We start from the raw sequence: 110809 nt of genomic DNA on the forward strand, positions 1-110809 counted from the left end.
GGATGATCCCGTCATAGCGGTTCTCGCGCCGGACCTCGCGCGCTGCGAACTTCGCCGCATCGTCGACCAGCCAGCGGACCGGGCGGTCTTCCATTCCGGCGAGCGCCGCATTGTCGCGCGCCTGCGCGACCGATTTCTTGGACGCATCGACATGGGTGACCGGGCCGCACTGGCTGAGTGCGAGCGTGCCGACCCCGGTATAGCCGAACATGTTGAGCGTTTGCGCGTCCGGCTTGCCCGCCAGCTCGCCGCGCATCCATTCCCATACCGGGGCCATATCGGGGAAGAAGCCGAGATGGCGGAAGGGGGTGCATTGTGCGCGGAAGCGGACATCGTCCCACGCGAGCGGCCAGCTGTCGGGCACTTCGGGCGAGAGATTCCAACGCCCGCCGCCATCCTCGTCCGCGCCGGGAAGGAATTCGCCATCCGCCTGCCAGTCGGCGTCGCGCGGACTCCACATAGCCTGCGGTTCGGGGCGGACGAAGCGGAACTCTCCGAATCGCTCCAGCTTGCGGCCATGTCCGCTGTCGAGCAGCGCGTAATCGGCCCAGGGCTCGCCGATCATCAGCTGCGGGTCGAGGCGCAGCTGCGCCATCAGCGCGTGGCCTTGGCGGAGATATAATCGCGCACCGCGTCGTAGTCGGCGGGCAGCGTTTCGAAGCGCTCTTCCAGCGCGAACAGGTCGCCGACCCGCGCGGGCAGCGCAGCCTCGATGCCGATCGCCTGCTTCACGGCGTCGGGGAACTTCGCCGGATGCGCGGTGGCGAGCGTGACGACGGGCACTGCGGCGTCGGTTGCGAGCGCGCGCGCGGCGTGCAGGCCGACCGCCGTATGCGGGTCGATCACCTCGCCGCAGCTCTCATGCGCCCAGCGCATCGCCGCCAGCGTCTCTTCGGGCGTGGCGCGCTCTGCCGAGAACATCGCCGCGATTGCCTCGCGCTGCACGGATTCGAGCGGGAGCGTCTTGCTCGACGCGAACTCATCCATCTGCGCCGCAAGCGCCGCCGCATCGCGCCCGTTCGCCTCGAACAGCAGGCGTTCGAAATTGGAGCTGACCTGGATGTCCATCGACGGGGTGATGGTCGCGTGGCTCTCACCGACCGAATAGTCGCCGTCGCGGATCGCGCGGGCGAGAATGTCGTTCTTGTTGGTCGCGACGATCAGCCGCTCGACCGGCAGACCCATATGCGCGGCGACGTAGCCCGCGAAGACGTCGCCGAAATTGCCGGTCGGCACGCTGAAGCTGACCTTGCGATCGGGCGCGCCGAGCTGCAGCGCGGCGTAGAAGTAATACACCACCTGCGCCATCAGCCGCGCCCAGTTGATCGAATTGACCGCGCCAATGTCGAGCGTGGCGGTCAGCACCTCGTCCGCGAACATGCGCTTCACCATCGCCTGCGCATCGTCGAAGCTGCCGGCAATCGCGATGTTGTGGACGTTGGCTGCGCTCACCGTGGTCATCTGGCGGCGCTGGATCTCGCTCACCCTCCCTTCCGGGTGGAGCATGAAGATCTGGGCGTTCTCGCGCCCCGCAACCGCATGGATCGCAGCCGATCCTGTATCTCCGCTGGTCGCGCCGATGATCGTCAGCGGACGTTCGCGCTTGTCCAGAAACGTTTCGAAAAACAGCCCGAGCAGTTGCAGCGCGACATCCTTGAACGCCAACGTCGGGCCGTGGAACAGCTCCAGCAGCCAGTGCTGTTCGTCGAGCTGGACCAGCGGGGTCGTCGCAGCGTGCGAGAAATTGCCGTAGGCGCGCTGGCACAGGTCGCGCAGCTCCGCTTCGGTCAGGCTTTCACCAACGAACGGCGCCATGATCCGCACCGCGAGTTCGGAATAGGGGAGCCCGCGCAGCGCGGCGATCTCCTCACGCGAAAACTGCGGCCACTCCTGCGGCAGATAGAGTCCGCCATCGCTCGCCAGCCCGGTGAGCGTGACACCTTCGAAATCGAGCACGGGCGCCTGACCGCGGGTCGAAACGTACCGCATTTCTATTCCCCCGCGTTATCGCCGCTGCGTGCATCCTGCCCCGGCAGGCGCTTCCTCACCGCAAGCCCGTAGATCACCAGCGCGGTCATCGCGAACAGGAACCACTGCCAGGCATAGGCCATGTGATTGTTGGGCAATTCCGACGGATCGGGCTTCTGCAACGGCAGCAGGCCAGCGCGCGGCGGGTCGGCGACCAGACGCGGCCCCGGCGCGACGATGCCCGTCACCTCACCGCCATTCCACAGTGGCCCGTCGGGCACCCGGGTCCAGCCAAGCGCAATCCGCGCCTCGCCCCCGCCCTTCAGCTCGCACTGGGCGATCTGCGCCCAGCCATGCGATCCTCTGGCGTTGGTGCCGGCGACGGCAGAGAGTTCGGTCACCCGCGCGCACACGACCTTGCTGCGACGATAGAGCCGCTGCTTGAGCGCGTCCTTGTCGTCGCCCGGCCACGCGACCAGTTCCTGATTATCGCCCGCCGCCGCATAGCGTGCGAGAAGCTCTGCCTTTTCGTCGGCCCGCCCCAGCTGCCAGAAGCCGAGCGCGATCATGACCGCAATGGCGAGCGCCACGATGATCGTGGGGATCAGCGGCAGGCGTTGCAGATAGTTCATCGTCCAGCCTTCTGCGCATTCAGGCGATATCCGGACCCGATCAGCGCATCGCTGCATGCCAGCACCGCGCGGACCGATCGCCCCGCTGTGCACGGGGCGCACAGGCCGAAAAGGGCAGCCTCGCGCAAGGCGGGCTGCCCTTTCGTCCCGGCATGATCGCCGGAGGCCTTGCGGCCATTATCGGTCATCAGTGGACTTCGGCGCCCCAGCCACCCCAGACGTAGACGGAGATGAACAGGAACAGCCACACCACGTCGACGAAGTGCCAGTACCACGCCGCCGCTTCAAAACCGAAGTGCTGGCGCGGGGTGAAGTGGCCGAGATAGGCGCGACGCAGGCAGACGATCAGGAAGATCGTGCCGACGATCACGTGGAAGCCGTGGAAGCCAGTCGCCATGTAGAAGGCGCTGGTATAGTTCACACCGCCGAAGCCGAACGGCGCGTGCATGTATTCATACGCCTGGATCGCGGTGAACAGCACGCCCAGGCCGATCGTCGCCCACAGGCCCAGCTTGAGCCCGTCACGATCGCCATTGATCAGCGAGTGGTGCGCCCAGGTGACCGTGGTGCCCGAACACAGCAGGATCAGGGTGTTGATCAGCGGCAGGTCGAACGGGTCGATAACGTGAATGCCATCGGCCGGGAACTGGATCAGAGCAGCCGCGCCATCCTGCCCGATCAGGTTCTGCCAGGTGCCTTCGGCAACCATCTGCAGCGGTGCCGGGAACAGCGCGAAATCGAAGAAGGCCCAGAACCAGCCGACGAAGAACATCACTTCGGAAAGGATGAACAGGATCATGCCGTAGCGCATGTGCAGCTGGACCACCGGAGTGTGGTCGCCGGCCTGCGCTTCCTTAACGATCTTCGAGAACCAGCCCCAGAAGGTGGCGATCAGCAGCGCGATGCCTGCGCCAAGGATCGCTTCCCATCCGGTCATCGTGTGCATGAAGAAAACCATGCCCGTGGTGAACGTCAGCGCCGCAAAGGCACCGACAAACGGCCAGATGTCGGGAGCGAGAATGTGATAATCGTGGTTCTTGGCGCCGGCCATTTTTCGTCTTTCCTATTCAGCGGCACCGCCCTTAACCGGGCGGCTTGCCGCGGTCCAGAGGGTCAGCTGTCTTCAGGCGGTTTGCGGTGGAAGGTGTAGCTCAGGGTAATCTGTTCGACCCCTTCCATGTTGGGATCGTCTAGCGCGGCCGGATCGACGTAGAAGAGTACGGGCATCCGCACCTCCTCGCCCGGCTGCAGGGTCTGCTCGGTAAAGCAGAAACACTGGATCTTGTTGAAATAGGGTGCCGCCTGCTCGGGCTCGACGTTGAAGGTCGCGGTCCCGGTGATCGGCACGGAGGAATTGTTCTTCGCGGTAAAAAAGGCGAGGTCGCGCACACCAATCTGCACCGAATCGCTGGTGTGCACCGGCTTGAATGTCCACGGCATCCCGCTCGCGGTATTCGCATCGAAGCGAACCGAGATCGGCGGCGTGCCCGCGCTCGACGCGAGCCGTTCGGCGATCGCCGCATCGCTCTCGTTCGCCACCTGGGTGGTCCCGCCGAAGCCCGTCACCTGGCAGAACATCCGGTACAGCGGCACCGACGCAAAGCCGAGGCCGACCATGCAGGCCGCCGCCAGAAAAGCGAGGGCCGCAATTCGCAGGTTGCGACGGTCGAGACTGGATGCGGACGCGCTCGACATCAGTCGCCCATCCGTACGATCGTGATCGCGTAAAACAGCACCGCGAAGAACAGCAGCACCGCGCCGATCGCGAGATTGCGGCCCTTGCGGGCTTCCTTGAAGCGCGCTTCTTCTTCAGGGCTCATACGGGGCGGGCGGGCGTCGTCGCTCATGCGAGACCTCCTGCAATAATACCGGCGTTCTGCAGCACGCGGTCGATCACCAGCACACCGAACAGCGCGAACAGGTAAAGGATCGAATAGGCGAACAGCCGCTTTTCGGGCTTCATCGTGTCGCCTTCGACGGAGCGGCGCAGGCCCACGGGAACCGCCAGCGCAGCGAAGAACCCCGTCAGCGCGAGCGAGGCAGCGCCATAGACCACGCCTGCCGTGCCCAGATACCACGGCGCCGCGGCGAGCGGGACCATGAACAGCGCATAGGCCAGGATCTGGCGGCGCGTCGCCACCTCGCCGTGGACCACTGGCATCATCGGCACGCCAGCCTGCGCGTAATCGCTCTTCACGAACATCGCGAGCGCCCAGAAGTGCGGCGGGGTCCAGAAAAAGATGATCGCGAACAGCAGCACCGGCGTCAGCGTGACGTCGCCGGTCACCGCCACCCAGCCGATCAGCGGCGGGAATGCACCCGCGCCGCCACCGATGACGATGTTCTGCGGCGTGCGCGGCTTGAGCCACATCGTGTAGACGACGACGTAATAGAAGATCGAGACGGCGAGGATCGCGGCGGCGAGCCAGCCGATCGCCAGCCCCATCACCAGCACGGATGCGCCGCACAGCACGCTGGCGAAGTCGCGCGCGTCGTTCCTGCTCACCCGGCCAGCGGGAATCGGGCGCTTGGCGGTGCGCTTCATCCGCGCGTCGAGCTCGGATTCGTACCACTGGTTGAACGCGGCAGCGCCGCCGGCGGCGAGTGCGATGCACAGGATCGCGGTGAAACCGAGCACCGGATTGATATGGCCCGGCGCGGCCAGCAGCCCGCACAGACCGGTAAAGACCACGAGCCGAACGACGCCCGGCTTGGTCAGCGCGAGGAAGTCGCGCCAATGGCTCGACATCGGCGTCGCTGCGGTCGGCGTGATAAGGGTCGTCGTGGTCGTCATGTCATTCCTCCCCTCCTGCTGGCGGAGGGGTAGCGGGACAAAGGCCTGCCCCGCCCGATCAAGCACAAGCGGGGTGCGGCCCACCCCATGGCCCCCTCCCGCGAACGGGAGGGGAGATGCGTCGTTACGCGTGCGCCGGCTTGCCTTCGCCCGGCAGGTGGTTGTGGTAATCGTGGTGGTCCTCGATCACCGGCAGCGTTTCGAACTGGTGGAACGGCGGCGGGCTGGACAGGGTCCATTCCAGCGTGGTCGCACCCGGACCCCAGTAGTTCGCTTCGGCCTTCTTGCCCGCCACGAAGGCGTAGACGAGGTTGGCGAAGAAAATCAGGACCGAGATCGCGACGATGCCGTAGCCGAGCGTCGAGATGTGATTCCAGAACTCGAACTGCCCCGGGTAGTCGGGAATGCGGCGCGGCATCCCGTTCACACCAAGGAAGTGCATCGGGAAGAACACCAGGTTCACGCCGACGAAGAACACCCAGAAGTGGATGTGGGCCAGCAGTTCGGAGTGCCAGCGGCCGCTCATCTTCGGGAACCAGTAGTAGAAGCCCGCGAAGATCGAGAAGACCGCACCCATCGAGAGCACGTAGTGGAAGTGCGCGACGACGTAGTAGGTGTCGTGCAGGTTGTCGTCGATGCCGCCATTGGCGAGCACGACGCCGGTCACGCCGCCCACGGTGAACAGGAAGATGAAGCCCATCGCCCAGACCATCGGCGATTTGAACTCGATCGAACCGCCCCACATCGTGGCGATCCAGCTGAAAATCTTCACGCCGGTGGGCACCGCGATGACCATGGTTGCGGCAGTGAAGTACATCTTCGTGTTCACGTCGAGGCCGACGGTATACATGTGGTGCGCCCACACGATGAAGCCGACCACACCGATCGCGACCATGGCGTAGGCCATGCCGAGGTAGCCGAACACCGGCTTGCGGCTGAAGGTCGCCACGATCTGGCTGATCATGCCGAAGCCCGGCAGGATCATGATGTACACTTCGGGGTGGCCGAAGAACCAGAACAGGTGCTGGTAGAGGACCGGATCGCCACCGCCCGACGGATCGAAGAAGGTGGTGCCGAAGTTACGGTCGGTAATCAGCATGGTGATCGCCGCGGCCAGAACCGGCAGCGAGAGCAGCAGCAGGAAGGCGGTGACCAGCACCGACCACACGAACAGCGGCATCTTGTGCAGGGTCATGCCCGGCGCACGCATGTTGAAGATGGTGGTGATGAAGTTGGTCGCACCCAAGATCGAGCCTGCGCCCGCAAGGTGGAGAGAGAAGATCGCGAAGTCGACCGCCGGGCCGACCGAACCGCTCGTCGAAAGCGGCGCATAGACCGTCCAGCCAGTACCCGCGCCCGGCCCGACGCCGCCGGGGACGAACATCGAGAACAGCAGCGAGAAGAAGCCCGCCACGGTCAGCCAGAACGACACGTTGTTCATGCGCGGGAAGGCCATGTCCGGCGCGCCGATCATCAGCGGCACGAACCAGTTGCCGAAGCCCCCGATCATCGCGGGCATGACCATGAAGAACACCATGATCAGGCCGTGCGCGGTGATGAAGACGTTCCACAGGTGGAGCGTCTGGTCGAGCTGCGCGGGATCGGCACCGAGCCAAGGCGCAACCACGTTGAGCACCTGGATGCCCGGCGCGGCCAGTTCGGCCCGCATGATCCCCGAAATCGCGCCGCCGATCACACCCGCACAGATCGCGAAGATCAGGTAGAGCGTGCCGATATCCTTGTGGTTCGTCGACATGAACCACCGGGCGAAGAAGCCCGGCTTGTGGTCGGCATCGTGATGATGCTCGTCCGTATGGGCCTGGAAGGTGTCAGCAGTGGTAGCCATGTCGCTCTGGTTCTCTTCGGTTCTACGTGACGTCTAAAAGTCGAAAATTCGTTCGCCGGACTTACGCCCGCCGGTCAGGCCGCCGTGTCGGCCGCGTCGCTCGCATCGAGCGGCACGGACGGCGCTTCGCCGCCATCGTCGGCAGCAGTCGGCGCACCACCCGCAGCGGGAGCCCCTTCGGTCGCGCTCGCCGGAGCCTGGATGTCCGCCCGTTCGCCACCTTCAACACCTTCCTCGAAAGTACCGCCCTTGGAAAGCACCCACTGGCGCCACTTGTCCATCGGGACCGCTTCGATCGCGATCGGCATGTAGCCGTGGCGCGCGCCGCACAGTTCGGAACACTGGCCGTAATAGATGCCCGGCTCCTGAATGGTCAGCACACGCTCGTTCAGGCGACCGGGAACCGCGTCGACCTTGAACCACAGGCTCGGGACCGAGAACGAGTGGATCACGTCCGCGCCGAAGGTCTGGATGCGCAGCGGCACACCGACCGGCACGACCATGCGGTTATCCACAGCAAGCTGCGCCGGTTCGCCGCGCGAGAGCGCTTCTTCCTTGGGCAGCATGTTCGAAATCACCTCGAACCCGCCTTGGTCGGGATAGGTGTAACCCCAGTACCACTGATAGCCGGTCGCCTTGATGGTGATCGCATCGGCCGGCGCCGTCTTGTACTGGCGCGCGAGCAGCGTGATCGAAGGAACCGCGATGACCACCAGGATCAGCACCGGAACCAGCGTCCAGATCACTTCGATCAGCGTGTTGTGCGTGGTGCGCGACGGCTCGCGGCCCTCACGGCGGCGATAGCGGACCACCACCACCAGCAGCAGGAAGAACACGAAGGCGCTGATGAACACGATCACCGGCGCGAGGATGTAGTTGTTCATCCCCAGCGCGAACTGGCCATCGTCGGTGTACTGGTCTTGGAAACTCATCGACTTGAGCGCGTTGTCTTCGAACGCGGTCGGCTGGCCCTTGATCCATTCAGGGCCGAGATGTTCGTAACCACCTTCGCTATCGGCGGCGGCATCGCCTTCGCCGGCAGCCTGATCCGCGCCCGTGGCGGTATCGGCAGCGGCGGCCTCGGTCTGCGTCGCAGCAGCCGGCGCACCCGTGTCGGGCGCGGCGGCAATGGCAGCCTGAGCGGCAAGGCCAAGGCCGGCAACAGCAAGAACTGCAATCAGGAAACGGCGGATATCGCGATAGGCGGCGGCAATTGACATTGTCGGTCTGACTTCCTTCGAACCTTGCAGAAACACGGGCCCTGTAACCCATTTTAGCATGCTTGGGCGTGATTTCGGGCTCGCCCTATAGGGGCGCTTGCCGCGACTCTCAAGCGCCTCTAGACCGGAATTCACGGGGCGTCCAATGCGTTTGGTGCAACACCAGCCCCATCACTACACAGATAACGAAGGCACGAACGGTCATGACGGATGAAGAGATCATCGGTGAACTGCGGGGTTGCGACGCCCTGCTCGAAGGACATTTCCTTCTGAGTTCGGGCCGCCACTCGGCCCATTATCTGCAATGCGCGCGGGTGTTGATGGACCCTGAGCGCGCCAGCCGACTGGCCTTTGCGCTCTCTCAGAAGATCCCGCGCGATATCCGCAGCCAGATCGACGTGGTCGTCAGCCCGGCGATGGGCGGCCTTATCATCGGGCACGAAATGGGCCGCGCGCTGGGCAAGAACGCCATGTTCCTCGAACGGCCCGAAGGCACTTTCGAACTGCGCCGCGGCTTTGCCATGGAAAAAGGCGCGCGGGCACTGATGGTGGAAGACGTGGTAACCACCGGCAAATCGAGCGTTGAGGCGATCGAAGCGGTCAAGCGCGAGGGCGGCGAGGTGATCGCCGAGGCCGCGCTGGTCGATCGCTCGTCCGGCGAAGCGGACATGGGCGTGCCGTTCTTCCCGCTGATCCAGCTCTCCTTCCCGACCTATGCCAAGGGGGAGGTGCCCGAAAGCCTGAAGGCCGTGCCGATCACCAAGCCGGGGAGCCGCAAGGCTTGATCCTGCGCGCAGCCCTTGGCGCGCTCGCCCTGCTGGCCGCCGCGGGCTGCGCGGCCCCCGATCTGCGCGACACGCCGCCGACGCCCGGCGCACCCGCCGCGTCGGACCCTTTTGCGCAGGCTCTCTACAACAGCGGCTTTACAGGCGAGGCAGTGGTGAGCCGGAGGCCGGGCGACCTTTCCTCGGTCTCGATCGGGCGCGCTGCGCGGGACGAAGCGGATAATCCGGAGCGGTGGCCGTGGGCATCGGTGACCAAGCAGGTGCTGGCGGTACTGGCGATGCAGCAGGTCGAAGCCGGGACGCTCAATCTCGATGCTCCGGCGGATCGCTATCTGCCCGAGGTTGCCTCGGAGAAACCCTCCCCCACCATCCGCCAGCTGTTCCAGCACCGATCCGGCCTCGCCAATCCCGACGACAGCCCACCGGATGCGACCGGCTTCCCGTCGTTCTACTCCGACGGGCCGACCGGGCTCGACTGGTGTCTGGCCGATCGCACCGCGCCGAGCGATCAATGGCGCTACAACAACTGCGACTACATCGTGCTGGGCGCGATCCTCGAAAACGTGACCGGCCAACCGACCGAGGCGCTGCTGGAGAAGCGGATCGCCACGCCCTCTGGCTGGCGCGATACCGCACTGCTTCGCGCAGGCAGCGCGCGCGACTTTGCCGGGCGTGACCCAGTCTACACCACCCGCATCGCGCGCTACGGCACCTCTGCCGCGCTGGTCGGCCCGCTGGCAGACATGCTGCGCTTCGACCGCGCGCTGATGGCGGGCAAGTTGATCGGCGCGGAGGCCCGCGCCGCGATGTGGCAGGGCGATCCGCAGCTGGGATATATGGCGCTCGGCCAGTGGGTGTTCGACGCCCCGCTCGAAGGCTGCGATGCGCCGGTCCGCATCGTCGAGCGGCGCGGCGCGATCGGCAAATATCAGGTGCGCAACATCATCCTGCCCCAGCGCGACATGGCGCTGGCACTGACAACGACAGACGGCGAGCTCGATTTCGGCGAGATATGGACCGGCTCCGGCGCGCTGCACGATGCACTCGCCGCGCTTGCCTGCAACGCAATTGCGGGCCCGGCGACACCCCGCTAGAGCGCGATGATGAGCACCCGCCCCCAAAAACTCCGCCTGGGCGTCAATATCGATCACGTCGCGACCATCCGCAACGCGCGTGGCGGCGACCATCCCGATCCCGTGCGCGCGGCGCAGATCGTTGCGGCTGTGGGCGGCGACGGAATTACCGCGCACCTGCGCGAAGACCGCCGTCATATTCGCGACGACGATCTGAAGCGCATTCAGGATGCGACCGACCTGCCGCTCAACCTCGAAATGGCGGCGACCGAGGAAATGCTCGCGATCGCACTGCGCCACCAGCCGCACGCCGCCTGCATCGTGCCCGAGAAGCGCGAGGAGCGCACGACCGAAGGCGGACTGGACGCGGCGGGCCTGCACAACCAGCTCGCGCCGATCGTGTCGCAACTGACCGACGCGGGCATCCGCGTCTCGCTGTTCATCGAAGCCCATCCTGCACAGCTCGAAGCGGCGATGCGCCTCAGCGCGCCGGTAGTAGAGTTCCACACCGGCGAATATGCGCATGCAACTGGTGAGCAGCGCTCGATCGAACTGAAGCGGATTGCGGACATGGCGGCTCTGGCGGTGAAGAACGGGATCGAACCCCACGCGGGCCACGGCCTGACCTTCGACAATGTCCAGCCGATCGCCGCGATACCGCAGATCGCCGAGCTCAATATCGGCCACTACCTGATCGGCGAGGCGATCTTCACCGGGCTGGAACCCGCAATCCGCCGGATGCGCGAACTGATGGACGAAGCGCGGTGAGTGCGCCTGCAGAGATCACCCGGGCCCAGCGCTTCTGGCCGATCGCAGGGGCCATCCCCTTCCTGCTCAGCATATTCCTGCTGGGCGTCTCGCTCAACTCGGGCGCGCTGACCGTTTTCGCCGTCGTCTGGCCCCTGCTGCAAGTCGCAGGCTACACCATGACCTTGCGTCTGGCGAAGGGCGACACCTCGCACGATCTCGTCAAGACGCAGGTCATCCTGCATTATATCGCTCTGATCCTGCTCGTCGTCCTGCTGGTGCGCGCATCATGATCATCGGTTTCGGATCGGACCTGTGCAATATCGAGCGGATCCAGAACTCGCTCGACCGCTATGGCGAGCGGTTCGAGAACCGCGTCTTCACCGAGAAGGAACGCGCCAAGGCGCGGCGGCGCCCGTTCACCATCGCGGGAACCTACGCCAAGCGGTTCGCCGCCAAGGAGGCATTCTCCAAGGCGGTGGGCACCGGATTTCGCCAGGGCGTGTTCATGAAGGACATCGGCGTGGTTAACGCACCCTCGGGCGCGCCCACTCTCGAACTGGCACATGGCGCTGCGGAGGCGCTTGCGAAAATAACCCCGGCGGGCCATGTGGCACGCGTTCACCTGACCCTCACGGACGATCATCCATGGGCACAGGCTCTGGTGATGATCGAGGCACTTCCCGAATGAGCAACCTGACCAGCATGAGCAAAAAAGACACCGCACCCAAATCCGGCGAGGACGAGAAGGTCAACTGGTTCGCCGAATTCCGCGGACTGGCGCTGATGCTGCTCGCGGTGCTGGCGTTTCACAGCTTCGTCGCGAAACCGTTCTTCATCCCTTCGACCAGCATGATGCCCAATCTGCTGGTGGGCGACCAGCTGATCGTCAGCCGCTACCCCTACGGCTACAACTGGTCTTCGGTGACCTTCCACATGCTGCCGCGCGGCAACTGGCGCATTTTCGGCGGGACGCCGGAATATGGCGACATCGTCATCCCGACCCATCCGCAGCGCAGCGAAGACTATATCAAGCGCGTGGTCGCACTGCCGGGTGACCGGATCGCGGTGAAGAACGGGCAGATCATCCTCAACGGCAAGCCCGTGCCGCAGAAGGTCGAGCCCGCGATGCTGCTGCCGATCGATCTCAATTCGCCCTGTCAGGGCCCCGGTTTCACCACCGTCACCGGCCCCGACGGCACCCGCAAGTGCCGCGTCCCGGTCGAACGCGAGACCATGCCCAACGGCGCGAGCTACCTGATCATCGATGCGCTGCCCGACCAGCCGCTGGATAATTATCCCGAAATCCAGGTGCCCGACGATGCGGTGTTCGTGATGGGCGACAACCGCGATGCCTCGGCCGACAGCCGCGCCTCGATCGCCAATCAGGGCCTGGGTGGCCCCGTCCCGCTCGCCAATATCGGCGGTCGCGCGGAGTTCATAACCTATTCGCTGGACGGAACGGCCAGCTGGAACCCGTTCACCTGGTTCGGCGCGATGCGCGGCGACCGGGCGTTCACCACGCTGCGCCCGACCAAGTCCGATGACGCCGCGAAGGCCGTCGAAGACAATAGCAAGGGCGCCTGACCGGATCCCCAATGGCACAGCCTGACGATCCTTCGCGCGAGTCCGCAACGCCGGACAGCACCCGCGGCCCCGATACCGATAGCGAATACGAGGGCTGGGACGATGCCAGCCCGGCCTACATCTCCAATCCTCAACTGAGGCTGGAGATGCACAAGGCGATGGTGTGGGTCGGGGTGATCGGCCTGGCCGCGCTGGCGGTCTATATCTCGCAATCGCTGCTGGTGATCTTCGCCGCGCTGGTGTTCGCCTCGATGATCGACGGCGGCGCGCGCCTCATCGGCCGCTATTTGCCGATCCCGCGGACCTTGCGGATCGTCATGGTCCTGCTGCTCGCGATCGCGTTCCTCGTCTGGCTCGGCTATTTCGCAGGCTCGCAGATCGCCGAACAGGCTGCCACCCTCCCCGCCATCGTCGAGAAACAGCTGAACGACGTGATCGCGATGGCGCAGGAAAGCGGCTTCCAGATTTCGCTGTCCGACGCGCAGTCGATGGCCAACCAGGTGGTCAGCGGCGTCGGCACCGTGACCCGCGCGATCGGCGGAATTGCAGGCATCATCGGTACCACCGCGATCATCCTGATCATCGGCATCTATGTCGCGCTGGAACCCAACCTTTACGAACGCGGCGTCGAGTGGATGGCCCCGCGTGGCGAGCGCAGCGAACTGCGCAAGACGCTCGCCGAAATGGCGCTGACGCTGCGCCGCCTGATGGCGGGGCGGATCGTCGGCATGGTGTTCGAAGGGTTCTTCACCTGGATCGCGCTGGAGCTGTTCGACGTGCCGATGGCAGCGCTGCTGGGCATCCTGACCGGACTGCTGGCGTTCATTCCCAATATCGGCGCGGTCGTCTCGGGCCTGCTGATGGCGACCGTGGGCTTCTCGGTCAGCATGGAGACCGGGCTGGCCGCTGTGGCGATCTATTTCGTGGTCCAGACCTTCGATGGCTACGTCGTCATCCCCATGATCGCCCGCAAGACGGTCGACCTGCCGCCCGCGCTGGTGCTGGGTGCGCAGCTGATCATGGGGCTGCTGTTCGGCATTATCGGCCTGCTGCTGGCCGACCCGCTGCTCGCCATGCTCAAGGTCGCGCTCGTGCGCCGGTCGGAAGCGAACCAGGCCGCGCAGGACAGCGAATACGCCGCAGCCGCTGCGGCCGCCGCAAGCCGCGCGGACGCATAGGGGGAAAACACGGATGGTACGCGCATTTCTCTACTTCATCGCGACAATGATCGTGCTCGTCATCATCGGGCTGTTCGCGCTCAATTACTGGTCCGACAAGGCGACCGAGATCGCCTTCGTCCCCAACACCAAGTTCGTCGAGCAGGAAGCGCTGGCCGAGAACGCCTATGCCGACCCGGACATGTGGTATTCGCGCCCCGGCATCGGCACCAATGATCCCGCGCGCTACCAGCCCGCGATCGCCGAGACGCAGAACCCCCTGCCCCGCAGCGAGGACGAGCGCACGCTGGTGGAGCAAGCGAGCGAGGCCGGATCGCGCCGCGTCACCGCCGACGACGAACAGGGCGCGCCGCCCTTTGCGGTCTTCTTCGTCCACCCGACGAGCTACATCCCGACCAACCTCGACCGCGACATCCAGTGGAACGCGAAGCTGGGCAACAAGGAGGCGGAAGACCGCGCCACCCTGTTCCTGCGCGGGCTCGCCAGTCCGTTCAACCGCGCCGCGGAGATCTGGGCCCCCAAGTATCGCCAGGCGACCGTCGGTGCCTTCATCACCGACAAGCCCGAGGCGGAGCAGGCGATCGACGCGGCTTACCGCGATGTGGAACAGTCGTTCGACTATTTCCTCGAAAGCGTGGACAAGGATCGCCCGATCATCCTCGCCGGGCACAGCCAGGGATCGCTCCACCTGCTGCGGCTGCTGCGCGAGCGGATCAAGGGCCGCCCGGTGGAGAACCGCATCGCCGCGGTCTACGCGGTCGGCTGGCCGATCTCTATCGATCACGACCTGCCCGTGCTGCCGCTGCCCGCGTGCGAGCGCGCCAACGAGGCAGGCTGCATCCTCAGCTGGGTGAGCTTCGCCGATGATGGCGACCCGACCCAGCTCCTCAGCCGCTACCGGGCGAGCCCCGGCTTCGATGGGGAGCCGCGCGGCAACGGGGCGATCCTGTGCGTCAACCCGATCACCGGTTTCGCGAACAGCGCCGCCCCGGCGGACGACAACAAGGGCACGCTGGTGCCGAGTGAGGATCTTACCTCCGGCGAACTGGTCGCCGGTGCGGTCGGCGCGCGGTGCGACGAGCAGGGCATCCTGCGGATCGGCGACCCGCCCGAAATGGGCTCCGCCGTGCTGCCCGGCAGGAACTACCACGTCTACGACATCCCGCTGTTCTGGCGGAACCTGCAGGACGACGTGGTGACGCGCGTGCGCGAATGGACAGCCGCGAACTCGTAGGTGAGAGTGCCGCAGGTCTGGCCGAGACGCTGCCCGACGGGGGCGCGCTGATCGGGCTGGACCTGGGCACCAAGACCATCGGCATCGCGGTGTGCGATGCGGGCTGGCGCTTTGCCTCCGCACTCAAGACATTGTCGCGTGGCAAGTTCGGTCGCGATCGCGACGAGCTGCGCAAGCTCATCGAGGCGCGTAGCATTCGCGGGATCGTGATCGGCCTGCCGCGCAACATGGACGGCAGCGAAGGCCCGCGCGCGCAGGCGAGCCGCGCCTATGCGCGCAACCTTGCCGAAGCCTTCGGCCTGCCGGTGCTGCTGTGGGACGAGCGCTGGTCGACCAAAAGCGCCGAGGACGCGATGATCGGGCTCGATGTCAGTCGCCGCAAGCGGGCCGAGCGGATCGATGCCGAGGCCGCGACGATCATTTTGCAAGCGGCGATCGATGCGGCGACGGGTTCGCCGTTACTCTGACCGGATCATTCCGCTCGCCACCCGTCGCATCGCAGCACTGGGGTGATGTGTGGCGAAATGCTCCGCACAATGTCTCGCATCCTCCCCGCCCAGCGCCACACCCAGCCTTAGCAAGACTTCGTTCGCGCTCGCATTGAGCACACCCGCGATCCGGCCGGCTTCGGTGTCGAAACGGTACTGATCAAACCAGCCTTGCGCGGGGTTGGCGGCGCAGATGTTGAGCGAAACGGACAGGCTCTCGGGCGGATGCTGGCAATGGACGTCGCGATGCGCGCGATAGTGCAGCACGCGCCCCTCCCTCAGCCGCGATCGCTCGACGAACCGCAGATCGACATGCTCTCCGACCTCTCCCGAGACGCTGGCATAATCGTATTCCCAGTAGTCGCTGACATAGCCCGGGCCGAAATAGCCGACCGTCAGGAAGTCGAAATTGTGATCATGCGGCAGTCCGTAGACGAAGCTTGCCGCGCCGCTCGCCTGAAAGGCCGGATCTCCCCGCGCGGGCCAGATATTGGCGCGCAGGAAATAACCCTTGCGCGGCCCCGCCAGCATGATCGCCTGCGGGCCGTAACCGCTTGCCTGATCCTCGGCACCGGCCAGGAGATCGATCATCAGATCGCCGAGGAAGCCGCGATTGGCTGCCAGCCCGGCGAGCAGCGATGCCGCGTGCTGTAACGAACGCTCGTCCGCTGGTTCGAAGCCGTGCTCGTCCAGCTGCGCGATGCATTCTGCAAGTGTGAGCGGGGTGCAAGACGATGGCGTCAGCTCGCGAGGCATTGGCTTTCCCGGACCTTGGCAAGCTGTGGATAAGTTGTGCATAGCCTGTGGCGAAGTGCAGTTGCCTCGCGTGCCAGCGGATCACTGTCGCGCTCCGCAATCGCGCACAAACTCGCGAATCCACTGGCCGTGTCGAGCGCCAGCGCGTGACGCAGTGCCTGCCACCGGGCCCCCTCCCCCGCTTGTCCACAGCCCCCCTCCCCGCAGGCATAGCCCGCGAGAGCGGGTGCAGCGTCGGTTCGGCCCATCGCACCGAGCAATGCAGCAGCCAGTTCCGCGCGCCCGTCTGCAGGGCTCGGGGAGGCCCGGTGGACGATCCGCCCGGTTTCCAGCTCCACCTCTAGGGTCGGACGCGGATGGGCGGGCTCGCGTGCGACCCGCAGCAGCACCAGGGGCGCATCCAGAGCGGCAATGGCTCGGGAATTATCGGCATCGGCGGTGAGAACCGTGCCGGGGGCAAGGCGAACTTCTTGGGCCACTGGCGGCGCACCGTCGCGCCGTGTGTAACGTACCGCCGCCGCCTGCCCCGTCAGCACCACTTCCCGGCGATCGCAATCCGAAAAGGCGATAGTGCGCGGCGCTCTGGCTGTATCCGGCTCGACCAGCACAAGCGCCAGCGTCACCGGCCCGCCGCGGTGAATGTGGACGATGCCCTGCCCGCCGGCGTAGCTGTGCCGAAAGGGCAATTGCGCCAGTGGCTGGTCACGCCACGCAGCCAGCATGGCGGCGATGAACCGTGCAACGAACTCCTGCGCGCCGTCTTCATCGATAAGGGGTAGCAATGCGCCGCAGCGCGCGAAATCACCGGTGTTTCGCAGGGTCCGGCAATCGGCCAGAACTCGCGCGACCTGTGGCCGCCCCTGCCACTCGGCCCGCGCGGCCAGCACGCGATCCTGCGCCGCGGCCTGCGCGCGGCTATCGCCCGCAAATTCTCGCAGCGCAGCATCGACATGCATGGTCGGCGACTCGCCTCAGAATAAGCCGGTGGGCACTTCGGGCGGGAAGGTTTCGTAGAGGTAGACCATCAGGATCACGACCCGGTCGTCGGTCGTCGCGCTGGCCAGATCGGACAGGCTCCCGATCAGACCAGGCGCGTCGATCAGGCCCGGCAGGCTGTCGAGCGAAAGCTTGGGCAAGTTCATCGATGTTGCTCCCTTGAATGGCGCGCGGCTCCCCTTCCGCGCAGCGCCATTGATCCCGCGAAGCCCCGTCCCAAGCGAATTAAAATATTGTCATCGCCGCCATCTCCCGACAGATGAACGGGCATGGAGAAAGAGGCCCCACACCGCGATCCGGCGAACGTCTTCGACCCGGAGAAAGCTGCGCCATTCCTGTTTGCGGGCGGGCATCCGGGCTGGCTGGGGCTGACCTATCTCGGTCACGGAGAGGACTGGACCGAAATCAGGCTGCCCTGGCGCGAGGAGCTGATGGGCGACGATGTGCGTCGCGTGATCGCCTCAGGCCCGATCTTCTCGATGCTCGACATGGGTGGCGGCATTGCGATCTGGACCCGTGCACGGCGCTTCGTGCCGATCGCCACGCTCGACATGCGGGTCGACTACCAGCGCCCGGCAGGCGAGCGCGCGGATGTGATTGCGCGGTGCGAATGCTACCGCACAACGCGCTCTGCCGCCTTCGTGCGCGGGATCGCGCATGACGGCGATCCTGACGATCCGGTGGCGACGATGGCGGCGGTCTACATGACCATCGGCGATTTCAATCCGGCGGGGGCGAAGAATGACTGAGACCGGCGAACCCGAGATCGACCTTCTGTCGCACTATGCCCGCTCGCTCGGCATCGAAGTCTCCGGCTTCGAGGACGGCGTACCGGTGCTGTGCGTTTCCGGCATCGACGCAATCGAAGGGCGCCCCGGCCATTTCCACGGCGGCGCGACCAGCGGGCTGATGGAAACCGCGGCCTACGCGCTGCTGCGGCTGGCGCTGCACGAGCGCGGCGAGCAGGCGCAGCTCAAGCCGATCAACATCACCGTTCAGTTCCTCGCTGCGGCCAAGAAGGAACCGCTGTTCGCCAAGGCGCGGATCACCAAACTGGGTCGTCGCAGCGCGAACGTGACTGTCGAGGCATGGCAAGAAGAGCGCGACCGCCCGCGGGCAAGCGCGGTGATGAACGTGATGATCGCCCGGAGCGAACCCGAAGCCACCTGACGCACGCCGACAGGGCGATCAGTTCGCCGGTGCCGGTTCCTCTTCACGTAAGGGCGCAATCTCCGGCGCAGGCCGCGGCGCATCGCTCGGCGCGTCGATCGGCGGTGCCTCGCGAATGGTGATCCCGCTTTCGTCGGTGGTGATCTCCGCGCCGTCTTCCGCGATCGATGCCGGAATGTCACTCGCATCGGGCACGTCGAGCGGCTGGACCGGGGCGTTGGGGCTGCGCCGACGCGCGGGTGCGGCATCGCCGCTGCCCTGCGCCCGGCGCATGAACGCCTTCCAGATGCGCGCCGGCAGCCCGCCACCGCTGATTCCCTTGAGCGGCGTGTTGTCGTCGTTACCGATCCACACGCCCACCACCAGATCGCCCGCATAGCCCACGAACAGCGCATCGCGGTTGTTCTGTGTCGTGCCGGTCTTGCCGAAGTTGGGCCCCGGCAGCTGCGCCGCGCGGCCCGTTCCGCTGTTGATTGCGGTGCGCAGCAATTGCTCGATCTCGCGGTGGGTGGAGGCGGACATGCTACGCGGCGCGTTAAAGATCCGGTCCCACAGACCGACCGGTTCACGCACGAATGCGGTCGGGCGAACAGGGTAGGAATTGCCCGCTATTCCCGCATAGGCGGCGGTCAGCTCCATCAGCGACATGCCCGCGGTGCCCAGCGCCACGCTCGGGTCGCCGCGTGCGATCGGGCTGTTGATGCCGAGGTCGCGGGCAAGGCCGATCACCCGGTCGCTGCCGACCTCGTTGAACAGGCGCACGGTGGCGACATTGCTCGATTTGGCAAAGGCCTGCTCCAGCGTCAGAAAGTCGGAATAGCGATCATCGTAGTTTTCCGGGCGATAGCTCCCTTGCGTGAAGGGGCGGTTGCCGATCGGGTCACCGGGCTTGTAGCCCTCCTGCAGCGCGGCGAGATAGACGAAGGTCTTGAAGGTGGAGCCCGGCTGACGCGTGGCCATGGTCGCGCGGTTGAAGGCGCTTTGCGAATAGTCGGTCCCGCCGATCATCGCGACCACTTCTCCATTCGGACGCATCGCGACCAGCGCGGCCTGCGCATTGCCCAGGCCCGCTCCGGCGATCACGTCGCGCGCGATGTTCTGGAGCCGCGCGTCGAGCGTGGTGGTCAGCGACTGCTGCGCATAGCCCGGCGATGCACGGTCGCGCGCCTCGGGCAGCGCCCAGTCGGCGAAGTAGGTACCGGTCGGCAGGTCGTTGGTCAGCCGCATGTCGAGCGGCGGCGGGCGCATCGCGTCGGCCTCTTCCTGCGTGATGTAACCGGCGGAGACCAGGCTCGCCTTGACCGCGCCCATCCGCTCGACCGCGCGCTGGTAATGCTGCGAGGGCGCGTAGGCTGACGGTGCCTTCAGCAGACCGGCCAGCATCGCCGCCTGATTGGGCTTCAGCTTTTCCGGCTGGCGGTAGAAATAGTGCAGGCTCGCCGCGCGCAGGCCGTAGGTATTGTCGCCGAAATAGGCGTTGGAGAGATAACGCTCGAGGATCTCGTCCTTGGTCAGCCAGGTCTCCAGCCAGAACGCGATCAGCATCTCGCGCGCCTTGCGCGAGAGCGACTGTTCGGGCGTCAGAAAGGTGAACTTGGCGAGCTGCTGCGTGATCGTGCTGCCCCCTTGCGTCGGCCCGCCCGTCCAGTTGTTGATCGTCGCGCGTGCAAGCCCGCGCGGATCGACGCCCCAGTGGTCGTAGAACCGGCGGTCCTCGGTCGCGAGAAAGGCATTCACCACATGGTCGGGCAGGCGGTCGACCTCGACAGGCTCGTCATACACAGCGCCATTGCGCGCGATCGGGGTGCCGTCGGCCGCCAGCAGCGTGATCTGCGGCGGGGCGATCGGTTCGAGAGACTTGGACAGCGGGGCCGTGATCGCGAGCCAGATGACGATCAGGATCAGCAGGAACAGGAACGCCGCCGCACCCCGGATCGCCCAGAACCGCGTGCTGTGTGCGGTGAGGATATCGATCCCGCGATCCCACAGCGCGGGCCACATGCCAGTTCCGCGCGGGCGCTCGTCGACGAAATCCGGGTCGTCTTCCTCCCACGGATCGTCGATCATGCTTTCGGACAGGGAGTAATAGCCGGTGTGCCCGACAGGCCCGGCCTCATCCTCCTCGTCGTCGCGCCATGTCCCTCGCGGTGATGCCATGTGCGCCTGAATACAAGAACCACATGAACCACACCAGACGATGCGTGCGGGTGCGAATGCGTGCTGCTTGCCCGCTCTGCCACGCTGGGCTAATTTCCGCCGGTTACGAAGCTATAAATCTACCAAAAAGGAAATCCGATAATGGCAGCCAAATCGGCCTGCATCATTACCACCAGCAACGAAAACCAGGGCGCCTACGGCGTGCGTTGCGACACCGACGAGAGCATCTATTTCCCGATCAGCGTGGCCGACGCGCTGGGGCTGGAGGAATTCGACGAGGTCGAGGCGATCATGATCCGCAACGACCGCGACGAGCCGAAGTGGAAGGCGATCAAGGCCCGCTATCTGGACGAGGCCGACGCGGACTGAGGCTGACGGCCCCGGCCCGGCAGCGCCGCGCGGCTATTGCGCGACGACGCTTTCGGGCAGGTCCGTGCCGAACACGCGCTGGTAGTATTCGGCCACCAGCATCCGCTCAGCCTCGTCGCACTTGTTGAGGAAGCTGACCCGGAAGGCGAAGCCGATATCCTTGAAGATCGCGGTGTTCTGCGCCCAAGTGATGACCGTGCGCGGGCTCATCACGGTGGAGATATCGCCGTTCATGAAGCCCTGACGGCTGAGATCGGCCACCTTGACCATGTCGGCGATGGTTTTCTTCTCCATCTCCGGCACCTTGGCGGAGACGATCGTCTGCTCGGTCTCGGCGGGCAGGTAGTTCAGCCCGACAACCACGTTCCAGCGGTCCATCTGGCCCTGGTTGATCTGCTGCGTGCCGTGATACAGCCCGCTCGTGTCGCCGAGGCCGACCGTATTCGCGGTCGCGAACAGGCGGAAACCGGGGTTCGGGCGGATCACGCGGTTCTGGTCGAGCAGGGTCAGCTTGCCTTCCGCCTCCAGCACACGCTGGATCACGAACATCACGTCGGGGCGGCCCGCGTCATATTCGTCGAACACCAGCGCGACCGGGTGCTGCAGCGCCCAAGGCAGCAGGCCTTCACGGAATTCGGTTACCTGAAGGCCGTCGCGCAGCACGATCGCGTCGCGTCCGACCAGGTCGATGCGGCTGATATGCGCATCGAGATTGATCCGCACGCAGGGCCAGTTCAGCCGCGCGGCGACCTGTTCGATATGGGTCGATTTACCGGTGCCGTGATAGCCCTGCACCATCACGCGGCGGTTGAACGCGAAGCCCGCGAGGATCGCCATTGTCGTGTCCGGATCGAAGACATAGGTCTCGTCCAGATCGGGCACGCGGTCGTCCGCCTTGCTGAAGGCAGGCACCTGCCAGTCAATGTCGATCCCGAAGGTCTCGCGCACGTCGACCGTCGTGTCGGTCGCGGCGAGGATGGTGCTTTCGGTCGGATTGAAGGTCTTGTCGTCGCTCATCACCCGCGGACCTAGAGGTGTTGCGCGGGCCTAGCAAGCGGGCTTTGCGCGATGGATTTCCAAACCCCGGCACCGCTGTATAGTCCTGCATGCAATGCCCGGCCCTCGCCCCGATCCGCTCGACCCGCTTCGCAACGCGATTGTCCAGCAGGTGCGCGCGGCGTTCAACCAGGGCAAGGTGCCCGAAACCCGCGATCCGCCATCGGACGATGCGCTGTTCGCGAAGGATTCGCCGATCCGGATGGTCCACGCGGACGTGATGGGGATGATGATCGGCGGCATTCGCGGGCTGTTCCTGCAGATGCTCCACCCCGCGGCCTTGCAGGGCGTGCTCGACTATTCGAACTTTCGCGAGGATGCGCAGGGGCGCTTCCACCGCACCGCGCAGTTCATCTCCGTGACGACCTTCGGCCATCGCGACCGCGCGCACGAGGCGATTGCCCGGGTCAACCAGATCCACCGCAAGATCACCGGTACGCTGCCCGATGGCACGCCCTATTCGGCAGGCGACCCGCGCACGCTGGCCTGGGTGCATATCGCGGAAGCCTCCAGCTTCCTGCAAGGATACCTGCGCCACGCCCGGCCCGACATGCCGCGTGCCGAGCAGGACGAATATTACGCGCAGATGGCGGTGATCGGCCGCGCGCTCCACGCCGATCCGGTGCCGACCAGTGTGGCCGAGGCAGAGGCGATCATGCGCGAGTTCCGGCAGGAACTGACCACTTCGAAGGAAGCGCGCGAGATCGCGCAGTTCGTCCTCGCGATCCGCCCGCAGGGCTTCCCGGCGGCGTTGCAGCAGGCGATTGCGGCGGAGGCGGTCATGCTTCTGCCGCCCTTCGCCCGTTCGATGCTGGGGCTGCACCGCCCCGGCCTGACCGCCCTGCCCGCGCGTGCAACCACCCGCGCATTGGGCCGAACCCTGCGCTGGGCGATGCGGCAGTAGCGCGTTCAGCGGGGCAGGTGGAACAGGTCGACGAAGCGCTCGGCCGCCTTTGCATCCCCCTGGATCGTGGCGCCGACCGCGTCTGCCGGCTGCTTGCCGTAGAACACGCCTGCTAGCTGCGGCGCCTTGTCGGCGATAAACACGCTGTCGGCGCCGTCGGGCGCGCCGCGCTCTATCGGGAGTTCGCCGTCGGCGAGCCGTGCGACGAAGCTCTCTTCGCCGATCCTGAAACCGAAGGTCGCGGCCCACTGCCCCGCTCTCTTGCGATCGATCATCGTCCTCAGCGAGATCATGAAGGACACGGCGGACAGCGGCAGCGTGGGATCGTGCAAGGGTGAGGTCGCGGCCCACCGGCCGAGTTCCTGAATGATCGTCTCTGCGGAATAACCCCAATCGGTCAGCTCGTAGACCTGCGATGCGGCAGGCGGCGGCAGCTTGTAACGCGTCAGCACCCCTGCCTCGGCCAGCGTGGCCAGCCGCTCGGTCAGCACCTTCGCGCTGACGCCCGGCAGGCTCGCACGCAGATCGGAAAACCGACGCGGCCCCAGCATCAATTCGCGGATGATCAGCAGAGACCAGCGTTCGCCCACCAGTTCGAGCGCAAACGCGGTCCCGCAGGCGTCGTCATACCAGCGTCCATGCATTTTAGTTTCTTTTTGTAACTTCATTGTTGCCTTAAGTAACCGCTGTGCGCATAAGATTCAACATCGAGTCGCGGCATGGAGAGGACGCTGCAATGACCAAAATGATTTTCGTGAACCTGCCGGTAGCCGATCTGGCCGTTTCGACCGCGTTCTACTCCGCGATCGGCTTTACCCAGAACCACATGTTCTCCGACGAAACGGCCAGCGGGATGGAATGGAGCGACACCATCAAGGTCATGCTGCTGAGCCACGACAAGTGGAAGAGCTTTACCACCAAGCCCATCGTCGACGCTCATTCCGCCGCGCAGGTCGCGCTGTGCGTCAGCATGGAAAGCCGTGAGGCGGTCGACGAGATTACCGAAGCCGCAGGCAAGCACGGCGGCAAGGCCGACATCAACCCGAAGCAGGAATTCGGCGACATGATGTATGGTCGCAGCTTCGAAGACCCAGATGGGCATGTTTGGGAGCCGATGTGGATGAACCCGGCGATGGCGACCGGCGGCCCGCCCGCCGAAGCCGCTGTCGACGCCTGAGGCGCTGCGGCCATGTCGATGATGAGGCCCGACGCCCCGATTGAAATCGCCGGCTATCAGTGGGTGCCACCGTTTGCGCGCGGTTTCGTGCGCGATCTGCGCCCGCGGTGGGCGTGCGAGGAGGCGGGCATTCCATACCGCGAACGGCTTGCGGACGTGACCGACAAGCCGGGCTGGCTGCTCGATGTGCAACCCTGGGGCCAGGTCCCGATCATGCGCGATGGCGACATCGTGCTGTTCGAAAGCGGGGCGACGCTGCTCCATCTCGGCGAGAAGAGCGAGGCCCTCCTCCCGCGCGACCCGCAGCAGCGGGCGGCTGCGATCTCGTGGCTCATGGGTGCGTTCAACTCCGTCGAACCGTGGATGTTCGAGTGGACCAACGTCACCGCGTTCGCGCGAGGCGAGGAATGGGCCAAGCTTCGCCGCCCGAGCCTGGAGGAATTCATCGCCAAACGCCTCGCCCCGCTCGAAAAGCGGCTCGGCGGACAGGACTGGCTGGGCGACACCTTCACCATTGCCGATATCGCTATGGTCACCGTGCTGCGAGCCATCGGCGGCAGCCAACTGCTGGCCGACCATCGGGCAACGCAAGCCTATGTCGCGCGCGGGGAAGCCCGCCCCGCATTTCAACGAGCAATGTCCGACCAGCTTGCCGCCTTCGACCGCAATGGGCCGCCTGCATCCCAAGGAGAGTGATCATGTACGTCAACGGATTCATCGTCCCCGTGCCAGCCGGTAACAAGGACGCCTATCTCGAGGTTGCAGAGAAGTTCTGGCCAATCGCGCGCGACTACGGCTGCACCGGCCACGTCGAGGCGTGGGAGGCCGACGTCAAAGACGGCGAACACACCGATTTTCGCCGTGCGGTCGATCTCAAGGAAGGTGAGAAGGTCGTATTCAGCTGGATGACCTGGCCCGACAAGGCGACCGCCGACGCCGCGCACGACAAGATGATGGCGGACGAGCGGATGGAGACCATGTTCGGCGCACCGGACGGGAGCGATATGCCCTTCGACGGAAAACGCATGGTGATTGGAGGATTCGAGGTCATCATGCACAAGGAAGCCTGAACACGAAGGTGCAAGCCACCCTCGAGGCATCGCACGATGGAGATCGAGAGTGGCCGAATACACGCTCTACACCAATCCGATGAGCCGGGGGCGGATTGCCCGCTGGGCACTGCACGAGGTGGATGCGCGCTACGATCAGGTGATTGTCGAATACGGCCCGCGTGAGAGCAAGCCTGCGGCGTTCCTGAAAGCCAATCCGATGGCCAAGGTGCCCACGCTGGTTCACCACCACGCTTGCCACGACCACGTGGTCACCGAATGCGCCGCAATCTGCCACTATCTGGCCGAGATGCACCCGGATGCCGGGCTGCTGCCCGAAGCCCACGAGAAAGCGGACTATTTCCGCTACCTGTTTTTCGTCGCCGGACCGTTTGAGCAGGCAAGCATTTCCCAACGGATGGGATGGTCGAGCGATGATCCGCAGGCCCAGCGGATGCTCGGGTTCGGCAGTTTCGAGCTTGCGGTCGATGCGCTGGAAACAATGCTGGCAGGCCGCGACTACGTGTGCGGCGGGCGGTTCACCGCAGCGGATATCTATGTCGGCGCGCAGGTCATCTGGGGCGTCGATTTCGACACACTGCCCCGACGCGACACCTTCGTCGCCTATGCAGAGCGCGTCAAACAACGCGTCGCGTACCGAATAGCGGACACGATCGACGAAGAGCTGATCGCCGAACGCGGCCCACAGGGCTAGGCGATCGCTGCGCTTTTTCTCAGCATCTGGTAGGCTTCCACCACCCGCCTAAGCCGCGTTTCGTGGGTCCGGTCGCCGCCGTTGCGGTCGGGATGGTAGCGGCGGACGAGTTCGGAATAGCGCTGGCGCAACCGCTTGCGATCGGCCTCGATACCGAGGCCGAGGACTTCCAGCGCCTTCGCCTCCTCCTTCGAGAAGCGCCCATCCATCGCCATTTCGGCCTCGCGCCGGGCGCGGCTCTTGATCCCGCCTGCACGGGCGGAGATCGCGTCGAGCGGGTCGTCGAACTCGCCCCAGCGCGGCATCCCGTCGACCGGACCGCTTGCGCGAAATGCAGGCGTCTCGGTCTGCCAGCCGGCGGACGGGGATTGCGCGCGCAGAATTTCTTCCGCGCTCATCCCTTCGAACCAGTCGTACCCGGCGTTGAACTCGCGTATGTGATCGAGGCAGAACCAGCGCCACTGGCCCGGCCCATCGAAACTGTTGCCATAGGCGCCGGGCGCACGAAACTCACCCGGCTCCTCGCATGTCGGGTGGGCACAAAGCCTGCCTTGCGCCTCGTGGCGGCCATGGAACCGGGTCTGTCGCATAGCGCTTTAGGATGGGCAGCGCAGAGCAAAATTGCAAAGGGATCGAACGACAAAATGGCACACTCCGTAGCTGAAGAGATGGAACAGCTGCTGCGCGAGGCGTTCTCGCCCACCCAGCTGGAGATTCTCAACGACAGCGCCAAGCACCGCGGTCACGCGGGCGATGACGGCACCGGGGAATCGCATTTCACGATTGTGATCGAGGCACCGGCTTTCGTCGACAAATCACGTCTCGAACGCCAGCGGATGATCAACGCCGCGCTGGGCGATATTCCCGGCGACCGGGTCCACGCGCTGGCGATCAAGGCCACCGCGCCGAGCCATCCGGGCTGAGCGCGATGGCATATGATCTGTGGTACTGGCCGGGCATTCAGGGTCGCGGCGAATTCGTACGGCTGGCGCTTGAGGCTGCGGGCGTAGGCTATCGCGATCGCGCGCGGAGCGATGGGGTGGAGGCGCTGGTCGATGATCTGGACCGGCGGAGCGGCATTCGCCCCTACGCCCCGCCCTATCTCGTCGACGGCGATTTCTGCATCGCGCAGGTGGCGCATATTCTCGCTTGGGCGGGGGAAAAGCACGGTTTCGGCGCTGGCGATCAGGCCGGCGATCTCCAGCTCATCATGCTGCAGCTGACCATCAGCGACATCGTTGCCGAGGCGCATAATGTCCATCACCCGATCGCGGGCGACCTCTATTACGAGGACCAGAAGGATGCCGCAGCGCGCGCGGCGGAGAATTTCCGCGAGCAGCGCATCCCCAAATTCTTCCGCTATTTCGAGGACGCGCTGTCGGCGAATGACGGCCCCTTCGTTCTCGGCGACAGGTGGAGCCATGTCGACACCTCGCTGTTCCAGTTGGTCGAGGGGCTGCGCTATGCCTTCCCGCAGCGCATGAAGGCGATCGAGGGCGATTATGCGAAACTGATCGCCTGCCGCGACGCGGTGGCGGAGCTGGATGGCATCAAGGACTATCTCGCATCCGAGCGCCGGCTGGCGTTCAATGAGGACGGCATCTTCCGCCACTATCCGGAGCTCGACGCAGCATGATCGGCGGCCCCATCGAAGCGACCATCACCCCGACCAATCACGACCTCGGCGATTTCGAGGTGCGGCGCGCGCTGCCATCGAAGCAGCGCCGCATGGTCGGCCCGTTCATCTTCGTCGACGAGTTCGGCCCGGCGCATCTGCCGCCGGGCGGCGGGATGGACGTGCGCCCGCATCCGCATATCAACCTCGCCACGGTGACCTGGCTGTTCGAGGGCGCGATCGACCATCGCGACAGCATCGGCACCTTTTCCACCATCCGCCCCGGCACGGTTAACCTGATGACCGCAGGCAGCGGGATCGTTCATTCGGAACGTTCGCCCGAAAGCGAGCGGGGCGGCGGCCCGCGCATGTTCGGGATGCAGACCTGGCTCGCCCTGCCCGATGGTCGCGAGGAGATCGACCCCGCATTCGAGGCGGTCGAGGACCTGCCGGTGATCGAGGATGCGGGCGCGCGCGCGATTATCATCATGGGCGACCTATGGGGCGAACGCGCCTCCACCACGACCTATGCCGACACGATCTATGCCGAGATCGTGCTTGCCCCCGGAGGCCAGATCCCGATCGAAACCCCGGCGGACGAGCGCGCGCTGATGGTGGTCGATGGCGCAGCAACCATCGATGGCGAAGAGCTGCCGCTCTACACGCTGGTCGTGCTCAAACCCGGCGATGCGCCGCTCCTCAGGTCGGAGAAAGGCGCGCGGGTGATGCTGCTGGGCGGAGAGAGCTTCGCGACCAAGCGGCACGTGTTCTGGAACTTCGTCAGCTCGGACCGCGAGCGGATCAACCAGGCCAAGGAAGACTGGCGCGAAGGCCGCTTCCCCAAAGTGCCCGGCGACGATCAGGAATGGATTCCCCTGCCCGACAAGCCCAAAACGGTCACCTATCCCTGAAGGAAAAATCATGAGCGAAGTTTTCGCCGGCAAGGTCGGCTGGATCACCGGTGCATCCTCCGGTATCGGCGCGGCGCTGGCGCGGGCCTTGTCGGGCGAAGGGATGCACGTGATCCTGTCGGGCCGCGACGAAGCGCGGCTGGCCGAGGTGGCGCAGGATTGCGAGACCGAGACGCTGGTGCTGCCTTTCGACGTGCGTGACGAGGATGCGATGCACGCCGCTACCGAGAAGGCGATCAAATGGCGCGGCGGGGTCGACCTGTTCGTCGCCAATGCGGGCATATCGCAGCGCAGCCGCGCGACGCAGACCGCGATGCAGGTCTATCGCAACATCATCGATATCGATCTAACCGCGCAGATCGCCGCCACGCAGGCACTGCTACCGCATTTTGCCGTGCGCGGGAGCGGGCATCTGGTGTTCGTCTCGTCGGTCGCGGGCAAGATCGGGATTCCGCTGCGGACCGCCTACTGCGCCGCCAAGCATGGCCTGGTCGGCTATGCCGACGCGCTCCGCGCCGAACTCTCCCAATCGGGCGTATCAGTGCATGTCGCGTGCCCCGGATCGGTCGCAACAAATGTCAGCCGCAACGCGCTGAGCGCCGATGGCTCACCACGCGGGCGCAGCGACAGCGTGATCGACAACGGCATGCCCGCCGACGAAGCAGCGCGCCGCATCCTCGACGGCGTGGCAAGCGGCGAGCGCGAGATCATCGTTGCGCGCGGCGGCGAGAGCAGCTGGGGCGAACAGCGCCGGACGCCAGACGCGCTGTTCGATCAGGTCGCGGCGATGGTCGCCAACGGCTACATGGACAAGATCGAGGGTGAGGGATGACGATGGAACAGACACGGGTAAAACTGGCCAACGGGATCGAGTTGGATGTGCTCGATGAAGGGCCCAAGGATGCGCCCGCGCTGATCTTCCTTCACGGCTTTCCCGAAAGCCATCGGACTTGGCGCCATCAGATCCCCCATTTTTCCGATCGGTTCCGGTGCATCGCCCCCGACCAGCGCGGCTACCGCGGATCGTCCAAGCCGCAGGAAGTGGATGCCTATCGGCCCGACAAGCTGATCGGCGATATTTTCCAGCTGGCCGATGCGCTGGACGTCGAGACATTCACGATCGTCGGCCACGACTGGGGCGGCGCGATCGCCTGGGGGGTTGCGCTGGGCGGGCAGATGAATGGCCGCGTCACGCGTTGCGTCATCGCCAATGCACCGCACCCCGCGATCTTCCAGAAGCTGTTGTTCACCGATCCGAACCAGCGCGAGAGCAGCCAGTACATCCGAGGCTTCCGCGACACCGCGAACGACGATCTGGTGCGCGAGCACGGGCTCGTCGGCATTCTGATGAAAGAGGTGCGGTGGGACCGGCCCGATGCGATGGAGGCCGAGGAGCGTGAGGCGCTGCTGAAGGACTGGCAGGACCGCGACGCAGCCTTCGGCATGCTGAACTGGTACCGCGCGAGCCCGATGATCGTGCCGCCGATGGATGCACCGTTCGAGGTGCCAGCGGACTACCAGCCGCCGCAACTGCCCAATCTGTCGATCCCCACGCTGGTGATCTGGGCGATGGACGATCTCGCGCTGCCGCCGGGCAACATGGTCGGCATGGACGAGATCATCGACGACCTCACGATCGAGAAAGTGACCGGTTGCGGCCACTTCGTCCCATGGGAATCGCCGGCCAAGGTCAACGCGGCGATGGATGCGTTTCTGGGGCGGACGGCCTAGACCGCCTCCCACTCGACCCAGGCACCGTGAGGATGCGCAACGCCGAGGCGCTGCCATTCCTCACCGCCCCCTTCGTTATCGGGCCAGTAGCGCACCGACAGTTCGTGGCGGTGCGTGTCGCGGTCGGCCTCCAGCGAAATCCACGCAAGCGGGGCGTCTTGCGTGGCCTTTGCGCCGGCTGCCTCGATCGCTTCGGTCACCTTCTCGCGCTGATACTCGGGCACGTATTGCCACACGATCGAGTGCATGATCACGCGGGTCACGCCGGGCTCCGCAGGCTCGGCCAGCACCTTCTCCACGAAGACATCCGCGCTCTCCCGCGCGATCTCGGGCGGCATAGTATTGGCCGCCGCGATGGCCGCATCCATCCGCGCGAATCGCTCGGTAAATTCGGGCCAGATATAGGCCTTGAGCCGCAGCGCCTGCGCCGGATCGGTCAGGTCGACCGGTGCAATGTCGCACCCGCGCGCCCCGACGATGTCGTACGCCGTGTCTGGAGGCGGAGGGCCGCGCCATTCGGGCACCAGCCGCATCTGCGCGCCGCCTGGCCCGGCAGTCATCCCGCCCAAATCGAAGAAATAGCGGCGCATCATCAGGTTGATCCCGGCGCTCGACCCGATCTCGTTGAGCGCGAATTGCGCCGGAAGACCCTTGTCGGCGAGCCACAGCATCGCCGCGGCATAGGCCCAGCTGCGGCCCGCCTCGTTGGTCTGCGGCGGGCCGTCGAGCCACGGCATCAGGAACGCCTCGTGCCGCTCGATCGCGTCGGCGACCACGTCCCGCGGATTGCTGACCCGCTGGCGCAGATAGATCGCCGACAGCGCAGCATCCTGGTCGCCCAGATGCAGCGCATGCAATCCACCCGCGATTCTCAGCGGCAGCGCATCGGCCAGCGGCGCGCCTGCCCATTTGCGCACCCGGCGCATCACCGCCCCGCCCCGCTCCGTATCGAGCAGGCCCAGCAGCGCCTCGCAGATTTCCGCGGTCACCGGCGCGCCGTTGTCGCGGCAATAGGCAACCTGGTTGGCAAACGCGCGCTTCACCGCCTCGAACCCTTTCGCCTGTGGATCGACCTTCTCGTATTTCGCTTCGTCGCCTGACATATCTCGCGCGCAATTGCCCTTTCGTCTCGCTCGCCCTATCTGGCGCTCCATGCCGCAGAGCGACCTCACTTTCGCCGTGCCCAAGGGCCGACTGCTCGACGATGCCCTGCCCGTGATGGAACGCGCGGGCGTGGTGCCCGAGGCGGGCTTTCACGACAAGGCCAACCGTGCACTATGCTTCGCAACGACACGCGAAGACCTGCGCCTGATCCGCGTGCGCGCGTTCGACGTGGCAACCTTCGTCGCGCATGGCGCGGCGCAGATCGGGATCGTCGGATCGGACGTGATCGAGGAGTTCGACTATTCGGACCTCTACGCGCCGGTCGATCTCGACATCGGCCATTGCCACCTCGCGGTGGCGCAAGCGGTCGATGGCGAGGATACCGATGGGGCGAGCCACGTGCGCGTCGCGACCAAATATCCCAACATCACCCGGCGGTTCTACGAACGCGCGGGCGTGCAGGCCGAATGCGTCAAGCTGAACGGCGCGATGGAGCTTGCTCCGTCGCTGGGCCTTGCGGGGCGGATCGTCGATCTCGTCTCCACCGGGCGCACGCTCAAGCAGAATGGCCTCGTGGAGACGCAGCGCATTCTCGACATTACCGCGCGGCTGATCGTCAATCGCGCCGCGCTGAAGACCGACGCCCGCGTTGCCGAGCTGGTCGAGACATTCCGCCGGGAAGCGGAAGCGCGCGCCAATGAGAAGGCAACAGCCTGATGGAAATCCTCAACGCCAGCGCCCCCGACTTTGCAGACCGGTTCGACCGGGTGGTCAATGCCCGTCGCGAGAGCGCGGATGACGTCAGCCGCGATGTCGCGGAAATCATCGCCAAGGTGCGCGCGCATGGCGACCGCGCGCTGTCCGATCTGACCATCCGGCTCGACGGGCACACGCTCTCGTCCGAAGAGGACTGGCGCATCCCCGCGTGGAAATGCGAGCAGGCTTACCAGGATCTGGATGCCGGGCTTCGCGATGCCCTCACCCTCGCAGCCGATCGGATCCGTGCTTATCACGAAGCGCAAAAGCCCAACCCGCGCGATTATACCGACGATGTCGGCATGCGGCTGGGCCATCGCTGGACCCCGGTCGATGCGGCAGGGATCTACGTCCCCGGCGGGCGCGCGGCCTATCCTTCCTCGCTGCTGATGAATGCGATCCCCGCGCGGGTTGCGGGGGTCGAGCGGCTGGTGGCGGTCACGCCCACGCCCAAGGGCGAAGCCAATCCGTTGGTGCTTGCCGCCGCGCATATTGCCGGGCTGGACGATATCTGGCGCGTCGGCGGGGCTCAGGCGATTGCCGCGCTCGCCTATGGCACCGATCGGATCGCGCCGGTCGACGTGGTCACCGGGCCCGGCAATGCCTGGGTCGCGGAAGCCAAGCGGCAGGTCTTCGGCACAGTCGGGATCGACATGATCGCCGGCCCGAGCGAGATTCTGGTGATCGCGGACGGTCAGAACGATCCCGCCTGGATCGCCGCCGACCTGCTCAGCCAGGCCGAGCATGATCCCAGCTCGCAGAGCATCCTCATCACCGACAGCGCCGATTTCGCCGCGCAGGTGGAAGACCAGGTCGATGTGCAGGCCGCAATGCTCGCCACCGGCAAGACCGCGCGCGCTGCGTGGGATGCGCATGGCGCGATCATCGTCGTGTCCACGCTCGACGATGCCATGCCGCTCGCCAACCGGATCGCCGCCGAGCATGTCGAGCTGGCGGTCGACGATCCCGAGGCGCTGTTCGCAAAGCTGCGCCACGCGGGCAGCGTGTTCCTGGGGCGGATGGTGCCTGAGGCGGTCGGCGATTATGTCGCCGGGCCAAACCATGTGCTTCCGACCGGTCGCCGCGCACGCTTCGCCAGCGGCCTCTCGGTGCTCGACTTCATGAAGCGCACCAGCTTTATCGAGGCGAATGCCGATGCGCTTGGCGCAGTCGGCCCCGCCGCCATCGCCCTTGCCGAGGCCGAAGGCCTGCCGGCCCATGCCCAGTCCATCAGATTGCGATTGAAATAATGTCCGGAAACAACACCCGATCGACCGCGCGCTCCGCCGCGCGCCTCGCTGCCGTCCAGGCGCTCTACCAGCAGGACATGGAGGGCACGAAGCTGCCCAAGCTGCTCGACGAATTTCACCAGCACCGGCTGGGCCGCGAGATCGAAGGCGACACCTACGCCGACGCCGAAGTGCCCTTCTTTGACGATATCGTGCGCGGTGTGGACGCCCGACGCGAGGAAATCGACCTCCAGCTGAGCGAGAAGCTGGCGCAAGGCTGGAGCCTCAAGCGGCTCGACAAGACGATGCTGCAGGTGCTGCGCTGCGGCACCTACGAATTGATCGCCCGCGCGGACATTCCGACCGGCGCGGTGATCAGCGAATATGTCGACGTGGCCAAGGCCTTCTTCGACGACCGCGAGGCGAAGTTCGCCAATGGCGTGCTCGATGCGGTGGCGAAGGCGGTAAGGCCCTCGACTTGACTGTTTGGTGATTTCGGGCGATCCTCTTGAAATTCCATCGCATTGGAGGTTCGTCATGTTGAAATTATCTGTCGCGTCGACGCTGGCTGCATCACTGCTCGCCACATCTGCCTCGGCCCAGAGCCAGCAGAGCGTAACCTATTCGGCAAACGCGACCGAAGCGCCGCAGCGCAATCTGGTGCAACCGATCCGGCCCGGCGACACGACGCAGCCCAGAGGGGCCCAGGACAGCGCCCTGTCGGACGCCCTTACGCTGCTGGTCAAGCGTGACTACTCCGCCGCTTACGAGGGTCTGATCACGCTCGCCCAGCAGGGTGACGGGCGCGCGATGCGCGAGATCGGCTGGATGTACGCCAATGGTCGCGGCGTCACGGCAGATCCCGCGGCTGCGCTTGGCTGGTTCCAGGAAGCGGCGATCGCGGGAGACGAGCGTGCCATGCTCATTTTGGGCACCGCACTTGCGCGGGGTCTGAATATCGAGAAGCAGCCCGAAGCCGCGCGATACTGGCTCCAGCGGGCTCGTGCGTCCGACGAGCGGAAAATTGCCGGCTCCGCAGCGGATGAATTGCGCAAGCTCTGATCGGTCCTTGGCTTGAAGCCTCACCTTCGCCTATCGGCGGAGGATGAGTTCGGGCGAAATCGCTTTCATCGACAGTCTCCGCGAGTTGGCGGTCCACCCTGCCGCGCGCGGACTGACAGACGATGCCGCAGTGCTCGAGATCGGTGGTGAAACCCTGGTCCTGACCAAGGATGCGATGGTCGAGGGCGTTCACTGGCCGCCGCAGCAATCGCTCACGGATGTCGCGTGGAAGCTGGTCGCGGTGAATCTGTCGGACCTCGCGGCGAAGGGTGCCGAGCCGGTTGGCGTGATGCTCGGCTATGCGCTCGGCTCTGACGATTCCGCCTTTCTGGACGGTTTGAAAGCGGCGCTTGAATCCTTTGACGTCCCATTGCTGGGCGGCGACACCGTCTCCGGAAGCGACCGCCGCACATTCAGCCTTACCGCCATCGGTCGCGCAACGCACACCCCGGTACCCTCGCGTGCCGGTGCGAGGCCGGGGGACGGCATATACCTTTGCGGCAGCGTTGGTGGCGCGATGATGGGGTTCGAGGCGCTGACCGGCACCGGTCGGGCGGACCGGACGCCGTTCACCCGCCCCACCCCGCTCTTGGCCAAGGGATGCGCTCTCTCGCCCCATGTGACCGCAATGATGGACGTCTCGGACGGTCTGCTGCTCGATGCGTGGCGGATGGCACAGGCGAGCAAGGTCACACTCTCCATCGACAGCACTGCGGTGCCGATCGCCGCCCCGGAGAGCCGCCGCGACGACGCATTGCGCTGGGGCGATGATTACGCTCTGCTTTTCACTGCCCCCACCGATACCGCTCTGCCAACAGATGCGAGCCTGATTGGAATTGTTCACGAGGCGGGCGCCACTCCGCTCACACTCGATGAGGAAGCTCTGGGCGATCCAGAAGGCCTCGGCTACCGACACTAAATTGCGCAGAAAGCGCAGGAAATGTGCAGAAACGATGCGAGGGCTTGCGCCGCGCGAAACGCCCCTATAGCCATAGTCTTGTTAAATTACCCATCGATAAGGGTGAGCAACCGGATGCTATTCGGAAAAAACTTGGGGGAGAAATAAGGCGTGGAACTCGTTCTCGTCGCTATCGTGCTCGGCCTGCTGGCCGTCGTGTACGGAATCATCACAAGCAGACAGGTTCTCGGGGCCGGAGCCGGCAACGAGAAGATGCAGGAAATCGCAGGTGCCATTCAGGAAGGCGCGCGCGCCTATCTGAACCGGCAATACACCACCATCGCCATTGTCGGCGTGGTCGTGGGCATCCTCGTCTTTCTTCTCCTCAACTGGATCGCAGCGACCGGCTTCGTGATCGGCGCGGTGCTTTCCGGTGTGGCGGGCTATATCGGGATGAACATCTCGGTCCGCTCCAACGTGCGCACCGCAGCCGCCGCGCAAAGCGGGTTGCAGCAGGGCCTCACCCTTGCCTTCCGCGCGGGCGCGATCACCGGGATGCTGGTGGCAGGCCTCGCGCTGCTCGCCATTGCGGTGTTCTTCTACGTTCTGGCCGGTCCGCTGGGGCTTGAGGCAAACAGCCGCGAAGTGGTCGACGGGCTGGTCGGTCTCGCCTTCGGTGCCTCGCTGATCTCGATCTTCGCGCGTCTGGGCGGCGGCATCTTCACCAAGGCGGCGGACGTCGGCGCAGACCTCGTCGGCAAGGTCGAGGCGGGCATTCCCGAGGATGACCCCCGCAACCCCGCCGTGATCGCGGACAATGTGGGCGACAATGTCGGCGACTGCGCCGGGATGGCGGCCGACCTGTTCGAGACCTACGTCGTCACCGTGGGTGCGACCATGGTGCTGACCGCGCTGCTCTTGACCAGCCTCGGCGACCTGCTGCTACCGATGATGGCGCTGCCGCTGCTGATCGGCGGAGCGTGCATCGTCACCTCGATCATCGGCACCTACTTCGTGAAGCTGGGCCGCAAGCAGAACATCATGGGCGCGATGTACAAGGGCTTCATCGTCACGGCCGTGCTCTCGATCCCTGCGATCTTCGGCGTGATGACCTGGGCACTGGGCGACATGAATGCCCTGATCGGCGCCAGCGTCGTCAGCGAAACCGCCACGGTCGCGCTGGGTGACACTCTGGTGACCGAGGGTGCTGCCGAAGTCGTCGGCGGGTTTACCGGGATGGATCTGTTCTGGTGCGCGATGCTCGGCCTGGTCATCACCGGGCTGATCATCTGGATCACCGAATATTACACCGGCACCGAATACCGCCCGGTCCGCTCGATCGCCAAGGCGTCCGAAACGGGCCACGGCACCAACGTGATCCAGGGCCTCGCCATTTCGCTCGAAGCGACCGCGCTGCCCACGCTGGTGATCGTGGCGGGCATCATCGTTGCCTACATGCTCGCAGGCCTGATCGGGATCGCCTACGCGGCGACCGCGATGCTGGCGCTGGCGGGCATGGTCGTGGCGCTCGACGCCTATGGCCCGGTAACCGACAACGCTGGCGGCATCGCCGAAATGGCCGGGCTGGACGATTCCGTTCGCGAGAAGACCGATGCGCTGGACGCGGTGGGCAACACCACCAAGGCCGTGACCAAGGGCTATGCGATCGGATCGGCAGGCCTTGCCGCGCTGGTGCTGTTTGCCGCCTACACCACCGACCTGACGGAGTTCTTCCCGGGCGTGACGGTGGACTTCAGCCTGAAAAACCCGTTCGTGATCGTCGGCCTGCTGCTGGGCGCGCTGTTGCCCTACCTGTTCGGTGCGATGGGCATGACCGCGGTGGGCCGCGCAGCGGGCGACGTGGTCAAGGACGTGCGCGAGCAGTTCGCCGAAAAGCCGGGCATCATGGATTACTCCGAGAAGCCCGATTACGCGCGCACGGTGGACCTGGTGACCCGCGCAGCGATCAAGGAAATGATCGTTCCGTCGCTGCTGCCGGTGCTGGCACCGGTGGTGGTCTACTTCGTCATCACGCTGATCGCGGGCCAGGCCAACGGCTTCGCCGCGCTCGGCGCGCTGCTGCTGGGCGTGATCGTCGGCGGGCTGTTCGTCGCGCTGTCCATGACCGCCGGTGGCGGCGCGTGGGACAATGCGAAGAAGTACATCGAGGACGGCAACCACGGTGGCAAGGGCTCCGAAGCGCACAAGGCTGCGGTGACCGGCGATACCGTGGGCGATCCGTACAAGGATACGGCGGGCCCGGCGGTGAACCCGATGATCAAGATCACCAACATCGTCGCGCTGCTGCTGCTCGCCGCGCTGGCGCAGGGTGTGGTCAGCTAACTCACCGCTTTAACAGCAAAATACGTGCCCCGCCCGGACCGATCCTCTGCCATCGCAGGGACGGCCCGGGCGGGGGTTTTTGCTTGCGATTGAAGCCATAACTCTTAAACCTGACATCACGGTCGGGGGGCCGTCTGGATCGCCTTGCGCCATCATGCCGTTGATCGCGGTACGTTTTTGCCAAGACCGGCTGAACGGACATGCCCTTCCTCCACAAAACACATCCGAGTTTGGAAGGGACGCAATAAACTCATGATCAAGACCAGTCTTCTGCGCGGAGCCGCCCTCATCGCCGTGGCCGCGTTCTCAACCGGCGCAATGCCCGCTGCGCTCGCGTCTCAGGCGCAGGCGCAGACCGCAGACACCCCGCCGCAGGTGCCCGCGACTGCCGAGGGCCGGATCCCGGCGGGCGAGTTCGTCAAGCAGGCCAATATGCGCACGGTGCGGATCTCGCCCGATGGCACCCGCCTCGCCTATCTCGCCAACAGCGGCGGCAAGCAGGTGCTGGTGACGCTCAACCTGAACGACATCGCTGCGGGGCCGAAGCTGATCCTGGCGGCTGAGGAAGCCCGTGATTCGGGTGAGCGCACGCTTCGCGGATTCCGCTGGGTCGGCAACGAGCATATCGTGATGACCGTGATCAGCCGCGAAGACATGGCCGGGAACCTCGCCGACTTCCGCCGCCTGATCGCTTACGACGTGAAGGACGGCGAACTTATCCAGCTCGCATGGCGCGACGCCGGGTTCGATGCGGGAAACATACTGCACATCGACCACAAGAACGGCACGTTCCTTCTCCAGCGTGACAGCACGGCTGGCAGCACCGAACGCTATTTCCTGCCCGAAGTGGTCGAGGTCGATGTCGACACGGGCAAATACAAGTATGTCCAGCGGACCAACCCGGTCGTCACCAACTGGCAGGCCGACGGCATGGGCGTGGTGCGCGCGGGCTACAATTATGATCGCGACACCGGCCGTCAGCGGATCCTCTATCGCTCCGGCGAGAGCGATAACTTCAGCACGGTCTACAATCAGGCTGATGCAACCTTCACCGAATCGCTGCCGGCGCCGCAGGTGTTCATTCCCGGGACCGACGAAGCCTTTGTGACGAGCCGCGAATCCGGGTTCACGAAGGTATACCGGATGAACATGGAGACCATGAATCTTGGCGAACCGGTTTTCGAGGTTCCAGAGCGTGACGTCAGCGGAGTGATTCAAAGCGACGATGGCAACCGCGTGCTCGGTTACTACACCTTCGAAGACGGGCAGGAGCGCGCCGTCTACACCGACGAGACGCTTAAGGCGGTCAAGACCGCGCTTGAGGGCGTGTTCGGCAAAGACGAGGCGCAGATCGTCGACTACTCGACCGACCTCGGCAAGGTCGTCGTCTTCGGTGGCGGCCTTCAGCGGATCGGCGGATATTACATCTTCGACACTAGGACTGGACAGCTCGACCTGCTGGACTGGCAATTCTCGGCGCTCAAGGATGCGCCGATCAACCCGATGCGGGCGGAAACCTACACCGCCAGCGACGGCACCAGGATCGAGGCGATCATCACCACTCCGCGTCATCGTGAGGGGCAGAAGAACCTGCCCGTCGTAGTGCTGCCGCATGGTGGGCCATTCGGGGTCAAGGACACGGTCAATTTCGGCTTCGCCGCGTGGCACCAGGCTCTGGCCGAGCAGGGCTACGTCGTGATCCAGCCGAACTATCGCGGCTCGGGCGGCTACGGCAAGGAGTTCGAGAAGCTGGGCCGGGAGCCGGGCGGCTACGGCAAGCGGATGCAGGACGACCTCAACGATGCGGTCGCCTATTTCAGCCAGCAGGGCCTCATCGATGCGGACCGTGCCTGCATCATGGGCTGGTCCTACGGCGGCTTTGCAGCGGCGCGTGGCGCCCAGCGCGATGCCGACGTGTGGCAGTGCGCCATCGCGGGCGCAGGCGTGTACGACATGCCGCTGATGAACGCATGGGATCGCAAGAACCTCGGCCGGTTCAGCGAAGGCTTCCAGGCAACCTCCGACGATGCGGAGGGTATCTCGCCCGCGCGCAACGCCGAAGGGGAGTGGGCGCCGATCCTGATCGTCACCGCCAAGCGTGACGCCCGTATCCCCATGGAACAGGCTGAAACCCTCGTCTCGGCACTGCGCCGTGCGGGCAAGGTCGAAGGTCAGGATTTCCGCTACATCGTGCAGGAAAAGGGCACCCACAACCTGCCCTATGACGATGTCCACATGCAGTGGATCGACGAAGCCTATGCCTGGTTGCAGAAGTATAACCCAGCCTACATCCCCTCCGACGGGGACGCCGCTCCGGCCCTGATTTCGCTGAACTAAGCAACAGGCAGCCTGGTTTTCACAAGGCCGCGGTTCCTTCAGCAGGAGCCGCGGCCTTCGCTTTTGTGCGCCGGACTTAAGCAATTCTCAGCCTTTCCGCCCTAGGCTTAACGGCAGGGTAAGGCTCCGATCTGGTGCGAAAGGCGACGATAAGCGCGATGACGGCGGTGGACATTGTTGCTCCGGGTTACGACCGGGCCGGCGAGGTCGCGCCGCACTTCGCGGTGGCGCGCTGGCGCGACTGCGTGCCTGCCGATGATGAGTGGGATGCCCTTGCCGCAGCGGCGAGCGAACCCAACCCCTTCTTCGAACGCTGGTTTCTCACCCCCTCGGTTGAGTCCTTCGATCCAGAGGGGCGCGTGCTCCTCGCGCAGTTGCGGGTAGACGGGCGGCTGGTCGGCCTCGCGCCGCTGGGTCGCGCGGGCCACTATTACGGTCGTCCCCTGCCCCACCTCTCGCTCTGGCTGCACGCCAATGCCTTCTGCGGCGTGCCGCTGGTCGCGCATGGGTTCGAGACGCTGTTCTGGTCCTCACTGCTCGGCTGGGCAGACCGCCAGCCGGGCATGGCCGCCTTTCTCCACCTGCCCGGAATGCCCGAAGACTGCGCCCCGGTGCACGCCCTCACTACTCTCGCCACGCAGACCCATCGCGGTCATGCGGTGGTCGAGCGAGAGGCGCGCGCCCTGCTCGCCTCGGATCTGAGCCCGGAGGAGTATTTCACCCAGTCACTGTCGACCAAGAAGCGCAAGGAACTGCGCCGGCAGGAACGCCGGTTGGCGGAGCACGGCACGCTCGAGGTCGTCCGCACCACCGATCCCGTACAGGTATCACGCTGGGCCGACGCTTACCTCGCGCTCGAAGCCGCGAGCTGGAAAAGCCGTGCGGGCAGCGCACTGGCCGATTCCCCCGCCCACGCGCACTTCTTCCGCCAAAGCCTGTCGGGTGCGGCGGCGCAGGGTCGCTTTGAGGGGCTCGCGCTGCATCTCGATGGTCGCCCGATCGCGATGCTCGCGACCTTCCTCGCCCCTCCCGGCGCGTTCAGCTTCAAGACCGTCTACGACGAGAGCTTCGCCCGCTATTCGCCCGGCGTGCTGCTGCAGAAGGAGAACCTCGATCTGCTGGCGCGCGAGGACATTGCCTGGTGCGACAGCTGCGCCGCGCCCGACCACCCCATGATCGACCATTTCTGGCGCGGCCAGCGCAGCATGGTCGCGCTCAATCTCGCCATCGGCGGCCAGGCCCGTCGAACGCTCGGGAAAAGCCTGATCGCGTTCGAGAGCCGCCGTTTTCATCGGAGCAGTGCTGAATGAACGCCGTGACCGACCTTACGCCCGATACTCCCACCGCCGATGCGGTCTTTCCGCAATCCTCGCGCGAAGCTTTTGCCAAAGCCTATCCCGAGACCCCGCTGGTCCTGTCGCACAACCTGCGCGACCACCCGCTGCTGGGCCTCGACGCGCTGGCCGATCTGGCGGGGCGTCTGCCCGAGTCCTCGATCGAATATAACCGCGGCGACCTGCCGATCGGGATCGACGGAAAGCCGGGCCACACCGGGCTCTCGATCACCGAGACGATCCACAAGATCGCCGAGGCGAACAGCTGGGCGGCGGTCAAGAATATCGAGCAGGACGAAGGCTACCGCGCGCTGCTGCACGATTTGCTGGAAGAGCTTCGCCCCGCAATCGAGGCGAAGACCGGCGCGATGCTGCACCCGCAAGGTTTCGTGTTCATCTCCAGCCCCGATGCAGTCACGCCTTATCATTTCGATCCGGAGCACAACATCCTGCTGCAGATCACGGGCAGCAAGGTGATGACCCAGTTCCCTGCGGGCGACGGCCGCTACGCGCCGGACTGGATGCATGAGAGCTATCACCTCGGCGGCCCGCGCGAGCTGACCTGGCGCGACGAGCTGGCCGATGGCGGCACGGATTTTGCGATCGCTCCGGGCGAGGCGCTGTTCGTGCCGGTGATGGCACCGCATTATGTCCGCAACGGGCCGGAGAGTTCGATCTCGCTCAGCATCACCTGGCGATCGGACTGGAGCTATGACGAGGCCGGCGCGCGGTGCTTCAACGCGATCCTGCGCAAGGCGGGCATGAACCCTGCTCCGCCCAAGCGCTGGCCCGGCTCCAACCGCGCCAAGTGCGTCGGCTTTCGCGCCTATCGCAAGGCGTTCGGCCCGCCGAAACCACCCGCAGCGCCGGCATGAATGCGCTGAGTTCGATCGCTTCGCCCGATCTGCGGAACGAGGTGAATGCGCTGGCCGAAGCGGACGATCCGCGCCGCGCGTTCCTGCGCGCACGCTGGTTCGAGGCGAGCAACGATCCCGGCCTTCGCACCGCCATCGCGCGCGATCTCCACGGTCGCCCGCTGCTCGCGCTTCCACTGGTCGCAAAATCCGTCGGGCCGCTCAAAATCCCGCAGATCGCCGGTGCCTATTGGCCATTCCGCGGCGCACCGATCGACCCGACCGCCAGCGTCGAAGAGCTCGCGAGTGGTCTTGCAGACTATGCCGTCGCGCGTGAGCTCGGTCCGGCATGGCGCCTCGGCCCGGCCATCGCCGACGATCCCTCGCTCCTGCTGCTGCGGGAAGCCGCGTCACAAGCCGGATGGCACTGTCAGGAGCGGCAGATAAGCTCTCTGTTCTGCCTCGATCTGGTGGCCCTGCGCGGATCGGGCGCCTGGCCATCGACCAAGGGCAAACAGAAAGACCGCTGGCGGGTGCGCCAGCTGGAAAAGACAGGCCCGGTCCGGATCGAGACGTTTACCGGGCTCGACTGGACCGCCGCGACCCGCGACGCGATCGCCGCCATCGAAGCGGCATCCTGGGTCGGGCAGCTCGATCGCGGCGGCGACACCAAGTTCCACGATGCGAAGCTGCGCCGCTATTGGGAGCGCGCGGCACAAGACCCCGTCATCGCCGCGATGATCCGCGGCCACATTCTGTGGGTCGGAGAGACCCCTGCCGCCTTCACCTTCGGATTGGAGGCGGGCGATACGCGCTATTGCATCGCCAATAATTTCGATCAGCAGTTCAACAAGTTCAGCCCCGGGCGCGTGCTCCTCTACCATGATTTCGAGGACGCGGCGGATCGCGGTTTCGCGCGGATCGACTGGGGCCTCGGCGATGGCGGCTACAAGGGGCCGATGGGTGCGCACGAGGATGCCCCGGTGATCGACCTGCTGTTCGTCCGCAACCCCGTGGTGGCACGGATCGCGGCTTACTTCTGGCAGCGCGGCGGCTAGCCGGGTGGGATGGCTGGAGAGAGCGCGCGGGAGAGTTTCCGGCGAATGCGATCTGCCTGATCCACCAGTTTTCGCGGCAAAAGATCAGAATAGCGCACGCGATTACATCCGGCTTCGTTGATTTTGCCGGACGACATGCGCAATGCTTGACGTATGGATTCTGCTTCTCCCGCATCGCCCAAAGAAGAAACCGCACAGGAGCTGGCCAACGGACTGGTCGAGCTGCTGAGCCTCGAGCGTTCCTCCGACGACAGATTTGTCGGGCAGGCGCAGCCGGGCGGCGTAGGGCGGGTGTTCGGCGGACAGGTCATCGCGCAGGCGCTTCAGGCGGCGCAGGCGACCATTGCGGATGGCAAGCAGGCGCATTCGCTGCACGCCTATTTCCTGCGCGGGGGCGAGGAAGGGCCGCCGATCGACTACGCGACGGAGCGCGATTTCGATGGCCGCAGCTTCTCCAACCGGCGTGTCGTGGCAAGCCAGGGCGGCACGCCGATCCTCAACCTGACCGCCAGTTTCCAGCGCCCGGAAGAAGGCCTGTCGCATCAGGCGGCCCCGATGCCCGACGTGCCCGGCCCCGAAGACCTCCCCTCGGACGATGAAGTGCGCGCGAAGACACTGGAGGCTTTCGGGGAAAAAATGTCCGATGCGCAGCGCGCCCTTATGACGCGCCCGCGCCCGATCGAAATGCGCTCCAGCGGACGCCAGCACTGGCTCAACCCCGAACCACGCGAACCGCATAGTTTCAGCTGGTTCAGACTGGTCGCCCCCCTGCCCGACGATCCGGCCATCCATCGCGCGGTGATCGCCTATGCCAGCGACTACACGCTGCTGGGCACCGCGGTGCTGCCGCATGGCCTCTCGTGGATGCGGGGTGAGCTGATCAGCGCCAGCCTCGATCATGCGATCTGGTTCCACGCCCATGCGCGTGCCGACGAATGGCTGCTATACGAAACCGACAGCCCGTGGTCCGGCAGCGGGCGCGGCTATAATCGCGGGCGGATCTTCACCCGCGACGGCGTTCTGGTCGCCAGCGTCGCGCAGGAAGGGATGATCCGTGAGGCCCGGCGCAAGAAGGGCTCCGACTAAGCTTTTGTCAGGTGCGGAACGAAGCGGGCGCACCCTCCGTTTGCGCAGCCATGGACTTCGAAAAACAGCAGCAGGCCTTCCGCAACGCCAAGCCCTCCCTGATCGGGCGCGGGTTTGAAAAGATCACCAGCCCCGTCGGCGGGGCAGTCGCCGGGTTCGTCCCCAACGGGCTCGTGCGCGGTGTGCTCAAGGGAATTGACCAGGCGATCGGCACCCCGCAACTGGTCAAGTTCGACCACGACCTTACGGACCTCAAGGCCTGTCATGACGCCGCAGAGCGGGTCGCCATCGCGGTGCGCGCGATCAGCGGCACGACCGGCGCAGCCTCGGGTATCGGCGGCATCCTGACCATGGGCCTCGACATCCCGGCGACCATCGCGCTGGCCCTGCGCTGCATTCGCGATACGGGCCGTGCCTATGGCTACGACGGCAAGGGCGCGCGCGAGCGACTGTTCCGCCTGCAGATCCTCGAACTGGCGAGCATCAACGACAAGAAACAGCGGGCCGAGCGGCTCGCAGCGCTCGAAGCCGGCATCGGCGCCGACGGCAGCCTGTCCGAGGTGCCACCCGAAGAGATCGACCCGGTCATCGAACAGGCGGTGGAGCGTGTCTCCCGCGCGCTCGCGATTGCGCTGTTCCGTCGCCGCGTGGGTGCGGCGGTCCCGCTGGTCGGATCGGTCATCGGCGGCGCGGTGAACGTCTCCTTCCAAGGCGATATCGGCGAGGCGGCACGCTTCGCCTATCAGGAACGGCGGCTGCGTGCGGGCGAGGCGTAATCGCGCCCTGCCCACACGGCGTTTGATCCATACCGGAATCGCTGCATAAGGGCCCCGCAATCGGGAGCCCGAAACCTATGAATTTTGCCAAGACCGGGGCGCTGCTTTTTCTGCCCTGCGCCCTGTCCGCCTGCGCACATCTCGCCGTGGACGAAGCGCCGCCGCAGTCGGCCCCGGTTGCCGAAGTGTCCGCGCCGGTCGCCCCGGCCCCCAAACCGATCGACTTCGACGACGCGCTCGCGCGGACGACGCAGGCCTATGATTCGACCGGCATGGTCGCCGCCGTCTCGAAGGACGGCAAGACGATCTGGCAGGGCGCGCGCGGACTGGCCGAGGAAGGAACCAACCGCCCGGTTACGCAGGACATGCTGTTCCCGATCGCCAGCATTTCCAAGGCGTTCACGACCACCGCGCTGGCCATTCTGGTGGAGCGCGGCTCTGTCGAATGGGACGAGCCCATTCGCACCTACATCCCCGAATTCGCGATGTCCGACCCTTGGGTGAGCGAGCATTTCACCGTGCGCGATGCGCTCACCCATCGGTCCGGCCTGCCGCTGGGTGCGGGCGATCTGCTGATCTGGCCCGATGGCAATGCCGAACCCGAGGACGTCATCAAGGCGCTGCCGCTGCTGCGCCCCAGCGCCGGGTTCCGATCCGAATATGCATACGACAATCTGCTATATGTCGTCGCGGGCGAGATCGTGGAGCGGGTTTCCGGCAAAAGCTGGGCCGATTTCATCACCGACGAGATTCTGAAGCCCGTCGGCATGGAGCGCTGCGTCGCCGAGAAAACGCGCATCCCGGCGGGCGCGCGCTTCGTCACCGGGCATGAGCGTGCGGCGGGCGCGGATGCGGGCGTCCCGATCGACGAGCGGCTCGCGTTTTCGGAAACCTGGAATGCCGCAGGTGGCATCTGGTGCGACACGGCAGGCATGATGAAATGGGGAAACTTCTGGCTCGACGGCGGCGTGACTGAGGACGGAAAGCGGCTTCTCAACAAAGAGCAGGTGCGCGAGGTGTGGCAGGGCGTCACGCCCACCGGCGTCAATGGCAGGCTGCGCGCGGCCGGCCTCTCCCACCTCTCGGCCTATGCGCTGGGCTGGGGAACGCAGGATTTCGCGGGCCGACTGCTGGTCAGCCATGGCGGCGGCGCGCCCGGCGTGGTCAGCAATTTCATGATCATCCCGGAAGAAAAGCTGGTCCTGTTCAGCGCCACCAATGATTATCGCGGCGCGCCGTCGACCTTCAATTACCACATCGCCGCTGCGCTGCTCGGCCGCCCGGAATTCGATTTCATTGCGGACTGGGGCGGAGCCTTTGCCGAAGCGGAAGCCGAAGGCACGCAGCTGATCGCCGATACCGCAGCGAGCGCCCCCGAAGACGCGGCTCCGCCCAGCCTGCCGCTATCCGCCTATGTCGGCACCTATCACGACCCGTGGTACGGCGATGCCACCATCCGCATGGATGGCCCGGATCGCCTGTTCATCGATATGGGCCGCAGCGAAATTCTCGACGGCGACCTGACCCATTACGATGCCGATCGCTTCGCCGCCTTCTGGCCCGACAAGTCGCTCAAGGCGGACGCCTTCGTCGATTTCACGGTCGAGAATGGCAAGGTAACGGGGATGAAAATGAAGGCAATTTCTGACCTGACAGACTTCTCCTACGACTTCCACGACCTCGACCTGAAGCGCGTGAAGGACTGAGTCCTCACGCGCCTTTTCCCTCAGGCCGCGTGGTAGAAATCGTAGATCTGCTGGGCGACCGCATCGCTGATCCCGGGCGCACGCTTGAGGTCGTCGAGCGCCGCAGCGCGCACCTTCCCCGCGGTGCCGAAATGCAGCAGCAGCGCGCGCTTTCGCGCCGGGCCGATGCCGGGAATCTCGTCGAGCGGTGAGGCGGTGATCGCGCGGCTGCGCTTGGCGCGGTGCGCGCCGATCACGTAGCGGTGGACCTCGTCGCGCAGGTTCTGGAGGTGGAACAGTAGCGGCGAGTTGACCGGCAGCGTCTTCTCGCGCCCGTCGGGGAAATGGAACACCTCGCGCCCCTCGCGCCCGTGGTCCGGCCCCTTGGCGATCGCGATCAGCGGCACGTTATCGATCCCCATCTCGGCGAGCGTATCGCGCACGGTCGACATCTGCCCCTTGCCGCCGTCGAGCAGGACGAGATCGGGCCACACGGTCTCGTGGCTGTTGCGCTTGCCCTCCTCGCCATCGGGATTCTCTGCGAGATTGCGAAAACGGCGCTGCATGACCTCACGCATCATCCCGAAATCGTCGTTGGTCTGCGCGGTCTTGATATTGAACTTGCGATACTGGCCCTTCTCGAACCCCTCCGGCCCCGCGACGACCATCGCGCCGACGGCCTTCGCGCCCTGGATATGCGAGTTGTCATAAATCTCGATCCGCTGTGGGGGCTCTTCCAGTTCGAGGAATTCGGCCAGATCGCGGTTGAGCTTCGCTTGCGTGCCCCTCTCGGCCAGCCGCCGGTCGAGCGCGTCGACCGCGTTGCGCTGCGCCTGCTCCATCAGCCGCCGCCGGTCGCCGCGCTGGGGCACCGAAATTTCGACCTTGTGCTCGGCCATCTCGCACAGCGCCTGCGCCAGCAGCTCCGCCTCGGGCAACTCGCGGTCAACCAGCACGGTGCGCGGGGGCGGCACTTCCTCGTAGAATTGCATGATGACGCGGGCGAGCACCTCGTCCTTGTCGACATCCTGCGTGTGCGTGGGGAAGAAGGCGCGGTGGCCCCAGTTCTGCCCGCCGCGGATGAAGAAGGCCTGCACCGCGATCTGCCCGCCCTTGGCGGCAAGAGCGAACACATCGGCATCGCCTACCCCCGTCGCGTTCACCGCCTGTGCGCCCTGAATAAAGGTCGCAGCACGCAGCCGGTCGCGTAGAATCGCGGCGGTTTCGAAGTCGAGCTTCTCCGCCGCCTCGGCCATCTGCTTTTCCAGATCCTGCTGCACCGAAGACGACTTCCCGCCGAGGAAATCCTTCGCCTGCTGAACCAGCTCTTCGTACCCGGCCTCGTCGATCCGGCCCACGCACGGCGCCGAGCAGCGCTTGATCTGGTAGAGCAGGCAGGGCCGGTCGCGATTGTTGAAAAAGCTGTCCGTGCAAGATCTTAGCAGGAACAGCTTCTGCAGCGCATTAAGCGTCTTGTTGACGCTGCCCGCGCTCGCGAACGGCCCGTAGTAATTGCCCTTGGCGCGGCGCGCGCCGCGATGCTTGTGGATGCGCGGGAAGGCGTGGTCCGCGCGCAGGAGGATAAAGGGGAAGCTCTTGTCATCGCGCAGCAGCACGTTGAACGGCGGGCGGTAGCGCTTGATGAACTGCGCTTCGAGCAGCAGCGCGCCAGCCTCCGAATTGGTGGTGACGATCTCCATGCTGCGCGTCTGGCTGACCATCCGCTGGAGCCGGTTGGTGAGCGCGGCGACCTGCGTGTAATTCGCCACCCGCGCCTTCAGGCTGCGCGCCTTGCCCACGTAGAGCACGTCGCCGCGCGCATCGAGCATGCGGTACACGCCGGGGCGCGGCGGGAGCGTGCGCACCGTCTCGCGGATCGCGCTGACCCCGGCTTCCAGATCAGGCTGCGCGCTGGCGACCGTGTAGGCGGCGCGTTCCTCGTTGAAACGCTCCTTGCCGCGCGGGTCATGCGGTCGATTGGCTTTGGTGTCGGCCGGTGTACGGGAGGGCGGGCGGGCCATGCGCGCCTAGATAGGCGGCACGCACGCGCCACGCCACCGCAGGCTCAGAAAAGCTTGCGGAATTCGATCTCGAAGGTCCGCCCCAGCGGGTCGATCAGCGCGGGCTGGTAGCGGATCGGGGTCTGGCCATTGCCATCGGTCACATTCTGGCGCGTGTCGAACAGGTTATCGATCCGGAAGGAGACCCGCGTGCCCTTGAAGAAGCCCGGGTTCTCGCCGGTCAGCCATTTCTGCTGTTCAAGATCCATGAAGAAGCGCAGATCGAACTTGACCAGATCGCCGAAGGTCAGGTCGCTCGCCCCGGTCGGGTCGCTGCCCGCAATCGTGTAGCCGCTGGTGTAGCGGCCGCTCAGGCGGGTCCCCATGCCCTTGTAGAACACCCCGCCCTCCAGCTCGACCGAATGGCGCGCCTGGCCGAGGTCGAAATAGTCAATCACCGGGATGCCGGGCGCGATCAGCGCCTCGTTCTCCAATTCGACCGTGTGATAGGCGGAGAGGAACCAGCGGCCCTGACCGTCGCCACCGCCGAAGGGGCCGCCCCCGCCACGACGCCCGCCGCCGCCGCGACGCTGGCCCTGCGAGCCTTCGCCCTGCTGCTGCGCGCCTTCTGCCTGGCACACCGCCTGCCGCAGCCGTGCCAGCCGCTCCTGATTGATCGTGCCATCCTCGTTGGTCAGCCGCGCGCGCAGGCCTTCGGGCAGTGCGGAGAGATCGATCGGCTGGTCGCTCTCGCCGCTACATAGCGCGTTGCGGATCGCGGCGGCCTGTTCGGGATCGAACATGCCGGGGCCACCGGGTCCACCCGCGCCGGGCTGGCCATCGGCGCTGCAGAACCGCTCGCGGACCTGTGCCAGCCGTTCCTGATTGACGGTCCCGTCCTCATTGGTCAGCCGGTCTCGGATGAAGGGCGGCAGCTTGGAGAGGTCGGGCACGGTGCCCGGCTCGCTGGCGCAGAACTGGTCGCGCATCTGCTGGAACTGTTGCGGGTCCATCCGCATCTGTCCGCCGCCCGCGCCCACAATCGGAGGCCCGCCGCGCCCTTCGCCGCCGCCACCGGGAGCGCCACCGGGAGCGCCACCGCCCGACTGCTCCTCGCGCGCCTTGCCGACGCGGCCGAACACGTTGAAGCCGTAACGAATCCGCTCCCCCTTGCGCTCGGCATAGGTGATCGGTCGCTGGTCCAGCGCGATCAGGCGCCCCGTTCCGTCACGCGTCACGCGATCGGGGAACGCGGCCTCGATCTCGGCGGTCAGCAGCGGGAAGCTTTCGGTCGTGTTGGTCGAGCTGTTGCGGTTGTATTCGAAAAGGATGTTCGCCCGCTCGAACAGGTCGAGCTCGTAATTCGCGCTCAGCTTCAGGTCGTTCTGGTTCGAGGCGGGGAGCAGCGGATTGCCCCCGGTGGTCAGCGTGGCGAGCACGTTCTGACCGGTGGCGAAATCGAACAGCGGCACGTTGAATGTCTGGACCACCGGCGCGCCCAGCTCGGTCAGGCTGGGGGCCGCGTCGCGATTTATCACGGTCGCGGCGAGGGTCAGCCGATCGGTCAGGTTCCAGGTTAGCCCCACCGTCAGGTCAGTCAGGGTGCCGAAGTCGGACAGGTAGTCGAGCCCCGCGCTGGCGTTGAGCGTGAAGTCGCCCAGCGCATCGAGGAAGCCTTCGCGCCGGCTGGTCAGCGGCACCGCGAGATTGACCCCGCCGTTGATCCGCCCGCGCGTAAGCTGCGTTACGCCGAGCGCCGTTCGGGTATCCTCGCTCTCGATCCGGTTCCATTTGTAGCCGCCATCGACCGTCAGGTTCACATCCCCTGCGGGCAGAGTGAGCGGCACCCCGCGAATGGTGGCCAGTGAATCGAGCGTATAGGTCTTGCTCGACGCGCGGTCGAAACCGTCGGTCGCGACGGGCGGCAACACCCCGTCGATCATCAACGATCCGGCATCGACCAGATCCTGCAGCACCGACAGGTCGCGCCGCCGGTCGATATCGGTTTCGCTGAGACCGTGGGCGGCATCCAGCGTCACGTTCAGCTCGAAATCGCCGAGTGGCTGACGATAGCCTGCTGCGGCCGAAAGCGAGGTTGTGCGCGCGTCGCGGATCAGCGGATCGGCATCGACCGAGCGGACCGCGCTGGCGCCACCCGGCGCAGTCAGGGTGACAATGTCCAGTCCGGAGAGGGAGCGAGAATTGTTCTGCTCCGCCGTGAGGTTGAGCGATAGGGCCTTTGCCGTCGCACCTTCGCCGATCGCGGTGTTGAACGATCCTTCCAGCTTGTAGCTTTCGGTATCGGGCCGCAGGCTGCGAAAAGGTGCGGGATCGGGATCGCCCGGGACTGTGGGCACGGTGCCCGGAGTCTGCGTGATGTCGCGCTCCGCCTCGGTCAGCAGCGACTGGGTTTCGAACTGGCCGGAAATGTTGAACCGGCGTGGTCCGGAAATGGCCACCTGGGAGACTTCGATTTCGCCCCCCGGCGCACCTCCTTCGAACGAATCGCCGTATTCGAGCTCGATCTCGCGGCTCTTGAAATTATCCTTCAGAATGAAGTTGATGACCCGCTGATCGGCTGAATAGCCGTATTGCAGCGCGACCTCTTCGGGGAACACCTCGACCTTCTGGATCGCTTCGGGCGGATAGTTGCGCAGTTCGCGGAAGCTGGCGATCCGCTGGCCGTTGACCAGGATGACCGGCTGCCCGCCGCCACGTCCGCGGCCCGAACCCGTCTGCGGCGATAACTGCGCGACCAGATCGGTCAGCGAGTCCGCGCCATAGGCGGCGATATCCGCCTCGGTCAGCTCGACCACCGGGGGCACGTCCGTGTCGACCGACCCGCGAATGCGCTGCGCGGTCACGACGATCTCGTTTTCCGCCGAGGGCAGCGGTTCCTCGCTCGCCGGGGGCGGCGTGTCCTGCGATCTGTCTTGGGCCGCGGCGGGCGCGCAGATCGCGCTGGCCAGCGCCAGGACGGAGATATTGCAGGCGCGCAGGCGGGACAGCTTCATCGGGGCAAGTTTCCTCATAGATTTTCGTTCGCCCCCGCCAAAGCCCTCGCAGCCAGGGCGGTCGGAAGCAAACCTCGGCGCGTAACGAATTGTCGCCCGATCCTTTCGCGTTGCTGACACACACTTCCATTTTCGAGCCATCGTCGCTAAATCGCCGCAGAATTCGACGAACTGCATAAGGACAAGACCAAATCCATGGCGAAAGAAGAGCTCCTCGAAATGCGCGGTCGGGTTGTCGAGCTGCTGCCCAACGCGATGTTCCGGGTCGAGCTTGAGAACGGCCACGAGATTCTCGGACACACCGCCGGCAAGATGCGCAAGAACCGCATCCGCGTGCTGACCGGCGACGAAGTGCTGGTCGAACTGACCCCCTATGATCTGACCAAGGGGCGGATCACCTACCGCTTCATGCCGGGTCGCGGCGGGCCCGGTCCGCAGAACAACCCGTCCTGATCCACAACACCCGGAGCGGATCGTGACGCCGCGCCTGATCCTTGCCAGTTCGAGCCCCCGCAGACGCGATCTGCTGGCGCAGATCGGTGTCGTGCCGGACGACATTCGTTCGCCCGATATCGACGAAAATCCGCGCAAGAGCGAACTTCCCCGCCCCTATGCCGAGCGTATGGCGGCGGAGAAGGCGCTTGCCGTGTCCCGGGCTGAGGGCGAGGTCGTCCTTGCCGGCGATACCACCGTGGCGGTCGGCCGCCGGATCCTGCCCCAGGCCGAATCGGAGGCCGATGTCGCGCGTTTCCTGCGGCTGCTTTCGGGCCGCCGCCACCGGGTGCACTCGGCGATATCGGTGATCGATGCGCAAGGCAGGCAGCGGGTTCGCTGCGCGAGTTCGCAGGTCCGCTTCAAGAGCCTCTCCGACGAGGAAATCGCCGGCTACGCCGCCAGCGGCGAAGGGATCGGCAAGGCGGGCGGCTACGCGATCCAGGGCCGCGCGGCGGGGCTGATCGACTTCCTTTCCGGCACCCATTCGGGCGTGGTCGGGCTGCCGCTGTTCGAGACCCGCGCGCTGCTGAAAGCCGCCGGAATCGCCATTGGCTGAGTGGTGGGTCGAGCGCGGGATCGGCGAGACCCGCTGGCTGCTGATCGAAGACGACCGCGTGCTTGCCGCCCGGCTCCACTGGCCCGAAGACATCGCGCTGGGCCCCGCGACCGCCACTCTAACCCGTCGCATCAAGGGCGCCAGCCGCGGCCTGGCCCGCACCGGCGACGGCGCCGAGATCAACGTCTCGGGCCTGCCGAAAGACGCAAGCGAGGGGAGCAAAATCCCCGTCATGCTCACCCGTGCCCCGATCGCGGAGCGAGGGCGGTTGAAGCGCGCTCAAGGCGTGTACCAGCGCACACCAACGCACCAAGGCGACACCAAGGCGCGCTCAACCCAACCTGAAGGCACACAGCGCCGTTTCCCGCCCGGACTGTGGGAAGACGTCTGGGCCGACGCATGGGAGGGCGAGGTCGCGCTCGCGGGCGGATCGCTTATCGTCAGCCCCGCCCCTGCGATGACCGTGATCGACATCGACGGCGACCTGCCCCCGCGCGACCTTGCGCTGGCGGCGGTCCCCGCGCTGGCCGACACGCTGCACCGATTCGATCTGGCGGGGTCGATCGGGATCGATTTCCCCACGCTTGCCGAGAAAGCGCAGCGGCGGGCGGTCGACGAGGCGCTGGAACAGGCGCTGTCGGGCTGGCCGCACGAGCGGACCGCGATGAACGGATTCGGCTTCGTCCAGCTGGTCGCCCGGCTGGAGCGGCCTTCGCTGCTGCACCGCCTGCACCTCAACCGCGCATCCGCCGCCGCGCGAATGCTGCTGCGCCGGGGCGAGCTGGCCGATGGCATCGGCCCGCGCCTGCTGCTGCGCGCGCATCCGGCGGTGGCGGACCGGCTGTCGCAGGAGTGGCTCGCCGAACTGGCCCGCCGCAGCGGCCGCAAGGTCGAGCTCGAGCGCGACCCCGCGCTTGCACTGGAGGCGGGGCACGCCCAAATCCTCGCATCATGAGCGAGACCAAACGACCCTGCCCGATCTGCAAGTCCTCCGTGCAGACGCCCGAATACAAGCCATTCTGCTCCGCGCGGTGCCGCGACAAGGACCTCAACCGCTGGTTCAACGACGGCTATGCGCTGCCCGGAAGGCCCGCAGATCCGGAAGAGATTGCCCGCGAACAGGATTGAACACCAAACAGGGCTTGCCAAGCCTTCGCGCCTTCGCCATAGGCGCGCACTCATTCGCTCGCCGGGCCGTTCTGGTCCGCCGTCGCGGCGATTGCCCGGGTAGCTCAGTGGTAGAGCAGACGACTGAAAATCGTCGTGTCGGTGGTTCGACTCCGCCCCTGGGCACCACGCCCCCTCTCTTCAACAGATCTACCCGGTACGGACCGCCTCAGGCGCGAGTGCAAACGCGCTGCCTCCGCGTGGATGATCGACGCTAGGAAAGAGCGCCATCGGCCTAACGGGTCGTGAGCGAGTAGGAAAATCGGGCCGCAAGCTTTGCGAAACACCTGCGCCCCCCGCGCATTGATCGGTCAGACACCGGACAATCCAGCAAAGGGAAGCCCATGACCAAGATCCTCGTCCTCTACTATTCCTCCTACGGCCACACCTCGGCGATGGCCGAAGCGGTTGCCGAAGGCGTGCGCGAAGGCGGCGCCGAAGCGGTCATCCGCCACGTCCCCGAAACCGCGCCCGCAGAGGTCGCGAAGAACGCCGGCTTCACAGGGATGCCGGGGCACGAGGAGATCGAGGGGCCCGACGCGCTGGCCGAGTACGACGGCATCGTGGTCGGCTCGCCCACCCGCTATGGCCGGATGACCAGCCAGATGGCGTCTTTCTGGGACCAGACCGGCGGGCTGTGGATGAAGGGCGCGCTGATCGGCAAGGTCGGCGCAGCGTTCACCTCCACCGCCAGCCAGCATGGCGGGCAGGAGACCACGCTGATGTCGATCCTGACCAACCTGCTGCACATGGGATGCACGGTCGTCGGCCTCGACTACGGCTTCCAGGGCCAGATGGGGGTCGACGAAGTCAAGGGCGGCGCGCCCTATGGCGCGACCACGATTGCCGATGGCGACGGCAGCCGCCATCCGAGCAAGACCGAGCTGGACGGCGCCCGCTACCTCGGCAAGCGCGTGGCGCAGACCGCGGCGAAGCTGCACGGCTGATGCCGCTTTCGGGGGCGCGGCTCGGGTCGAATAAGCGCTTCCCGCCGCGCCCCTGACACACTGTCCAGGGCTGGAAACCCGGGCCGTCCCTTCCCCGCAGTTGCTGGACTGCAGGGAGAGGTCGGCTCGGGTTTTCATTTTCTCGGCCTAGCGGCCCCGCACCCAAGTAGGAAAGCGGCCGATGGCACGACGCGATGCGGCCCCACCCCCCTTGCACAAACAAGTACTTTATGTTTTAAAGTACATATAGAAGCAAAGGAGACTGCCATGATTCGCAAGTCCATCCTCACCGCAATGGCCCCCGCCGCCATTCTCGCAACCGCCGCGTTCGCCACCCCCGCGCTTGCGGGCGAGGTCACCGTCACGCTGACGGACGTGCGACCCGACGCAGGCGATCTGTACGTCAGCCTGCAAAGCGAGAGCCAGTTCATGCGGGCCGGGGCGATCGCGGAGCAGGTGATAGAGAACCCGAAGGACGGCACGATCACCGCCACCTTCGGCGACGTGCCCGACGGCCGGTATGCCCTGATGGTATGGCACGACATTGATGGCGACGGCACGTTCAGCATGGGGCCGATGGGCCCGGCCGACGGCTGGTCGATGATCGGCGGGGCCCAGCTTCGCGGGATGCCGACCTTTGCCGAGCAGAGCTTTACGCTGGAGGGCAGCGCCCAGGTCACCGAACCCGTCCTCTATCCGCGAGACGGCGAATGAGCGCGCCTCCCTCCCCCCAGCGCACCGCGCAGGACGACCTGCGGATGATGCGCGAACTGGCCGAGGAAGGGCGCAATCGCCCCCTGCTCGGCGGGCGTGAGTTCGTGCTCTTCGGCTGCGCGATCGCGCTTGCCAGCCTGCTCCATGCGGCGATCATCGAGCGCCTAGTGCCCTTGCCGTCGATGGCCCTCGCGGTGGTCTGGTTCGCCGCGATGATGATCGCGGTCATCCTTTCAAGGTTCACGCGGTCGGGCGAAGCAAAGCCGACGACCGCCAACCGGGTCGAGATGGAGGTCTGGCGCGTAGGCGGTTACGTGATCGGCGCTCTCGCCCTGAGCATTCTGGCCTACGCAATGATGGCGCAGACCCCACGGGGGTTCTTCCTGTTCACACTGCTTCCGCCGGTCGTTTTCGGGGTCTATGCGATCGCCATGGCGGCGAGTTCGGCCGCGGCACGTGACACCACACTGCGGAAATACGCGGTGCTGTCCTTCGCATTCCTGGTCATGACCACGCTGCTTGCCGGGTCGCCCGCGCAATATCTGACAATGGCAATGGGCGCGCTGTTGGTGTCGATCGTTCCCGGCCTCGAACTTCTGCGGCGGGAGCGCGCCGGTGGCTGACGTCCCGCTTGATTACCGGGCGATCGACGACACCATCCACGGGCGCGTCAGGCTGGCCACGATGGCCTATCTCTCCAGCGCCGAATGCGCCGATTTCGGGGAGCTGCGCGCCCGCACAGGGGTGAGCGACGGCAACCTTTCGGTCCACCTGCGCAAGCTGGAGGATGCGGGCTACGTCAGCATCGAGAAGCGCTTCGAGGGCAAGAAACCCGTCACCACAGCCTGCATGACCGATGCCGGGCGCGAGGCGTGGATCGTCTATCTCGACCGGATGAAGGCGATGCTGTTCGGGGAGGATGGCGGCTAACATCACAGCCCCCGCCTCTTCCCGCCGACACTGCATCCCGCTACGCAAGCAGCATGCACGATACCGCCGCAGCCGCGCTTTCGCCGTTCGACATTGCCGCGCTGCTGGTCGTGGCGGCGGCGGTGTTTGGCTATATCAACCATCACTACATCCGCCTGCCGCATGTCATCGGGCTCACGATCATGGGCGCTCTCGCTGCGGTGGTGCTCACCGTGCTCAACGCGCTGGTGCCCAGCATCACGCTGGACGACAGCGTTTCACGCCTGCTCGAACGGCTCAATTTCACCCAGACGCTGCTGCAGGGGATGCTCAGCTTCCTGCTGTTCGCGGGTGCGCTGCATGTCGATCTGGACCGGCTGAAGGCGGACTGGCTGCCGGTGCTGCTGCTCTCTACCGTCGGCGTAATCATTTCGACGGTCGTGGTCGGCGCGGCGGCGTGGGGCGTGGGGATGCTGCTCGGCGTGCAGATCGCGCCGATCTGGTACTTCGTGTTCGGCGCGCTGATCTCCCCCACCGATCCCGTCTCGGTCCTCGGTGTGCTGCGCGAAGAGAATGTGCCCGCCTCGCTCCAGAGCGCGGTCGCGGGCGAAAGCCTGTTCAACGATGGCGTGGGCATCGTGGTCTTCACCATCCTGCTGGGCGCGGCGGTGACGGGCGCGGATTTCAGCCTCAGCGAAGGCGCGCGGCTGTTCGTGATCGAGGCGGGCGGCGGTGTCGCGATCGGGCTCGTCATCGGCTGGCTGGGCTTTCGCGCCTTGCGATCGATGGACGAATACACGCTGGAGGTGCTGATTACGCTCGCGGTGGTGATGGGCGGCTATGCGCTGTGCAGCCAGCTCCATGTCTCCGGCCCGCTTGCCATGGCGGTCGCCGGGCTGCTGATCGGCAACCAGGGTGCCAATCTGGCGATGAGCGACCTGACGCTCGACTACGTCAACAAGTTCTGGGAGCTGGTCGACGAGGTGCTGAACTCGGTCCTGTTCCTGCTGATCGGGCTGGAGGTGATCGCACTGGTCCCCGGCTTGCGGGAGCTGGTTTTCGGCCTCGCCGCGATCGCCATCACCCTCGCCGCGCGAGCGATTGCGGTGGGCGGCGCGATCAAGGCGATCCCTGCCGCGCGGCTTTCCACCCCCGGTTCGGGCCGGGTGCTATGGTGGGGCGGTCTGCGCGGCGGCATCTCGGTCGCGCTCGCCCTGTCGCTGCCCGAAGGGAGCACGCGCGACCTGCTGCTGGCGGCGACCTTTGCGGCGGTACTCTTCTCCGTCCTCGTCCAGCGCGCCACGCTGGGCAAGCTGATCGACGGCCTCAAGGCGTCCCACTCGCCCGCGATGGAAAAGAGCGAGCAGGCTGGCCCATCCAGCGATTGAGGCCACGCGGATTGAAGCGGATCGCGTTTGACTGTAGGGCCGGTTCTCATCCGCCCCGGCAGGGCTGCACCGCGAATGGTGCGGTTCGCGATGCCGGGGCGCAGTCCTTTTTGAAACGCGCAAGGTAAGCCCCATGTCCCGTCGTCGCCAGATCTACGAAGGCAAGGCCAAGATCCTTTACGAGGGGCCTGAGCCGGGCACGCTGATCCAGTATTTCAAGGATGATGCGACCGCCTTCAATGCCGAGAAAAAGGGCACGATCAACGGCAAGGGCGTGATCAACAACCGCATCAGCGAACACGTGTTCACGCGGCTGGCCAATATCGGCATCCCGACGCACTTCATCCGCCGCCTCAACATGCGCGAACAGCTGATCCGGCAGGTCGAGATCATTCCGCTCGAAGTGGTCGTGCGCAACGTTGCAGCCGGCTCGCTGTGCAAGCGGCTGGGGCTGGAAGAAGGCGAGCCCCTGCCCCACTCGCTGATCGAATATTACTACAAGGACGATGCGCTGGGCGATCCGCTGGTCGCCGAAGAACACATCGCCTGCTTCAACTGGGCGAGCCAGGAAGAGATGCAGGACATGTCCGCGATGGCGATCCGCATCAACGATTTCATCGCCGGGATGTTCGCCGCGGTCGACATCCGGCTGGTCGACTTCAAGCTCGAATTCGGGCGGCTGTGGGACGGCGACTATTCGCGCGTGATCCTCGCCGACGAGATCAGCCCCGACGGGTGCCGGTTGTGGGACATGAACTCGGGCGAAAAGCTCGACAAGGATCGTTTCCGCCGCGACCTCGGTGGTGAGGAAGAAGCCTATCAGGAAGTCGCCCGGCGCCTCGGCGTGCTGCAGAACGACGGCAACACCCCGGGCGAGGTGTTCGACCTTTCCGCCCACCGCGGCCGCGTGCGCGGCAGCACGCCGAAGAAGAAGTGAGTATCGCCTAAGCGCTGCGTTGCGCGGGCGCGCGCGGGGCGCTAGGCGGCGAGGCCCGTAAGAGATTGTCAGGATCCGAGGCTCCAAGATGAAAAAGCGCGTGTTCGTAACCCTCAAGCCCGGCGTGCTCGACCCGCAGGGGCGTGCCGTGCACCATGCGCTCGACGGGCTCGGCTTCGACGGGGTCGAAGATGTGCGGATCGGCCGGCTGGTCGAGCTGGAGCTGGCCGATGGCGTCTCGGACGAAAAGGTCGCCGAGATGTGCGAGAAGCTGCTCGCCAACACCGTGATCGAGAATTACCGGATCGAGGACGCGGGGTAATGAACACCGCCGTCGTCACCTTCCCCGGCTCCAACTGCGACCGCGACATGATGGTCGCGATTGCCGAGGTGTTCGGCAAGCAGCCGACGCAGGTCTGGCATCGCGACACCGCGCTGCCCGACCGCGTCGATTTCATCGCCCTGCCCGGCGGTTTCTCCTACGGCGACTACCTGCGTTCGGGCGCGATGGCGGCGAACAGCCCGATCATGCGCGAAGTGAAGGCGGCCGCCGCGCGCGGCGTGCCCGTGCTGGGCGTGTGCAACGGCTTCCAGGTGCTCGCCGAAGCGGGCCTGCTGCCGGGCGCGCTGATGCGCAACGCCGGCCAGCGCTTCGTGTGCCGCGACGCGCAGCTCAAGGTCGAAAACACGCAGACCCTCTTCACCGCAGGCTATGAAGCGGGCGAGACGATCACCATCCCCGTGGCGCACCACGACGGCAACTACTTCGCCGACGAGGCGACGCTGGATGCGCTGGAAGGCGATGGCCGCGTGGTGTTCCGCTATGCCCACGCAACCAACGGATCGCGCCGTGACATTGCGGGCATCGTCAACGAAAGCGGCACGGTGCTGGGCATGATGCCGCACCCCGAACGCGCGATCGAAGCCGCCCACGGCGGCACCGACGGTCGCCGTCTGTTCGAATCGCTCGCCCGGAGCCTAGCCGAAGCGGCCTGATTTTGTAGGCGCTGACCTCCCGCCCCGCCTCCCCACCCGGCCACCATATCGTGGTGGTACCCTTGGTGGCCGGGTGGGGAGGCGGGGCGGGAGGCGTCCGGGTTCGCCATTGCGAACCCTAAACCAAACTACGCCCGCAGCTGGCTGAAGTCGTCGCTGAACAGGGAGCGGGCATCGGCGCTGCTCATCGGGCGGCCGAAATAGAAGCCCTGAATCCGGTCGCAGCCCATCCGGCGGACCAGACTTGCCTCGTCTTCCGTCTCGACCCCTTCGGCAGTGGTCTTCATCTCCAGGCTCTTCGCCATGGCGACCACGGCGCGCACGATCGCGAGGCTCTCGCTGCTGCCCTGCGCGGCCCCCTGCACGAAGCTGCGATCGACCTTGATGGTCGAGAACTTGAGCTTGCGCAAATAGCCGAGCGAGGAATAGCCGGTCCCGAAATCGTCGAGCGCCACCTGGCAGCCCAGCGCCATCACCTTGGCCAGCGCCTGCCGCGCGATCTCCGCATCGCCCAGGAAAATGCTCTCCGTCACCTCGATTTCGAGCCGCTGCGGGTCGAGCCCGCTGCGCGTGAGGGCATCGACCACCGTATCGGCGAAGTCGGGCTCCATCAGCTGTTCGGGCGAGACGTTGACGTTGACCTTGACCCCTCGGGGCCAGGCCGTCGCCTCAAGGCAGGCCTGCTGCATTACCCAGGTGCCGATCGGCACGATCAGGCGGGTATCCTCCGCCACCGGGATGAACTTGCCCGGACTGACAAAGCCGTGATCTTCGCTCTGCCAGCGGACCAGCGCCTCGAAGCTGACGACTTGTTCACTGTTGGCATCGACCACCGGCTGGAAATTGAGCAGCAGTTCGTCCTTTTCCAGCGCCTTGCGCAGCGAGAATTCGAGCTGGCGGCGCTCCTCCGCATCGGCGTGGAGCGAAGGTTCGTAGGCGAAGTGCACCCCGCGCCCGCCGTCTTTTGCGCGGTACAGCGCTAGGTCGGCGTTGCGCATCAGTTCCTCGACCGTCTTGCCATCGCGCGGTGCCAGCGCGGAGCCCGCGCTCGCCCCAACGAACAGCGTGTGCTGGTCGACCTCGTAGGGCTGCGACAGGCGCTCGATCACCTTGCGGGCAAGCGTGTCGACCGCGCAGGAATCGGGGGCATCGCGCATCACGATGGCGAACTCGTCCCCGCCCAGCCGACCGCAGATCTCGTTCTCGCCCGTCAGCTCGCTCAACCGGTGGGAGACCTGTTCCAGCAGCCGGTCGCCGATCTGGTGGCCGAGCGAGTCATTGACCGCTTTGAACCGGTCCAGATCGAGCATGATGAACGCGCAGCGACGCCGCCACTGGCGCGCTTCGTCCATCGCCTCGCCCAGCGATTCGTTCAGCATCAGGCGGTTGGGCAGGCCGGTCAGCGTGTCGTAGCGGGCGAGATAGGCGATCTTTTCGGAAGATTTGCGCTGTTCGGTCACGTCCGATCCCACGCCCCGAAAGCCAACTTCTTGCCCGCGCTCGTCAAGCATCGGAGTGCCGGAGAGCTCCCACCAGCGCTGCTGCCCGCCAACCCAGACCTGAACGATCAGGTTGGAAAAGCTTTCGCGGGCCTTGATCCGGTCCGCCAGCACCCGCAGGCTCGGCGCGAAATTGCACATGTCCCAGCCATCGCCCGACAGGACCTCGAAGAAAGGCTTGCCTTCGATCTCGTCGGGCCGGGAGCCCAGCGCGAAGGCGAAGCGGGGGGAGACCGAGCGGATCAGGCGCGTCCTGTCGATCTGCCACAGCCAGTCGGCCTCGTTCTCCTCGAACTCGCGCAGCAGCAGGGAGACGGTTTCCGATTTCTGCCGCATCGCGGTTTCGGCGACACCGGCGCGCAAAAAGCTTTCCGCCCGACGCGCGATCGAGACGAGATTGGCGAGGAAATACACCGCCGAAATACAGGCCATAACCATGTCGCCGCGCAGGGCGAAGCACACGGTCGACGCGATGCAGGCAGGGGCGATGAACACGATCGCGCGCAACGGCACGACCGCCAGCGCAGTGCCCACCCCGACCACAATTACCGCCACCAGCGCAAAACCGCGCAGCATCCCCGCCTCGCCGGCGTAGAGAAACAGCATGATCGGCAGCAGCATCCAGGTCAGGCCGAGCCATGCCGAGCCTACGAGGTGCCGGTTGGCATCCCCATCGGTGACCTTGCGCAGGTCCGCGACGACCATCGCATGTTCCAGCCGGGAGAAATAGATCACCCCGCCGGTCAACACGATGATCCATGCCGCGATCAGCGAGATCGGCGCATAGGGCAACAGGCAGGCAAGGCCGACCAGCGCGCCCACCATATGGCCGACCACGCGCAACAGGCTGAGCCCGGCGAGATGATCATATTGAAGACTGCGCAAAAACGCCCGGTCCAGCCCCGCGATGTCGCGCAGGCCGAGCAATACCCTGAGCGGAAGCTGCGCCGGCAATTCCGGAGTGTTCTGGGCGACGAGCTTCTTCACAATTCGTCGCATAAGCGCAAAAGGTTAGTGGGCTGTAAAACACTCCCCGCCGCAAGGTGTGCAGCGATAATAGAGTTCTTTCCTTTCGGTCACTCGCTGCGCCCTTGCGAGCCGCGCCGATGACCTTTTCCTTTCCACCTCCCTTATCCCTTTTCCGCCCAAGGGCCAGGAACATAAATCTTTCCAAAATATCTCAATCGCGTTCCAGTATTATGGGACGAAATCCTTCGGGCGCCAACTGGGTCTGCATGAGGCTCACGCGGCCAATCGCTCGAGAGCGTGCGCCAATAGCAACGTGCGGTCCGGATGATGTCCCGCCTTGCCTTCACGGAATCGCAATATCCAGGGACCGGCGACTGATCCTTGTCGAAGTTCCGGAAACACCGGAAGCAGTCCATTTAGAACTCGATCAACATCTTCGTGAAACCGGTCGTAGCGGATATAACCGCGAGGTGTCAGGATGCCGGCCTTCCCTAGCATGGTTTTGAACTGTGCCGCTCGATAATTCTTTGGTGCCACTTTCGGGTATATCCCCTGCTGGAGTTCGCGGGCGTCCAAAGCCAATTGGAAAAGCAAGGTGCGATCAACGGGAGCATTCCGAGGTATCACCGTAGGAGCTCTCGGCGGGCACGTATCCTCGCCGGTCGTTGCGAACGACTTAATGAACCCGTTCGGCAAGCTGCTTTTCTGCAGGTCCAGACCATGATCGGGGCAGATCGTGACGATAGGTAGCTGATGGACCTGCCGCCAGTAAGCCTCACCGTATTTCCTTACCGCTTCCATATTGCACTCGGCGCAGAAGCGCAGGAAATCCGTATTGGTAACCGGTCGCGCGCGGGCGCCTGCTGTCCGGACGGCATTGCCGTCAGTTCCGATCATCTCGGTTAAGACACGCTTCTTAAGGGCATTGTCCATATAGGCGGTATAGTAGGGAAAGCCGGTATGACGCACGGCGATGGTTTTGCTGTCCAGTGCCATCCGGTCGGGGATCCGCCGCGCCACCGCTTGGATACGGAACGGCAGATTGATCGCGAAAACGCGTATCTCCTCGCCGAATACGCTCCACGAAAATGTAGAGTGTGTCATCCCTGTGTGCTGTCGAAGTCTTGCGATTATGCTGTAGAGAGCTTCTCCCGGGTAAGGTTCGGGAAAGTATACGCTGGGTGCGTCCCGCGCCAGTCTCGCCAATCTCTCACCCTGCTCGCGCCATTTTCTTGAACGGGAGATGGTCATAGAGCTTCGCTCATCGAATCTGCGATGACTTGCAGACGTTCAGGCAGCCGCCTCCTGGGTCTCTTCGTCCTCGGCGTCCTGATCGAGATCGGCGAGATCCTTCTCCATTGCGGCAATCGCATGTCCGTTTGCGACCTGTGCGTATTCGAGCATCGAACGGGTCCCCATGACGGACCATTCGGAATTGAGCCCCTGCTTCTCGATCTCGCTCAGCAGCAGACGTTCGTCATCGTTGACGGTTTTCTCGTCCGGCATCGAACCGATCAGATAGCCGTGGACGGTAACCCGTCGGTTGAGTTCGGTCCGGCAGTAGGTCTCGACCTTAGCCATGTAGCCTTTCAACTGGACGAGATGCTCGTGCTTCAGAGGAAGGCTGGTCGACTTGAGTTCCACCACGATGATGCGGTGGGGCTGGCCAGTATCGCTCATCAGGAAGACGAGGTCCGGACGCTTGGGATCATCGAGCGCCGCTTGCGTGTCGACACCGAGATGCTCGGCGAGCATGGTCGACACGTTGGTCAAGCGCTCGTCGCTGGTCAGGTAGCGATTGAATTCTGGCCTGATCAGCCACGGCTCTTCCTTCAGGAGTTGGTGTAGTTCCTTCTCGATGCCCTTCTTCTTCCAGAATTCGTGCTCTCCCTTACGAACTAGGGCGAGCAGCGCGTTGATGGCGTCTCGGCGCCCGCGGTAGATCTTGAGCGCGTCGCTCTTCTCGATGTCGGCCAATTCGATGAGGTTGAGCGCTACCTGTCGGATCGTCTCCACGTTGGTTTCGAGATGGCTAAGACGGATCAGCACCTCGCCGGTGTTCATGGTCTGGACGATCAGCGGTGCGAGCTCCTCAAACTCGCGTGAGTCGGCGCCGTGCTCGATGGCGAGACGACGCAACAACCGCCGAGCCGAGGCCTTCGCGGGCCCTTCCAGTGTGCTGGTCATCTGCATGGCGAAACGGGCTTTCGGCGCCTTGGTGATTTCCTCGTCGACCACCTCTTCCTTCCACTTGGCATGTGCAGCGAGCGCGCGACGCATCCTCTCTTCGACGAACTCCAGCAGCGCCGCGACGATCTCGTTGTCTTCCCTTAGTTGGCTGCGATTGGTGTTGATGAGGTCTATGCCATGCCGGTCGAGTTCGTCGGCTTGGACGACGCATTCCATGTAGCTCTGACTGTGGAAGTTGTGCATGCCTGTCGGCAGTCCGAAGAGCGAGGGACCTGCGGCGAGGCGCTTGTTGCAGTAGATCCGCGCGCCCCGTTGACTGGTGGGTAGGTTCTGTTTGCGAAAGCCCACCATGTAGCGGACGGGCATGGTGGCCAGTTCGCCGATCTGGACCTCATCATCCGCCAAGTCTTCTTCCGATGCACCTTGCGGGTAGACGAAGACGTAGTCGGGATTGGGTTGTTCTATCAGCGTATCGTTGATGTGAATCGCCATTTCTTCGGGGCGGATGCCGAAGAACGCACTGCGTATCTGCTTCGCGATGGTCTCGAAGGCGTAGCGCACAGCATCGGACTTGAGGCCGTATAGCGTGACTGTCGTTCCCTTCTGCCGGGTCGGACGTCCTTCGATGTATTCGGCCGGGATACGGACTTCCCCGATATCTTCAGCTTCGCGTATCACCGCGTCGTCGAGCGTGAAGACGGTAGCGAAGTCCTGCCCTTCTCTCTTGGTTTCGATCACGACCTTCGTCGCCGCGCCGAAGCCGGCAAGCTTGCCGAGGCCCTTGCGGCCCATGACATGTCGCTTGCCTGTCTCCGAGGTAAGCACGGTCTCTTCGCCTTGCGCGTCCTCACGACGCTTCCGGTTGACCGGGAGGAACCTCTCCTCGATCTGCTCCGGAGACATGCCGTGCCCATCGTCGCTTATCGTGATCTTCAGCTCTTCGGGCAGTGGCGTGAGCAGTATCGTGAATGGGTCGCGGTCGCCCGCTTCGACTTGAGCCTTGGCGGTCTCGCGCGCCTTCCATCGCGCTTCCTCAATCGCATCGAAGGGAATTGAGATGTCGACGCGGTTCGCTTCTGCGTCATGAGCATTGGCGACGAACTCCACCAGGCATTTGCCAATCGTGGCATACATATTGATCCCGAGCGCCTCGAGCATGCCGCCTTGGATCTTGAGTGGGAACTCGGCGGGTCGGTCCGGCTGGCGAATCGTATCGGGACTGTTCATCCTTCTGTTATGCCCGTTTCGCCCTGACTTGGCATCTCGTCGATTAAAGGCGTTCAAGTTGCGGTTTAATGGAGGGTAGTTGCATAGGTAGGCACCTTAGCAGTGCCTGCGTGCCATCGGGAAATCATGCGGCGGCATCGACATTGTTTACCAATAGCTGACGGATGGAACCCGCGACTGCCTTTGCCAGGGGAACGGGAACACCGTTCCCGATCTGGCGTGCGACGGGGTAGTTGCGCCCCACGAAGTGCCAAGCGTCCGGCACGCCCTGCAGACGCGCGCCTTCCCGCAGGGAGATCACTCTGTTCGCTGTGGGATGGATGTAGCGCCCCTTGGACGGGTTCTGGAATGCGCATCGCAGGGTATTGGCGGGCTTGTCCGGATCGATCCGGCCCCAGACGTCCGTAGCCTGGCAACCCACCTGCCTCCAGGAAGGCGGGCACAGATCGGGCGCGGCTCGCATCAGGTCGCGTTTGTCTCCGCCGGTGGGGATGAGTCTCATACGCCCTTCGGCTAGCGGCGTTGGCGCCGGCCATCGATGCAAGGCATCATCCGGATCCACCGGGCGCGACAGAACTGTTCGGGCGGGAACCATCGCGCTGGCGGGCTTCGGAATTTCTGGCGTGCCTACACGGCTAGCGATCGTGAAAGATCGCCGCCGGTATTGAGGCGTGCCATAGTCCGACGCATCGAGTTCCCAAGGCACCACATCGTAACCCAGGGCGATCAGACCATTGCGGATCTGCAACCAAGCAGCGGATCGTAGGAACGGGGGGACGTTCTCGATGACAACGACGTCTGGCGGATTGGTGGCGGCCAGCCGCACGACCTCGAACGCGAGCGCATTCCGCTCGTCGAGGGGGTCGCGGCGACCGAGCGTTGAGAAGCCCTGACAGGGCGGACCTGCGATTAGCACTTCGCATTCGGGCAGTCGCTCGAGGTCCGATACCGAGCCACAGCGACCGACAGGAGCGACGTTCCGCTGATAGCTGGCGATTGCATCGCCGGACAGGTCAACAGCCAGGATCGGACTGAAGCCCTGCTGCACGAAGCCGCAGCTGAAAAGGCCCGCACCCGAGAAGAGATCGACAAATCGCATATTGCATATGCGTTATGCGTTATGCGATTATGCGAATCAAGATGAAAGAGGCTGGAACCGAAGAATTCTTCGCGCGCCTGCGGGTGCGGCTGGATGACCGCGCCCTACCTCCCCAGGAGGTGATCGCGTCGGCGATCCACGCCGACCAGCCATTCATTTCGCGGGCGAAGAGAGGCACGTTGAAGCGTGTTACCGCAAGGGTGCAGCGCCTGGATGCGTATCTGTCTCGTCGAACTGCCTTGTCGGCAAAGCTTGAGGAGCATGGCGACACCGTTCGCGGCGCAGTTCACCAGCGATCCAAGACGCGCCTACAATCGAAACGCACGCGCGACGATCGAGAGGTAAAGCTCGCTCGCAAGAGCTGCGAGACCTATTTAGCGGAAGGTTACAACCCCCGGGTGCTTATCGATCAGATCGATCTATTACGGAAGGCCCAGTCGAAGTCACTCTGAACCCATGCTCTGGCAAGCGTGCAGCGAACCTTCTCATCCCTGCCAAGCAATAGCGCTTTATTGTTATCGAGCGACGCGCCTGAGGGGACGCGCGAGGCTCCCAACGATACGGCACTCATCGATACGGTTCGCTTGGCAGGATCGCAGCAGAAGCCGCAGCTCGTCCCGGAGTGACGAGAGGTCTACGATCCTCTGTTCCACCTCCTCCAGCTGCTCACGAACAAGTTCATCGACTTCTTGACATGGCTTGTCGGCGCGATCCGATAAGTCGAGCAGTTCGCGCACCTGCGCCATGCTGAAGCCGAGCTGGCGCGCGCGGCGAACGAATGTAAGCGCTGCCAAGTGATTGTCCGAATAGTCGCGGTAATTGCTGTCAGTTCGATCCGCAGCAGGCAAGATGCCTTCTCGTTCATAATAGCGGATCGTCTCCGCCTTTGTGCCGGTGGCTTTTGCAAGTTCTCCGATACGCATCGCTTGACCTTGTAGTTGCTACAAGGTGCATATGTTCTTGCGACTCGAACGTTGCAAGGAGAGTGGCATGGCGAAGTCCTGCTGCCAGACACCGGAGCCTGACACCGCCGCGCACAACGATCCGCGCTGGCGCCGCGTCCTGTGGATCGCACTCATCGCTAATGCAGTCATGTTCGTGGTGGAGATGATGGCTGGTGTAGCTGCTGATTCCCGTTCGCTCCAGGCCGATGCGCTTGATTTCTTCGGGGATGCCGCGAACTACGCGATCAGTCTTGGCGTTGCAGGGATGGCGCTCGCATGGCGCGCCAAGGCCGCTCTAGTGAAGGCCGCGACCATGCTCGCTTTCGGCGTGTGGGTAATCGGCTACGCGATCTACGGCCTCGTCGCTGGTTCGGACCCGGAGCCCCAGACAATGGGAGTGGTCGGCACGCTGGCTTTGGCGACGAACGTGATCGTCGCGCTCATGCTCTTCCGGTTCCGCGAAGGCGATTCGAACATGCGATCGGTATGGATCTGCTCTCGCAACGACGCGATCGGAAACGTTGCGGTTCTTGGCGCCGCCCTCGGCGTGTTTGGAACGGGCGACGCGTGGCCCGACCTGCTCGTCGCCTCGATCATGGCCGGACTAGCCCTGTGGGGCAGTGCGGAGGTGTTCGGCCAGGCACGCCGGGAGCTGTCCCATGGATAGCAATACCATTCCCAGCAGGGATGCATTTCTCGCAGAAGAATACCGACGCGCAGCGAAGGCTTCGGACGAGCAGAATTTCGAGGAAGCCTGGCACCATCTCGAACGGGCCCACGTAGTTGCTCAGGACCGCTTGGGACCGCACTGCGTCTCGCATTGGCGTATGCTGGAGCTTGCGTGGAGAACGCGTGATTGGCGCGAAGTTCACGGTCAGATATTCCGACTTTCCCTTGCCCCCATAGGCAACATCACCGGGAGACTTCCAATAGGAAACAGTGGTCGTTCGAATGTAAGCGCATTCGCTCGGATGGAAATAGAACCGGAGATCAGTCGTGTGCTTGGTCAATCGCCGTGTGGTGATGATCGCACGCCGAAGAACACCGATGCGTAAATCGATGGTATTGTTATGAAATCACATTCCGTCTCGCGAGATAGTTCTTTCGCAGCCGAGCCTCCGCTGCTACCGGACGCGCGATGACCCGGCTCTTCGCCCGCTCCCTCTTGCTGCAGCTGATCACGCTGTGCACCGCATTCGGTGTCCTGTGGGCTCCGGTGGCGGAAGCGGCCGAATGTGCGGGAGAGCCCCCGGTAGCATCCCAGCTCGAGCAGCACGATGAACCCGGCAATGATGACAGGGGGCCTGAGAAGCACGGTGCCTGTGCGCATGGCCATTGCCATCATGCTTCGCAAGCCGTCGGGCGGTCATCTGACGCCTTTGGCTTTGGCTCGGGCATGAGTGCCCTGCGCGCTGGCGACCAGTCCTCTTTTGCGTCCAATCTGACCGAACTGGCAACGCCCCCTCCTCGCGCCTGACGTTCGCCGCGCGTCGGACTTGTTTTCCGACGCGAAACTGAACGTCAGCAGAGGAACACCCATCCATGTTCGCCATATCGTGGCGAGCAGCCCCCGTCTGGGGGCTGATACTCGCCCTGTCCACGGGACCTGCCAGCGCGCAGGACCCGCGTGTCGTCACGCTCGACGACGCCCTTGAGCTCAGCGGGGTCGCCGCTGAGGCCGATACCGCCACCACCAACCCTCGCCTCATGGGACCCCGCGCGGAAACAGACGCGGCGGTCGCGCTTGTCGATCAGGCTCGTCTGAGCCCGAACCCCGAAATCTCGTTCGACGTCGAGAACGTCGCCGGCAGCGGCGCATTCTCGGGTCTCCAGTCTACCGAATATACGCTCTCCGTCGGCCAGCGTCTCGAACTCGGCGGCAAGCGATCCGCGCGGATCGGTGCGGCCGAAGCCCAGGCCGAACTGGCATCTCTCAGGGCCGACCTTACCACGGTCGAACTGGGACAGCTGGTGCGAGAGCGATATCTCGCAGCTGCTGCAGCTGCTGCGCGGGTCGAACTTGCCGAAGATGTCGTGGCGCGTAACGAGGAACTGGCTCGCATTGCTGGTGTCCTTGTGGAGGTCGGCCGTGAGCCGCCTCTGCGCGCATTGAGGGCGGATGCGGCCCTTGCCGAAGCGCGCGCGCATCTGGTCGAGGCAGAGGCGGAGAGCCTGTCGGCTCGAACAGCGCTCGCGGCTCTATGGGCCGGCGGTGAAGCGCCGCTCGTTCCGGCGCAATTCCCGGATATCCTTCCGCCCACATCGCTTATGTCCGAGGCGCAGGAAAGCCTCACCTATAGGGTCGCGCGAGCCGAGAGCACTGCTGCTGCGGCGGAGATCGAGCGGCAGCGGAGCCTGCGGATTCCCGATCCGACGGTCTCTGCGGGAGTGCGGCGCTTCGGGGAAAGCGGCGACAATGCCTTCCTCGTCGGCGTATCGATCCCCCTTCCTTTTCGCGACCGGAACCAGGGCAACATCGCCGCTGCCGAGGCTCGGTTGCGGGCAGCGAATGCCCGTGAAGCTGTAGCTCGCGCGGATTACGAGCAGGCGGTCGCCACGGCCCGGGCAAGGTATCTTGGTGCCGAAGCGCGCGTCGAGACCCTTTCGCAGACATCGCTCCCGCAGGCGGAGGAGGCGCTGCGCCTCGTTCGCATCGGATATCGCAACGGACGTTTTCCCCTGATCGAAGTTCTCGCAGCCGCAGAGGCACGCGACACGATCCGCGAGGCGCTCATCGCCGCCCGCGAGCAGAGGGGCCTGGCCGCAGCCGAACTGATCGGGCTGGCCGCACAATGAAGGATATATCAATGACACGCAGAAAGCTGGCGATCCTCGTCGGTATCGTCATCGCGGTTGGCGCTATGGCGCTGATATTCTGGCCAACCTCCGAGGTCGACGACCATGCACGTGAGGATGACCATGGGAAGGAGGAAGCTGCGACCGAGACACCTGAAGGGGTGATCACGCTTAGCGAAGAGCAGATTAGCGAGGCCGGGATACAGCTGGCCTCCGTCCGGTCTGGAGCCGCTGTCGAACTCGTCTTTCCGGCGACTGTCGCGGCGAGCCCCACAGCCTCAGCTCGTATCGACGCCCGCGCCTCGGGGGTCGTCCGCTCCGTCGGCAAGACACTAGGTGATTATGTGGCGCGCGGCGAGACCGTCGCCCGCATCGAAAGCGCGGATGCCGCTGCTCTTGCCTCCCAGGTGAGCGCAGCGCGCGCTCGGGTGAGCGAACTGTCGGCTGCCTACGAACGCGAACGGCGTCTGTTCGAGGAGAATGTCACGGCACGCCAGGATCTGGAAGCCGCTCGGGCCAATCTCAGCGTGGCACGTTCGGAACTTCAGCGGGCGCAGGCCGCGGTAGCGGCTGCTGGCGTCAGCGGCGACGGGCGTTCGTTGGCGGTCACCTCTCCCCTGGCTGGCAGGATCACCGCGGCACCGATTGTGCTCGGCGCCTTCGTCGATGCCGGCGAGGAACTCTACCGCGTGGTCGATCCCAACGGACTCCAGATCGAGGTGGCACTGCCTTCGGCCGAAGCCTCTCGCATCCAACCTGGTGACGAGGCCGTCCTGGTGGTCGGCGACGGTCGGGAAATCGGGGCCCGGGTTCGTTCGGTCACGCCTTCGCTCGATCCGGAGAGCCGCAGTGCGACCGCGGTCCTGTCATTGTCGCGCGGCGTGCCGGGGCTTCAGCCCGGCGCCTTTCTTCAGGCGCGCATCAGGCCTTCGGGCGAGATCGACCGCGACCGCATCGCGGTGCCGGAAGACGCTATCCAGGTGGTCGAAGGACGCGACGTGATTTTCGTCCGGACGAAGACCGGCTTCCAGGCTCGCGACGTGGAGCTCGGGACACGATCCGCTGGTCAAGTGACGATCCTTTCGGGCCTTCAGGAGGGATGGCAGATAGCTGTCGCCAATGCCTTCCTGCTCAAGGCCGAACTCGGGAAGGAGGGCGCGACCCATGGTCACTGAGACTCAGAACGAGCCCGCTGTGGATACCCACACCGATACGGCCAGCCATCGCCACGGTTTGATCGGGGCCATCCTCGACATCGCCGTGCGGTTCCGCTGGGCGGTCATCGTCCTCACCGTTTTCGCAGCGATCTACGGCGCCATGAACCTTCTGCGCCTTCCAATCGATGCGGTGCCGGACATCACCAACACGCAGGTGCAGATCAACACAAGCGCGCCTGCCCTCTCTCCCTCACAAGTGGAGACGCAGGTGACCTTCCCCATCGAGACCGGGCTTGCCGGGATCGAGGGGCTGGAGATGACCCGCTCGATCTCGCGTAACGGCTTCAGCCAGGTCACAGCGATCTTCGAAGAAGGCACCGACATCTACTTCGCACGGCAACAAGTGAACGAACGGCTGGCCCCGATTGGTGCGTCGCTACCGGAAGGAGCGGAGCCCACGATGGGACCGATCTCGACCGGCCTGGGCGAGGTGCTCATGTATACGATCGAATACGAGTATCCGGGAGGTCGCGATGCGCCCAAGGGGGGTCGAACAGGCTGGCAGTCGGACGGGAGCTTCATCACCGAACGCGGTGATCGCCTCGACACCGAGGTCGCCAAGGCAGCCTATCTTCGCACGGTGCAGGACTGGGTCGTTGCTCCGCTCATGCGCTCCATCGACGGTGTTGCCGGGGTGGATTCGATCGGCGGCTATGAGAAGCAGTTTCTGGTCCAGCCCGATCCTGCTCGTCTCACCGGCTACGGCCTGTCGTTCGACACCCTGATCGATGCTCTGGAAGCGGCGAACCTCGCCGAAGGCGCCAACTTTGTCGATCGTGCCGGAGAGGCTCTGCTCGTCCGCGTCGATGCGCGGCTTGGGGGCACCCAGGACATCGAACAGGCGGTGGTCGCGACCCGCGAGGGTGTTCCGATCCGGATCGGGGATGTCGCCTCGGTGCGCATCGGCGGCGACCTCAGAACAGGTGCTGCCTCGCTCAATGGAGAGGAGGCGGTCGTGGGCACGGTCCTCATGCGCAGCGGCGAGAACAGCCGCACCGTGGCTGCCGCCTCGGCCGAGCGACTGGAAGAAGTCCGCGCCTCGCTTCCTGCCGGAGTGGTCGCCGAGATCGTCTACAACCGCTCGTCGCTCGTCGATGCGACCATCGCGACGGTCGAGAAGAACCTCGTCGAGGGCGCGCTTCTGGTGATCGCAGTCTTGTTCCTGATGCTCGGCAATATCCGTGCTGCGATCATCGCCGCATTGGTCATTCCGATATCCATGCTGATGGCCGCCGTGGGAATGAACAGGCTTGGTGTCTCGGGCAACCTGATGAGCCTCGGGGCACTGGACTTCGGGCTTATCGTCGATGGCGCCGTTATCATCGTCGAGAACAGCGTCGCGCGGCTCGCCGCCAGACAGCACCGCGAAGGCAGATTGCTCAGCCTCGGCGAACGGCTGACGGAGACACGGCTGGCTGCACAGGAGATGATCAAGCCGACCATCTACGGTCAGGCGATCATCCTCTTGGTCTACGCGCCGCTTCTCACCTTCACGGGGGTCGAGGGCAAGACGTTCTCGCCCATGGCCATCACGGTCATGCTGGCACTCGCCTCCGCCTTCGTGCTGTCCCTGACCTTCGTGCCGGCGATGATCGCGGTGCTCCTCAATCGCAAGCTGACCGAGAAGGAGGTCAAGCCCGTTCGGATGGCGAAGGAACGCTATGGCCCGGCGGTGCGCCGCGCCATCGCACGTCCCTGGCCGGTGATCGGTGCGGGCGCCGGGCTCTTCGCCGTAGCGGCTTTCGTGTTCACCTTCCTCGGCAGCGAGTTCACACCGCAGCTGGATGAACGCGACATCGCGGTTCAGTCGCTGCGGATACCGTCGACCTCGCTCGAACGATCACTCGCCATGCAGAGACAGGTGGAGGACAGGCTCGAGACCTTCCCGCAAGTCGAGCTGGTTTTCTCGCGCACCGGCACGGCCGAGGTCGCGAGCGATCCGATGCCGCCGAACGCGTCCGACGCCTATGTAATCTTGAAGCCGCGCGAAGAGTGGCCCGATCCCGACCTGTCGAAGGATGAACTCGTCGCACAGATGGAGGAGTCGCTCAGCGGTCTGGTGGGCAACCTCTACGAATTCAGCCAACCCATCGAACTGCGCTTCAACGAGCTGATCGCGGGTGTTCGCGGCGACGTGGCGGTCAAGCTCTACGGAGACGACCTTACCGCGCTGACCCGGTCAGCCGGAGAAGTGGCCGAGGTGCTGCGCGGCGTCGAGGGTGCTGCCGACGTCAAGGTCCAGCAGGTCACTGGCTTTCCTACGCTGGACATCGCCTTCGATCGCCCGACGATCGCCCGATACGGTCTGACCGTGGAGGAGGTCGCACAATCAGTGGCCATCGCGCTGGGTGGTCGTCCGGCGGGACTAGTATTCGAGGGTGACCGCCGGTTCGATGTCGTCGTGCGGCTCGAGGATGCGACCCGGGACGATTTCGATCAGCTCGGCGCTCTGCCCATAGTCCTCGAAAGCGGGGTCACGGTCCCGCTTCGCACACTGGCGGATTTCCAGGTGGTCGATGGTCTCGCCGAGGTTCGCCGGGAGCAGGGTCGCCGACTGGTGATCGTGTCGGCGAACGTGCGCGAGCGCGATCTCGGGTCGTTTGTCGAGGAGGCCCGCGCAGGTGTCTCCGAACGCGTCGAATTGCCGGCTGCCTCCTTCATCGAATGGGGCGGACAATACCAGAACCTCCAGGCTGCGCAGGCGCGGCTCGCACTCGTCGTTCCGGTCTGCTTCGCACTGGTGCTGCTGCTCCTGTTCATGGCGCTCGGCGGGTGGGTTCCGGCACTCGCGGTCTTCAGTGCGATCCCGATGGCGTTGGCAGGCGGGGTTTTCGCGCTTGCCTTACGGGGGATGCCGTTCTCGGTGTCCGCCGCCGTGGGCTTCATCGCCCTATCGGGGGTCGCGGTATTGAATGGCCTCGTGATGATGACCGCGATACGCCAGCGCCTCGACAAGGGAATGCCTCTCGATGAGGCGATCTCCGATGGCGCACTGGCGAGGCTGCGACCGGTGCTGATGACAGCCTTGGTGGCCTCGCTCGGCTTCGTGCCGATGGCCCTTGCGACCGGCACGGGCGCGGAAGTCCAGCGTCCGCTCGCCACTGTCGTGATCGGCGGATTGATTACCGCGACCGCGCTCACGCTCTTCGTCCTGCCCGCGATCGCGCGGCTCGTGCTCCATCGATCGGACGATGAGCGCAGCTGGCGCGAGAAGTGGTGGGATCGTCTGCGCCGGAACGTGACCAGCGACGAACAGCGCGAACTGACGGACATCGCATGACGGTCCGGGAAAGGAGAATACGATGTTGAAGATAGACGAAGAGAACGGACTGCTGCGGATACGCGCGAGTGGCCAACTCGAAAGCTCGGACTACGATGACTTCGTGCCTCGGTTCGAACAGCTTGTCGGGCGAAAGCCCGGCAAGCTGCCGATGGTAATCGAACTCGCGTCCGATTTCGCAGGCTGGGATCTGCCCGGGCTATGGCGCGACCTCAAGTTCGACGGGCATCATCAGGACAGCTTCGGCAGGATCGCCATCGTCGGCGATGCGAAATGGGAGGAATGGGGCACCAGGCTCTCCGATCCTCTCATCCGCGCCGAAATGAAGTTCTTCGAGCCCTCCCAGCACCAGGTTGCCGAGAACTGGGCCCGATCCGGGGAGGACACGGCATGAGCGGTGACCATGATATCGATCTCGGTTCGGCCGGGAAGCGCCGGACGCTGTGGATCGTGCTCTGGCTGAACGTCGCGATCGCGATCGGGTTCTTCGTCGTCGGCTACTTCGCGGATTCGAACGCGCTCTTGGCGAACGGGCTCGACAACTCGTCCGACGCGATAGTCTATGCGCTCAGCCTGCTCGCGCTGGCCCGCTCGCGCATCTGGCAGCGTGGTGCGGCGCGGTTCTCCGGGGTCATGCTCTTGGTATTCGCGGCAGGTGTCATTGCCGATGCCGTGCGTCGGTTCCTGGAAGGCTCGGAGCCAGGTGGGTTGATGATGCTCGCGATGGCGGCAGTCGCAGCCGTGGTGAATCTGATCTGCCTGCGGATGCTCCAGCGGACGGAGGACAAGGACGTCAGCATGCGCGCAGCGACGACCTTCAGCTTCAATGATTTTATCGCCAATGGCGGGATCATCATCGCGGGGATCGTCGTGATGCTCACCGGCGCGAATTGGCCCGACCTGGTGGTAGGCGTCGCTGTGGCATGCATTGCCCTTTATGGCGGCATCCAGATCCTGCGCGATGCCCACATGGACATTCATGACGAGGAGGGGAGCGAGCATCGGAAGGGGGATCAGTTCCGGACATGAGCAATCATCACACACATGGTGGGCATGGTGGCCACAACCACGGCGAGGAGAACCTGAGCGATCGCCAGCTGATCTTCGCGGTCGCGATCAACGTCCTGCTCACGCTCGCCCAGATCGTCGGCGGGATCGTCTCGGGTTCGCTGGCTCTCATTGCCGACGCCCTTCACAACTTCAGTGACGCCGCCTCGCTCGGCCTCGCGTGGTTCGCCCGAAGGATCGGCAGGCGTCCCGCCGACAGACGGATGACGTTCGGTTATGCGCAGGGCGAGGTCGTCGCCGCGCTCATCAACCTGACGACGCTGCTCATTATCGGCTTCTATCTGCTCGTGGAAGCGATCAACCGCTTCGCCGATCCGCAACCGATCGAAGGATGGACGGTGATCGCCGTTGCAGGCGTGGCATTGGTGATCGATCTGGTGACCGCTTTCATCACCCACCGCGGCGCCAAGGACAGCATCAACATGAAGGCGGCGTTCCTGCACAATGTGTCCGATGCCATGGCCTCTGTCGGTGTGATCGTCGCAGGGGTCCTGATCCTGCTATACGATCTCTACGTGGCCGATCTGGTCATCACCGTCATCATCGCCGCCTATGTGATCTGGCAGGGGGTGTCGCTGATGCCGCGCACGGTTCGCCTGCTTATGGGTGCGGTGCCCGATGACGTCGAACTGCAAGAAATCATGGACGAACTCGAGGCGATCGATGGTGTCGAAAGCATCCACCATCTGCATGTCTGGAACCTGGGAGAGCACCGCCGCGCCCTCGAGGTCCACATCGTGCCATCCCGCCCGTCACTCGAGCGGTTCGAAGAACTGAAGCGAACCGTGCGACAGCGCGTCTCCTCCCGGTTCGGCATTGAGCATGCAACGCTGGAAGCTTGCCTGGCAGCGGACTGCGATGAGGGGCTGATAGCCCAAGCCGGGCACCTTGGAGACGGGTCTGAAGATTGTGGCGGAAGTCTCGGTCCCTAACGGCGGTTCATTCCTCGCAGAACCGAAAGGCAAGCGGCGAGAGCTAGAATTTGGCCGATTGGAATTGCGTAATGTCAGGCTTGCAGGATCTGCCACCAGCACTCAGGGACCCAAGAGCGGACAGGCATCTGCTGGCCCAGCCGCCAGCCCGCTTCCAGTGTTAGCTGCCGGTCAGCAAAGCGCCCTAATTGTAGCCATCCGTGGCCTTTGCGCCATCGCCAGAAATCAGCCGCGCGCCCAATTCGAACTAGAACCAAACACGCAGTCCAATAACGGCCTTTAGCCCATCAGGGTCGTTGCCGTTCGCGCGGGCGATGTCGGCGGTCTCGCCGGCTTTGGCTTCGTATTCGATGCCTACGTAAGGCGCGAACTCCGGCACGATTTCGTAGCGCAGCCGCAACCCCGGCTCGACCTTGGTGATGCCTGCGCCGATGCCGCGCTCGGGGATGTCCTGCGCCGCGAATTCCGCTTCGATGCGCGGCTGGAGGATGAGCCGCTGGGTTATCTTCTGGTCGTATTCGGCCTCGATCCGCGCGGTCAGGTCGCCCCGGTCCGACAGGAACAGCGCGCCGTCGACATGGAACATGTAGGGCGCAAGACCCTGCACGCCGAGCACGAGATGCGTAAGGCTGTCGGGCTCGGGATCGAAGCGCACCCCCGCCTGCAAGTCGAAATAAGGTCCGATCGCGCGGCTGTAGAGTGCCTGAATCTCGGCGTCTTCCAGTTCGCCGCCGAACCCGCCTTCGCCTTCGGTCTTGAGGACGAAACGGTCGATGTCGCCGCCATACCACCCCTGCACGTCCCACAGATAGCCGTGTTCGCCTCCATCGGTCGCGATGCGCGCTTCGAGCCGTTCGATCAGGACCATGCCGGTGGTCATGCCGCCGTTCTCGCGCGCCAATTGCTCGCGCGACAGCTCCATCGCTTCACGACCCCAGATGGCGTCGGCTGCGTGGCGCGGGCCTTCCAGGGCGCGTGCCGGAACGGCCTCTTCCGCCGCTGCACCCGGAGCGGACTTGTCGGTCATGCTTCCGTGCGACGAATGATCCATGCCTGCCATGCCGTCGTCCATTTCCGTGACGGACTCGGGCCCTGCCTTGGGAGGACACTTTTCCGGCGGAAGGTGGCCCATCGCACAATGGTCAATTTCTGGTTTGGGCGCGGGTTGCGGTTCTTCCCTCGGCGCGCACTCTTCGGGTGGCAGGTGCCCTATGGCGCAGTGATCCATTTCCTGTTCCGGCGCGGGCTGCGCGGCAGGCTTCCCGCCGTGCGCCGAGTGATGCTGCGCGGCGAGCGGAGCAGTGGCGAGCATCGACCCGGCCAGTAGTGCGGCGCGGATCATGCGCCTTCTCCTTCGGGGAACGGTCGCACCGTCACTACCTGCATCATGCCCGCATGCATGTGGTAGAGCAGGTGGCAGTGGAAGGCCCAGTCGCCCGGCTCGTTCGCGGTCAGGTCGAAAGTCGCGGTGCCGCCCGGCTGGACGATGACCGTGTGCTTCAGGGGCTGGTGCATATGGTCCGCGCCGTTGACCAGCTCGAAGAAGTGGCCGTGCAGGTGGATCGGGTGCGCCATCATGGTCTGGTTGACCAGCTTGACGCGCACGCGTTCGTCATAGCCGAAACGGATCGGATCGTCGGTGACGGAAGTGAACTTCTTGCCGTCGAAGCTCCACATATACCGTTCCATGTTGCCGGTGAGGTGGATCTCCATCTTGCGCTCGACCGTCCGGTGCGGGTTCATCCGTTTGGCCTTGAGGTCGGTGTAGCGCAGCACGCGGTGGCCCACTTTGTCGAGGCCGAGGCCGGGGAAATCCATCCGGTCCATCGGCATCGGCGCGATCATATCGACGCCGGGGCCGACTTCGACGTCGCCGGGCACGAGCGACTTGTCCCGCATCGAGTGGTCCATGCCACCCATGCCTTCCATCCCGCCCATGCCGGAATGGTCCATCATGCCCATATCGACCATCGTCAGCGTCGGGATTTCGCGGAGCGGCGGCGGGGTGGCGCGGTGGCCCTTGTGGCTCGTGAGGCTGGCAACACCCATGCCGCTCCGATCCATCGCCTCGGCGACGATGGCGTGGCTGCCATCGGGCGGCGTGACGATCACGTCGTAGGTCTCCGCAACACCGATCTGGAATTCATCGACCTCGACCGGGTCCACATCCTGTCCGTCGGCCTGGATCACCGTCATCGCCACGCCGGGGATGCGAAGGTTGAAGAACGTCATCGCCGAACCGTTGATGACCCGTAGGCGCACGCGCTCGCCCGGCTGGAACGCGAGTTGCAGATCGTCCTGCGGACCGTGACCATTGATGAGGAAGGTATAGGTGCTGCCCGTCACGTCGGAAATGTCGCGCGGGTTCATCCGCATCTCACCCCACATGCGCCGCATCTCGCCCGACATGTCGCCCTCGGTCGCGGTCAGCATATCGCGCTGGAAGTAGTGCTCGCCGACCTTCAGCTTACGCATGATTTCGTGTGGATGCATCGGGGTGAACTCGGACAGCAGCACGACGTAATCGCGGTCGTAGCGCGGGTCCGGATCGGCGCTCTCGATAACAATCGGGCCGTAATGCCCCGCCTGCTCCTGCAAGCCGGAGTGCGAATGCCACCAGTAGGTGCCGTTCTGTCGCACCGGGAACTCGTAGGTGAATGTTTCACCCGGCTTGATGCCGGGGAAGCTGACGCCGGGCACACCGTCGAACTGGAACGGCAGCAGCAGGCCATGCCAGTGGATCGAGCTGTCTTCGTCGAGATTGTTGGTCACGTGCAGCCGCACGTTTTGCCCCTCGCGCAGCCGCACCAGCGGACCAGGCACAGTGCCGTTTACCGCCACCGCATGACCCGAGCGCGCGCCCGTCATGAAGTGATGGTTGCCGATCGCCAGCCTGATGTCGTCGCCCGAAAGCTCGCCGAAGCCGTTGTTCGCATGCGTAAGCGATTGTCCTCGCGCCCAGCCCGGCATGGGGAGCGCGCTAGCGGCGGCGAGCGCGGCAGTGCTGCGGATCAGATTTCGGCGGGAGAATGAGACCATGGGGCGAGCTTCCGATTGAACTTCTGCGCCAAGCTATATATACCCCCACAGGGTATTTCAAATGGACTTCGGACCATGGCAGACGCGAAGACCGCGAAAATCAACCGGCTCAACCGTATCGAAGGGCAGGTGCGCGGCGTGGCGCAGATGATCGAGAACGATCGCTACTGCATCGACATCCTGCACCAGATCCAGGCGATCCGGTCGGCGCTCGGCAAGGTAGAGTCGCAGGTTCTGAAGGATCACGCCGCCTGCTGCGTGGCCGAAGCCATCGCGAGCGGCGATGAGGAGGAACAGCGCGAGAAGTTCGAGGAACTGGTGACGCTTTTTGAGAAGGCGAAGCGATAGATGCCGCATCGACGGTCTCGATGCGACCCAGGATCAACACCCTTATTTCATTGAGGAGACTGCGATGATTCCCCTACTCCGTCCCACCATTGCTCGCCGCACCTTGACCGGCTCGTTCTTTTTGGGAATCACGCTCACCGCCTGCGCTGCCCAAGCGGCCAGCTTCACCATGTATCGCGACGCGAATTGCGGCTGCTGCCTGGCATGGGCACAGCATGTTGAAGCGAGCGACGAGCACGATGTGCAATCGGTCGATCATCCCGACATGCTGTCGGTGAAGGCCGAGAACGGTGTGCCGGGCGATCTGCAATCGTGCCACACCGCGATCGTCGAAGGCTATGTGATCGAAGGCCATGTGCCTGTCGCCGATGTCGAGCGGCTGCTCGCCGAACGTCCCGCAGGCGTGAAGGGTCTCGCCGTCGCCGGGATGCCGATGGGCTCGCCGGGAATGGAGCACGGCAATCATCGCCAGGCGTTTCAGGTCATCGCTTTTGGACCCGAGGGCCGCAGCGTCTGGGCCAGCTACCCCGCGAGCCACTGATGAGCACGAAGAAAGCCACCGTCTACCGGATGGTCATGCCCGACCATCTGTGCCCCTACGGTCTCAAGACCGTGGACCTGCTGAAGCGCGAAGGATTCGGGGTCGAAGATCATCACCTGACCACGCGCGAGGAGACCGATGCCTTCAAGCAAAAGCACGGCGTCGAAACCACGCCGCAGGCCTTCATCGATGGAAAGCGGATCGGTGGCTACGATGACCTGCGCGAGTATTTCGGGAAGTCGCGCAGCCAGCCGAAAGAAGACGAGACCAGCTACCAGCCGGTCATCGCGATCTTCGGCGTGGCCTTCCTGCTCGGTCTGGCGATCAGTTGGTATGTCTTTGACACCATCTTCACCGTGCAGGCGGTCGAATGGTTCGTCAGCCTGTCGATGGCGCTGCTCGCGATCCAGAAATTGCAGGACCTGCGCAGTTTCTCACCGATGTTCCTGAACTACGATCTTCTGGCACGGCGCTGGGTGCCATACGGCTTCGTCTATCCGTTCGGCGAGGCGCTCGCCGGGATCCTGATGGTCGCCCATGCTATACCGATTATCTCGGTCCCGGTCTCGCTGTTCATCGGCACGGTGGGCGCCGTCAGCGTGTTCAAGGCGGTCTACATCGACAAGCGCGAGCTCAAATGCGCCTGCGTGGGCGGCAACAGCAACGTGCCGCTGGGCTTCGTCTCGCTGACCGAGAACCTTTTCATGATCGGCATGGGCCTGTGGATGGGGGCCAAGGCGCTCGGCTTGATCGCCATGTGATCAGAGCGAGGAGTCGAGTTCCTCGCGCATTTCTGGCGTCACTTCGCGACCGACGGCGGCCTCCGCTTCGGCTTGCAGCTCGGGAGTGAGAGCGGCGGTGCGTGGCGGCAGGGGCGTCCCGTCGCCCATCTCCCCGTTCGCCTCGATGTCTTCGAGCAACAGCTCCATCTGCGCGATTTCCTTTACCTGCGCCTCGATGATGGCATCGGCCAGTTCACGCACGCGCGGATCCGAGATCTGCGCGCGCCGACTGGTCAGCACCGCGATGGAATGGTGCGGGATCATCGCCTTCATGAACGCCCGGTCATCCACCGTCGCCTGGCTGCGCGCGAGGAAAAGGAACAGCGCAAAGCCGATCACCGCGCCGACCATTACCAGCACCTTGGTCACAAAGGTGCGATACATTCCCCACATGAAGCCCAGCATGATGACGATCATCGCCATGCCCATCATAAGCGCCATCCACATGCGTGTCTGGCTGAACCAAATGTGCCCGGTCTCGTAGACGTTCGAGTATTTAAGCACGAACATCGTGACGATCGACGTCGCGATCATAGCCGCGAACGTCGGCCATTTGCTCTGGTGGGCCTGTTCGGATGAGGTCGAGTTTTCGGTTGCCATTTGCGCCTCCTCTTCAAAACCTACACCCCCCCGGGGTATGTGGTTCCGAGAAAGGCCGCCGCGCTACGTCTGGTGCGTGCACGCAATGTCCGGTCTTTCAGGAATTCCCGCGCAAAACCGGAATGGTCGCTAGCGGCCTAAGAACGTCCACAGGAAGCTACTTGGCTGCTTCGGACAGGAAGGTCGCCAGCCTCTGCACGGCTCCTCGCTCTGCTCTGTAGGTGACTAAGCGCCCTTCTTTCGTCGAAGAGACCAGCCCCGCGTTCCGCAGCACCGACAGGTGCACAGAGGTGTTGTTGGGCATCGTGTCGGTCTGTTCAGCAACCTCGCTGGACGTGATGCCGTTCGCCGCTCGCGCTATGGCCAGGAATATCTCCAGCCGGGTTGGCTGGGCCAAGGCACTGAGTTTCGCGATGGCGTCCATCTTTTCCATTCTCCTGCAGATAGCGTCAGCGATCCCTACCGACAAGTTAATTCAATAATTCATTACCTATTGAAGTATTTTCTGTTCATGCTATGTGCTGGGTCACGAGGCGCTGGTAGGTCCGGCGCGGAATGTGGGGAGCGGTGCGATGAGCGATACCGCCGAATTCGAAATCGACCCTTATTTCGAGCAGGCCCCGGTGGACTGGGCGCTCGATCCTCTCGAGGACAGGAGTGGAGGCATGTTGGCTGTTCACCGCGTCGCGCTCGTCCGGATCGCATGCGTGGCTGCAGAGACCGGCGCCCGAATGCAGCGGGATGGCTTGGCAGAGGATCCCGTCGGCTGGATGGTCTCGCCGCTCGAGCTCTTCGAAGGCCGCGCGCCGATCGAAGCCTGCATGGAGCGCAGCGCCTGCTCGAAAGCGATCCTCCTTCACGGCCTGGGTCTCGGCCTCGATGCGGATCCATCAGTGATCGATCGATTGCTATTCGACCATTCGGCATCCTTGGAGAGCGGACGTGGCTGAACCGGCGCAGTCCGACATCCGGCAGCTCCGCCGTGTCGATCTTCATGTAGGTGAAACAGGCTTCGGGGATCCGGACGATCCCCAACGTGTCGCGGCCGTTCTGGATGTGGAGACCACCGGGCTCGATCCCGAAAGCGACAGGGTCATCGAACTGGCAGTGCGACGTTTCAGGTATGATCCCGGCGGGAACATCACCGAGATCGGCCGGGCTTGGTGCTGGCGCGAGGATCCCGGCGTTCCGCTGCCCGAAGATGTGATCCGGATCACCGGCATCACGGATCAGGACCTCATTGGACGGCGAATAGACGACCGGATCGCGACCGATATCATATCGTCCGCCGATGTCGTCATCGCCCACAACGCCGCGTTCGATCGTCCCATGGTGGAGAAGCGCCTTACTGACCTGCCGATCAAGCAGTGGGCTTGCTCCTGCGTGGAGATCGACTGGGCCGCCGCTGGCTTTGAAGGCAGGTCGCTCGGCTGGCTCTGCGCGCAGGCAGGATGGTTCTATGATGCGCACCGAGCGCAGGGGGATGTCGATGCGCTCATCCAGCTCCTGCGCCATGAGCGGACCGATGGACGGCCGCTGCTCTACGAGCTCGATGGCAGCTCTTCGTGCGACAGCTTCGTTATCGAAGCGGTCGGCTCGGCCTTCTCAACCAAGGATGCTCTGCGGATGCGTGGCTACCGCTGGGATCCGAAGACGCAGGTCTGGTGGCGGGAGGTCATGGATTTCCGCCTTCTCGAGGAACAGGCGTGGTTGGCCAGCGAGGTCTACGCGAGAGGAAAGAACGCCCGAGCCCTCGGCCCAAGGCTGACGCGCCGAGACGCATACAGCCGCTATCGCCTCGATAGTGCGGACTAAACAATGCCCCTAGAACTCAGCTCAGGAGAACCGAACATGGCTAGGAAGCCAAACCAGCGAAAGGCTGCCGGCAAGCAGGTGGCCAAAGCGACGCTACCGGACGGCTTGGTAAACTCCGCACCGGTTCCTTACGCGGTGGCCGGCACCAGCATCACCGCACTGCAGGTGTATCACAATCCCGATCGCCGGCCATCGGGCGATGGTCCCTGGAACAATGAGGCCGATAAGGTGGCATGGGTCGACGAGGCAACGGGGTTCGGCTGTATCATGCTCCGCCAGAAGAACGGGACGATCTCCGGCTATGTGGGGGTCGGTCCGCAGCATCCGCTTTTCGGGTTCGAGGCGGATGCGGTTCCTCTCGGCGTCTCCAACGTGGTCCATGGCGGCGTCACCTATGGCAAGGTCTGCGAGGTAAACCGGTTCGCTCGCGTAGCATGGGGTGAGCCGCGCAAGGAGCGCTACACCGTGTGCCACACGACGTTGGTCAGGACGGTCCAGGACTATCGCACGGTGCAGACCACCGATGACGAATTCCATGAGGACCTGTGGTGGCTGGGTTTCGACACCGACCATCCGGGTGACCTCGTTCCCAACGGTCGATACGGCGAGGGTCGCAAGGGTGATGTCTATCGCGATCAGGCCTACGTCTACGCGAACTGCCTCGAACTGGCTCGCAGGCTGAAATCGTTGGCCGGCGCCGAGCCGGGAGAGAAAACGATTATCGATGAGCCGCTGGGTCTTCCGTTTCCCTCCGAGCACGGAGGGGAATGATGGTCGGCTCGTCCTATCCTTTTGGAACCCGGACGGAGCGCTACGGCGACGATCGGCATCCCGATCTGCCGTGGGGATACTGGATGGTTTCGACTTCCGACATCCCCGGACAGCCTCCGCTGGTCGACGATGAAGGCCGGGAATGGGGATCGGTGCGCGAGGCCTTCTGGATCGACCGCCTGGGCCTGCCCTCCATCCACTCCGGCTGGATGCATGGGATCATGGAGTTCATGGCGAGCTATCTCGCCATCGCCGATGGTCGTTTCGTGGCGCCGGGGGAGCGTATCCGGGACATCTTCCTGGGTGACGGCCACCTCGACCAGTTCTTCCGCGTCTATCTGCTCGCGGCCGGTCTGGTGAGCGAGACCGATGGCAGACCCACGGCGGAGGGCCGGGCGGTCCTCCTGATGCTCATCGCTACCCGGACGCACGAAAACGCCGGAGAAGCGGTCGGACTGGAATGGATCGTAGCCAACCGGACCGTGGCCGATCGATCCGAGCGATTGAGTGCCGCACAGGAGGTGGAGCGGCGCGAGCGTGTGGCCGCCCGCATGGCTCACCGCTTCGCGACGGATACCATCGACGGCATGCCTGTCGTGAAGCTGATCGGTCTCCGCATCACTCAGGAGATCCCGATCCGCAGCACGCTGTGGTCGATGTCGTGGCCGGATGGTGACCGATATGCCCGTGACCGTTTCTACCTGTGGCTCCTCGAGCGCATTGATCGCTGGGACGCGTGGAATGAGATGGTCTCGAAGGACGGGACGCGAGCCCTTACCGAGCACTTCATGAAGCTCGCCTTCTGCGACGAGGCCGACGATGACCGCGAATGACATCGTCCGCCGCGTGTCGCCACCCACTCAAGAGGAGATGGCCTGGACGCTGCGCAGCCCTCACAACGGCCGCGCATACGATGTATACATAATAGGCGCAGCATTTCCGGCTTCCATTCGGGTTAGCGCGAGTGCTGCCCCGAGCAGTGGATGTATCCGAACAGTATACTATGTATTCGCAGTGTTGACTCTCGCTGTCGACTTGACGAACACTGGGTTGATGAACGAACCCGATTCGCCTCAGGATGGAAACAGATCGCTGAACCTGCGCGAAGATGCCGTGCGTGCAGCCGCGGATCGCATCGAAAGCGATCTGGCCGCTGCCCGCGCTCGCGTTGAACGGCTCGAAGCGGCATTGGAAACCCACACGGCATTGCTTCGGCTTTTCGCGTCTGGCTCGGATTATCTGGACGTGGCTCAGCCTCAGCGTGGGACGATCCGGGAAATGCTGGGCTCCGTCCTCAGGGCGGAAGGTGGGCCCATCAGCGTCCGCGAGATGACTGCGCGGATGTCCGACGCTTTCGGGGTCGACATCCCCCGGACGAGTGTATCGCCCGTGCTCAAGCGCATGGAGGAGGACGATGACGTCCTTCATGTGGGCAGGAAATGGAAGTTCAATGAAAAGGGACCGTCCGCAGCCACGGACGGCCCCTGGAATGACGTGGCCACCAACCCAACTAAAAGAAGGAAGACCATAATGCTCGGATAGCGCTCCGGTAGGAACCGAACGAACCATCGAGCCGTCATCTCGATGAATCGCACAACCCCGAATCGCCGTCAAGAGTCCTCTTGGCTATCATCGGATGTCGGCTCTTCAATTCCCCCTGCGACCGCGAATGGCGGGAGCGGGCCCGGCCTCGCGGTCTGGTCCGGACGAAGGAGTCGTCACGTATGGCGAAGAGACGATATGAATTGACGGAGACCCGGATCGCCAAGCTCCAGAAGGAGGGGCGCGGCGAAGGGATCGGTCCCGACTATCAACCATGGATCCGCATCCACGACTTCTCGTCGAACGGGCGTGTTCACCGGCGCTACAGTCAGAAGGTCCGGCGCATCGTCCAGCTGCTGTCGGATATCGAGGAGGACATCTTCCTCAAGTTCGACGCATCCGACTTGGTCGTCGACATCAGGGAGCAGTTCCCGCTGCCGCGCGCCGACACCCTGCGTATCGCGGAGTTGCACGGAACCAGGCACCCCTGCGTAAAGGGTGTCGTGGCGGTCATGTCGACCGATTTTGTCATCGATCTTCCCGGTCCGCGTCGGATCGCCATCGCCGTGAAGAGCGGTGATGAACTGGCCAAAAGGCGGGTTTGCGAGAAGCTCGATATCGAGAGGTCCTATTGGCTGGAACGGGGGCATGAGTGGCACCTTGTCGTCGACGATGCGGTGAGCCACGATGAACGCCTCCACCTCCAGCAGACGGCTGAGTGGGCTTCGCTCGACCTGCTGGAAGGCGTCGAGGGCTGGGACGGGCGCGCTCAGGATCTCATGCTTGAGATTTTCGCCGCCGCCCCCCGCGAGCGTCTTCTCGACGTCCTCAGGCGCGTGGAGGAACGTTGCGGCTGGGAAGCCGGGGACGCGCTAGCCCTCGCCAAGCACCTCCTCGCCATCCGGTCGCTGATCTTCATCGGCGATGGACGACTGGATGTCTTCGGCCCCGTCGAACAGCTCGATAGGAGGGAGGCAAGCGATGTTCTTGCAGCATGACCTCATCGAGATCCTCGGCGGCATGGATCTGGTCGATGAAGATGGACGGCACCCTCCCGAACCTGTTGTGCAGGGACGCCTGAAGATAATCTGGTCGGATCATGGAACCGGCGAGTTCGTCTATGTCGACGCTGCAGATCCGGGATCCTATCCGGTCGTATGTCACCGGGACGAGGCGCTCGAACTCATGGATGCCGGTCGCTGGCGCATCGTCGAGGGCTTCGCGCCCATCTATCCATCGGACACCGACATACCCGAGAACCACCGCGCCAAGCGCGATGCGGACTGGGAGATGATCAAGCCCATCATCGATCGCAAACCGGACGTCTTCGTGAAGATGCTTCGCGCGAAACTGATCAATTCCGCCGCGGAACTGCATGACACCACGAAGATCACCATCCGGAAGCACCTCTTGCGGGCGTTTCACGGCGGCATGGTCGCCAACGCGCTGCTGCCGGGCTGGGACGCAATCGGCAATGCCGGACAGCCAAGGCCGGGAAAGGCGGACGGACCGAAGATGGGGCGTCCCGTCAAGCACGGGACCAAGTCCGGCTGCAACATCACGAAGGACATCAAGCGGCTCTTCCTCATCGCCGCTGATGCATACGAGCGCAACGAGGGGCTCGATCTCTTGGGAGCCTATCACCTGTGCATGCGGATGTTCTTCAGCGAGGTCGCCGAGGAAGTGCGTGCCGGTCGAACCACCCGAGTGCCTACTGCCGAATACGAGAAGCGCGGCCTGCCGCGCTACGAGCAGTTCTGCTACCATGTGCGGAAGGAACGCGGCAGACTGGCGAGCGAGCGCCGTCGGATGGGCGAACGCCTTTGGGCCCTCACGTCGCGTCCCCTGCTCTCCGATTCGACCCGTGAAGCGTGGGGCCCCGGAGCGCGCTACCAGATCGATGCCACCGTCCTCGACGTGTATGTCCGCTCCCGCAGGGACCGGCGGCGCCTGATCGGTCGTCCCACGCTCTACGTGGTGATCGATGTCTTCAGCAGGATGATCGTCGGTTTCTCGATCAGTTTCGATCCGCCCTCGTGGCAGGCGGCGATGATGGCCCTGGCCAACGCGATGTCGGACAAGGTCGCCTTCTGTTCGCGTTACGGGATCGAGATCGAGCGCAGCGAATGGCCCAGTTCCCATATGTGCGCCATCCTCGAGGGTGACCGCGGTGAGATTGAATCCGCTAAAATCGATGGTCTGGCGCAGTATGTCACGATCGAGAACGCCGCCGCCTACAGGGCTGACTGGAAGGGCATCGTGGAATCGCGATTCCGCATCCTGCAGAAGCCGTTCGGTCCCTACGTCGATGGTTATGTCCAGAGCGATTTCCGGGAACGTGGTGCCAGGGACTACCGACTTGATGCCGTTCTCGATGTCGACGACATCACCCGGATAATGATCGGCCTGGTTCTCTACCACAACAACTATCACGAGATCGTCAGCTACCCCAAGCTGCCTGAGATGACGGCCGATGGCGTTCCCGCCGTGCCGCGCGAGATGTGGAACTGGGGCATCGCCAATGTCGGCGGGAGACCGCGTTCGGTGCCCGAGGACGTGCTGCGGTTCAAGCTGCTCCCTCGCGCCGAGGCGAGGACGAGGCGGGAAGGCATCTATCATCACGGGAACTTCTACACCTGCGAAAAGGGAATTCGCGAAGGCTGGTTCGTGAAAGGTGGCGCCCGCACGCTCACGATCAGCTACGACAAGCGTTCCTGCGACGAGATCTACGTCCATGACCCGTCTGAGCCGAAGGGGTTCATCGTTGCGCGACTTAGCCCTGCGAGCAGGCGTGCCGGCATGAACGGCTGGGAAGTCGCACTCCAGATCGCGTGCGACCGCGAGATCTCCGCCGATCGGCGCGACGAGCAGACCATGGCCCGGGCCTCGGCGGAAGGCGACATGGACGCCATCGTCGACGCTGCGCGCACGAAGATGCGCGAAGCGGGTCCCCAGGCCTCACTGGCCTCCCAGGTGAAGGGGCTGCGCGATGCCAAGGGGAAGGAACTCGAAAGCGACCGCGCACAGGACGCGGCAGAATATCGTGCGGCGATCATCGGCGAGCCCGAGAATGGCGATGAGGAGAGCGGTTCGGCAACGGTCGTCGACATCGGAGCCGTGAAGAAGCCAGACCGATACTCGACGCCGAGCATGCGCGACATCCTGAAGCGCGATACCGAGAAGGGAGCAGAACGATGACCGGGACTAAGAATACGGACGATTCTACCGCGGGTGCGGATGCCGTTCCGCCCGGATGGCTTCCTGAATGCTGGCACAATCCCTTCACGCGGGCCCTCGGCCTGCCGCCCGAACTGGAGGAACGTGTCGGCATACTCGACAAGCGACCCGAGTTCGACCCATCGGAACGCGGTCTTCCGCATGGCCAGAGGCGCTACTGCGTGTTGCGAATCTTCGATCTCATGGTTCCGATCGCGCGGCAGGTGCAGCTTGTCGAGCGGATCAACATGATAATCCGGCAGGGCTACAAGTCGCGTGATCCTTCCAAGGGACTCCACAAGGCGGCATTCCTCGCGAGCGCGAGAGCCATAGAGCGTTTTGGACCTCGTGAGGAATATAGGTCAGGCGAAGAGGCCGAACCGGTGGTCCCGATAGGCGGCGTGCCAGTGAGTTTCGCTTTGGTGGGTGACCCCGGGCAGGGAAAGACCGTGTCGACCTCGAACGCACTCGCGGCCATTCCGCAGAAGGTCCTGCCGCAGACCGCCTACCATGTCGTCCAGGTCGTGCATCTGCGAGTGGATTGCCCGACCAGCAGTGGACGGCGTCAGTTCTGTCTGAACGCGGTCACGGCGCTGGACGAGATTCTCGGGACCACCTACGTCAAGGATCTCGGCAATCCGCGTCTTCCCGTCGAGTATCTCATGCTCCAGCTGTCGCATCTGATGACCCTCCACGCCGTCGGCCTGCTGGTCGTGGACGAGATCCAGCATCTCCTTACCGTGAAGGAAGGATCGAAGCCCCTGCTGAACTTTCTCGTCACCATCCAGAACACCTTGGGTGTCCCTGTGATGCTCATCGGGACGAACGAGGCCCGTCCCTTGCTCGGGAAGGCCTTTCGCCAGGCTCGACGCGCTGCCGGTCTCGGCCAGCCGAACTGGCATCGCATGCGCGAGGATGACGAATGGGCGGATTGGCTAGAGGAGGTCTGGCGCTATCAATGGACCGCGATCGAGACCCCTCTCACCCAGGACATCTCAACAACGGTCTACGATGAGTCGCAGGGCATCCTCGACGTCGCGATCAAGCTCTTCGTCCTCGCCCAGCTGAGGGCAATCGAACTCGGTGAGATCAGGGGTGAACCGGAGACGATCACTCCTGAACTGCTGCGCAAGGTTGCGGCCGACGAGTTCGGATGCATCGAACCGATGATACGTGCGCTGCGTGATGGACGCGAGGAGGTCCTGCGCGAGATCCCCGATCTCGTTCCGCTCCAGCAGCATGTGGATCGCGTCCTGTCCGATGCGACGAAGATGGGTCTGGATGAGCTGAAGCACCTGCGTGAACTCAGACGTCTCACCAGCGAGGCCGAGCAGGATGCGCGCAAGGCTCCCTATGCGGCTATACGAGCCAATCTGATTGCGCGAGGGCATTCCGAACAGGACGTGGACCGCGCAATCGCCAAGGCTCTGCGTTCGCACGAAGCGGACGACTTCTTTGGCATCACCGATTTCGTGCGCGATCAGCTCGCTGCCAAGCAGCCGTCCACGAGACGATCGAGCAGGAAGAAGAACCCTTCCGGCAAACCGCCAGCGGACGGTCTCGTGGCTCTCGCCGAGGGACAGGCCGACCCCGTGGCGGCGTTGAAGAGGGCCGGCATCGTGAAGACGCCCGATGAGATACTGAACGAATGATCGGCTACTTCCCTCAGGTTCTCGATGACGAGCTGCTCTACGCGCTCCTTGCCCGTCACCGTCGTCACTCGGGGGTCACGTCCGCGACTGTCCATATGCGTGCTCTGTATGGACGCCGATCGGCCATCGCGTCCTTCGACATGCCTTGTGCGCTGGACGACCTCTCGCGCTTTATCGGCATCGAGGGCTTTGATGGAAGGATCCTCGCACAGGACCATTCGCTTCTACCCTACTACGGCGCCTTCACGACCAAGGAAGAATATGAACTCGCTCTGCAGGGTCTGCTCGTCGGGGATGCGGCAAGTGTTCGCCACAGGCTCGGTCTCAGCGCCTGGTCGATCCGTCCAGTGGAACGGCCGCGTGTCTGTCCTGTATGCGCGAAGGAACAGATCGAGACATTGGACGAATTCACGTTGCTTCGCTCGCACCAGCTTCCTGGCTCATTGGTATGCCACCAACATGGCACGGGGCTGCATGAGTATGCCGGTCCCCTGCCGCTGGGCAGTCGGCACGACTTCGTCCTTCCGGCGTTGGAGCAGTTCCGCCCGATTCTGGGCGAACGAGCCAATGCCGCCGAGGGCAGGCCGATCCTCTTTCGTATTGCGAGGGAGCAGGCACGACTTCTGCGCGCCGACCCGGTCCGACCAGTGCCCGACTACCGTGCGGGTCTGGAGCAGCTGGGACTGATGCGCTCCGCACGGAAAGTCGATCAGCTGGCGCTAAGCGAGGCTATCGGGAATATGTATGAGCCGATCCTGCGCTTCCTTCCAGCTCGCGTCCGGTCGGTCGGGCAAGGGGGCTGGCCCGAGGCGATGAGCAGGCGGCCGCGCAAGGCCGTGCATCCGCTCTTGCACACGCTTTTCGCCATCTTCATCGAAGAACGGAACGGGAAGCCTCGTGTCGCACGGTCCCGTGACCCTCGTGCGGAGTTCGGCCCGGGGCCATGGCGCTGCCGCAATCCTCTTGCAGACCATGGCGGCGAACCCGTCATTCGCGCCGTAGAAGCCTATCGCAACAAGGGCGCGATCGTCGGCGTCTTCAGTTGCGACTGTGGATACGTCTACACGCGCGGCATCTCCCAGTCCGGGCAACTCGGCCCGCCGCGGTTCCGACGCGGCGGTCCGCTGTTCGATGAGTTCCTGCGGACGAACGTGCGACCTGACGCAAGTCTGCGGGGTCTGGCGAAGCAGATCGGGCTCGACCCAAAGACCCTCGTGCGGTTGGCCGAGGGTCTCGGTCTGGATTTCGACTGGACTACTAAGGCATCTGGCAGACCCGAGGCGGCAGCGCCCGTGACCCGCAAAGGATCGAAGAAGTGTGCTGGAAGCAGCCGACCGGGGAAGCCGAGGGTGGACTGGGTGTCGCTCGATCGCGAGCTGACGGTTCGCGTCCGTCATGCCGTGGACATCGTCCTGACCGAACGACCAGCGCGGCGCTTGACCTTCGCAGAGCTGGAGAGGCGAGTCTCGCGTCCCGGTTGGTTGCGCAAGAGGCGCGCGAAGCTACCGCGCTCGATCCGTCTGATCGAGGCCTCAGTCGAGACGACCGCCATATTTCGATGGCGTCGCATACTGCTCGCGGCAGCCGCGGACCCGGCGGCGCGTCCGTGGGAGATCATGCGGCGCGCAGGCGTCGGTTCGATCGAAGTCGTGGAGGAGGTTCTGGAGGCCCGGTCCGGAGCGGATTGCTCTCGCCGCTCGGCCTGAATGAGGACCGACCTTGGCATCCATCGCAATTGCGCCTGAAAAAAGGGAAAGAATTATATTCCGCCGCCTCTTCCAACCTGGCTGAATTTGGAAAGATCTCTGTTACCGACTTTGTTCGAGATTTTTGGAAAGACATTTTCCATTTGAAATCTGCGGCGTTTTCGTTGGTGCTGCTAGAAAGCTTTCTTTTTCGATCGCGAAACGGTGGAGTGCGGTCGAAAACCGCGGAACAATAATCTCTCCTTCTGAGAGGTATGCGTATGATCGAAAAACGACAGAAGGGGCGCAACAGCGGAAATCCGCCACTACGCCCCGTCTGTTTGGAGAATGGAAAGGCCACTGTTCCTCAGTGAAAAGGAAAGAACCTTAGAAACGAAAGATCTCTGTTAAAACGAAAGATCTTTATTCCAGCTTTTCACAAGGCTTTGCGGTGAGCGTATAAACTACTCGACCGTCACGGATTTTGCGAGGTTGCGCGGCTGGTCGACATCGGTGCCCTTCACCAGCGCCACATGATAGGCCAGCAGCTGGACCGGCACGGCATAGATCAGCGGCGCGATCAGCGGGTGGACCTTGGGCATCTCGATCGTCGCGAGACACCCCTCGCCCGCCTCTTCCAGCCCTTCCGCGTCGGAGATCAGGACGACCTTGCCGCCGCGGGCGCGCACTTCCTGCATGTTGGACACGGTCTTTTCGAACAGCGGCCCGCTGGGAGCGATCACCACCACCGGCACATCTTCGTCGATCAGCGCGATGGGGCCGTGCTTCATCTCTCCGCTGGCATAGCCTTCGGCGTGGATATAGCTGATTTCCTTCAGCTTCAGCGCGCCTTCCAGCGCCATCGGATAATCCGCGCCGCGGCCCAGATACAGCACGTCGCGCGCCGGGGCGATCAGGTGCGCCATGGCTGCGATATCGTCGTCATGGTCGAGCGCGGCGTTGAGGCCGGCGGGCGCTTCCAGCAGGTGGCGCACCACCTCCTGCTCCTCCGCCCGGTCCATCGTGCCCTTGACCACCGCAAGCTTGGCCGCAAGCGCGGCGAGCACGGCCAGCTGGCAGGTGAACGCCTTGGTCGAGGCGACGCCGATTTCCGGCCCCGCGTGGATCGGCAGCAGCAGGTCCGCCTCGCGCGCCATGGTGCTGGTGGGCACGTTGACGATCGCGGCGATGGTCTGCCCGTGCGCCTTGCAATAGCGCAGCGCGGCCAGCGTGTCGGCGGTTTCCCCGCTCTGCGAGATGAACAGCGCAAGGCCGCCCTTCTCCAGCGGCGGCTCGCGATAGCGGAACTCGCTGGCGACATCGATGTCGACCGGCACCCGCGCGAACTGTTCGATCCAGTAACGGCCCACCATCCCGGCGTAGAACGAGGTACCGCAGGCGACGATGGTCATGCGTTCGATGCTCGACAGGTCGAAATCCATCTGCGGCAGTGCCACGGTCTGGTCCGCCTGGCGGACATAGCTGGAGAGCGTCTGGGCAACCACGGTCGGCTGCTCGAAGATCTCCTTCTGCATGAAGTGGCGGTGATTGCCCTTCTCCACCGCCGCCGCGCTCGCACCCGAGGCGACGATGTCGCGGGTGACTTCATTGCCCTCGCTGTCGAAGATCTGCGCGCCTTCGCGGGTGACGACGGTCCAGTCGCCCTCTTCCAGATAGGTGATCCGCTGGGTCAGCGGAGCAAGTGCCAGCGCATCCGAGCCGACGAACATCTCGCCCTCGCCATAGCCGAGCACCAGCGGCGAGCCGAGCCGCGCGCCGATGATCCGGTCGGGGTGGTCGGGGAACAGGATCGCCAGCGCAAACGCGCCGCGCAGGCGCGGCAGCACGGTGCGCATCGCGTCTTCGGGCGAGGCCCCGCGCTCCACCTCGCGGCTGACCAGCAGGGCGACGACTTCGCTGTCGGTCTCGCTCTCGACCGAATAGCCATCGGCCTGCAATTCGTCGCGCAGCGAGCGGAAATTCTCGATGATGCCGTTATGGACCAGCGCAGCGGCCTTGCCCGCGTGCGGGTGGGCATTGGCCGCGGTCGGCGCGCCGTGGGTCGCCCAGCGTGTGTGGGCGATACCGATAGTGCCGGGTGCAGGCTCCTGTGCCAGCACCTCGACCAGATTGCCCAGCTTGCCCTGCGCGCGGCGGCGGATCATCCGGGTGCCATCGCCGGTATCGTCCAGCGTGCACACGCCGGAGGAATCATAGCCGCGATATTCCATGCGCCGGAGGCCATCGACCAGCCGGTCGACCACCGATTCACCGCTGACGATCCCGATAATGCCGCACATAGATCAGTTGCCCTTCCCGCTTCTGCTTGCGGTGCCCTCTAGCGTGTCTGGCGGGCCTTGCAATGCGCGCGGCGGTTGCCGGGTCGCGCGGGGGCGGCAGTCAGTGCGTCGTGGCGACGCCGGGCCGGTGCGCGCGTGCGATTACCAGGGCGAGCAGCACGATGATCGCCCCGATGAAACGCGGATAGTGCAGCATCCCTTCCAGCAGCGATTGCAGCAGCAGCGCATAGGCCATGCCGAGAAACGGCAGCATCTCGCGGTGGGCAAGCGCGCTTGTATGTGCAGCGCGGATCGCCCGCCCCAGCAGCCAGAAGGCCGGGATGGCACCGACGATCCCCCATGAGATCAGAAACTGGACCATCACATTGTGCGGCTGCGTGTGGGGAAAGCCGGGATCAACCTCCCACAGGAAAGAACCGGTGCCCCAGCCGAACAGCGGCGAATCGGCCCACCTCTCGATCCCGAGCTTCCACGCCAGGAAACGGCCGGCATCAATGCTCTCGGTAATTCGCCCGTCGTTCAGGTTCCATAGACGGAAGCTGTCGTCGGGCGGGATCGCGATCCATGCAAGGCACAGCGCGAATCCCGTGAGGATCGCGGCGTGACCAATAGTGCGGGCCGGCGGGATGCGGCGCAGCGAGAGCATCGCGATGCCGACCACCACCATGAGTGCGAGCACGCCCGCGCGCGTCCCCGACCAGACCAGCGCGGCGGCCGTCAGGCAGTAGAACAGGTGATCCCACCCGATCCGTCCGTCCCGCTCGGCAAACAGGATGCGCAGCGCAAAGACTGCGGAAAGGCCCGCATACCACGCGCCGAAATGGCGCACGCTGATGAAGCCCGGCAGCGCGGCGTGCCACTCGATCCTGCCATAAAGCTGCGTCTCGGGCGGCGGCGCGGTGAGCAGCCACCAGGCGGTGTAGACCATCAGAACCGTGGCACCCGCCGCGATCAGCGGGATGATACGATCGGGCCCGGGCATGCTGCGACGGGTGACAAGGTGATAGACCGCCAGCGCGAAGATCAGGTGGATCACCACGATCAGGCTGTGGGTCAGCGAATAGGGGAAGTTGTTCGAAATCAGCAACGCAGAGGTGGCGATCGCGAACAGCAGCACGCCAGCCGCGATGCGGATATCGCGCGGCAGGTTGCGCCAGGCCGCCGTCAGATCGAAGCCCTGACGCCCGGCCCACAGCACCACCGCGACTTCGCTGACCACGAAAGGCAGCTCGATCAGGCGGCTGAACTCCCACGGCAGGGTCGGCATGTGGTGGATATAGGTGGGGTATGCGAGCGCCGAGACGATCGGCATCACGATCGCGACCAGCGCGATCAGCACCAACGCCGGTTCGCGCAGGATCGGATGGGCCCGGGGCCCGGTATATGCGCCGCCGCGCAACTGCATGTCCATGCCAAGGGCTGTAACCCAGCTTGGTTAAGGACGTTTTAGCACCCGACCTCGCGCAATCCGCTGCACGCCCGGGCGTGCGGGCGGTTCGGGCGATCGGGCATTTAGGAAATTCCTAAGCTTTCCATTCTATTCACCAATTTCGAGAACGCGGTGTTGGCCATTTGTGCCGCACCCGCAGCCATTATCCGCCCGGACGGGCATGGGGGAATGAAATGAGCGCTTTCGGACGCAGGAACGGCCCCGGAGGCATGGGTTCCGGCAGCCGTCCGGCTTTCGGAAATGCCAAGCCGATGAGGGGTGGCAATCCGTCGCAGGAAAGCGGCCCCGAAGGCGGCGAGCAGTTTCCGCCGGTTCCCAATGACGGCGATGCATCTTCCCGACAGGATGCGCCCGCAGTTCCCTCTCCCGCCCCGTCTCCTTCCGCCAACCGCCACGCCAGCGCGATGAGCCGCCTGGACGAGCGTTCCAACGCGGTCCACGTGCGCGAAGAGGTCACCGGGTTCGAGGCGAGCGTCCACAAGATCAAGGAACAGGTGCTGCCGCGCCTGCTCGAGAGGATCGACCCCGAAGCCGCCTCCACCCTGACCAAGGACGAGCTGGCCGAGGAATTCCGGCCGATCATCATGGAGGTGCTGGCCGAGCTCAAGATCACGCTCAACCGGCGTGAGCAGTTCGCGCTGGAAAAGGTGCTGATCGACGAGCTGCTGGGCTTCGGCCCGCTCGAAGAGCTTCTGACCGATCCCGACGTCAGCGACATCATGGTCAACGGCCCGGACCAGACCTACATCGAAAAGAAGGGCAAGCTGCAGATCGCGCCGATCCAGTTCCGCGACGAACAGCACCTGTTCCAGATCGCGCAACGGATCGTGAACCAGGTCGGCCGCCGGGTCGACCAGACCACCCCGCTGGCCGACGCGCGCCTCAAGGATGGCAGCCGCGTCAACGTGATCGTGCCGCCGCTGTCGCTGCGCGGCACGGCGATCTCGATTCGTAAATTCTCCGAAAAGCCGATCACCATCGACATGCTCAAGAACTGGGGCTCGATGGACGACAAGATGGCGACCGCGCTCAAGGTTGCAGGCGCCTGCCGGATGAACGTGGTGATCTCCGGCGGTACGGGCTCGGGTAAGACGACCATGCTCAACGCCCTGTCGAAGATGATCGACCCGGGCGAGCGTGTACTGACCATCGAAGACGCCGCCGAACTTCGCCTGCAGCAGCCGCACTGGCTGCCGCTCGAAACCCGCCCGCCAAACCTGGAGGGGCAAGGCGCGATCACCATCGGCGACCTGGTCAAGAACGCGCTGCGTATGCGACCCGACCGGATCATCCTGGGCGAAATTCGTGGCGCGGAAGCCTTCGACCTGCTCGCCGCGATGAACACGGGCCACGACGGTTCGATGTGCACGCTCCACGCCAACTCTCCGCGCGAGGCGCTGGGGCGTATGGAAAACATGATCCTGATGGGCGACATCAAGATCCCCAAAGAAGCGATCAGCCGCCAGATCGCGGAGTCCGTCGACCTGATCGTTCAGGTCAAACGCCTGCGCGACGGCAGCCGCCGCACGACCAACATCACCGAGGTCATCGGGATGGAGGGCGAGGTCATCGTCACCCAGGAACTGTTCAAGTTCGAATATCTGGAAGAAGGCGAAGACGGGAAGATCAAGGGCGAATTCCGCAGTTCGGGCCTGCGCCCCTATACGCTGGAGAAAGCCCGCCAGTTCGGCTTCGACCAGGCGTATCTGGAGGCATGTCTGTAGTTTTCGTGGGTTACGCACCCGCATCTGCGGGTGCATCCTCAATGCTATTCCCTCTCCCCGCTCTTCGCGGGGTTCGGGGCATCTGCGGGCGCGCGGTCGCGCTGGCCCTCGCCTCCGGCTCGCGATTCCGGAGATGCTTGCATCCATTCAAGGATCGCGGCGTCAGCGGCGTGAGCTACCCTTGCAGCAGCGGCGGAATCGCGGTTGCCAGCAGGCCGCCTCCGATCACCGCTGCGGCGAGGAAGATCGTGGTCCACGGCACCCAGCCGACCCGATCGATCCGCGCGCGTTTCGTGCGCACTCTTTCGCCGACCAGCGCGACCAGCGCGAGCGCGATGAACCCCGCGCCAAGCAGAGCGACCCGCCCTGCGTCGCTGATGAACAGAAGATCGTGCCACCACGTCATCGCGCGCAGGTGGGGCCTGACCGCGCCAAGCGCAATGATCCAATCATCGCTTGAACCGGCACCAGCAATCACTACCAGCAGCGCATGGATGCATCGGTCGCCCAGTCCCGCCCACTGACCGCGATCGGGCTGCGCCTGCTCGCCGCGTTCTCGCTCACCACGCTTTCCATGCTGGTGAAGCTGGTCGGCGAGGATGGCGTCCACCTGCTCGAAATCATCTTCTGGCGTCAGGCGGTCACGCTGCTGGCCATGATCGCCTTTGCCGCCGCCACGGTCGGGTTCGCCACGCTCAAACCGGTCCGCTTCAAAAGCCACGCAATCCGAAGCGCCTACGGCATCGTCGGCATGGCGCTCGTCTATGGCGCGGTCATCATGCTGCCGCTGGCGGAGGCGACCACGATCAACTTCACCGCGCCGATCTGGGCGGTGATCCTCTCCATGCTGCTGATGAAGGAGCGGATCGGCCGCTATCGCTGGAGCGCGATCGCGATCGGTTTTGCCGGTATCCTGATCGTCGCGCAGCCGGGCGGCAATCCGGTCGACCCGCTGGGAATCGCGGTCGGGCTCGGCGGGGCGTTCATGGTCGCGCTGACGTCGATCCAGATTCAGGATCTGAACAAGACCGAAAGCCCGACCAGCATCGTCTTCTGGTTCTGCCTGCTGACCGTGCCGCTGCTCGCCCTTGCCCTGCCCTTCGTCGCGAAGCCGCATTCGAGCGAGACCTGGCTGCTGCTGGGCGGCGTGGGGCTGAGCGGGGCGGCGGCTCAGCTGCTGCTGACCACATCGCTGCGCTTCGGTTCGGCGGCGACGGTGATCGTGATGGATTACACCGCGCTGCTGTGGGCCACGCTGTATGGCTGGCAGGTGTTCGACGAGCTGCCGGTGCCCAATACCTGGATCGGTGCGCCATTGATCATCCTTGCCGGGACCATCATCCTGGTGCGTGAGGGCCATCTTGCGCGCAAGGCGCGGCGCGCCCGGCTGGACGTTCCTGCGCCCGAGGAACCGCTCGCCCAGCAACAGCGTTGACATCGGCACAGGCGCATGGAGCGCCTTTTTCTTGAAAGGACTTGATCCATGATCCGCAAGCTTGCCATCGCCGCCGGAATCGCCGCCCTCGGCCTCACCGCGACCGCCTGCAACACCGTAAAGGGTGCCGGCGAAGACATCCAGTCCGTAGGGCAGGCCGGCGAAGACGCCATCGACTGATCTTCATAGCGGGGCGCGCGGCCTGGTTGCGCGCCCCATTATCTTCTTCGCGCAAAGATATTAGGCGTTTGCAGCGAAGTATGGTACAAAATAACCTCCCTGAAGCTACGGTGAGGTAAATCTATCATGACCCGCAGTATTCTGCTTCCGCTCAGCGTATCCTTGCTGGCCCTCGGCTCTGGCGCATCGGCGCAGCAACAATCGGACGACCAGTCTAACATCGTCGTCACCGCGAGGTCTCTTGAGAATACCTCGCGCGATCTCGCCGCCTGTCTCGAACGTGGGTGCCCTCCGGAAGAAGATATCGCGGCCTCGCTGGCCTACGCGGAAAATCTGTTCGTCGCAGGCGAATATCGCGACGCCAGCTCCATCCTCAAGAAGGCGATCGGTCGCAACAGCCGCTATGACGAGCGACTGCCCGAAGAGGTTTCGGGCCTGTACCGCGCCTATTCCCGCGTCTCCGAGCATCTGGGCGAAGCGAACAGCTTCAAGCTCGCCACGCTCGACGCGCGCGACGCGCTGGAGGCAGGCTTCGACGACAACGATCCGCGCGTCCTGCTCGCCGATCTCGATGTCGGCGACAGCCGCGCCAAGCTCGGCCATCCGGACGATGCGAGGGTCATCTACGAGCGGGTCGAAAAAGAAGCGCTGGCAGCAGGTCAGCCGCGCGTGGCGACCTATGCCCGGCTGCGGCAGGCACTGCTCGACGACAGCCGTTTCGTAACCACCAGAAACGATGTCTATCGCCGCCGTTTCGTCCAGCAATTGCAGGAAATTCGCCAGAAACCTCTAGAGGGTGCCGAGGATCTCGGCCTGATCGCGGACGTCATGCTGGCGCGGGTCGATCGTAGGGACGGCAAGGATGCTTCGACCGAAGATCTGATCCGCCGCTTTGCCGAACGTGGCGGCGTAAAACGGCCGATGCTGCTCTATTCCGCCCCGCTCTACACGGATGCGGATCTCGACCGCGAGTCCGCACGGCCCAATAGCGGGAATGCGCGTCTGACGTCGCTGTCGCGCAATCACCCGACATGGGCGGACGTCGCCTTCTGGGTCAATGCGGACGGCGTGGTCGAGGATTTCGAAGTCCTGCGCTCGCAAGGCGAAACCGGCTGGCTCGATCAGGTCAAACGGCATGTGAACAGCCGCCGCTATGCCCCCGTGGCCCGCGATGGCGAGATTCCGGGCTTCTACATCATCGAGCGCTACACGATCACCCAGCGCTTCGCCCAGACCACCGGCACCAGATTGCGCGTGCGCGAGCCCGTGCAGCGGATCGAACGGCTGGATCTGACGCCTGAGAACTACGAGCAGCCCGCTCTCACGCAGACGTCCTGAGGCTCGGCATCCTGACGGTCGGCAGTGCTGATCGTCAGGCCTTGCGGTAAACCACGATAAGATTGTTCGCGGGCATCGCCACGCGCAACGTGCGCGTCAACCCGTGGTGCTTCGCCAGTGCATCGACTTCGGCAAGATCGCGCAGGCCCCAGCGGGGATCGCGCGCCTTCAGGCTTTCATCGAAGGCGAGATTGGACGGCGCTGTCTCGACCTCACGCTCCAGATAAGGGCCGTAGAGAATCAGCGGGCCATCCATCGGCGGCAGCAGCCGCGCGGCGCCCGCAAACAGCCCCTCGGTCGCCTGCCACGGGCTGATATGGACCATGTTGATGCACAATATCGCGTCGGCAGCGTCCAGCGGCCATTCGCTCGCCGACGCATCGAGAGCGAGCGGTGGCATCACATTCGCAAGCCCGGCCTGCGCGACATGTTCGGCGATCGATGCACGCGCCTCGGCATCGGGATCGCTCGGATACCAGTCGAGATGCGCAAAACGCTTCGCAAAATGGACGACATGCTCGCCCGTGCCGCTCGCCATTTCGAGCACGATGCCCCGTTCGGGCAGAACATCGGCCAGCACGTCCGCGATAGGTTCGCGGTTGCGCTGTGCGGCGGGGCTTTCGCGTTTCGCGCTCACAGCCAGCGCCGCACGCGTTTGGAATAATTCTCGTAATCCCGCCCGAAGGTCGCCCGCAGATGGGGTTCTTCGCGCGCGATCACGAACCGATCGACCAGCGCAATGGCGAGCGGAACCGACAGCACGCCGCCGATGCTCTGGCAGAACAGCGCGATACCCAGCTGGACCATCACCATGCCCAGATACATCGGATTGCGGCTGAACCGGTAGAGGCCCGAGGTGACCAGATGCGTATCCTTCTTCCAAGGTTCGGGATCATTGCCCGCCCTGAAGAAGCCGATCAGTCCCGAGCCGAGGATCGCCACGCCCAGCGCGCCGATCACCACGCCCACGGGGCGCAGAACCGCGATATCGACCGCGGCGAGCCCCAGCACCCGGTCGAGCGCCAGCCCGGCGAGCAGGCATCCCAGCACCACCAGCGGCGGCGGGAAACGGACCTGCGCGCTATCCTGATCGACCAGCGCCATCAGCGCGCCGCCTTGTCGCCGCCGATGAACTGGCGCGTCACCAGCCAGGCGAACACGCCCGCCGGCCCGGCCATGAAGGTCGCGAGGAGGTAGGGCACCTGCAGCAAGCGCCCCGCCCCCAGCCTGTCCGCATCGCGGGCGATCCACAGCCCGGCGAGCAGGTCGAGCGCGAGGTAGTGCGTCCAGCCGACCACGATCGCGCCCTGAGAACGAAACATCGCCATCAGCCCTTCGACCGAATAGTCGAACCCCGGGTCCGCCGCGGCTCCGGCGGCGGGCATCGGATCGACCAGATTGCCCACCAGCGCGACCAGCATCACCAGATAGGTCGCGCATAGCAGGCCGATCGCGCCGTACAGGATGGTGTAGATCACGCTCTCGCGCCGGGGCAGCAGGATCAGCAGCACCCAGCCGATCAGCGCGATCGCGTTGGTGATATCGAACAGGGCCTGCCACATCGCGTCTATTCCTGCTCCGCGCGCGGGTGGTCCGCGTCGGTGGTATCCTGACCAGTCGTCTCCGTGCCCGCGTCCGGCACCTGTCTGCCCGTCGGCGCGCGCGAGAGCATCGCCGCAGCGCGCTCTATCCCGTCCTCCTCGTGGGTGAACTTGCCCGGAGTGCGCCGCAGGCTCAGCGTCATGATCGCTTCCGCCACGGTCTGTACGTCGGTGCCGCGACCGCGCAGCGCGCCTATTCGGGCCAGCTTGCTCCCATCGGGTGCGCTCTTTTCGACCAGCGGGCCGGGGCGGATGATGTCGAGCCGCTTGAACCCGAGCCGCGCCAGCTCGGCCTCAGCCTTGCCCTTGGCGCTCAGATGCCGGTCGCGCGACCAGCGGTCCGCCCCTTCGGCGCTGATCGCGATCAGCCGCTCGACCCCTGCAAAGCGTGCGGTCTTGGCGATTTCGACCACCGCCTCCTCGTCCTCGATCGCGCGCAGCGGACTGTCGTCGCGCCCGGCGAGATTGAGCGCGGGGCCCAGGCCGACGATGAACACCTTGGGCCGCATCGCCTTCATCACGCGCGACCAGCGGTCGGCATCGGCGATGAACACTTCCATCCGGCTGCCCCGGGGCATCTCGATCTCGCCCAGCGTCAGCGCGACGAGGCGGATCTGCGGCTGATGCAACGCCTGATGGATCAGGCGCAGCCCCACGACCTCGCTCACTCCCCCCATAGCGACGCGAAATCGGCTGCTCATGTGCCCCCTTTACACATTGCTCAGATCGTCCGGCGCGTTTCCGGTGATCTCCCGAATGCGTTCTAGCGCGAATCGATCGGACATGCCCGCGATATAATCCGCGATATGCCTGCTGCGGTGCGGTTCTTGCGCAGGCAAGCCGTCCGCCCACTCCGATCCCATCCTCGCCGGATCTTCGCAATAGGCATGCCAGAGCTGTTCAATAACGGCATGGGCCTTGTCCGCCGTCGCGGTCTGTTCGGGATGGTAATAGAGCTTGGCATACATGAACGCCTTGAGCCTGCGTTCCGCCGCGTGGAGCGCGGGCGAAAACCCTGCCAGCTGCCGCCCCGCCCGTGCGATCTGCGAAGGATCGTCCAACCCTTCGGTCGAGGCGCGGGTGTGGGCGAGCACATCGTTGACCATCCACCCGATCTGCCCGCGCACCAGCTCGCGCAATTGCCGGTCGCGCGGGGCATGGGGGAAGCGGCGTTCGACCTCGCGCCACTGATCGGCAATGAAGTCCAGCGTCAGCAGATCGTCGAGTTCGAGGAAGCCTGCGCGCAGCCCGTCGTCGATATCGTGGTTGTCGTAGGCAATATCGTCCGCGACCGCGGCGACCTGCGCCTCCAGGCTGGGCCACTGATGCAGATCGAGCGGGAAGGCATCGTCCAGCGCGGCGAGCGCCCAGTGCGGGTTCTCGACCGGGCCGTTATGCTTGGCCAGCCCTTCGAGCACTTCCCAGCTCAGGTTCAGCCCCTCATGCGTGCAATAGGGGCTTTCCAGACGCATCAGCGTGCGCAGCGTCTGCGCGTTGTGGTCGAACCCGCCCGCATCCGCCAGTGCGGCGTCCAGCGCATCCTCGCCCGCATGGCCGAAGGGCGGATGGCCGATGTCGTGCGCAAGGCACAGCGCCTCGGTCAGATCCTCGTCCAGCCCCAGCGATCGGGCGATCACGCGGCCGATCTGCGCGACTTCGAGGCTGTGGGTCAGCCGGGTGCGGTAATGATCACCCTCGGGCGCGACGAAGACCTGCGTCTTGCTGCGCAGCCGGCGGAACGCGATCGAATGGATGATCCGGTCGCGGTCGCGCTGGAACGCGCTGCGCGGGCCCCGGCTTTCATCGGTCGTGCCGGGAAACTCACGCCCGCGGGAACGCGCCGGATCGGCCGCGAGGTGGGAGCGATCCACTGGCCGCTCGATTACCGCGCTGTTCTCCACCCGACGATCACCTTTGCTAAAACTGGAAGCTGTGGGTGCCCCTTACCGCTCCAGTATCCAATCGACCACCGCTTCGCTGTGGATGCGCGCGGAATCGAAGATCGGCAGGACATTGGCATCGACATCGATGACCATGTCGAGCTCGGTACAGGCGAGCACGATCGCCTTCGCCCCGGCCTGTTCCAGATTGGTGATCATGGTGCGGAAGAAGCGTTCCGAATGACGGCTCGCCTTGCCGCGCATCAGCTCTTCGTAAATGATCTCGTTGGTGCGATCGACATTGCTCATGTCGGGCGGCAGCAGGTCGATCCCGTGGCTGACCAGCTTGCGGCGATAGAAGCTCTCGGTCATCACGTTGCGCGTACCGATCAGCGCGGCGTTGACCGCGCCTGCCGTCTTCATCTTCGCGCCCACCGCATCGGCAATGTGCAGCACCGGCACGTCGACCGCGTCGGCAACCTGATCGTACAGGCGGTGCATCGAATTTGCCGCGATCGCCAGCGCCTCGGCCCCCGCCGCCTCCAGCCGCTTGGCCGAATTGACGAGGATTTCCGCCGCACGATCCCACTCGTCATCCTTGGTCAGACCGTAAAGCTCTGCGAAATCAAGGCTTTCAATCAGCAGCGGGGCGGACACCATCGGTCCGCAATGCTTGGCGACGCCCTGATTGATCCACTCGTAATACATGCCGGTAGAGACCCAGCTCATACCGCCAATCAGGCCAACCTTGCGCAAAACCACGTCCTCGAATCCAGCTGCGGGGGATGCGCAGCCTTACCGAGGAAGCGTGCAAAAGGTCCAGAGCGCCCCCAAAGGTATGCCCGTCATTGCGCAGGCGACGGGCTTGCGGGGGCAGCGAAGGGCTGCCGCGACAGCCATTGCGCGACATAATCGGCGCTGCGCTGCGCCTCTTCCTCCTGCGGCAGGTGGCCGATCCCCTCATAGACCACCAGCGTGCTCTTAGGCAGAAAGCGATCGTACCACAGCCCCGCCTCGACCGGGATCAATCCGTCCTCCTCGCCCCAGATGACCAGCGCGGGCGCATCGATCGTCGCCACCTCGTCTTGCGAAAAGCTGTTCCATTCGCCGGAGAAACGGATCCGCGTCGCATCGCGGTTGCCGGGATAGCGCAGCAATTCCCAATAGCGATCGACCATCGCGTCGGTGACGATGGCCTGATTGCTGACCGTCTCGCGGAGCGATTGTTCGATCATGGCGCGCGGGGTGATGTGGTTCATGATCCGGTTGACCACCGGCGTGCGGGCGATGGCGAAGCCGATATTGCCCCTGCCTTCCTTGCGGATCGGCGCGCCGGCAGCATCGACCAGGATCAGCCCCTCGACCCGGTCGGGATGGGCGAGCGCGTAGGCGACCGCATGCCCGCCGCCCATCGAATTGCCGCCGATCACGAAGCGATCCAGCCCCAGCCTGTTCGCCACCTCGTCGATATCCGACACGAAATTGGGAATCGAATAATCGCTGTCCGGGTCCGGCCCGGTCAGCCCGTGGCCCACCTGGTCGAAGCGGATCACGCGGTAGCGGCCCTTCAGCGCATCGACCCATGGCTGCCAGGTGTGCAGATCCGCATTGGAGCCGTGGAGCAGGATGATCGCCGGCGCGTCCTTGGGCCCCTCGTCACGCAGGTGGACGGTCACGCCATCGTCGATTTCGACGAATTGCGACGGTGCGCCGCCATACTTGGCGCGCATCTGCGCCGGGTCGGTGTCGGGCGTGCGGAAGATGAAGAACGCCGCGACCAGAAGGACGACCAGCAGCAGCAGGATTCGCCATACCCACTTCATGGCGTGGGCATCCCTGCAATCCACCGCTCGACCAGCGCGAGGCCTTCCTCGTGCACGGTCGCCTTGCCCAGCTCGGGCATCGCGACGCCCGGCTCGGCGCTCGCCATGCGATAGACGAGGATCGAGGCTTCGGGATCGCCGGGCACGATGTCGAATTCCAGCCCACCCGATCCGCGCCCTGCGGCGACCGGGCGCTTGGCAGCACCGATCGAGTAGGGATCGTCGGTCTCCCACCGCAGGTCGAGCCCCGAATTCGATGCGGTTGCCGCCGGGCGATGGCAATGCGCGCAGTTGACGTCGAGATAGGCGCGCGCGGCACCTGTGGCGTCGGCACTGGCGCGATCCTCCCAGCGCGGCATGGTATCCGCACCTTCGGGCACGGAGCCGAGGAAGGCCTGCAACCACTCCGCGGAAAGGTTTCGCGCCTTCGGCCCGATGGGCGTCACCGCGCCCTGCAGCCCGTGGCATTCCTTGCACTGGTTCTTGTTGGGCACGCGATAATTGATCTGCTCGCCATAGGGCGTGGTGACGGGCACGCGCGTGCCCGCCAGCGCGAGCGTCGCCTCGGTCTGCGCCTCGTTCCACACATAGGGCAGCGCGAGCCATCCGTCGGCCCGGTGGAGCAGCACCCGCGTCTCGATCAGGCGGCGATCCGCGCCCTCGCCGAAAGCGAAGGTCTTGATCAGCGCGCTTCCGACCGGGAAATCCAGCAGCGTCTGGTCGCCAACGCCAACCTCGCCCCCGTCGGGCACGTAGACGAAGCGCAGCTTCTCCGCCCCGTCCGAGAACAGCGGCATGTTGAGGCGGTAGGGCGTCACGCCCTCAGCCGGGGACTGCGCGGGGGCATCGCGGAAGAAGCCGTATTCGCTCAGCGTTCTTGGCAAGGCCGTACCGGTGATCGCGCCGTCGCGGTCGATCGCCGGTGCGGTGGCATTGGCACCTATGCCGACACCCAGCGCCAGCGCGGCGCAGGCCAGCAGGAGAGCGGGCGTCCTCACGGCAGGCGTGCTTCCAGCGCCTCGGGTGCGCCCCAGCCTTCGATGCTGATCGGCTGGCCGATCGCCCCCACATCGAGCTTGCCGGGCCGCGCAGCTTCGATGCCCGCGCCCTGCCTGGGAAGATTGACCGACCACCCGGCAAGGTCGGGATGGACCATCAGCGTGGTCATCTCGGGATCTTCCAGCCCGTCCCACATCACCGGCGGCAACGCGCCACCAAACGCGGCGAGCAGTTGCTCCGCGCCTTCGAACTGCGGATCGGTGCCGCCTTCGTCGACGATGTTCCAGTCCACACTGATCTCACGCGGATACGGATTGTATTCCGGGTCATCGAAGGCCAGCGGATAGGCGATGACCATGATCGGCGCGGTCGGGTTGTCGTAGAGCATGTTCTGCCCCACCCACACGGTATCGTTTGCCATCACCATGATGCCCGTGCCGCGCCGCACGCTGGCGACGATATTCCCCTCGGGCGCGAAATTGGCGGTGGTGTTGTTCGCGACCAGATTATTGCGCACCAGCACCTCGCCGCCGTTCTTCACCGGCAGGCCGGGCAGGTCGAACACCAGGATGCCGCCTGTATTGCCGGTCACGTAGTTACGCTCGACGATCGCCTTGCGGCTGTTCTCGATCTCGATCCCGGCGACGTTGTAGCTCGCCAGCGAATTGCGCACGGTGATCCGGCTCGACTGGCCGACATAGATACCCGCGTCCGACGCGCCGGAGACCTCGCACCCGTCGATCAGCACGCCCGTGCTTTCGACGGGATAAAGGCCGTAGGCGCCGTTGGTGCTCGCCGGGCCATTGGTCCAGGTCACGCGGACGCGGGAATAGACGATGTCGTCCGCCCCCTTGGACTTGATTCCGTCGCCCTTGGGGTTCTCGACCCCGAAATCGACCAGCGTCACGCCATCGCTGGTGACCAGCAGTCCCTCGCCCGAACCTTCCTGCGCGGTGAAGTCCAGCACGCTGGCGTGCATTCCTGCACCGCGCAGCGTCACGCCGTCGACATCGAGGCTGAGGCCGTCGGTCAGCACGAAGCGCCCGGCCTGGAGGAAGATCTCGTCACCCGGCTCGGCCAGGATCAGCGCCTCCTGCAACCGCTCCTGCGCGCCCTCCCCCGGTGCGACCGGAATGGTCTCGGCGAAGGCAGGCGAAGCCAGCGTGGCCAGCGCGGTGGCGGCCATAAGCGTGCGGATCATGTCTCTCTCCCTCTTATGCGTTGCATAGTGCCACGCATTGAGGCGAAGACAAGGGACTCTAAAGCTTGTCGAAAATCCCGCCGAAAGTGCACGCGGCGGCTGCGCGGATGGTCACTTCGACCGCCTCGGGATCGTCGACCCGGCGAATGCGATCGAGCGCGTCGCCCGCGTTGCGCGGCAGTTTCGCCTCGCCTTCTTGCGGAGCGACCCGTTCAAGCCTGCGCAGCTGCTGGGGCGTAAGCTTCTCGGCCATGCGCGGAGCCATGCATTCGGCCTGGCTTTCGGGCACGCCCGCCTCGACCAGCGCAACCCGCACGCTGTGTTCGGTGACCACCTGCATGCCGCCGCCCCAATAGAGCCAGGCACCCACGCCCAGCACCACCAGGAGGACCAGCCCCAGCAGAAAACGCATCAGTCGAGTGCCTTGACGATCTCTTCGACCATCTTCTTCGCATCGGACAGCAGCATGGTCGTCTGGTTCAGGTAGAACACGTCGTTGTCGACGCCGGCATAGCCGACCCCGCCCATGGAGCGCTTGATGAAGAAGACCTGCTTCGCATTGCCCACATCGAACACCGGCATCCCGTAGATCGGCGAGCTCTTGTCGGTCTTCGCCGCTGGGTTCACGACGTCGTTGGCGCCGATGATGAAGGCGATGTCGGCCTGCGCGAACTCGGAGTTGATATCCTCCAGCTCGAACACCTCGTCATAGGGCACGTTGGCTTCGGCCAGCAGCACGTTCATGTGCCCCGGCATACGCCCTGCGACGGGGTGGATCGCGTATTTCACGTCCACACCCTTGGCTTTCAGCACATCGCCCATCTCGCGCAGCGCATGCTGCGCCTGGGCGACCGCCATGCCGTAGCCGGGGATGATGATCACCTTCTCCGCCTGCTCCAGCATGAAAGCGGCATCGTCGGCGCTGCCCTGCTTGTAGGGGCGCTGTTCGCGCGCCTCGCCGCCGCCGGCCGCGCTGTCGTCGGCGCCGAAGCCGCCCGCGATCACCGAGATGAAGCTGCGGTTCATCGCGCGGCACATGATGTAGCTGAGGATCGCGCCAGAGCTACCGACCAGCGCGCCGGTGATGATCATCGCGGTGTTGCCCAGCGTGAAGCCCATCGCCGCCGCGGCCCAGCCGGAATAGCTGTTCAGCATCGACACGACGACCGGCATGTCCGCCCCGCCGATCGGGATGATCAGCAGGAAGCCGATGGCAAATGCCAGCACCGCGACCGCGATAATCATCCAGCCCTCGCCCGGACCCGCCGTGGCGGACATCGCATACGCCGCAATCAGCGCGATGATCGCGGCGAGCGTGCCCAGATTGATGACGTGCCGACCGGGCAGCATGATCGGCTTGCCGCCCATCCGCCCGGAGAGTTTCAGGAAGGCGATGACGGAACCGGAGAAGGTGATTGCACCAATGGCGATCCCCAGCCCCAGCTCGATCCGGCTGACGGTCAGGATCTGGCCCTCGGCATCCAGAATGCCAAACGCGCCGGGGTTCATCCACGCAGCCAGCCCGACGAGGACCGCCGCCATGCCGACGAGGCTGTGAAAGCCCGCGACCAGTTCGGGCATCTGCGTCATCGCGATCTTGCGCGCGATGGTGAAGCCGATCAGCCCGCCGATCGCGATCGCGATCAGGATTTCGACGATATTGGCTATGTCGTGGGTGACGATCACGGTGACCACCGCGATCAGCATCCCGATCATGCCGTTGCGGTTGCCCGCGCGGCTGGTCGCCGGGCTCGAAAGCCCGCGCAGCGCGAGGATGAAGAACACCCCCGCCACCAGATAGGCAAGCGCAACCCAGGGGTTGGTCGGGCCATGGGTAGCAGCGGTCTCGACCGCGTGGCTCAT

General features: G+C 64.6%; 116 protein-coding genes and 1 tRNA gene (1 of these 117 running past the window's edge). 74 read left to right on the forward strand and 43 right to left on the reverse strand.

Annotation, left to right across the window (positions count from 1 at the left end):
• The 10 genes from KYN89_RS04165 to coxB form a co-directional block, all read right to left on the reverse strand.
• On the reverse strand, positions 1-595 hold the 5' portion of the coding sequence (locus KYN89_RS04165; protein ID WP_222823921.1) for a class I SAM-dependent methyltransferase. It extends 305 nt beyond the left edge of the window; only the first 595 of its 900 coding nucleotides appear in the window; its start codon is at positions 593-595; its stop codon lies off the left edge, out of view.
• Positions 595-1989 carry a threonine synthase gene (gene thrC / locus KYN89_RS04170; protein WP_222823922.1) on the reverse strand — a complete coding sequence of 465 codons (1395 nt, stop codon included), beginning with the start codon at positions 1987-1989 and terminating at the stop codon, positions 595-597. Before thrC ends, KYN89_RS04165 begins: the two co-directional genes overlap by 1 nt.
• A 2-nt stretch (positions 1990-1991) precedes the next feature.
• On the reverse strand, positions 1992-2600 hold the full coding sequence (locus KYN89_RS04175) for an SURF1 family protein (RefSeq protein WP_222823923.1): 609 nt from the start codon (positions 2598-2600) through the stop codon (positions 1992-1994).
• Positions 2597-2788, reverse strand: a complete 192-nt coding sequence (locus tag KYN89_RS04180; RefSeq protein WP_222823924.1) for a hypothetical protein — start codon at positions 2786-2788, stop codon at positions 2597-2599. The genes KYN89_RS04175 and KYN89_RS04180 overlap by 4 nt, the downstream gene beginning before the upstream one ends.
• Entirely contained in the window at positions 2788-3651 is an 864-nt protein-coding gene (locus KYN89_RS04185; RefSeq protein WP_222823925.1) for a cytochrome c oxidase subunit 3, read from the reverse strand. The genes KYN89_RS04180 and KYN89_RS04185 overlap by 1 nt, the downstream gene beginning before the upstream one ends.
• A 62-nt stretch (positions 3652-3713) precedes the next feature.
• Positions 3714-4295: a cytochrome c oxidase assembly protein gene (locus tag KYN89_RS04190; RefSeq protein WP_010238372.1), complete on the reverse strand. Its 582-nt coding sequence runs from the start codon at positions 4293-4295 to the stop codon at positions 3714-3716.
• The gene (locus tag KYN89_RS04195) at positions 4295-4447 is read right to left on the reverse strand and encodes a hypothetical protein (protein WP_222824116.1); all 153 of its coding nucleotides are present in this window, start codon (positions 4445-4447) and stop codon (positions 4295-4297) included. Before KYN89_RS04195 ends, KYN89_RS04190 begins: the two co-directional genes overlap by 1 nt.
• Entirely contained in the window at positions 4444-5394 is a 951-nt protein-coding gene (locus KYN89_RS04200; RefSeq protein ID WP_222823926.1) for a heme o synthase, read from the reverse strand. The genes KYN89_RS04195 and KYN89_RS04200 overlap by 4 nt, the downstream gene beginning before the upstream one ends.
• 124 nt (positions 5395-5518) lie before the next feature.
• Positions 5519-7240 carry a cytochrome c oxidase subunit I gene (ctaD, locus tag KYN89_RS04205; protein WP_222823927.1) on the reverse strand — a complete coding sequence of 574 codons (1722 nt, stop codon included), beginning with the start codon at positions 7238-7240 and terminating at the stop codon, positions 5519-5521.
• Positions 7241-7314: 74 nt separating this feature from the next.
• Positions 7315-8460 (reverse strand): cytochrome c oxidase subunit II, encoded by a 1146-nt coding sequence (gene coxB / locus KYN89_RS04210; protein ID WP_222823928.1) that lies wholly within the window; start codon positions 8458-8460, stop codon positions 7315-7317.
• A 203-nt stretch (positions 8461-8663) separates the two neighbouring features.
• Here coxB and pyrE point away from each other — a divergent pair, with 203 nt between their 5' ends.
• Genes pyrE through ruvX form a run of 9 tightly spaced genes read left to right on the forward strand, consistent with a single transcriptional unit; the run spans position 8664 to position 15531 of the window.
• Positions 8664-9245, forward strand: coding sequence for an orotate phosphoribosyltransferase (gene pyrE, locus KYN89_RS04215; protein ID WP_222823929.1), 582 nt, complete (start codon positions 8664-8666; stop codon positions 9243-9245).
• Complete coding sequence (locus KYN89_RS04220; protein WP_222823930.1) at positions 9242-10339, forward strand: serine hydrolase domain-containing protein; 1098 nt, start codon at positions 9242-9244, stop codon at positions 10337-10339. Before pyrE ends, KYN89_RS04220 begins: the two co-directional genes overlap by 4 nt.
• A 6-nt stretch (positions 10340-10345) precedes the next feature.
• Positions 10346-11086: a pyridoxine 5'-phosphate synthase gene (locus tag KYN89_RS04225; protein WP_222823931.1), complete on the forward strand. Its 741-nt coding sequence runs from the start codon at positions 10346-10348 to the stop codon at positions 11084-11086.
• On the forward strand, positions 11083-11358 hold the full coding sequence (locus KYN89_RS04230; RefSeq protein WP_222823932.1) for a pyridoxal phosphate biosynthetic protein: 276 nt from the start codon (positions 11083-11085) through the stop codon (positions 11356-11358). Before KYN89_RS04225 ends, KYN89_RS04230 begins: the two co-directional genes overlap by 4 nt.
• Positions 11355-11756 carry a holo-ACP synthase gene (gene acpS / locus KYN89_RS04235; RefSeq protein WP_010238389.1) on the forward strand — a complete coding sequence of 134 codons (402 nt, stop codon included), beginning with the start codon at positions 11355-11357 and terminating at the stop codon, positions 11754-11756. The genes KYN89_RS04230 and acpS overlap by 4 nt, the downstream gene beginning before the upstream one ends.
• Positions 11753-12652, forward strand: a complete 900-nt coding sequence (lepB, locus tag KYN89_RS04240; RefSeq protein ID WP_222823933.1) for a signal peptidase I — start codon at positions 11753-11755, stop codon at positions 12650-12652. Before acpS ends, lepB begins: the two co-directional genes overlap by 4 nt.
• A gap of 11 nt (positions 12653-12663) precedes the next feature.
• On the forward strand, positions 12664-13830 hold the full coding sequence (locus KYN89_RS04245; RefSeq protein ID WP_222823934.1) for an AI-2E family transporter: 1167 nt from the start codon (positions 12664-12666) through the stop codon (positions 13828-13830).
• 13 nt (positions 13831-13843) lie between these two features.
• Positions 13844-15064: a DUF3089 domain-containing protein gene (locus tag KYN89_RS04250; protein ID WP_222823935.1), complete on the forward strand. Its 1221-nt coding sequence runs from the start codon at positions 13844-13846 to the stop codon at positions 15062-15064.
• Complete coding sequence (ruvX, locus tag KYN89_RS04255; RefSeq protein WP_222823936.1) at positions 15043-15531, forward strand: Holliday junction resolvase RuvX; 489 nt, start codon at positions 15043-15045, stop codon at positions 15529-15531. The genes KYN89_RS04250 and ruvX overlap by 22 nt, the downstream gene beginning before the upstream one ends.
• On the opposite strand, the gene KYN89_RS04260 is transcribed toward ruvX, so the two are convergent.
• Genes KYN89_RS04260 through KYN89_RS04270 form a run of 3 tightly spaced genes read right to left on the reverse strand, consistent with a single transcriptional unit; the run spans position 15523 to position 17450 of the window.
• A complete protein-coding gene (locus tag KYN89_RS04260; RefSeq protein WP_222823937.1) occupies positions 15523-16308 on the reverse strand; it encodes a transposase in 786 nt (261 codons plus the stop codon). The two genes, ruvX and KYN89_RS04260, sit on opposite strands and share 9 nt — an antisense overlap.
• On the reverse strand, positions 16293-17264 hold the full coding sequence (locus KYN89_RS04265) for a hypothetical protein (RefSeq protein WP_222823938.1): 972 nt from the start codon (positions 17262-17264) through the stop codon (positions 16293-16295). The genes KYN89_RS04260 and KYN89_RS04265 overlap by 16 nt, the downstream gene beginning before the upstream one ends.
• A gap of 15 nt (positions 17265-17279) precedes the next feature.
• Positions 17280-17450 (reverse strand): hypothetical protein, encoded by a 171-nt coding sequence (locus KYN89_RS04270; protein ID WP_010238509.1) that lies wholly within the window; start codon positions 17448-17450, stop codon positions 17280-17282.
• Between the two features lie 123 nt (positions 17451-17573).
• Here KYN89_RS04270 and KYN89_RS04275 point away from each other — a divergent pair, with 123 nt between their 5' ends.
• Positions 17574-18053 (forward strand): PaaI family thioesterase, encoded by a 480-nt coding sequence (locus KYN89_RS04275; protein WP_222823939.1) that lies wholly within the window; start codon positions 17574-17576, stop codon positions 18051-18053.
• Positions 18046-18474 (forward strand): PaaI family thioesterase, encoded by a 429-nt coding sequence (locus KYN89_RS04280; protein ID WP_222823940.1) that lies wholly within the window; start codon positions 18046-18048, stop codon positions 18472-18474. Before KYN89_RS04275 ends, KYN89_RS04280 begins: the two co-directional genes overlap by 8 nt.
• Positions 18475-18492: 18 nt before the next feature.
• Here the strand turns inward: KYN89_RS04280 and KYN89_RS04285 are convergent, their stop codons facing one another.
• Positions 18493-20631 carry a transglycosylase domain-containing protein gene (locus tag KYN89_RS04285; RefSeq protein ID WP_222823941.1) on the reverse strand — a complete coding sequence of 713 codons (2139 nt, stop codon included), beginning with the start codon at positions 20629-20631 and terminating at the stop codon, positions 18493-18495.
• Between the two features lie 141 nt (positions 20632-20772).
• Here KYN89_RS04285 and KYN89_RS04290 point away from each other — a divergent pair, with 141 nt between their 5' ends.
• On the forward strand, positions 20773-21000 hold the full coding sequence (locus KYN89_RS04290; RefSeq protein WP_010238517.1) for a hypothetical protein: 228 nt from the start codon (positions 20773-20775) through the stop codon (positions 20998-21000).
• A gap of 33 nt (positions 21001-21033) precedes the next feature.
• Here KYN89_RS04290 and cobS read toward each other — a convergent pair whose 3' ends face one another.
• On the reverse strand, positions 21034-22017 hold the full coding sequence (gene cobS, locus KYN89_RS04295) for a cobaltochelatase subunit CobS (protein WP_010238519.1): 984 nt from the start codon (positions 22015-22017) through the stop codon (positions 21034-21036).
• A 94-nt stretch (positions 22018-22111) separates the two neighbouring features.
• On the opposite strand from cobS, the gene KYN89_RS04300 reads away from it, so the two are divergent.
• Positions 22112-22960, forward strand: coding sequence for an oxygenase MpaB family protein (locus tag KYN89_RS04300; RefSeq protein WP_222823942.1), 849 nt, complete (start codon positions 22112-22114; stop codon positions 22958-22960).
• Between the two features lie 5 nt (positions 22961-22965).
• On the opposite strand, the gene KYN89_RS04305 is transcribed toward KYN89_RS04300, so the two are convergent.
• The gene (locus tag KYN89_RS04305) at positions 22966-23604 is read right to left on the reverse strand and encodes a winged helix-turn-helix transcriptional regulator (RefSeq protein WP_248284968.1); all 639 of its coding nucleotides are present in this window, start codon (positions 23602-23604) and stop codon (positions 22966-22968) included.
• Positions 23605-23696: 92 nt separating this feature from the next.
• Here KYN89_RS04305 and KYN89_RS04310 point away from each other — a divergent pair, with 92 nt between their 5' ends.
• The 4 genes from KYN89_RS04310 to KYN89_RS04325 are packed head-to-tail and all read left to right on the forward strand — an operon-like array spanning position 23697 to position 25901.
• A complete protein-coding gene (locus KYN89_RS04310) occupies positions 23697-24137 on the forward strand; it encodes a VOC family protein (RefSeq protein WP_222823944.1) in 441 nt (146 codons plus the stop codon).
• A gap of 12 nt (positions 24138-24149) precedes the next feature.
• On the forward strand, positions 24150-24833 hold the full coding sequence (locus tag KYN89_RS04315; RefSeq protein ID WP_222823945.1) for a glutathione S-transferase family protein: 684 nt from the start codon (positions 24150-24152) through the stop codon (positions 24831-24833).
• Between the two features lie 2 nt (positions 24834-24835).
• Positions 24836-25207 (forward strand): DUF1428 domain-containing protein, encoded by a 372-nt coding sequence (locus tag KYN89_RS04320; protein ID WP_248284969.1) that lies wholly within the window; start codon positions 24836-24838, stop codon positions 25205-25207.
• A 49-nt stretch (positions 25208-25256) separates the two neighbouring features.
• On the forward strand, positions 25257-25901 hold the full coding sequence (locus KYN89_RS04325) for a glutathione S-transferase family protein (RefSeq protein ID WP_222823946.1): 645 nt from the start codon (positions 25257-25259) through the stop codon (positions 25899-25901).
• On the opposite strand, the gene KYN89_RS04330 is transcribed toward KYN89_RS04325, so the two are convergent.
• Positions 25898-26491: a J domain-containing protein gene (locus KYN89_RS04330; protein ID WP_222823947.1), complete on the reverse strand. Its 594-nt coding sequence runs from the start codon at positions 26489-26491 to the stop codon at positions 25898-25900. The two genes, KYN89_RS04325 and KYN89_RS04330, sit on opposite strands and share 4 nt — an antisense overlap.
• Positions 26492-26545: 54 nt before the next feature.
• Between KYN89_RS04330 and KYN89_RS04335 the strand changes: the two genes are divergently transcribed.
• Genes KYN89_RS04335 through KYN89_RS04355 form a run of 5 tightly spaced genes read left to right on the forward strand, consistent with a single transcriptional unit; the run spans position 26546 to position 30158 of the window.
• Positions 26546-26824 (forward strand): BolA family protein, encoded by a 279-nt coding sequence (locus KYN89_RS04335; RefSeq protein ID WP_248284970.1) that lies wholly within the window; start codon positions 26546-26548, stop codon positions 26822-26824.
• Positions 26825-26829: 5 nt separating this feature from the next.
• Complete coding sequence (locus KYN89_RS04340) at positions 26830-27537, forward strand: glutathione S-transferase (RefSeq protein WP_222823948.1); 708 nt, start codon at positions 26830-26832, stop codon at positions 27535-27537.
• A complete protein-coding gene (locus KYN89_RS04345) occupies positions 27534-28427 on the forward strand; it encodes a pirin family protein (protein WP_222823949.1) in 894 nt (297 codons plus the stop codon). Before KYN89_RS04340 ends, KYN89_RS04345 begins: the two co-directional genes overlap by 4 nt.
• A gap of 10 nt (positions 28428-28437) precedes the next feature.
• Positions 28438-29259, forward strand: a complete 822-nt coding sequence (locus KYN89_RS04350) for an SDR family NAD(P)-dependent oxidoreductase (RefSeq protein WP_222823950.1) — start codon at positions 28438-28440, stop codon at positions 29257-29259.
• The gene (locus KYN89_RS04355; RefSeq protein WP_222823951.1) at positions 29256-30158 is read left to right on the forward strand and encodes an alpha/beta fold hydrolase; all 903 of its coding nucleotides are present in this window, start codon (positions 29256-29258) and stop codon (positions 30156-30158) included. The genes KYN89_RS04350 and KYN89_RS04355 overlap by 4 nt, the downstream gene beginning before the upstream one ends.
• On the opposite strand, the gene KYN89_RS04360 is transcribed toward KYN89_RS04355, so the two are convergent.
• Positions 30155-31261 carry a DUF2332 domain-containing protein gene (locus KYN89_RS04360; RefSeq protein ID WP_222823952.1) on the reverse strand — a complete coding sequence of 369 codons (1107 nt, stop codon included), beginning with the start codon at positions 31259-31261 and terminating at the stop codon, positions 30155-30157. The genes KYN89_RS04355 and KYN89_RS04360 overlap by 4 nt on opposite strands.
• A 49-nt stretch (positions 31262-31310) precedes the next feature.
• Here KYN89_RS04360 and hisG point away from each other — a divergent pair, with 49 nt between their 5' ends.
• From hisG to KYN89_RS04425, 13 genes are all read left to right on the forward strand, one after another.
• Positions 31311-31979 carry an ATP phosphoribosyltransferase gene (hisG, locus tag KYN89_RS04365; RefSeq protein ID WP_222823953.1) on the forward strand — a complete coding sequence of 223 codons (669 nt, stop codon included), beginning with the start codon at positions 31311-31313 and terminating at the stop codon, positions 31977-31979.
• Positions 31979-33268: a histidinol dehydrogenase gene (hisD, locus tag KYN89_RS04370; RefSeq protein ID WP_222823954.1), complete on the forward strand. Its 1290-nt coding sequence runs from the start codon at positions 31979-31981 to the stop codon at positions 33266-33268. The genes hisG and hisD overlap by 1 nt, the downstream gene beginning before the upstream one ends.
• Entirely contained in the window at positions 33268-33729 is a 462-nt protein-coding gene (nusB, locus tag KYN89_RS04375) for a transcription antitermination factor NusB (protein WP_010238538.1), read from the forward strand. Before hisD ends, nusB begins: the two co-directional genes overlap by 1 nt.
• Before the next feature lie 55 nt (positions 33730-33784).
• Positions 33785-34309, forward strand: coding sequence for a tetratricopeptide repeat protein (locus tag KYN89_RS04380; protein ID WP_222823955.1), 525 nt, complete (start codon positions 33785-33787; stop codon positions 34307-34309).
• A gap of 43 nt (positions 34310-34352) precedes the next feature.
• Positions 34353-35228, forward strand: a complete 876-nt coding sequence (thiL, locus tag KYN89_RS04385) for a thiamine-phosphate kinase (RefSeq protein ID WP_222823956.1) — start codon at positions 34353-34355, stop codon at positions 35226-35228.
• Positions 35229-35378: 150 nt separating this feature from the next.
• Positions 35379-37550, forward strand: coding sequence for a sodium-translocating pyrophosphatase (locus tag KYN89_RS04390; protein WP_222823957.1), 2172 nt, complete (start codon positions 35379-35381; stop codon positions 37548-37550).
• Positions 37551-37802: 252 nt separating this feature from the next.
• Positions 37803-39887: an alpha/beta hydrolase family protein gene (locus KYN89_RS04395; protein WP_222823958.1), complete on the forward strand. Its 2085-nt coding sequence runs from the start codon at positions 37803-37805 to the stop codon at positions 39885-39887.
• 158 nt (positions 39888-40045) lie between these two features.
• Positions 40046-41197 carry a GNAT family N-acetyltransferase gene (locus KYN89_RS04400; RefSeq protein WP_222823959.1) on the forward strand — a complete coding sequence of 384 codons (1152 nt, stop codon included), beginning with the start codon at positions 40046-40048 and terminating at the stop codon, positions 41195-41197.
• Positions 41194-42096 (forward strand): cupin-like domain-containing protein, encoded by a 903-nt coding sequence (locus KYN89_RS04405; RefSeq protein ID WP_222823960.1) that lies wholly within the window; start codon positions 41194-41196, stop codon positions 42094-42096. Before KYN89_RS04400 ends, KYN89_RS04405 begins: the two co-directional genes overlap by 4 nt.
• Positions 42093-43133 carry a GNAT family N-acetyltransferase gene (locus KYN89_RS04410; protein WP_222823961.1) on the forward strand — a complete coding sequence of 347 codons (1041 nt, stop codon included), beginning with the start codon at positions 42093-42095 and terminating at the stop codon, positions 43131-43133. The genes KYN89_RS04405 and KYN89_RS04410 overlap by 4 nt, the downstream gene beginning before the upstream one ends.
• Before the next feature lie 153 nt (positions 43134-43286).
• Complete coding sequence (locus KYN89_RS04415) at positions 43287-44219, forward strand: acyl-CoA thioesterase (RefSeq protein WP_222823962.1); 933 nt, start codon at positions 43287-43289, stop codon at positions 44217-44219.
• Between the two features lie 50 nt (positions 44220-44269).
• Entirely contained in the window at positions 44270-44995 is a 726-nt protein-coding gene (locus KYN89_RS04420; RefSeq protein WP_222823963.1) for an EcsC family protein, read from the forward strand.
• Between the two features lie 77 nt (positions 44996-45072).
• Positions 45073-46701, forward strand: a complete 1629-nt coding sequence (locus tag KYN89_RS04425; RefSeq protein ID WP_222823964.1) for a serine hydrolase — start codon at positions 45073-45075, stop codon at positions 46699-46701.
• A gap of 20 nt (positions 46702-46721) precedes the next feature.
• On the opposite strand, the gene uvrC is transcribed toward KYN89_RS04425, so the two are convergent.
• Both uvrC and KYN89_RS04435 read right to left on the reverse strand, forming a co-directional pair.
• Positions 46722-48701 carry an excinuclease ABC subunit UvrC gene (gene uvrC / locus KYN89_RS04430; protein ID WP_222823965.1) on the reverse strand — a complete coding sequence of 660 codons (1980 nt, stop codon included), beginning with the start codon at positions 48699-48701 and terminating at the stop codon, positions 46722-46724.
• A 44-nt stretch (positions 48702-48745) separates the two neighbouring features.
• Positions 48746-51694 carry a TonB-dependent receptor gene (locus KYN89_RS04435; RefSeq protein WP_222823966.1) on the reverse strand — a complete coding sequence of 983 codons (2949 nt, stop codon included), beginning with the start codon at positions 51692-51694 and terminating at the stop codon, positions 48746-48748.
• Positions 51695-51889: 195 nt separating this feature from the next.
• Here KYN89_RS04435 and infA point away from each other — a divergent pair, with 195 nt between their 5' ends.
• The 13 genes from infA (at position 51890) to purQ (ending at position 59803) form a co-directional block, all read left to right on the forward strand.
• Entirely contained in the window at positions 51890-52147 is a 258-nt protein-coding gene (gene infA / locus KYN89_RS04440) for a translation initiation factor IF-1 (RefSeq protein WP_010238572.1), read from the forward strand.
• 22 nt (positions 52148-52169) lie between these two features.
• Positions 52170-52745, forward strand: a complete 576-nt coding sequence (locus KYN89_RS04445; RefSeq protein ID WP_222823967.1) for a Maf family protein — start codon at positions 52170-52172, stop codon at positions 52743-52745.
• Positions 52738-53700 carry an Rne/Rng family ribonuclease gene (locus tag KYN89_RS04450; protein ID WP_222823968.1) on the forward strand — a complete coding sequence of 321 codons (963 nt, stop codon included), beginning with the start codon at positions 52738-52740 and terminating at the stop codon, positions 53698-53700. The genes KYN89_RS04445 and KYN89_RS04450 overlap by 8 nt, the downstream gene beginning before the upstream one ends.
• The gene (locus KYN89_RS04455) at positions 53697-53873 is read left to right on the forward strand and encodes a DNA gyrase inhibitor YacG (protein ID WP_010238579.1); all 177 of its coding nucleotides are present in this window, start codon (positions 53697-53699) and stop codon (positions 53871-53873) included. Before KYN89_RS04450 ends, KYN89_RS04455 begins: the two co-directional genes overlap by 4 nt.
• A gap of 93 nt (positions 53874-53966) precedes the next feature.
• Positions 53967-54041 (forward strand) — tRNA-Phe (locus tag KYN89_RS04460).
• 215 nt (positions 54042-54256) lie between these two features.
• A complete protein-coding gene (wrbA, locus tag KYN89_RS04465) occupies positions 54257-54859 on the forward strand; it encodes an NAD(P)H:quinone oxidoreductase (protein WP_222823969.1) in 603 nt (200 codons plus the stop codon).
• A 267-nt stretch (positions 54860-55126) separates the two neighbouring features.
• Positions 55127-55573 (forward strand): DUF2141 domain-containing protein, encoded by a 447-nt coding sequence (locus KYN89_RS04470; protein ID WP_222823970.1) that lies wholly within the window; start codon positions 55127-55129, stop codon positions 55571-55573.
• A gap of 44 nt (positions 55574-55617) precedes the next feature.
• Entirely contained in the window at positions 55618-56196 is a 579-nt protein-coding gene (locus KYN89_RS04475) for a hypothetical protein (protein WP_222823971.1), read from the forward strand.
• Positions 56189-56503, forward strand: a complete 315-nt coding sequence (locus tag KYN89_RS04480; RefSeq protein ID WP_222823972.1) for a winged helix-turn-helix domain-containing protein — start codon at positions 56189-56191, stop codon at positions 56501-56503. Before KYN89_RS04475 ends, KYN89_RS04480 begins: the two co-directional genes overlap by 8 nt.
• A 53-nt stretch (positions 56504-56556) precedes the next feature.
• Positions 56557-57870 carry a cation:proton antiporter gene (locus tag KYN89_RS04485; RefSeq protein ID WP_222823973.1) on the forward strand — a complete coding sequence of 438 codons (1314 nt, stop codon included), beginning with the start codon at positions 56557-56559 and terminating at the stop codon, positions 57868-57870.
• Positions 57871-58003: 133 nt separating this feature from the next.
• Positions 58004-58807 (forward strand): phosphoribosylaminoimidazolesuccinocarboxamide synthase, encoded by an 804-nt coding sequence (purC, locus tag KYN89_RS04490; protein ID WP_222823974.1) that lies wholly within the window; start codon positions 58004-58006, stop codon positions 58805-58807.
• Positions 58808-58895: 88 nt separating this feature from the next.
• Positions 58896-59129: a phosphoribosylformylglycinamidine synthase subunit PurS gene (gene purS, locus KYN89_RS04495; RefSeq protein ID WP_197636562.1), complete on the forward strand. Its 234-nt coding sequence runs from the start codon at positions 58896-58898 to the stop codon at positions 59127-59129.
• Entirely contained in the window at positions 59129-59803 is a 675-nt protein-coding gene (purQ, locus tag KYN89_RS04500; RefSeq protein WP_222823975.1) for a phosphoribosylformylglycinamidine synthase subunit PurQ, read from the forward strand. Before purS ends, purQ begins: the two co-directional genes overlap by 1 nt.
• Positions 59804-59931: 128 nt before the next feature.
• On the opposite strand, the gene KYN89_RS04505 is transcribed toward purQ, so the two are convergent.
• From KYN89_RS04505 to KYN89_RS04520, 4 genes are all read right to left on the reverse strand, one after another.
• A complete protein-coding gene (locus KYN89_RS04505; RefSeq protein WP_222823976.1) occupies positions 59932-62289 on the reverse strand; it encodes a putative bifunctional diguanylate cyclase/phosphodiesterase in 2358 nt (785 codons plus the stop codon).
• A 255-nt stretch (positions 62290-62544) separates the two neighbouring features.
• Positions 62545-63522, reverse strand: a complete 978-nt coding sequence (locus tag KYN89_RS04510; RefSeq protein ID WP_222823977.1) for a TniQ family protein — start codon at positions 63520-63522, stop codon at positions 62545-62547.
• Between the two features lie 39 nt (positions 63523-63561).
• Complete coding sequence (locus KYN89_RS04515) at positions 63562-65688, reverse strand: ATP-binding protein (protein WP_222823978.1); 2127 nt, start codon at positions 65686-65688, stop codon at positions 63562-63564.
• Between the two features lie 124 nt (positions 65689-65812).
• Positions 65813-66787, reverse strand: a complete 975-nt coding sequence (locus tag KYN89_RS04520; RefSeq protein WP_222823979.1) for a DNA cytosine methyltransferase — start codon at positions 66785-66787, stop codon at positions 65813-65815.
• 14 nt (positions 66788-66801) lie between these two features.
• On the opposite strand from KYN89_RS04520, the gene KYN89_RS04525 reads away from it, so the two are divergent.
• Complete coding sequence (locus tag KYN89_RS04525; RefSeq protein WP_222823980.1) at positions 66802-67239, forward strand: hypothetical protein; 438 nt, start codon at positions 66802-66804, stop codon at positions 67237-67239.
• A gap of 63 nt (positions 67240-67302) precedes the next feature.
• Here KYN89_RS04525 and KYN89_RS04530 read toward each other — a convergent pair whose 3' ends face one another.
• Entirely contained in the window at positions 67303-67710 is a 408-nt protein-coding gene (locus KYN89_RS04530; RefSeq protein WP_222823981.1) for a MerR family transcriptional regulator, read from the reverse strand.
• A 67-nt stretch (positions 67711-67777) separates the two neighbouring features.
• Between KYN89_RS04530 and KYN89_RS04535 the strand changes: the two genes are divergently transcribed.
• The 9 genes from KYN89_RS04535 to KYN89_RS04575 all read left to right on the forward strand — a co-directional run bounded on the left by KYN89_RS04535 (position 67778) and on the right by KYN89_RS04575 (position 77024).
• Positions 67778-68398 carry a cation efflux transmembrane domain-containing protein gene (locus KYN89_RS04535; RefSeq protein ID WP_222823982.1) on the forward strand — a complete coding sequence of 207 codons (621 nt, stop codon included), beginning with the start codon at positions 67778-67780 and terminating at the stop codon, positions 68396-68398.
• Positions 68391-68786, forward strand: coding sequence for a DUF3703 domain-containing protein (locus tag KYN89_RS04540; protein ID WP_222823983.1), 396 nt, complete (start codon positions 68391-68393; stop codon positions 68784-68786). Before KYN89_RS04535 ends, KYN89_RS04540 begins: the two co-directional genes overlap by 8 nt.
• A gap of 83 nt (positions 68787-68869) precedes the next feature.
• Positions 68870-69208, forward strand: a complete 339-nt coding sequence (locus KYN89_RS04545) for a hypothetical protein (protein ID WP_222823984.1) — start codon at positions 68870-68872, stop codon at positions 69206-69208.
• 65 nt (positions 69209-69273) lie between these two features.
• The gene (locus tag KYN89_RS04550) at positions 69274-70527 is read left to right on the forward strand and encodes a TolC family protein (RefSeq protein ID WP_222823985.1); all 1254 of its coding nucleotides are present in this window, start codon (positions 69274-69276) and stop codon (positions 70525-70527) included.
• 11 nt (positions 70528-70538) lie between these two features.
• Entirely contained in the window at positions 70539-71702 is a 1164-nt protein-coding gene (locus KYN89_RS04555) for an efflux RND transporter periplasmic adaptor subunit (RefSeq protein ID WP_222823986.1), read from the forward strand.
• Between the two features lie 58 nt (positions 71703-71760).
• Positions 71761-75024: an efflux RND transporter permease subunit gene (locus KYN89_RS04560; RefSeq protein ID WP_222824109.1), complete on the forward strand. Its 3264-nt coding sequence runs from the start codon at positions 71761-71763 to the stop codon at positions 75022-75024.
• Between the two features lie 22 nt (positions 75025-75046).
• Positions 75047-75418 carry a SpoIIAA family protein gene (locus tag KYN89_RS04565; RefSeq protein WP_248284971.1) on the forward strand — a complete coding sequence of 124 codons (372 nt, stop codon included), beginning with the start codon at positions 75047-75049 and terminating at the stop codon, positions 75416-75418.
• Positions 75415-76053, forward strand: coding sequence for a cation diffusion facilitator family transporter (locus KYN89_RS04570; protein WP_222823987.1), 639 nt, complete (start codon positions 75415-75417; stop codon positions 76051-76053). Before KYN89_RS04565 ends, KYN89_RS04570 begins: the two co-directional genes overlap by 4 nt.
• The gene (locus KYN89_RS04575; RefSeq protein ID WP_222823988.1) at positions 76050-77024 is read left to right on the forward strand and encodes a cation diffusion facilitator family transporter; all 975 of its coding nucleotides are present in this window, start codon (positions 76050-76052) and stop codon (positions 77022-77024) included. The genes KYN89_RS04570 and KYN89_RS04575 overlap by 4 nt, the downstream gene beginning before the upstream one ends.
• A 247-nt stretch (positions 77025-77271) precedes the next feature.
• Here the strand turns inward: KYN89_RS04575 and KYN89_RS04580 are convergent, their stop codons facing one another.
• Both KYN89_RS04580 and KYN89_RS04585 read right to left on the reverse strand, forming a co-directional pair.
• Entirely contained in the window at positions 77272-78366 is a 1095-nt protein-coding gene (locus KYN89_RS04580) for a copper resistance protein B (RefSeq protein WP_222823989.1), read from the reverse strand.
• The gene (locus KYN89_RS04585; RefSeq protein ID WP_222823990.1) at positions 78363-80063 is read right to left on the reverse strand and encodes a copper resistance system multicopper oxidase; all 1701 of its coding nucleotides are present in this window, start codon (positions 80061-80063) and stop codon (positions 78363-78365) included. The genes KYN89_RS04580 and KYN89_RS04585 overlap by 4 nt, the downstream gene beginning before the upstream one ends.
• A 75-nt stretch (positions 80064-80138) precedes the next feature.
• Between KYN89_RS04585 and KYN89_RS04590 the strand changes: the two genes are divergently transcribed.
• From KYN89_RS04590 to KYN89_RS04600, 3 genes are all read left to right on the forward strand, one after another.
• Entirely contained in the window at positions 80139-80411 is a 273-nt protein-coding gene (locus tag KYN89_RS04590; RefSeq protein WP_222823991.1) for a metal-sensitive transcriptional regulator, read from the forward strand.
• Between the two features lie 64 nt (positions 80412-80475).
• Positions 80476-80952, forward strand: a complete 477-nt coding sequence (locus tag KYN89_RS04595; protein WP_222823992.1) for a DUF411 domain-containing protein — start codon at positions 80476-80478, stop codon at positions 80950-80952.
• Positions 80952-81713, forward strand: coding sequence for a MauE/DoxX family redox-associated membrane protein (locus KYN89_RS04600; protein WP_222823993.1), 762 nt, complete (start codon positions 80952-80954; stop codon positions 81711-81713). The genes KYN89_RS04595 and KYN89_RS04600 overlap by 1 nt, the downstream gene beginning before the upstream one ends.
• Here the strand turns inward: KYN89_RS04600 and KYN89_RS04605 are convergent, their stop codons facing one another.
• Both KYN89_RS04605 and KYN89_RS04610 read right to left on the reverse strand, forming a co-directional pair.
• Positions 81714-82334 carry a DUF305 domain-containing protein gene (locus tag KYN89_RS04605; protein WP_222823994.1) on the reverse strand — a complete coding sequence of 207 codons (621 nt, stop codon included), beginning with the start codon at positions 82332-82334 and terminating at the stop codon, positions 81714-81716. It abuts the gene before it with no gap.
• A gap of 157 nt (positions 82335-82491) precedes the next feature.
• Positions 82492-82767 carry an ArsR/SmtB family transcription factor gene (locus tag KYN89_RS04610; protein WP_222823995.1) on the reverse strand — a complete coding sequence of 92 codons (276 nt, stop codon included), beginning with the start codon at positions 82765-82767 and terminating at the stop codon, positions 82492-82494.
• 139 nt (positions 82768-82906) lie between these two features.
• Here KYN89_RS04610 and KYN89_RS04615 point away from each other — a divergent pair, with 139 nt between their 5' ends.
• The 9 genes from KYN89_RS04615 to KYN89_RS04655 all read left to right on the forward strand — a co-directional run bounded on the left by KYN89_RS04615 (position 82907) and on the right by KYN89_RS04655 (position 93036).
• Entirely contained in the window at positions 82907-83284 is a 378-nt protein-coding gene (locus KYN89_RS04615; protein WP_222823996.1) for a hypothetical protein, read from the forward strand.
• Positions 83277-84149 carry a 3'-5' exonuclease gene (locus tag KYN89_RS04620; RefSeq protein ID WP_346727190.1) on the forward strand — a complete coding sequence of 291 codons (873 nt, stop codon included), beginning with the start codon at positions 83277-83279 and terminating at the stop codon, positions 84147-84149. Before KYN89_RS04615 ends, KYN89_RS04620 begins: the two co-directional genes overlap by 8 nt.
• A 36-nt stretch (positions 84150-84185) precedes the next feature.
• Positions 84186-84920 carry a hypothetical protein gene (locus KYN89_RS04625; protein ID WP_222823997.1) on the forward strand — a complete coding sequence of 245 codons (735 nt, stop codon included), beginning with the start codon at positions 84186-84188 and terminating at the stop codon, positions 84918-84920.
• On the forward strand, positions 84920-85753 hold the full coding sequence (locus tag KYN89_RS04630; RefSeq protein ID WP_222823998.1) for a hypothetical protein: 834 nt from the start codon (positions 84920-84922) through the stop codon (positions 85751-85753). The genes KYN89_RS04625 and KYN89_RS04630 overlap by 1 nt, the downstream gene beginning before the upstream one ends.
• A gap of 220 nt (positions 85754-85973) precedes the next feature.
• Complete coding sequence (locus tag KYN89_RS04635) at positions 85974-86462, forward strand: hypothetical protein (protein ID WP_222823999.1); 489 nt, start codon at positions 85974-85976, stop codon at positions 86460-86462.
• 182 nt (positions 86463-86644) lie between these two features.
• A complete protein-coding gene (locus tag KYN89_RS04640; protein WP_222824000.1) occupies positions 86645-87460 on the forward strand; it encodes a TnsA endonuclease N-terminal domain-containing protein in 816 nt (271 codons plus the stop codon).
• Complete coding sequence (locus tag KYN89_RS04645) at positions 87450-89660, forward strand: Mu transposase C-terminal domain-containing protein (RefSeq protein WP_222824001.1); 2211 nt, start codon at positions 87450-87452, stop codon at positions 89658-89660. Before KYN89_RS04640 ends, KYN89_RS04645 begins: the two co-directional genes overlap by 11 nt.
• Positions 89657-91330 (forward strand): ATP-binding protein, encoded by a 1674-nt coding sequence (locus KYN89_RS04650; RefSeq protein WP_222824002.1) that lies wholly within the window; start codon positions 89657-89659, stop codon positions 91328-91330. Before KYN89_RS04645 ends, KYN89_RS04650 begins: the two co-directional genes overlap by 4 nt.
• Positions 91327-93036 (forward strand): TnsD family Tn7-like transposition protein, encoded by a 1710-nt coding sequence (locus tag KYN89_RS04655; protein ID WP_222824003.1) that lies wholly within the window; start codon positions 91327-91329, stop codon positions 93034-93036. The genes KYN89_RS04650 and KYN89_RS04655 overlap by 4 nt, the downstream gene beginning before the upstream one ends.
• A gap of 443 nt (positions 93037-93479) precedes the next feature.
• On the opposite strand, the gene glmS is transcribed toward KYN89_RS04655, so the two are convergent.
• Both glmS and KYN89_RS04665 read right to left on the reverse strand, forming a co-directional pair.
• Positions 93480-95315 carry a glutamine--fructose-6-phosphate transaminase (isomerizing) gene (gene glmS, locus KYN89_RS04660; protein WP_222824004.1) on the reverse strand — a complete coding sequence of 612 codons (1836 nt, stop codon included), beginning with the start codon at positions 95313-95315 and terminating at the stop codon, positions 93480-93482.
• Positions 95316-95415: 100 nt separating this feature from the next.
• Positions 95416-96726 (reverse strand): O-antigen ligase family protein, encoded by a 1311-nt coding sequence (locus tag KYN89_RS04665; protein WP_222824005.1) that lies wholly within the window; start codon positions 96724-96726, stop codon positions 95416-95418.
• Positions 96727-96974: 248 nt separating this feature from the next.
• Here KYN89_RS04665 and KYN89_RS04670 point away from each other — a divergent pair, with 248 nt between their 5' ends.
• Complete coding sequence (locus KYN89_RS04670; protein ID WP_010238598.1) at positions 96975-98489, forward strand: TadA family conjugal transfer-associated ATPase; 1515 nt, start codon at positions 96975-96977, stop codon at positions 98487-98489.
• A gap of 175 nt (positions 98490-98664) precedes the next feature.
• On the opposite strand, the gene KYN89_RS04675 is transcribed toward KYN89_RS04670, so the two are convergent.
• Positions 98665-98895, reverse strand: a complete 231-nt coding sequence (locus KYN89_RS04675; RefSeq protein ID WP_040379084.1) for a hypothetical protein — start codon at positions 98893-98895, stop codon at positions 98665-98667.
• A gap of 84 nt (positions 98896-98979) precedes the next feature.
• On the opposite strand from KYN89_RS04675, the gene KYN89_RS04680 reads away from it, so the two are divergent.
• The 3 genes from KYN89_RS04680 to KYN89_RS04690 all read left to right on the forward strand — a co-directional run bounded on the left by KYN89_RS04680 (position 98980) and on the right by KYN89_RS04690 (position 101442).
• Positions 98980-99924, forward strand: coding sequence for a DMT family transporter (locus KYN89_RS04680; RefSeq protein WP_222824006.1), 945 nt, complete (start codon positions 98980-98982; stop codon positions 99922-99924).
• Between the two features lie 48 nt (positions 99925-99972).
• Positions 99973-100104, forward strand: coding sequence for an entericidin A/B family lipoprotein (locus KYN89_RS04685; protein ID WP_010238604.1), 132 nt, complete (start codon positions 99973-99975; stop codon positions 100102-100104).
• A gap of 126 nt (positions 100105-100230) precedes the next feature.
• On the forward strand, positions 100231-101442 hold the full coding sequence (locus tag KYN89_RS04690; protein ID WP_222824007.1) for an energy transducer TonB: 1212 nt from the start codon (positions 100231-100233) through the stop codon (positions 101440-101442).
• 34 nt (positions 101443-101476) lie between these two features.
• On the opposite strand, the gene KYN89_RS04695 is transcribed toward KYN89_RS04690, so the two are convergent.
• The 11 genes from KYN89_RS04695 to KYN89_RS04745 form a co-directional block, all read right to left on the reverse strand.
• Positions 101477-102079: a DUF938 domain-containing protein gene (locus tag KYN89_RS04695; RefSeq protein ID WP_222824008.1), complete on the reverse strand. Its 603-nt coding sequence runs from the start codon at positions 102077-102079 to the stop codon at positions 101477-101479.
• Positions 102076-102546 (reverse strand): methyltransferase family protein, encoded by a 471-nt coding sequence (locus tag KYN89_RS04700; RefSeq protein ID WP_222824009.1) that lies wholly within the window; start codon positions 102544-102546, stop codon positions 102076-102078. The genes KYN89_RS04695 and KYN89_RS04700 overlap by 4 nt, the downstream gene beginning before the upstream one ends.
• Positions 102546-103004 (reverse strand): abscisic acid-deficient protein Aba4 family protein, encoded by a 459-nt coding sequence (locus tag KYN89_RS04705; protein WP_222824010.1) that lies wholly within the window; start codon positions 103002-103004, stop codon positions 102546-102548. The genes KYN89_RS04700 and KYN89_RS04705 overlap by 1 nt, the downstream gene beginning before the upstream one ends.
• Positions 103005-103009: 5 nt before the next feature.
• Complete coding sequence (locus KYN89_RS04710) at positions 103010-103744, reverse strand: NAD(P)H-binding protein (RefSeq protein WP_222824011.1); 735 nt, start codon at positions 103742-103744, stop codon at positions 103010-103012.
• Between the two features lie 9 nt (positions 103745-103753).
• Positions 103754-104914: a deoxyguanosinetriphosphate triphosphohydrolase gene (locus KYN89_RS04715; RefSeq protein WP_346727192.1), complete on the reverse strand. Its 1161-nt coding sequence runs from the start codon at positions 104912-104914 to the stop codon at positions 103754-103756.
• A gap of 72 nt (positions 104915-104986) precedes the next feature.
• The gene (locus KYN89_RS04720; RefSeq protein ID WP_222824112.1) at positions 104987-105679 is read right to left on the reverse strand and encodes an aspartate/glutamate racemase family protein; all 693 of its coding nucleotides are present in this window, start codon (positions 105677-105679) and stop codon (positions 104987-104989) included.
• An 89-nt stretch (positions 105680-105768) separates the two neighbouring features.
• Positions 105769-106746: an alpha/beta fold hydrolase gene (locus tag KYN89_RS04725; protein WP_222824013.1), complete on the reverse strand. Its 978-nt coding sequence runs from the start codon at positions 106744-106746 to the stop codon at positions 105769-105771.
• The gene (locus tag KYN89_RS04730; RefSeq protein ID WP_222824014.1) at positions 106743-107744 is read right to left on the reverse strand and encodes an SO2930 family diheme c-type cytochrome; all 1002 of its coding nucleotides are present in this window, start codon (positions 107742-107744) and stop codon (positions 106743-106745) included. Before KYN89_RS04730 ends, KYN89_RS04725 begins: the two co-directional genes overlap by 4 nt.
• A complete protein-coding gene (locus KYN89_RS04735) occupies positions 107741-108946 on the reverse strand; it encodes a parallel beta-helix domain-containing protein (protein WP_222824015.1) in 1206 nt (401 codons plus the stop codon). The genes KYN89_RS04730 and KYN89_RS04735 overlap by 4 nt, the downstream gene beginning before the upstream one ends.
• 58 nt (positions 108947-109004) lie before the next feature.
• Entirely contained in the window at positions 109005-109358 is a 354-nt protein-coding gene (locus tag KYN89_RS04740; protein WP_010238629.1) for a hypothetical protein, read from the reverse strand.
• Positions 109358-110809, reverse strand: a complete 1452-nt coding sequence (locus tag KYN89_RS04745) for an NAD(P)(+) transhydrogenase (Re/Si-specific) subunit beta (RefSeq protein ID WP_222824113.1) — start codon at positions 110807-110809, stop codon at positions 109358-109360. Before KYN89_RS04745 ends, KYN89_RS04740 begins: the two co-directional genes overlap by 1 nt.

The sequence above is a fragment of the Alteriqipengyuania abyssalis genome (assembly GCF_019857185.1).
In the GTDB taxonomy this organism is placed as follows: Bacteria; Pseudomonadota; Alphaproteobacteria; order Sphingomonadales; family Sphingomonadaceae; genus Alteriqipengyuania; species Alteriqipengyuania abyssalis.

Excerpts from the sequence above, each read along its gene's own strand:
- thrC (WP_222823922.1), bottom strand. The coding sequence starts at position 1,989 with ATGCGGTACGTTTCGACCCGCGGTCAGGCGCCCGTGCTCGATTTCGAA.
- KYN89_RS04175 (WP_222823923.1), bottom strand. The coding sequence starts at position 2,600 with ATGAACTATCTGCAACGCCTGCCGCTGATCCCCACGATCATCGTGGCG.
- KYN89_RS04180 (WP_222823924.1), bottom strand. The coding sequence starts at position 2,788 with ATGACCGATAATGGCCGCAAGGCCTCCGGCGATCATGCCGGGACGAAA.
- KYN89_RS04185 (WP_222823925.1), bottom strand. The coding sequence starts at position 3,651 with ATGGCCGGCGCCAAGAACCACGATTATCACATTCTCGCTCCCGACATC.
- KYN89_RS04190 (WP_010238372.1), bottom strand. The coding sequence starts at position 4,295 with ATGTCGAGCGCGTCCGCATCCAGTCTCGACCGTCGCAACCTGCGAATT.
- KYN89_RS04195 (WP_222824116.1), bottom strand. The coding sequence starts at position 4,447 with ATGAGCGACGACGCCCGCCCGCCCCGTATGAGCCCTGAAGAAGAAGCG.
- KYN89_RS04200 (WP_222823926.1), bottom strand. The coding sequence starts at position 5,394 with ATGACGACCACGACGACCCTTATCACGCCGACCGCAGCGACGCCGATG.
- ctaD (WP_222823927.1), bottom strand. The coding sequence starts at position 7,240 with ATGGCTACCACTGCTGACACCTTCCAGGCCCATACGGACGAGCATCAT.
- coxB (WP_222823928.1), bottom strand. The coding sequence starts at position 8,460 with ATGTCAATTGCCGCCGCCTATCGCGATATCCGCCGTTTCCTGATTGCA.
- pyrE (WP_222823929.1), top strand. The coding sequence starts at position 8,664 with ATGACGGATGAAGAGATCATCGGTGAACTGCGGGGTTGCGACGCCCTG.
- KYN89_RS04225 (WP_222823931.1), top strand. The coding sequence starts at position 10,346 with ATGATGAGCACCCGCCCCCAAAAACTCCGCCTGGGCGTCAATATCGAT.
- acpS (WP_010238389.1), top strand. The coding sequence starts at position 11,355 with ATGATCATCGGTTTCGGATCGGACCTGTGCAATATCGAGCGGATCCAG.
- lepB (WP_222823933.1), top strand. The coding sequence starts at position 11,753 with ATGAGCAACCTGACCAGCATGAGCAAAAAAGACACCGCACCCAAATCC.
- KYN89_RS04245 (WP_222823934.1), top strand. The coding sequence starts at position 12,664 with ATGGCACAGCCTGACGATCCTTCGCGCGAGTCCGCAACGCCGGACAGC.
- KYN89_RS04250 (WP_222823935.1), top strand. The coding sequence starts at position 13,844 with ATGGTACGCGCATTTCTCTACTTCATCGCGACAATGATCGTGCTCGTC.
- ruvX (WP_222823936.1), top strand. The coding sequence starts at position 15,043 with ATGGACAGCCGCGAACTCGTAGGTGAGAGTGCCGCAGGTCTGGCCGAG.
- KYN89_RS04260 (WP_222823937.1), bottom strand. The coding sequence starts at position 16,308 with ATGCCTCGCGAGCTGACGCCATCGTCTTGCACCCCGCTCACACTTGCA.
- KYN89_RS04265 (WP_222823938.1), bottom strand. The coding sequence starts at position 17,264 with ATGCATGTCGATGCTGCGCTGCGAGAATTTGCGGGCGATAGCCGCGCG.
- KYN89_RS04270 (WP_010238509.1), bottom strand. The coding sequence starts at position 17,450 with ATGAACTTGCCCAAGCTTTCGCTCGACAGCCTGCCGGGCCTGATCGAC.
- KYN89_RS04275 (WP_222823939.1), top strand. The coding sequence starts at position 17,574 with ATGGAGAAAGAGGCCCCACACCGCGATCCGGCGAACGTCTTCGACCCG.
- KYN89_RS04280 (WP_222823940.1), top strand. The coding sequence starts at position 18,046 with ATGACTGAGACCGGCGAACCCGAGATCGACCTTCTGTCGCACTATGCC.
- KYN89_RS04285 (WP_222823941.1), bottom strand. The coding sequence starts at position 20,631 with ATGGCATCACCGCGAGGGACATGGCGCGACGACGAGGAGGATGAGGCC.
- KYN89_RS04290 (WP_010238517.1), top strand. The coding sequence starts at position 20,773 with ATGGCAGCCAAATCGGCCTGCATCATTACCACCAGCAACGAAAACCAG.
- cobS (WP_010238519.1), bottom strand. The coding sequence starts at position 22,017 with ATGAGCGACGACAAGACCTTCAATCCGACCGAAAGCACCATCCTCGCC.
- KYN89_RS04300 (WP_222823942.1), top strand. The coding sequence starts at position 22,112 with ATGCCCGGCCCTCGCCCCGATCCGCTCGACCCGCTTCGCAACGCGATT.
- KYN89_RS04305 (WP_248284968.1), bottom strand. The coding sequence starts at position 23,604 with ATGCATGGACGCTGGTATGACGACGCCTGCGGGACCGCGTTTGCGCTC.
- KYN89_RS04310 (WP_222823944.1), top strand. The coding sequence starts at position 23,697 with ATGACCAAAATGATTTTCGTGAACCTGCCGGTAGCCGATCTGGCCGTT.
- KYN89_RS04315 (WP_222823945.1), top strand. The coding sequence starts at position 24,150 with ATGTCGATGATGAGGCCCGACGCCCCGATTGAAATCGCCGGCTATCAG.
- KYN89_RS04320 (WP_248284969.1), top strand. The coding sequence starts at position 24,836 with ATGTACGTCAACGGATTCATCGTCCCCGTGCCAGCCGGTAACAAGGAC.
- KYN89_RS04330 (WP_222823947.1), bottom strand. The coding sequence starts at position 26,491 with ATGCGACAGACCCGGTTCCATGGCCGCCACGAGGCGCAAGGCAGGCTT.
- KYN89_RS04335 (WP_248284970.1), top strand. The coding sequence starts at position 26,546 with ATGGCACACTCCGTAGCTGAAGAGATGGAACAGCTGCTGCGCGAGGCG.
- KYN89_RS04340 (WP_222823948.1), top strand. The coding sequence starts at position 26,830 with ATGGCATATGATCTGTGGTACTGGCCGGGCATTCAGGGTCGCGGCGAA.
- KYN89_RS04345 (WP_222823949.1), top strand. The coding sequence starts at position 27,534 with ATGATCGGCGGCCCCATCGAAGCGACCATCACCCCGACCAATCACGAC.
- KYN89_RS04350 (WP_222823950.1), top strand. The coding sequence starts at position 28,438 with ATGAGCGAAGTTTTCGCCGGCAAGGTCGGCTGGATCACCGGTGCATCC.
- KYN89_RS04355 (WP_222823951.1), top strand. The coding sequence starts at position 29,256 with ATGACGATGGAACAGACACGGGTAAAACTGGCCAACGGGATCGAGTTG.
- KYN89_RS04360 (WP_222823952.1), bottom strand. The coding sequence starts at position 31,261 with ATGTCAGGCGACGAAGCGAAATACGAGAAGGTCGATCCACAGGCGAAA.
- hisG (WP_222823953.1), top strand. The coding sequence starts at position 31,311 with ATGCCGCAGAGCGACCTCACTTTCGCCGTGCCCAAGGGCCGACTGCTC.
- hisD (WP_222823954.1), top strand. The coding sequence starts at position 31,979 with ATGGAAATCCTCAACGCCAGCGCCCCCGACTTTGCAGACCGGTTCGAC.
- nusB (WP_010238538.1), top strand. The coding sequence starts at position 33,268 with ATGTCCGGAAACAACACCCGATCGACCGCGCGCTCCGCCGCGCGCCTC.
- KYN89_RS04380 (WP_222823955.1), top strand. The coding sequence starts at position 33,785 with ATGTTGAAATTATCTGTCGCGTCGACGCTGGCTGCATCACTGCTCGCC.
- thiL (WP_222823956.1), top strand. The coding sequence starts at position 34,353 with ATGAGTTCGGGCGAAATCGCTTTCATCGACAGTCTCCGCGAGTTGGCG.
- KYN89_RS04395 (WP_222823958.1), top strand. The coding sequence starts at position 37,803 with ATGATCAAGACCAGTCTTCTGCGCGGAGCCGCCCTCATCGCCGTGGCC.
- KYN89_RS04400 (WP_222823959.1), top strand. The coding sequence starts at position 40,046 with ATGACGGCGGTGGACATTGTTGCTCCGGGTTACGACCGGGCCGGCGAG.
- KYN89_RS04405 (WP_222823960.1), top strand. The coding sequence starts at position 41,194 with ATGAACGCCGTGACCGACCTTACGCCCGATACTCCCACCGCCGATGCG.
- KYN89_RS04410 (WP_222823961.1), top strand. The coding sequence starts at position 42,093 with ATGAATGCGCTGAGTTCGATCGCTTCGCCCGATCTGCGGAACGAGGTG.
- KYN89_RS04415 (WP_222823962.1), top strand. The coding sequence starts at position 43,287 with ATGGATTCTGCTTCTCCCGCATCGCCCAAAGAAGAAACCGCACAGGAG.
- KYN89_RS04420 (WP_222823963.1), top strand. The coding sequence starts at position 44,270 with ATGGACTTCGAAAAACAGCAGCAGGCCTTCCGCAACGCCAAGCCCTCC.
- KYN89_RS04425 (WP_222823964.1), top strand. The coding sequence starts at position 45,073 with ATGAATTTTGCCAAGACCGGGGCGCTGCTTTTTCTGCCCTGCGCCCTG.
- uvrC (WP_222823965.1), bottom strand. The coding sequence starts at position 48,701 with ATGGCCCGCCCGCCCTCCCGTACACCGGCCGACACCAAAGCCAATCGA.
- KYN89_RS04435 (WP_222823966.1), bottom strand. The coding sequence starts at position 51,694 with ATGAAGCTGTCCCGCCTGCGCGCCTGCAATATCTCCGTCCTGGCGCTG.
- infA (WP_010238572.1), top strand. The coding sequence starts at position 51,890 with ATGGCGAAAGAAGAGCTCCTCGAAATGCGCGGTCGGGTTGTCGAGCTG.
- KYN89_RS04455 (WP_010238579.1), top strand. The coding sequence starts at position 53,697 with ATGAGCGAGACCAAACGACCCTGCCCGATCTGCAAGTCCTCCGTGCAG.
- wrbA (WP_222823969.1), top strand. The coding sequence starts at position 54,257 with ATGACCAAGATCCTCGTCCTCTACTATTCCTCCTACGGCCACACCTCG.
- KYN89_RS04470 (WP_222823970.1), top strand. The coding sequence starts at position 55,127 with ATGATTCGCAAGTCCATCCTCACCGCAATGGCCCCCGCCGCCATTCTC.
- KYN89_RS04475 (WP_222823971.1), top strand. The coding sequence starts at position 55,618 with ATGATGCGCGAACTGGCCGAGGAAGGGCGCAATCGCCCCCTGCTCGGC.
- KYN89_RS04485 (WP_222823973.1), top strand. The coding sequence starts at position 56,557 with ATGCACGATACCGCCGCAGCCGCGCTTTCGCCGTTCGACATTGCCGCG.
- purC (WP_222823974.1), top strand. The coding sequence starts at position 58,004 with ATGTCCCGTCGTCGCCAGATCTACGAAGGCAAGGCCAAGATCCTTTAC.
- purS (WP_197636562.1), top strand. The coding sequence starts at position 58,896 with ATGAAAAAGCGCGTGTTCGTAACCCTCAAGCCCGGCGTGCTCGACCCG.
- purQ (WP_222823975.1), top strand. The coding sequence starts at position 59,129 with ATGAACACCGCCGTCGTCACCTTCCCCGGCTCCAACTGCGACCGCGAC.
- KYN89_RS04510 (WP_222823977.1), bottom strand. The coding sequence starts at position 63,522 with ATGACCATCTCCCGTTCAAGAAAATGGCGCGAGCAGGGTGAGAGATTG.
- KYN89_RS04515 (WP_222823978.1), bottom strand. The coding sequence starts at position 65,688 with ATGAACAGTCCCGATACGATTCGCCAGCCGGACCGACCCGCCGAGTTC.
- KYN89_RS04520 (WP_222823979.1), bottom strand. The coding sequence starts at position 66,787 with ATGCGATTTGTCGATCTCTTCTCGGGTGCGGGCCTTTTCAGCTGCGGC.
- KYN89_RS04525 (WP_222823980.1), top strand. The coding sequence starts at position 66,802 with ATGCGTTATGCGATTATGCGAATCAAGATGAAAGAGGCTGGAACCGAA.
- KYN89_RS04530 (WP_222823981.1), bottom strand. The coding sequence starts at position 67,710 with ATGCGTATCGGAGAACTTGCAAAAGCCACCGGCACAAAGGCGGAGACG.
- KYN89_RS04535 (WP_222823982.1), top strand. The coding sequence starts at position 67,778 with ATGGCGAAGTCCTGCTGCCAGACACCGGAGCCTGACACCGCCGCGCAC.
- KYN89_RS04540 (WP_222823983.1), top strand. The coding sequence starts at position 68,391 with ATGGATAGCAATACCATTCCCAGCAGGGATGCATTTCTCGCAGAAGAA.
- KYN89_RS04545 (WP_222823984.1), top strand. The coding sequence starts at position 68,870 with ATGACCCGGCTCTTCGCCCGCTCCCTCTTGCTGCAGCTGATCACGCTG.
- KYN89_RS04550 (WP_222823985.1), top strand. The coding sequence starts at position 69,274 with ATGTTCGCCATATCGTGGCGAGCAGCCCCCGTCTGGGGGCTGATACTC.
- KYN89_RS04555 (WP_222823986.1), top strand. The coding sequence starts at position 70,539 with ATGACACGCAGAAAGCTGGCGATCCTCGTCGGTATCGTCATCGCGGTT.
- KYN89_RS04565 (WP_248284971.1), top strand. The coding sequence starts at position 75,047 with ATGTTGAAGATAGACGAAGAGAACGGACTGCTGCGGATACGCGCGAGT.
- KYN89_RS04570 (WP_222823987.1), top strand. The coding sequence starts at position 75,415 with ATGAGCGGTGACCATGATATCGATCTCGGTTCGGCCGGGAAGCGCCGG.
- KYN89_RS04575 (WP_222823988.1), top strand. The coding sequence starts at position 76,050 with ATGAGCAATCATCACACACATGGTGGGCATGGTGGCCACAACCACGGC.
- KYN89_RS04580 (WP_222823989.1), bottom strand. The coding sequence starts at position 78,366 with ATGATCCGCGCCGCACTACTGGCCGGGTCGATGCTCGCCACTGCTCCG.
- KYN89_RS04585 (WP_222823990.1), bottom strand. The coding sequence starts at position 80,063 with ATGGTCTCATTCTCCCGCCGAAATCTGATCCGCAGCACTGCCGCGCTC.
- KYN89_RS04590 (WP_222823991.1), top strand. The coding sequence starts at position 80,139 with ATGGCAGACGCGAAGACCGCGAAAATCAACCGGCTCAACCGTATCGAA.
- KYN89_RS04595 (WP_222823992.1), top strand. The coding sequence starts at position 80,476 with ATGATTCCCCTACTCCGTCCCACCATTGCTCGCCGCACCTTGACCGGC.
- KYN89_RS04600 (WP_222823993.1), top strand. The coding sequence starts at position 80,952 with ATGAGCACGAAGAAAGCCACCGTCTACCGGATGGTCATGCCCGACCAT.
- KYN89_RS04605 (WP_222823994.1), bottom strand. The coding sequence starts at position 82,334 with ATGGCAACCGAAAACTCGACCTCATCCGAACAGGCCCACCAGAGCAAA.
- KYN89_RS04610 (WP_222823995.1), bottom strand. The coding sequence starts at position 82,767 with ATGGAAAAGATGGACGCCATCGCGAAACTCAGTGCCTTGGCCCAGCCA.
- KYN89_RS04615 (WP_222823996.1), top strand. The coding sequence starts at position 82,907 with ATGAGCGATACCGCCGAATTCGAAATCGACCCTTATTTCGAGCAGGCC.
- KYN89_RS04625 (WP_222823997.1), top strand. The coding sequence starts at position 84,186 with ATGGCTAGGAAGCCAAACCAGCGAAAGGCTGCCGGCAAGCAGGTGGCC.
- KYN89_RS04630 (WP_222823998.1), top strand. The coding sequence starts at position 84,920 with ATGGTCGGCTCGTCCTATCCTTTTGGAACCCGGACGGAGCGCTACGGC.
- KYN89_RS04635 (WP_222823999.1), top strand. The coding sequence starts at position 85,974 with ATGAACGAACCCGATTCGCCTCAGGATGGAAACAGATCGCTGAACCTG.
- KYN89_RS04640 (WP_222824000.1), top strand. The coding sequence starts at position 86,645 with ATGGCGAAGAGACGATATGAATTGACGGAGACCCGGATCGCCAAGCTC.
- KYN89_RS04650 (WP_222824002.1), top strand. The coding sequence starts at position 89,657 with ATGACCGGGACTAAGAATACGGACGATTCTACCGCGGGTGCGGATGCC.
- KYN89_RS04655 (WP_222824003.1), top strand. The coding sequence starts at position 91,327 with ATGATCGGCTACTTCCCTCAGGTTCTCGATGACGAGCTGCTCTACGCG.
- glmS (WP_222824004.1), bottom strand. The coding sequence starts at position 95,315 with ATGTGCGGCATTATCGGGATCGTCAGCGGTGAATCGGTGGTCGACCGG.
- KYN89_RS04665 (WP_222824005.1), bottom strand. The coding sequence starts at position 96,726 with ATGGACATGCAGTTGCGCGGCGGCGCATATACCGGGCCCCGGGCCCAT.
- KYN89_RS04670 (WP_010238598.1), top strand. The coding sequence starts at position 96,975 with ATGGGTTCCGGCAGCCGTCCGGCTTTCGGAAATGCCAAGCCGATGAGG.
- KYN89_RS04675 (WP_040379084.1), bottom strand. The coding sequence starts at position 98,895 with ATGACGTGGTGGCACGATCTTCTGTTCATCAGCGACGCAGGGCGGGTC.
- KYN89_RS04680 (WP_222824006.1), top strand. The coding sequence starts at position 98,980 with ATGGATGCATCGGTCGCCCAGTCCCGCCCACTGACCGCGATCGGGCTG.
- KYN89_RS04685 (WP_010238604.1), top strand. The coding sequence starts at position 99,973 with ATGATCCGCAAGCTTGCCATCGCCGCCGGAATCGCCGCCCTCGGCCTC.
- KYN89_RS04690 (WP_222824007.1), top strand. The coding sequence starts at position 100,231 with ATGACCCGCAGTATTCTGCTTCCGCTCAGCGTATCCTTGCTGGCCCTC.
- KYN89_RS04700 (WP_222824009.1), bottom strand. The coding sequence starts at position 102,546 with ATGGCGCTGGTCGATCAGGATAGCGCGCAGGTCCGTTTCCCGCCGCCG.
- KYN89_RS04705 (WP_222824010.1), bottom strand. The coding sequence starts at position 103,004 with ATGTGGCAGGCCCTGTTCGATATCACCAACGCGATCGCGCTGATCGGC.
- KYN89_RS04710 (WP_222824011.1), bottom strand. The coding sequence starts at position 103,744 with ATGAGCAGCCGATTTCGCGTCGCTATGGGGGGAGTGAGCGAGGTCGTG.
- KYN89_RS04725 (WP_222824013.1), bottom strand. The coding sequence starts at position 106,746 with ATGAAGTGGGTATGGCGAATCCTGCTGCTGCTGGTCGTCCTTCTGGTC.
- KYN89_RS04735 (WP_222824015.1), bottom strand. The coding sequence starts at position 108,946 with ATGATCCGCACGCTTATGGCCGCCACCGCGCTGGCCACGCTGGCTTCG.
- KYN89_RS04740 (WP_010238629.1), bottom strand. The coding sequence starts at position 109,358 with ATGCGTTTTCTGCTGGGGCTGGTCCTCCTGGTGGTGCTGGGCGTGGGT.
- KYN89_RS04745 (WP_222824113.1), bottom strand. The coding sequence starts at position 110,809 with ATGAGCCACGCGGTCGAGACCGCTGCTACCCATGGCCCGACCAACCCC.